This is a genomic window from Actinoplanes aureus (assembly GCF_015704865.1).
GTDB lineage: Bacteria > Actinomycetota > Actinomycetes > Mycobacteriales > Micromonosporaceae > Actinoplanes > Actinoplanes aureus.
This window is the reverse complement of sequence record NZ_JADQTO010000035.1, coordinates 1-95,485: the sequence shown is the minus strand read 5'-3', so window position 1 is coordinate 95,485 and position 95,485 is coordinate 1. Positions and strand designations below refer to the sequence as shown.

Annotated in this window: 89 protein-coding genes, 1 tRNA gene and 2 rRNA genes; 34 read left to right on the top strand and 58 right to left on the bottom strand. The window is 68.4% G+C overall.

All coding sequences use genetic code 11. From position 1 onward, the window contains the following. Positions 1 to 403 precede the first annotated feature (403 nt). Positions 404 to 1,699, bottom strand: coding sequence for an IS110 family RNA-guided transposase (locus tag I4J89_RS43135; protein WP_230860580.1), 1,296 nt, complete (start codon positions 1,697 to 1,699; stop codon positions 404 to 406). 51 nt (positions 1,700 to 1,750) lie between these two features. Between I4J89_RS43135 and I4J89_RS43130 the strand changes: the two genes are divergently transcribed. Both I4J89_RS43130 and I4J89_RS43125 read left to right on the top strand, forming a co-directional pair. Then, positions 1,751 to 2,956: an IS256 family transposase gene (locus I4J89_RS43130; protein WP_230860587.1), complete on the top strand. Its 1,206-nt coding sequence runs from the start codon at positions 1,751 to 1,753 to the stop codon at positions 2,954 to 2,956. A 61-nt stretch (positions 2,957 to 3,017) separates the two neighbouring features. Continuing rightward, positions 3,018 to 3,380, top strand: coding sequence for a hypothetical protein (locus tag I4J89_RS43125; RefSeq protein WP_230860579.1), 363 nt, complete (start codon positions 3,018 to 3,020; stop codon positions 3,378 to 3,380). Positions 3,381 to 3,529: 149 nt separating this feature from the next. On the opposite strand, the gene I4J89_RS43120 is transcribed toward I4J89_RS43125, so the two are convergent. From I4J89_RS43120 to I4J89_RS43085, 9 genes are all read right to left on the bottom strand, one after another. After that, complete coding sequence (locus I4J89_RS43120; RefSeq protein WP_196420004.1) at positions 3,530 to 3,793, bottom strand: hypothetical protein; 264 nt, start codon at positions 3,791 to 3,793, stop codon at positions 3,530 to 3,532. Positions 3,794 to 5,509: 1,716 nt separating this feature from the next. Next, positions 5,510 to 6,673, bottom strand: coding sequence for an IS110 family RNA-guided transposase (locus I4J89_RS43115; RefSeq protein ID WP_196420003.1), 1,164 nt, complete (start codon positions 6,671 to 6,673; stop codon positions 5,510 to 5,512). A gap of 796 nt (positions 6,674 to 7,469) precedes the next feature. Next, a complete protein-coding gene (locus I4J89_RS43110; RefSeq protein WP_196420002.1) occupies positions 7,470 to 7,964 on the bottom strand; it encodes a DUF4262 domain-containing protein in 495 nt (164 codons plus the stop codon). 215 nt (positions 7,965 to 8,179) lie between these two features. Continuing rightward, positions 8,180 to 9,787 (bottom strand): VWA domain-containing protein, encoded by a 1,608-nt coding sequence (locus I4J89_RS43105; RefSeq protein WP_196420001.1) that lies wholly within the window; start codon positions 9,785 to 9,787, stop codon positions 8,180 to 8,182. 25 nt (positions 9,788 to 9,812) lie between these two features. Further along, complete coding sequence (locus tag I4J89_RS50470; protein WP_230860578.1) at positions 9,813 to 10,265, bottom strand: hypothetical protein; 453 nt, start codon at positions 10,263 to 10,265, stop codon at positions 9,813 to 9,815. Next, positions 10,250 to 10,924, bottom strand: a complete 675-nt coding sequence (locus I4J89_RS50465) for an AAA family ATPase (protein ID WP_230860577.1) — start codon at positions 10,922 to 10,924, stop codon at positions 10,250 to 10,252. The genes I4J89_RS50470 and I4J89_RS50465 overlap by 16 nt, the downstream gene beginning before the upstream one ends. Before the next feature lie 417 nt (positions 10,925 to 11,341). Further along, a complete protein-coding gene (locus tag I4J89_RS43095; protein WP_196420000.1) occupies positions 11,342 to 11,764 on the bottom strand; it encodes an NUDIX hydrolase in 423 nt (140 codons plus the stop codon). Between the two features lie 267 nt (positions 11,765 to 12,031). Beyond that, positions 12,032 to 13,093, bottom strand: a complete 1,062-nt coding sequence (locus I4J89_RS43090; protein ID WP_196419999.1) for an NlpC/P60 family protein — start codon at positions 13,091 to 13,093, stop codon at positions 12,032 to 12,034. A 121-nt stretch (positions 13,094 to 13,214) separates the two neighbouring features. Then, positions 13,215 to 13,865, bottom strand: coding sequence for a hypothetical protein (locus tag I4J89_RS43085; RefSeq protein WP_230860576.1), 651 nt, complete (start codon positions 13,863 to 13,865; stop codon positions 13,215 to 13,217). 104 nt (positions 13,866 to 13,969) lie between these two features. Here I4J89_RS43085 and I4J89_RS43080 point away from each other — a divergent pair, with 104 nt between their 5' ends. Next, positions 13,970 to 14,959: a phosphotransferase family protein gene (locus I4J89_RS43080; RefSeq protein ID WP_230860575.1), complete on the top strand. Its 990-nt coding sequence runs from the start codon at positions 13,970 to 13,972 to the stop codon at positions 14,957 to 14,959. A gap of 69 nt (positions 14,960 to 15,028) precedes the next feature. On the opposite strand, the gene I4J89_RS43075 is transcribed toward I4J89_RS43080, so the two are convergent. The 20 genes from I4J89_RS43075 to I4J89_RS42980 all read right to left on the bottom strand — a co-directional run bounded on the left by I4J89_RS43075 (position 15,029) and on the right by I4J89_RS42980 (position 36,083). After that, positions 15,029 to 15,199: a hypothetical protein gene (locus I4J89_RS43075; RefSeq protein WP_196419998.1), complete on the bottom strand. Its 171-nt coding sequence runs from the start codon at positions 15,197 to 15,199 to the stop codon at positions 15,029 to 15,031. Continuing rightward, a complete protein-coding gene (locus I4J89_RS43070) occupies positions 15,196 to 15,792 on the bottom strand; it encodes a hypothetical protein (RefSeq protein ID WP_196419997.1) in 597 nt (198 codons plus the stop codon). Before I4J89_RS43070 ends, I4J89_RS43075 begins: the two co-directional genes overlap by 4 nt. A gap of 139 nt (positions 15,793 to 15,931) precedes the next feature. After that, positions 15,932 to 16,621: a GGDEF domain-containing protein gene (locus tag I4J89_RS43065; RefSeq protein ID WP_230860574.1), complete on the bottom strand. Its 690-nt coding sequence runs from the start codon at positions 16,619 to 16,621 to the stop codon at positions 15,932 to 15,934. Between the two features lie 88 nt (positions 16,622 to 16,709). Continuing rightward, positions 16,710 to 17,591: a MarR family winged helix-turn-helix transcriptional regulator gene (locus tag I4J89_RS43060; RefSeq protein ID WP_196419996.1), complete on the bottom strand. Its 882-nt coding sequence runs from the start codon at positions 17,589 to 17,591 to the stop codon at positions 16,710 to 16,712. A gap of 106 nt (positions 17,592 to 17,697) precedes the next feature. Then, entirely contained in the window at positions 17,698 to 18,441 is a 744-nt protein-coding gene (locus I4J89_RS43055; protein ID WP_196419995.1) for a hypothetical protein, read from the bottom strand. Positions 18,442 to 18,748: 307 nt separating this feature from the next. Then, positions 18,749 to 19,096: a histone-like nucleoid-structuring protein Lsr2 gene (locus tag I4J89_RS43050; protein ID WP_196419994.1), complete on the bottom strand. Its 348-nt coding sequence runs from the start codon at positions 19,094 to 19,096 to the stop codon at positions 18,749 to 18,751. Positions 19,097 to 19,193: 97 nt separating this feature from the next. After that, the gene (locus I4J89_RS43045; RefSeq protein WP_196419993.1) at positions 19,194 to 19,766 is read right to left on the bottom strand and encodes an RNA polymerase sigma factor; all 573 of its coding nucleotides are present in this window, start codon (positions 19,764 to 19,766) and stop codon (positions 19,194 to 19,196) included. Between the two features lie 335 nt (positions 19,767 to 20,101). After that, on the bottom strand, positions 20,102 to 20,620 hold the full coding sequence (locus I4J89_RS43040; protein WP_196419992.1) for a hypothetical protein: 519 nt from the start codon (positions 20,618 to 20,620) through the stop codon (positions 20,102 to 20,104). 290 nt (positions 20,621 to 20,910) lie between these two features. After that, on the bottom strand, positions 20,911 to 21,444 hold the full coding sequence (locus I4J89_RS43035) for a hypothetical protein (protein WP_196419991.1): 534 nt from the start codon (positions 21,442 to 21,444) through the stop codon (positions 20,911 to 20,913). After that, the gene (locus I4J89_RS43030; RefSeq protein ID WP_196419990.1) at positions 21,425 to 22,279 is read right to left on the bottom strand and encodes a hypothetical protein; all 855 of its coding nucleotides are present in this window, start codon (positions 22,277 to 22,279) and stop codon (positions 21,425 to 21,427) included. The genes I4J89_RS43035 and I4J89_RS43030 overlap by 20 nt, the downstream gene beginning before the upstream one ends. 133 nt (positions 22,280 to 22,412) lie before the next feature. Then, a complete protein-coding gene (locus tag I4J89_RS43025) occupies positions 22,413 to 23,285 on the bottom strand; it encodes a hypothetical protein (RefSeq protein WP_196419989.1) in 873 nt (290 codons plus the stop codon). A 176-nt stretch (positions 23,286 to 23,461) separates the two neighbouring features. Beyond that, positions 23,462 to 24,784, bottom strand: a complete 1,323-nt coding sequence (locus I4J89_RS43020; RefSeq protein ID WP_196419988.1) for an FAD-dependent oxidoreductase — start codon at positions 24,782 to 24,784, stop codon at positions 23,462 to 23,464. Positions 24,785 to 25,447: 663 nt separating this feature from the next. After that, a complete protein-coding gene (locus tag I4J89_RS43015; RefSeq protein ID WP_230860573.1) occupies positions 25,448 to 26,095 on the bottom strand; it encodes a hypothetical protein in 648 nt (215 codons plus the stop codon). A gap of 534 nt (positions 26,096 to 26,629) precedes the next feature. Continuing rightward, complete coding sequence (locus I4J89_RS43010; RefSeq protein WP_196420018.1) at positions 26,630 to 27,454, bottom strand: replication-relaxation family protein; 825 nt, start codon at positions 27,452 to 27,454, stop codon at positions 26,630 to 26,632. Positions 27,455 to 27,740: 286 nt separating this feature from the next. After that, positions 27,741 to 30,305, bottom strand: coding sequence for a TraM recognition domain-containing protein (locus I4J89_RS43005; RefSeq protein ID WP_373688203.1), 2,565 nt, complete (start codon positions 30,303 to 30,305; stop codon positions 27,741 to 27,743). A 68-nt stretch (positions 30,306 to 30,373) separates the two neighbouring features. Next, the gene (locus I4J89_RS43000) at positions 30,374 to 32,170 is read right to left on the bottom strand and encodes a VirB4 family type IV secretion system protein (RefSeq protein ID WP_196420010.1); all 1,797 of its coding nucleotides are present in this window, start codon (positions 32,168 to 32,170) and stop codon (positions 30,374 to 30,376) included. A gap of 5 nt (positions 32,171 to 32,175) precedes the next feature. Further along, the gene (locus I4J89_RS42995) at positions 32,176 to 33,090 is read right to left on the bottom strand and encodes a PrgI family protein (RefSeq protein ID WP_373688204.1); all 915 of its coding nucleotides are present in this window, start codon (positions 33,088 to 33,090) and stop codon (positions 32,176 to 32,178) included. A 32-nt stretch (positions 33,091 to 33,122) separates the two neighbouring features. Further along, complete coding sequence (locus I4J89_RS42990) at positions 33,123 to 34,043, bottom strand: TrbL/VirB6 family protein (RefSeq protein ID WP_196419986.1); 921 nt, start codon at positions 34,041 to 34,043, stop codon at positions 33,123 to 33,125. A gap of 7 nt (positions 34,044 to 34,050) precedes the next feature. Further along, positions 34,051 to 34,443, bottom strand: a complete 393-nt coding sequence (locus tag I4J89_RS42985; protein ID WP_196419985.1) for a pilin — start codon at positions 34,441 to 34,443, stop codon at positions 34,051 to 34,053. A 776-nt stretch (positions 34,444 to 35,219) separates the two neighbouring features. Continuing rightward, positions 35,220 to 36,083 carry a hypothetical protein gene (locus I4J89_RS42980; protein ID WP_196419984.1) on the bottom strand — a complete coding sequence of 288 codons (864 nt, stop codon included), beginning with the start codon at positions 36,081 to 36,083 and terminating at the stop codon, positions 35,220 to 35,222. A gap of 560 nt (positions 36,084 to 36,643) precedes the next feature. On the opposite strand from I4J89_RS42980, the gene I4J89_RS42975 reads away from it, so the two are divergent. From I4J89_RS42975 to I4J89_RS42955, 5 genes are all read left to right on the top strand, one after another. Further along, positions 36,644 to 37,585 carry a hypothetical protein gene (locus tag I4J89_RS42975; RefSeq protein WP_196419983.1) on the top strand — a complete coding sequence of 314 codons (942 nt, stop codon included), beginning with the start codon at positions 36,644 to 36,646 and terminating at the stop codon, positions 37,583 to 37,585. Continuing rightward, a complete protein-coding gene (locus I4J89_RS42970) occupies positions 37,569 to 38,549 on the top strand; it encodes a TRM11 family SAM-dependent methyltransferase (RefSeq protein ID WP_373688202.1) in 981 nt (326 codons plus the stop codon). Before I4J89_RS42975 ends, I4J89_RS42970 begins: the two co-directional genes overlap by 17 nt. Next, positions 38,546 to 38,863 (top strand): hypothetical protein, encoded by a 318-nt coding sequence (locus I4J89_RS42965; protein ID WP_230860572.1) that lies wholly within the window; start codon positions 38,546 to 38,548, stop codon positions 38,861 to 38,863. Before I4J89_RS42970 ends, I4J89_RS42965 begins: the two co-directional genes overlap by 4 nt. Before the next feature lie 261 nt (positions 38,864 to 39,124). Next, entirely contained in the window at positions 39,125 to 40,123 is a 999-nt protein-coding gene (locus tag I4J89_RS42960) for a tyrosine-type recombinase/integrase (protein WP_230860571.1), read from the top strand. Beyond that, on the top strand, positions 40,116 to 42,563 hold the full coding sequence (locus I4J89_RS42955; RefSeq protein ID WP_309238729.1) for a tyrosine-type recombinase/integrase: 2,448 nt from the start codon (positions 40,116 to 40,118) through the stop codon (positions 42,561 to 42,563). The genes I4J89_RS42960 and I4J89_RS42955 overlap by 8 nt, the downstream gene beginning before the upstream one ends. Before the next feature lie 30 nt (positions 42,564 to 42,593). Here the strand turns inward: I4J89_RS42955 and I4J89_RS42950 are convergent, their stop codons facing one another. After that, positions 42,594 to 43,241, bottom strand: a complete 648-nt coding sequence (locus tag I4J89_RS42950) for an STAS domain-containing protein (protein WP_196419980.1) — start codon at positions 43,239 to 43,241, stop codon at positions 42,594 to 42,596. Continuing rightward, positions 43,238 to 44,032: an ATP-binding protein gene (locus tag I4J89_RS42945; RefSeq protein WP_196419979.1), complete on the bottom strand. Its 795-nt coding sequence runs from the start codon at positions 44,030 to 44,032 to the stop codon at positions 43,238 to 43,240. The genes I4J89_RS42950 and I4J89_RS42945 overlap by 4 nt, the downstream gene beginning before the upstream one ends. 556 nt (positions 44,033 to 44,588) lie before the next feature. Here I4J89_RS42945 and I4J89_RS42940 point away from each other — a divergent pair. Beyond that, complete coding sequence (locus tag I4J89_RS42940) at positions 44,589 to 45,110, top strand: hypothetical protein (RefSeq protein WP_230860570.1); 522 nt, start codon at positions 44,589 to 44,591, stop codon at positions 45,108 to 45,110. 183 nt (positions 45,111 to 45,293) lie between these two features. Continuing rightward, entirely contained in the window at positions 45,294 to 45,506 is a 213-nt protein-coding gene (locus I4J89_RS51810) for a DNA cytosine methyltransferase (RefSeq protein WP_309238730.1), read from the top strand. Positions 45,507 to 45,632: 126 nt separating this feature from the next. On the opposite strand, the gene I4J89_RS42930 is transcribed toward I4J89_RS51810, so the two are convergent. From I4J89_RS42930 to I4J89_RS42920, 3 genes are all read right to left on the bottom strand, one after another. Next, on the bottom strand, positions 45,633 to 46,067 hold the full coding sequence (locus I4J89_RS42930; protein ID WP_196419978.1) for a hypothetical protein: 435 nt from the start codon (positions 46,065 to 46,067) through the stop codon (positions 45,633 to 45,635). Between the two features lie 204 nt (positions 46,068 to 46,271). Then, positions 46,272 to 46,439 (bottom strand): hypothetical protein, encoded by a 168-nt coding sequence (locus I4J89_RS42925; RefSeq protein ID WP_196419977.1) that lies wholly within the window; start codon positions 46,437 to 46,439, stop codon positions 46,272 to 46,274. Between the two features lie 343 nt (positions 46,440 to 46,782). Then, complete coding sequence (locus tag I4J89_RS42920) at positions 46,783 to 47,202, bottom strand: hypothetical protein (RefSeq protein ID WP_196419976.1); 420 nt, start codon at positions 47,200 to 47,202, stop codon at positions 46,783 to 46,785. A 302-nt stretch (positions 47,203 to 47,504) separates the two neighbouring features. Here I4J89_RS42920 and I4J89_RS42915 point away from each other — a divergent pair, with 302 nt between their 5' ends. The 3 genes from I4J89_RS42915 (at position 47,505) to I4J89_RS42905 (ending at position 49,763) form a co-directional block, all read left to right on the top strand. Continuing rightward, positions 47,505 to 47,918, top strand: coding sequence for a hypothetical protein (locus I4J89_RS42915; protein ID WP_196419975.1), 414 nt, complete (start codon positions 47,505 to 47,507; stop codon positions 47,916 to 47,918). Next, complete coding sequence (locus tag I4J89_RS42910; protein WP_196419974.1) at positions 47,915 to 48,199, top strand: helix-turn-helix transcriptional regulator; 285 nt, start codon at positions 47,915 to 47,917, stop codon at positions 48,197 to 48,199. The genes I4J89_RS42915 and I4J89_RS42910 overlap by 4 nt, the downstream gene beginning before the upstream one ends. Before the next feature lie 100 nt (positions 48,200 to 48,299). Next, entirely contained in the window at positions 48,300 to 49,763 is a 1,464-nt protein-coding gene (locus I4J89_RS42905) for a site-specific integrase (RefSeq protein WP_196419973.1), read from the top strand. Between the two features lie 93 nt (positions 49,764 to 49,856). Here the strand turns inward: I4J89_RS42905 and I4J89_RS42900 are convergent. Beyond that, positions 49,857 to 49,928, bottom strand: a tRNA-Lys gene (locus I4J89_RS42900). Between the two features lie 385 nt (positions 49,929 to 50,313). Here I4J89_RS42900 and I4J89_RS42895 point away from each other — a divergent pair. Continuing rightward, positions 50,314 to 51,285: a hypothetical protein gene (locus I4J89_RS42895; protein ID WP_196419972.1), complete on the top strand. Its 972-nt coding sequence runs from the start codon at positions 50,314 to 50,316 to the stop codon at positions 51,283 to 51,285. 613 nt (positions 51,286 to 51,898) lie between these two features. Continuing rightward, a complete protein-coding gene (locus tag I4J89_RS42890; protein ID WP_196419971.1) occupies positions 51,899 to 53,971 on the top strand; it encodes a YncE family protein in 2,073 nt (690 codons plus the stop codon). A gap of 329 nt (positions 53,972 to 54,300) precedes the next feature. On the opposite strand, the gene I4J89_RS42885 is transcribed toward I4J89_RS42890, so the two are convergent. Beyond that, complete coding sequence (locus tag I4J89_RS42885; RefSeq protein ID WP_196419970.1) at positions 54,301 to 55,500, bottom strand: MFS transporter; 1,200 nt, start codon at positions 55,498 to 55,500, stop codon at positions 54,301 to 54,303. 55 nt (positions 55,501 to 55,555) lie between these two features. Between I4J89_RS42885 and I4J89_RS42880 the strand changes: the two genes are divergently transcribed. Then, entirely contained in the window at positions 55,556 to 56,512 is a 957-nt protein-coding gene (locus tag I4J89_RS42880) for an ArsR/SmtB family transcription factor (RefSeq protein WP_196419969.1), read from the top strand. A 1,287-nt stretch (positions 56,513 to 57,799) separates the two neighbouring features. On the opposite strand, the gene I4J89_RS42875 is transcribed toward I4J89_RS42880, so the two are convergent. The 3 genes from I4J89_RS42875 to I4J89_RS42865 form a co-directional block, all read right to left on the bottom strand. Further along, on the bottom strand, positions 57,800 to 57,991 hold the full coding sequence (locus I4J89_RS42875; protein ID WP_196419968.1) for a hypothetical protein: 192 nt from the start codon (positions 57,989 to 57,991) through the stop codon (positions 57,800 to 57,802). A 295-nt stretch (positions 57,992 to 58,286) separates the two neighbouring features. Further along, the gene (locus I4J89_RS50460) at positions 58,287 to 58,898 is read right to left on the bottom strand and encodes an excalibur calcium-binding domain-containing protein (protein WP_309238728.1); all 612 of its coding nucleotides are present in this window, start codon (positions 58,896 to 58,898) and stop codon (positions 58,287 to 58,289) included. A 715-nt stretch (positions 58,899 to 59,613) separates the two neighbouring features. Further along, positions 59,614 to 60,006: a hypothetical protein gene (locus I4J89_RS42865; protein ID WP_196419967.1), complete on the bottom strand. Its 393-nt coding sequence runs from the start codon at positions 60,004 to 60,006 to the stop codon at positions 59,614 to 59,616. Positions 60,007 to 60,415: 409 nt separating this feature from the next. Between I4J89_RS42865 and I4J89_RS42860 the strand changes: the two genes are divergently transcribed. Together I4J89_RS42860 and I4J89_RS42855 are read left to right on the top strand one after the other, a co-directional pair. Beyond that, entirely contained in the window at positions 60,416 to 60,748 is a 333-nt protein-coding gene (locus I4J89_RS42860) for a hypothetical protein (protein ID WP_196419966.1), read from the top strand. A gap of 753 nt (positions 60,749 to 61,501) precedes the next feature. Beyond that, positions 61,502 to 62,137 (top strand): HNH endonuclease family protein, encoded by a 636-nt coding sequence (locus tag I4J89_RS42855; protein WP_196419965.1) that lies wholly within the window; start codon positions 61,502 to 61,504, stop codon positions 62,135 to 62,137. A 281-nt stretch (positions 62,138 to 62,418) separates the two neighbouring features. On the opposite strand, the gene ligD is transcribed toward I4J89_RS42855, so the two are convergent. From ligD to I4J89_RS42830, 5 genes are all read right to left on the bottom strand, one after another. After that, positions 62,419 to 63,654, bottom strand: a complete 1,236-nt coding sequence (ligD, locus tag I4J89_RS42850) for a non-homologous end-joining DNA ligase (protein WP_230860567.1) — start codon at positions 63,652 to 63,654, stop codon at positions 62,419 to 62,421. Positions 63,655 to 63,703: 49 nt separating this feature from the next. Next, positions 63,704 to 64,312, bottom strand: coding sequence for a DnaE2-dependent mutagenesis accessory factor ImuA' (gene imuA', locus I4J89_RS42845; protein WP_196419964.1), 609 nt, complete (start codon positions 64,310 to 64,312; stop codon positions 63,704 to 63,706). A gap of 296 nt (positions 64,313 to 64,608) precedes the next feature. Next, complete coding sequence (locus I4J89_RS42840; RefSeq protein ID WP_196420006.1) at positions 64,609 to 65,658, bottom strand: ISL3 family transposase; 1,050 nt, start codon at positions 65,656 to 65,658, stop codon at positions 64,609 to 64,611. Between the two features lie 290 nt (positions 65,659 to 65,948). Next, positions 65,949 to 66,275, bottom strand: a complete 327-nt coding sequence (locus tag I4J89_RS42835; protein WP_196419963.1) for a hypothetical protein — start codon at positions 66,273 to 66,275, stop codon at positions 65,949 to 65,951. A gap of 777 nt (positions 66,276 to 67,052) precedes the next feature. After that, the gene (locus tag I4J89_RS42830; protein ID WP_196419962.1) at positions 67,053 to 67,811 is read right to left on the bottom strand and encodes a dienelactone hydrolase family protein; all 759 of its coding nucleotides are present in this window, start codon (positions 67,809 to 67,811) and stop codon (positions 67,053 to 67,055) included. A gap of 725 nt (positions 67,812 to 68,536) precedes the next feature. On the opposite strand from I4J89_RS42830, the gene I4J89_RS42825 reads away from it, so the two are divergent. Then, entirely contained in the window at positions 68,537 to 68,752 is a 216-nt protein-coding gene (locus tag I4J89_RS42825; protein WP_196419961.1) for a hypothetical protein, read from the top strand. Positions 68,753 to 68,788: 36 nt separating this feature from the next. On the opposite strand, the gene I4J89_RS42820 is transcribed toward I4J89_RS42825, so the two are convergent. From I4J89_RS42820 to I4J89_RS42810, 3 genes are read right to left on the bottom strand one after another with little or no spacing between them, the layout of a single operon-like run. Further along, a complete protein-coding gene (locus tag I4J89_RS42820) occupies positions 68,789 to 69,073 on the bottom strand; it encodes a hypothetical protein (protein WP_196419960.1) in 285 nt (94 codons plus the stop codon). Next, positions 69,070 to 69,366, bottom strand: coding sequence for a hypothetical protein (locus I4J89_RS42815; RefSeq protein WP_196419959.1), 297 nt, complete (start codon positions 69,364 to 69,366; stop codon positions 69,070 to 69,072). The genes I4J89_RS42820 and I4J89_RS42815 overlap by 4 nt, the downstream gene beginning before the upstream one ends. 20 nt (positions 69,367 to 69,386) lie before the next feature. Continuing rightward, positions 69,387 to 70,484 carry a hypothetical protein gene (locus I4J89_RS42810; protein ID WP_196419958.1) on the bottom strand — a complete coding sequence of 366 codons (1,098 nt, stop codon included), beginning with the start codon at positions 70,482 to 70,484 and terminating at the stop codon, positions 69,387 to 69,389. Between the two features lie 1,011 nt (positions 70,485 to 71,495). Between I4J89_RS42810 and I4J89_RS42805 the strand changes: the two genes are divergently transcribed. The 3 genes from I4J89_RS42805 to I4J89_RS42795 all read left to right on the top strand — a co-directional run bounded on the left by I4J89_RS42805 (position 71,496) and on the right by I4J89_RS42795 (position 73,063). After that, positions 71,496 to 71,702, top strand: a complete 207-nt coding sequence (locus I4J89_RS42805) for a helix-turn-helix transcriptional regulator (protein ID WP_196419957.1) — start codon at positions 71,496 to 71,498, stop codon at positions 71,700 to 71,702. A gap of 286 nt (positions 71,703 to 71,988) precedes the next feature. Continuing rightward, on the top strand, positions 71,989 to 72,435 hold the full coding sequence (locus tag I4J89_RS42800; RefSeq protein ID WP_230860566.1) for an IS110 family transposase: 447 nt from the start codon (positions 71,989 to 71,991) through the stop codon (positions 72,433 to 72,435). A gap of 52 nt (positions 72,436 to 72,487) precedes the next feature. Next, positions 72,488 to 73,063, top strand: a complete 576-nt coding sequence (locus tag I4J89_RS42795) for an SMI1/KNR4 family protein (protein ID WP_196419956.1) — start codon at positions 72,488 to 72,490, stop codon at positions 73,061 to 73,063. A gap of 313 nt (positions 73,064 to 73,376) precedes the next feature. Here the strand turns inward: I4J89_RS42795 and I4J89_RS42790 are convergent, their stop codons facing one another. Next, positions 73,377 to 73,538 carry a hypothetical protein gene (locus I4J89_RS42790; RefSeq protein ID WP_196419955.1) on the bottom strand — a complete coding sequence of 54 codons (162 nt, stop codon included), beginning with the start codon at positions 73,536 to 73,538 and terminating at the stop codon, positions 73,377 to 73,379. Between the two features lie 69 nt (positions 73,539 to 73,607). Next, the gene (locus I4J89_RS42785; RefSeq protein ID WP_196419954.1) at positions 73,608 to 73,913 is read right to left on the bottom strand and encodes a hypothetical protein; all 306 of its coding nucleotides are present in this window, start codon (positions 73,911 to 73,913) and stop codon (positions 73,608 to 73,610) included. Positions 73,914 to 74,082: 169 nt separating this feature from the next. Between I4J89_RS42785 and I4J89_RS42780 the strand changes: the two genes are divergently transcribed. After that, positions 74,083 to 75,081, top strand: coding sequence for a hypothetical protein (locus I4J89_RS42780; protein ID WP_196419953.1), 999 nt, complete (start codon positions 74,083 to 74,085; stop codon positions 75,079 to 75,081). Between the two features lie 94 nt (positions 75,082 to 75,175). On the opposite strand, the gene I4J89_RS42775 is transcribed toward I4J89_RS42780, so the two are convergent. After that, positions 75,176 to 76,375 (bottom strand): restriction endonuclease, encoded by a 1,200-nt coding sequence (locus tag I4J89_RS42775; protein ID WP_196419952.1) that lies wholly within the window; start codon positions 76,373 to 76,375, stop codon positions 75,176 to 75,178. Between the two features lie 119 nt (positions 76,376 to 76,494). Between I4J89_RS42775 and I4J89_RS42770 the strand changes: the two genes are divergently transcribed. The 3 genes from I4J89_RS42770 (at position 76,495) to I4J89_RS42760 (ending at position 81,112) form a co-directional block, all read left to right on the top strand. Further along, the gene (locus I4J89_RS42770) at positions 76,495 to 79,167 is read left to right on the top strand and encodes a hypothetical protein (RefSeq protein WP_196419951.1); all 2,673 of its coding nucleotides are present in this window, start codon (positions 76,495 to 76,497) and stop codon (positions 79,165 to 79,167) included. 6 nt (positions 79,168 to 79,173) lie between these two features. Then, complete coding sequence (locus I4J89_RS42765) at positions 79,174 to 80,673, top strand: hypothetical protein (protein WP_196419950.1); 1,500 nt, start codon at positions 79,174 to 79,176, stop codon at positions 80,671 to 80,673. A gap of 73 nt (positions 80,674 to 80,746) precedes the next feature. After that, entirely contained in the window at positions 80,747 to 81,112 is a 366-nt protein-coding gene (locus I4J89_RS42760) for a hypothetical protein (RefSeq protein WP_230860565.1), read from the top strand. Positions 81,113 to 81,496: 384 nt separating this feature from the next. Here the strand turns inward: I4J89_RS42760 and I4J89_RS42755 are convergent, their stop codons facing one another. Further along, positions 81,497 to 82,393 (bottom strand): S1 family peptidase, encoded by an 897-nt coding sequence (locus I4J89_RS42755; RefSeq protein WP_196419949.1) that lies wholly within the window; start codon positions 82,391 to 82,393, stop codon positions 81,497 to 81,499. A gap of 349 nt (positions 82,394 to 82,742) precedes the next feature. On the opposite strand from I4J89_RS42755, the gene I4J89_RS42750 reads away from it, so the two are divergent. Further along, positions 82,743 to 83,831, top strand: coding sequence for a calcium-binding protein (locus I4J89_RS42750; RefSeq protein WP_196419948.1), 1,089 nt, complete (start codon positions 82,743 to 82,745; stop codon positions 83,829 to 83,831). A 379-nt stretch (positions 83,832 to 84,210) separates the two neighbouring features. On the opposite strand, the gene I4J89_RS42745 is transcribed toward I4J89_RS42750, so the two are convergent. Next, positions 84,211 to 84,801 carry a DinB family protein gene (locus tag I4J89_RS42745; RefSeq protein WP_196419947.1) on the bottom strand — a complete coding sequence of 197 codons (591 nt, stop codon included), beginning with the start codon at positions 84,799 to 84,801 and terminating at the stop codon, positions 84,211 to 84,213. Between the two features lie 284 nt (positions 84,802 to 85,085). Here I4J89_RS42745 and I4J89_RS42740 point away from each other — a divergent pair, with 284 nt between their 5' ends. The 4 genes from I4J89_RS42740 (at position 85,086) to I4J89_RS42725 (ending at position 88,145) form a co-directional block, all read left to right on the top strand. After that, positions 85,086 to 85,562, top strand: coding sequence for a hypothetical protein (locus I4J89_RS42740; protein ID WP_196419946.1), 477 nt, complete (start codon positions 85,086 to 85,088; stop codon positions 85,560 to 85,562). Positions 85,563 to 86,392: 830 nt separating this feature from the next. Next, positions 86,393 to 86,761, top strand: a complete 369-nt coding sequence (locus I4J89_RS42735) for a hypothetical protein (RefSeq protein WP_196419945.1) — start codon at positions 86,393 to 86,395, stop codon at positions 86,759 to 86,761. A 57-nt stretch (positions 86,762 to 86,818) separates the two neighbouring features. Continuing rightward, positions 86,819 to 87,868, top strand: a complete 1,050-nt coding sequence (locus I4J89_RS42730; protein ID WP_196419944.1) for a WXG100 family type VII secretion target — start codon at positions 86,819 to 86,821, stop codon at positions 87,866 to 87,868. Then, positions 87,861 to 88,145, top strand: coding sequence for a hypothetical protein (locus I4J89_RS42725; RefSeq protein WP_196419943.1), 285 nt, complete (start codon positions 87,861 to 87,863; stop codon positions 88,143 to 88,145). The genes I4J89_RS42730 and I4J89_RS42725 overlap by 8 nt, the downstream gene beginning before the upstream one ends. Before the next feature lie 290 nt (positions 88,146 to 88,435). Here I4J89_RS42725 and I4J89_RS42720 read toward each other — a convergent pair whose 3' ends face one another. Further along, positions 88,436 to 89,215: an SAM-dependent methyltransferase gene (locus tag I4J89_RS42720; protein ID WP_196419942.1), complete on the bottom strand. Its 780-nt coding sequence runs from the start codon at positions 89,213 to 89,215 to the stop codon at positions 88,436 to 88,438. A gap of 331 nt (positions 89,216 to 89,546) precedes the next feature. Continuing rightward, entirely contained in the window at positions 89,547 to 89,741 is a 195-nt protein-coding gene (locus I4J89_RS42715; protein ID WP_196419941.1) for a hypothetical protein, read from the bottom strand. A gap of 486 nt (positions 89,742 to 90,227) precedes the next feature. Between I4J89_RS42715 and I4J89_RS42710 the strand changes: the two genes are divergently transcribed. The 3 genes from I4J89_RS42710 to I4J89_RS42700 all read left to right on the top strand — a co-directional run bounded on the left by I4J89_RS42710 (position 90,228) and on the right by I4J89_RS42700 (position 94,104). Next, positions 90,228 to 91,511: a hypothetical protein gene (locus I4J89_RS42710; protein WP_230860564.1), complete on the top strand. Its 1,284-nt coding sequence runs from the start codon at positions 90,228 to 90,230 to the stop codon at positions 91,509 to 91,511. 39 nt (positions 91,512 to 91,550) lie between these two features. Beyond that, positions 91,551 to 92,426, top strand: coding sequence for a phosphotransferase enzyme family protein (locus I4J89_RS42705; protein WP_196419939.1), 876 nt, complete (start codon positions 91,551 to 91,553; stop codon positions 92,424 to 92,426). Positions 92,427 to 92,886: 460 nt separating this feature from the next. Continuing rightward, positions 92,887 to 94,104 (top strand): phytase, encoded by a 1,218-nt coding sequence (locus tag I4J89_RS42700; RefSeq protein ID WP_196419938.1) that lies wholly within the window; start codon positions 92,887 to 92,889, stop codon positions 94,102 to 94,104. Between the two features lie 168 nt (positions 94,105 to 94,272). On the opposite strand, the gene I4J89_RS42695 is transcribed toward I4J89_RS42700, so the two are convergent. The 3 genes from I4J89_RS42695 to I4J89_RS42685 all read right to left on the bottom strand — a co-directional run. After that, positions 94,273 to 94,746, bottom strand: coding sequence for a hypothetical protein (locus I4J89_RS42695; protein ID WP_196419937.1), 474 nt, complete (start codon positions 94,744 to 94,746; stop codon positions 94,273 to 94,275). A gap of 382 nt (positions 94,747 to 95,128) precedes the next feature. Further along, positions 95,129 to 95,245: ribosomal RNA gene (rrf, locus tag I4J89_RS42690) — 5S ribosomal RNA — on the bottom strand. A gap of 112 nt (positions 95,246 to 95,357) precedes the next feature. Next, positions 95,358 to 95,485 (bottom strand): 23S ribosomal RNA (locus I4J89_RS42685); the annotation flags it as partial.

Below are 95,485 nucleotides of genomic sequence, written 5' to 3'. Positions count from 1 at the left end.
GATCCGGCGGGTCCGGGCCGCGCTCCTGGAGATCCTGGACTGCGCCTGCTTTGTGGTCGATACCGCCGAGGGCCGTATAACGAGCTGAAGCGCAGCACTCAGTTGCTCGATCGAACGGTAGTTCGCTCTCTGTATCCGACGATGCATGATCAATTCGCTGGCCGGCCTCGAGACGCCCTGTCAGCGAAGAAACCTGGTCTTGCTGGAGCTGGCCGGCCTTGGCGCGAGACGCAGGCCAGACTCGGACAGTGAAACGATGAAGGCGTACGTTCGAAGGTCGGCAGAATGTAAATCTGAGCGTCCTCGATCCGCGCCTAGGAATACTCGGAGGCAACTGACGATGAGAAGGTCGATCCACCGCGGGTCAACGGACAGCCGCGCACTGATCTGGCACCCCTCTCTGTCAAGTGCTGATCATGTGGGGTGTTTTAGGCTGTGGTTCGGCGGGTCCGGGAAGTGACTTGTCCGAAGTGCCGATCATGGGGATTGGGTCGGCCGCGCTGGATGTCAGAGTCGCTCCCGTGTGTCCTCCCGGGCCCGTTTCTAGCTGTTTGGCGTCGGCGAGCATCTGCCGGTAGACGACGTCGGACAGCCGGCGTTTCAGAGCGCGCAGCGCTTCCATCGGTGGTTTGCCTTCGGCAAGCCGGCGCCGGTAGTAGCGGCGGCCTTCAGTGTCGTGGCGCAGTTGGACGATGGCCATGATGTGCAGGGCACGGTTGATGCGTCGGTTGCCGGCGCGCGAGAGGCGGTGGCGGTTGTTGTCGCCGGAGGACGCGTCGAGCGGGGCGGTGCCGTTCCAGGAGGCGAAGTGCGCGCGGCTGGCGAAGCGGCGGATGTCACCGGCGTCGCCGAGCAGCCGGGCGGCGCCGGACGGGCCGATGCCGGGCAGCTCCAGCAGCCGGCTGCCGGTGCTGGCGACCAGTTCGGTGAGTTCCTGTTTGGCGATCTTGATCTTCTTGTCGAGGACGGCGAGTTCGTGGATCAGCTCCGACGCTAGCCAGCGGCGGGTCTTGCCGACCACGTCACGTGGGCGCACGCTGGCCAGCAAGGCGCGGGCCTGCTGGGCGGACAAGGCCTTCTTCGCGCCACCGGGAATGAGCTCGAGCAGCAGCGTGTGCAGCCGGTTGACCACGTCGGTGCGGGCGCGGCCCAGCTGGTCACGGCGGTCGACCAGCAGCCGCAACGCGACGGTGGTGTCGTCGGTCTGCACCCGCCGTAGGTCCGGGGTGCGCAGGGCGACCACGGCGACGCTGCGGGCGTCGACTGGGTCGGTTTTGCGGCCTTGCCCGATGGCGAACACCCGGGCTCGTGCGGACAGCTTCGCGGGCACGTCCACGACGGTTTCGCCGTCGGCGACCAGGCGTTGCGCGACGTGCCGGCCGATGCCGTTGCAACCCTCGACCGCCCATTCGCGGTCTTTGTGCCGGCGGCCGGTGGCGAGCATCGCCTTGTAGCCGTCGGTGTCGGTGCCGAAGCGCCCCTGCCCGATCGTCTGCTCCCGCTCGTTGATGACCTCGATGGTCGCGGACCGCTTGTGCGGATCCACCCCGATGATGACCCGAGCCACCAGCAACTCCCTCCCTGGTCCCGACACGTGTGTCGGCGGGAGGGCAGCGCTACTTTGGGGACTGTACAAATACGGCGGATCTCGATCTTGAGGAGATGCGCCACGATGACGACCGAGCCGATCGTCGAGCAAGACCGTGCCGGTGAGTTGGCCAGCTCGGCCACCGACGAGCAGTTGATCGCGATGCTGGTCGACCGGGCCCGTAGTGACGGGCTGAAGCTGACCGGTGAGGGTGGGCTGCTGCAGAAGCTGACCAAACGGGTCCTCGAGTCTGCGCTCGAGGGTGAGATCACCGACCATGTCGGCTATGACAAGCACGATCCCGAGGGCCGCGGCAGCGGCAACTCCCGCAACGGACACCGCGCCAAGACGGTGCTGACCGATGTCGGCCCGGTCGAGGTGCGGGTGCCGCGCGATGTGGCCGGCACGTTCGAGCCGCAGATCGTGCGCAAGCGGCAACGCCGGCTGACCGGCGTGGACGAGCTGGTGCTGTCGCTGTCGGCCCGCGGTCTGACCCACGGCGAGATCGCTGCTCACTTGGCCGAGGTGTATGGCACCGAGGTGTCCAAGCAGACCATTTCCACGATCACCGACAAGGTGATCGAGGGCATGGCCGAGTGGCAGAACCGGCCCCTGGACCCGGTCTACCCGGTGGTGTTCATCGACGCCGTGAACGTGAAGATTCGGGACGGTCAGGTCGCGAACCGGCCGATCTACCTCGCCTTGGCGGTCACCGTCGACGGGCACCGCGACATCCTGGGCATGTGGGCCGGTGACGGCGGTGAGGGCGCCAAGCACTGGCTGCACGTGCTCACCGAGCTGAAGAACAGGGGCGTCGCCGACGTGCTGATGCTGGTCTGCGACGGGTTGAAGGGCCTGCCGCAGGCGGTGGAGGCGGTCTGGCCCCGCACGATCGTGCAAACGTGTGTGGTACATCTGCTGCGTAACTCGTTTCGCTACGCAGCGCGGCAGGACTGGGACAAGATTGCCCGAGCGCTCAAGCCGGTCTACACCGCGGCGACCGAGGACGCCGCGACCGAGCGGTTCATGGAGTTCGCCGAGGCCTGGGGCAGAAAGTATCCGGCGATCGTGAAGCTGTGGTCCGACGCCTGGGCCGAGTTCGTGCCGTTCCTCGCCTTCGACGTGGAAATCCGCAAGGTCATCTGCAGCACAAACGCGATCGAGAGCGTCAACGCCCGCATCCGCAAGGCCGTCCGGGCACGCGGTCACTTCCCGAACGAGCAGGCCGCACTCAAATGCGTCTACCTGGCGTTGATGAGTCTGGACCCCACCGGCGCCGGCCGCCGCCGGTGGACCATGCGCTGGAAAGCACCCCTGAACGCGTTCCAGATCGCCTTCGAAGGCCGGCTGACCCCGGCCGCCCACTGACCCCGTTCAACAACCAAGATCAGCCGTTAACTGGACAGACCCCGGCCACCGCAGCCTCGACATGACCCTGCGCTACGCCAAAATCGCCAACCGCACCGTCGCCGACGAATACTTCGCCGTCACCGAGAAAGTCGAATCCCTTTACCAGCAAGGAAAACCGCTACCCGCGGACATCATCGGCCCCCGCATGGCACGGCTACGCCGTGAGCACCACCGCCTGCTCGGCAACGGCTACTGCACCCGCCCACCCGAACTCGACTGCGCCTTCGAAGCCATCTGCGAAACCTGCACCTTCTTCCAGACCAGCATCGAGTTCCGGCCCACCCTGCAAGCCCAGCACGACCACGCCGCCGAACACGACCAGACCCACCGCGCCGACCTGTTCACCCGACTCCTGAACGGCCTGGACCAACAAGCATCATGATCAACTTGACAAGGATTACCTGCATAATGCCGATGTGAGGGCGTCGCAGGTTTGGTGCGGCGCCGCGAACCGTGTCCTACCCGAAGGGTGGCCGTTATCGATTTCTATCCAGCGCTCGGGGTGCCCGATCGGCGCGTGAGGTGCAGCGGCTACCGCCGAGAAGCCTCGCCCAGTACCTCCTGCGCCACCCGCACGATGTCCTCGTAGTTGGCAACTTTCGCCAACAGCGACTCGTGCACCTGCGGGTATGTCTGGACCAACCGCTCAAGCAACCGTGCATGCCCCAGCACATCGTTGTCGCCCATCACCGCACCGCCAATCGCCTGCGGATTCCTGTTGGCCAGACCAGCCGTCGCCGCCTGCATCCAAAGCAGCAAAGCGCTGTCGATCTCACGCCAGCGTTCGTCCATCATCGCGCCCGCACCTCGCCATGCTTCTCGCAGATGCCGACCGGGACCAGGTCATGCCTGGTTCCGCCCGACGAGAAGGCGCTTTGCGTGGGCTCACCCGGCACCATGCGCACGTCAGTTACCTTGCGCGAACATTCCCGGCAGATGTACTCGCGATCTTCGTTCCCCATGAGGCCAACAACGACGGTCACGTCTCCGGGTTACGGGCGCCGGCCCCCCAACGTCCGAAGCGGCCAGGACCCGCCAGAGAGCTCCGGCCTCAAGGCGGTGGGGCGCCGTTCGCACCAGGCCACCGACATCCCACACCAGCTGGATATACGCGCTCGTGCCGAGTTGAGTGCATCCGATCACGCCGAGACCGCCGTCGAGACACCGGTCATTTACAGACGGTGATCAAGCTGCGAGAGCGACGACAACCGCTAACGCGAATCCGGCCATTGCTCCCCACCCAAGAGCTGCGGCAAGCGCCCTCGCGCGGCTCCAGAGAGCCAGTAGCCCGCACCCGGCCAGCGACCAGAAGAGAAACACGGCGGCGGCAAAAAGCCCGAGTTGCGACTGCATCTTCGCGTCGCTGCCAGACAAGCCCTGGCTCTGTAGGAGTAGCAGCATCGCAAGGAGAACCTGAGGCAGCGATCCCAGAAAGCCGAACATCCAAGTCCGACGGGAACCCCCGGCCGATCGGCTGCTTGATCCTGAGTCCGCTTGCCTAAACATGCATCCCCTTCGCTCGCGGCGGCTGGTGGCAGGACTCCGCGTTCGTGGCGAAATCATCTCCTGTGGCAGAGAAGGAGGGGAGCGGTTCGCTCACAATCCGCGACGCCAACCGGCCAATGGCCTGATTTGCCGCTGTCACAGCGCGTCGGCTACTGTTCGCCGTCACGCTGCGTACACACGTGCCGGTCAGCCGAACTCGCGGATCTAGCCGAGAAGGGGCGCCTGATCGAGAGCTTAAATACTGCGGCGGCACCGAAGCGGGAGCGGGCAGGAGCTGCAACCGGTTGCCGTGTACCCCGGCCGGCGCCGCGATCAACGGTGCACCATGGCTCTATGGGTAGACGCGACAGCGACGACCACGACATCGCTTCCCGACCATCGTCATCCTTGAGGCGCGCGGTTGTTCGCAAAGGTGCTGGGATAGTGGCAATGGGATTAGTCGCGACTCTCCTCGGGTGCGAGGCCAGGTCTCGTATCACCTACGCCAATGGCTTAACCATGGTCGGGGATGCGGTCACTGCATTCGCCGGAAGCCTGGATCCCCGGCCTCCGTTGCCCAGCCCAAGCCACGGCCCCTACGTAGGGTCTTGCGATGGACTCGACGGAGACTCGGATGGGCAGACCAAGATTACGTTCTATTACTACCTTGGAGAAGTGCCCCTTGCGACTAGCGATGCGTGGTTCGATCAGGCACGTCGGTATCTAGAAACCCATGGCTTCGTCGATATCAGCTTCAATGGCACGGCTGGTAGGTACCAGGAAGCTCGTTCCATCGGCGGGATCTCAGAATTTTCAAGGGTAAACGTCGGCATGCGGCGAGAATCAAAACATGAACGGTTGCCCGATAGCGGTACGACGAAGATATTCGGTGGCTCCCCCTGCATTCTTGAACCGTCGAGCTGGCCAGATTAAGGTCTTGACGCGGTCTCGAGCGACGCTGGCTGAGGGACTCGCTCACCTGCGGCCCCGACAAGTTCAGGTGCGCGCTTCTGGCACCCCTCTCTGTCAATGGGTGGCGGAGATTGGTGCTCTAAGGTGGGATCCGGCGGGTCCGGGAAGTGACTTCTCCGAAGTGTCGATCCTGGGGTTTGGGTCGGCCGCGCTGGATTGCAGAGTCGCCCCCACGTGTCCTCCCGGGCCCGTCTGGAGCAGCTTGGCGTCGGCGACCATCCGCCGGTAGACGATGTCGGACAGACGCCGTTTCAATGCGCGTAGGGCCTCCATCGGGGTCTTGCCGGCCGCGAGCCGGCGCCGGTAGTAGCGGCGGCCTTCGGTGTCTCGGCGCAGTTGGACGATGGCCATGATGTGCAGCGCCCGGTTGATGCGCCGGTTCCCGGCGCGCGATAGGCGGTGCCGGGTCTGCTCGCCGGATGAGGCGTCGATCGGTGCGGTGCCGTTCCAGGAGGCGAAGTGGGCGCGGCTGGCGAAGCGGGCGATGTCGCCGATGTCGCCGAGCAGCCGGGCGGCGCCGGACGGTCCGATGCCGGTCAGCTCCATCAGCTTGCTGCCGGTGGTGTTGACCAGCTCGGTGAGTTCCTGTTTCGCGGTTTTGATCTTCTTGTCGATGACGACGAGTTCGTGGATCAGTTCCGAGGCGAGCCAGCGGCGGGTCTTGCCGGCCACGTCACGGGGACGCACGGTGTTGAGCAGAGCGCGGGCCTGCTGGGCGGACAGATCTTTCTTCGCGCCGCCAGCCACCAACTCGAGCAGCAGGTGATGTAAGCGGGAGACCACGTCGGTGCGGGCGCGGCCGAGCTGGTCACGGCGGTCGACCAGCAGCCGTAACGCGACCGTGGTGTCGTCGGTGACGACCTGGCGCAGGCCTTCGGTGCGCAGGGCGACTACGGCGACGCTGCGGGCATCGACGGGGTCGGTCTTGCGGCCCTGACCAGTGGCGAACACCCGCGCGCGGGCGGACAGCTTCGCGGGCACATCGACGACGGTCTCACCGTCGGCGACCAGGCGCTGGGCGACGTGGCGGCCGATGCCATTGCAGCCCTCGACCGCCCAGAGGCGGTCCTTGTGCTGGCGGCCGGCGGCGAGCATGGCCTGGTAGCCGTCACGGTCGGTGCCGAACCGGCCCTGCCCGACAGTCTTCTCCCGGGCGTTGATGATTTCGATGGTGGCGGAACGCTTGTGTGGGTCCACGCCGATGATGACCTCAGCCATCGTGCCCTCCCCAAATCCGACATCGGTTGTCGACGGGAGGGCAGCGCTACCTTGAGCTGGGCAGTCCCCTCTGGAGCCTCTCGCCGCCGCGGTGACCGGTGGGGCGCACGCCAGATGAGAGCCACACCAAACTGCGGTGGGCAGCCGCGATGAGAGCGACTCCACCGGTCACCTCGACCCAACCTGGCCGGGCTGCGGTCGTGCAATCACTCAATAGGTAAGCCGCGATCCGAGCGCCGGGCGACCATGCCATTAACTAAGCGTGAGATGCGGAAGAGATCGTCGGGTCGGCAGTCACCGCAGGATCGGAGCGCCAGGCGTTTCTACCTCTATGGGGCCTGGCGTACCTGGCTCTGCATGGGACCCGTACACCGACACCTACTCCCAACGAGTAAAAGCCCTCGGTTTCGTACTCGTGGTCCGGGCGTTGCGGCGCCCGGACCACGAGTACAGCGCAGCTGCTCGTCCTGCGTATGCGGGCGCAACCGTCCGGACCACCGGCGGTGGACCTGCCGTCTTGCCCCGTCAGCCGCGCTGCTGCTCGGCGAACCGGTCAGGGCCGACGGGCTCGTCGGCGACGAAGTGCCCTGCGGTGAGGGATCGGAGCTCTTCGTCGAACGGGACATCTCGAGGTGTTCCAGGATCCGCAGGCGACGCGCCGCACAGACCAGGGTCACCTTCTACCCCGCGACGGCCTTGAGCTGCGCACCGGCTATCGCGTACGCGCCCGGAGGCCTGCTCACCGGGAGCGGCTCGATCGTGACGATGCCGGTCGGCGCGCAGACGGGTTACGGCGTCATCGGTTCCTCTGCTCTTCGGGTGGCAAAGTTTGCGGGTGTGCGATCAGCGGCTGCGCGTGCGGCGGGTATCCGTAGCCCGTCTCCCAGGGGAATCGGCCCTGTTCGTCGGGCCAGACCAGTTGGTGCAGGCGCACCTTGTCGCGACCGTAAACGGCGAACGCCGCGCCGGGATGCAGGTCGTCGTTCGGCGGACCGTCGACGATGATCGCGTCGTAGCCGACGAGGACGTCGCCGATGAGCTCGCCGTGGGAGAACCGTGCGGCTTTGTCGTACACGCGGCGCGCGAGGTCGTTGAGCAGTCCGTGCGCGAGCTCGGCGGGCAGGCCGGCGACGAGCAGCTCCGGGTGATCGTGGGCGGTGAGTCCGACGGTGTAGGAGAACGAAACAGCGGTGGGCGGGTCGTCAGAGGTAGGGACGACGTGCACGACGGACCAGCCGACCCGGTCGATGATCTTGACCTGCTCCTGCAGGAATTCGTCGATGCTCGGCATGAGAGGCAATCTCCTTCGAGAGTTGTTCCGGCGTCGTGGCATTGCCATTGCGGTCGCGGCGCTGGAAGCGGCGCCGTGCCTCTGGCAGCGCTTCAGCGGGCTGGTATGGCGGCGACGCGGGTCTGCCTGCCAGGGGCGGCCCGTAGTTCAGGCCCAGGCGTGGAAGGTGACGGTTGTCGCCTGCTGTCGCTTTGTTCGGCCCCGGCGGCACGGGGTCAGGCGTTCTCGATGGCGGTGACGGCGGCGTCGGCGATGCGGACGACGGCGTCGACGGGGTCCGCGACGGTGATCGTGGTGGTGCTGGTGAAGGTATGGCTGTCCAGCTCGGCGGGGTGCAGCCACAGCACGGCGCAGCCGGCCCGGTGCAGGGTGGTGATCAGTTTCTGCGCGGCGGGTTTGTCGGCGAGATCGCCGTCGGACACGACGGCGAGCAGCCGCAGGGTGCGGCCGTGCCGCAGCTCGAGCATCTGGTCGGCGAGTTTCACGGCGTCGCAGAAGGTGTAGGTACCGCCTTCGGGTTGCATGTGCAGCACTTGGCTGGGGCGGCTGTTCGGTGGCACCAGCAGGGTGGTGCGCTCGCCGAAGCCGATGGTGGTGGTGACTGCCTGGCCGCGGTGAGCGGCGTGCGCGAAGATCCACGCCGCGGACGACAGTTCGGCCGCGTAGGTGCGCATGGAGCCGGACAGGTCGGCCAGGACCGCGAGGTGCAGGGTCGGTTTCGGCGGCGGCTGCTGGGTGCGGTGCTGCCATGGCTGCGCGGTCGGGGTCTGGCCGGCAGCTATTTGGGCGTCGGCGGCGATCGCGTGCCGGGTGCGCAGCCGGCCGGGCGGCAGCACGGCACCGCGTCGGACGGTTTCGGGGTTGCGGATGCGGGCTCGCCGGATGCGGTCGGCGAGCTGGCGGGCGGCGGCATGCTGCTCGGCGGTGGGCGGGGTGGATGGCCAGTCGCCGGGCGCCTGGTGGCGCCGGTTGAGGATCGTTGCCCGGTAGTCGGTGGGAGTGAGGCCGACGGCGGCGGCAAGGAAGTCTGCCAGGGCCTGCTCGAGGCGGCCCGGGAACTCGCCCGCGTCGGCGGTAGGGATCTTGCGGTGCCGGTTCGGGTCGATGCCGAGGATCTCGCACCACCGGCGCGCCAGTTCGATCATCGAGGAGGCGTCGGTGTCGTCGACCAGGTGCGCTTGCTTCCACACCTCGCGCAGCCGGCGTAGTCGCGGACGGCCGAGGACCGCGGTGACGGCGGCCCGGATGCCGCGGACGTCTTTGCTGGTGAGGATGCGGGCATCGACGCGTGCCAGCAGCAGCGCGGCGAGGACGCCGGCATGCCAGAGGTCGTCGACCGGGGCGGTCCTGGCGTCGATCAGGATGGTGTTGACGGTGTGACGCAGCCAGCGGCGGTCGGTGCGACGCCGGCCGCGTTGCCGGCCTTCGGCGCGGGACTCCTCCAGGAGATCGGCGACCTCGGCGAGGATCGGCCTCGTGCCGGGCGGTGTGGTCCACCGGCTATGGGCGGCGTGCGCGGCGCCGTGGACGAGCAGCCCGTAGCCGGTGGGCACGATCCTCTTGTGGCCGGCTTTGCGGGGGTCGGCGATCTGCGGTGTGTCGGCGATGTAGTCGGCGTCGACTTCGATGCGCCGCAGCGCGGGGTAGAAGCATTCCGGGGAGCCGCCGCCGGCGCCGGGGGCGACGAACACGTGCAGGTCGGTGCGGCCGGTCAGCGTGGGGACGTGTTTGGTCCAGGCGTCGGACCAGGGTTGCCAGTCGTCGTCGGGGGCGGCGGGGGTTTTCGGTTTGCCGGGGCGGCGGTGTTTGTTCGACTGCGACATCAGGTGCCTCCTTCACACGGGTGGGTCAGCGTTTGCCGAGGGTGAGGGGGGTGATCGGCTTGCCGGTGTGCCGCGACAACGCGGTCGTGACCTCGGTGCGGCAGTCGTCGGGGGCGATGCCGGCCAGGTTCGACAGGGCGGCGGCCATGCCGAGGGTGTCTTTGACCTTGACGAAGCCCAGCAGCTCGCGTAGTTGCGGCGCCCAGCCGATCCGGCCGGCGCTCAGTTCGGCGTTGAGGTCGATCGCCGCGTCGACGACGGCCTTGGGCACTTTGAGTTCGCGGGCCAGGTCCCAGTCGGTGGTGACTTCGATCTGCACCGTGAATCGGCTGCCGAGGGCTTCGGTGAGGACGGCTCCGTGCACGCCGGGGTTGTGGCCGCCGCACACGTAGAACCCGTCGACGGCTTCGACGATCTCGGTGCCATGCGGGGTGGTGACGGTGACCTTGCCGCGGCCGTCCATCACCGGGTACAGCACCGCCAGGACCCGGGTGGGATGAGGGTGGCGTCGTCGACCAGCAGCGCCCGGCCCTCGCGCATGGCCTGTACGAGCGGGCCGTAGACGAAGTCGTAGCCGCCGCCGGGCAGCGGCGCGTAGGAGCCGAGGAAGTCGTCGACGATCGTGTCGCCCGTGCCCGCAATGGTGAGCAGGTCGTCGAAGGCGGCTTCCAGCATCGCGGTCTTGCCGGTGCCCGGCGGCCCGTACAGCAGCACCGGGACCTGCTGTTTGCGCAGCTTGTGCAGGACCTCGATGTCCCAGTCGCCGCCGAGCCGGCGCGGGTAGTAGGTCTGGCCGCTGGGGCGGGTGACCGGTGTCGGCTTCCCGGCGCGGCGGCGCCCGGATCCGCTGCGCGGCCTGCCTGCGGCAGGCAGGAGGCTGCCGGCGGCGTCAATACCGGCCTGGGTGATCTGGAATCGGTGCGGGTTGGTGTGGTGGGTGGCGTGCCCGGCGGCCGCCATCTTCTTGCCGACTTCGAACACGGCGCCGGTCGAGGGCGCGTCGATGGCTTTGGTGATCTCGCCGACCTTGTGTGGACGGTCGGGATGATCACGTAGGTAAAGGGCGACCTTGCGGTACAGATAGCCGGATCTACCGGTGGCAGACGCAGGGTTGGACGAAGTGTTGGGTGTCGTCAAAGCTTCGGCCTTTCCGAGAAGGCGGACAGGCCTGTGCACCCGTCTCCGGGTGCGCAGGCCTGTAGCCGCACGGCGGAGACGGGTGGATCGCCCTGGACGCCTCGATCACGCAGATCGAGGACGTGGGGCGCTACACCCGGTCGATGGATCGATCGTGGTCACCGGTGCCCGCCGAGCGTTCGGCGAGGCCGGTGGGCCGGGAAGTGGTCGGTAGAGAGTCGGTCAGGAGGAGGGCTTGGACGGCGGCTCGACTTCGGTGAAGCCGAAGAGCCGCCACCGGCTCCCAGCCCGCGGAGGAGCTGCGCCGGTTTCAAACGTCTGTTGGTACTTCAAGATCAGCGGTAGGCGACGCCTCACCATCCGGCGTTCACGATCTGTCACCGGGCGAAGGGCGCCGCCGACACGGATCGCGGAAGATCAGTGCGCATCTTCAGTGCTGTCGAGATAGAGCGGCAGGACCGCAGCAGTCGTCACGGCCAGGTCCCGGTCAAGAACCTTTTCCTGTGGGACAAACACCATTGCGCGCCCTTCGCCGACTACCACGTCCTGCTGCGAAGCGTCGGTCGTGCCATGGAAAACGTGCACGGTCACCGTGTGCGGGAAGCCCGCCTCGTACGGACGAGGGCCACTCCATAGCGGATTCAGCTCCCCCGCCGCCAGGCCCGTCTCTTCGAGCAACTCTCGATGCGCTGCCTGTTCGGGCGTCTCACCTGGCTCGACATGGCCGCCGGGCAGGCTCCACTGGTTCGGAGAGGCCGAGGTTCGATCATCGCGATGCTGCATCAGTACCGCTCCCGAGGAGTCGACGAGAAGCACCAACGCAACTTCATAGGTGGCCATGGCGAGATCATTCCAGGATCGCGTCTGCGGGCCGGCTTACCGGTCCCGGCATGATCGAGTGCTCGGGTCTCGGCGGGAGAGTGGCGGAGGGTTTTTCGGAGTTGGCGAATAGCAGCGTGCCGGTGGATCAGCGTTGGGGTCCGCGGTGGAGTCTGTGGGTTGCGGCATATCGGGCCCAGTTGCTGCCCGCGATCGCTGCCCACTTGGCGGCGGTGGCATCGCGTCCCGTCGCCTTCTGCGCCCCGGGGGCTTCGCTGCCGGCGGTCATCATGCCGAACCGAATCGGTAAGGATTCATCGGGTAGTCACCGAAGTACGGATACGGAATAGCCCGATGCTGCGTATCCCCGCTCCCGGTCTGCTCGTAGCCGTAATAGCGCGTCATCGACGCATCCGCCCACCGCTCGAACAACACCACGTGCCCGCGCAGATTCGGCGCTGTATTGATCAACAGATCGCCCGGCCTCAACGCGGATTTCGAAATGATGGTGGAACGCGCCGCCAGCCCTGACGTGTTCAACCCCGGCCCCTCCAGTCCGAGGGCCATCGACACGTAACCGGAGCAGTCCCGCCGGTAGCCCTGAAACCAATCCGCAGGGTCACCGCTGGACAGGTACGGAACCGGGCCATCCGACCAGGCGGTCAACCACGATTGCGCCCGACCGAAAACCGTGGCAGCGTCAACACAGCTACCGGAATCCGCAGCCGTAATCACGACACAAGTGCTCAGACACTGCTCAAGATCGAACGGAATTGCTAATCCGAGCGCGGAACCTACAGCGCCGACCAGCTGGACGGCATCCGGCTCCCACTTCGCGTAGGCCTGCGGATAGGCGCTGATCTGCACCGCCTGCGCGGCCTGCGCCAGGGTCATCGTCTGCCAGCCGGGGACGGCTAGCAGCTTGGTGTAGAACTTCGTCGCCGCGTACTGCGGGTCCTGCAACTGCGCCGGCGTGCCCCAGCCCTGGCTCGGGCGCTGCTGGAACAGCCCGACCGAGTCGCGGTCCCCGCCAGCCAGGTTGACCAGCGAGGATTCCTGCATGGCGGTGGCCACCACGATCACCTGACCGCGGGCCGGGACCTGCAGGCGCTGGCCGACCGCAACGATGACCGCCGCGTTCGCGACTTGCTCGGCGTTCCACTCTCCGATCGGCCCGGGCGCGGCTCTCGCACCGCCGCTCACCGAAGCGCTGGAGCCGGTCAGCGACGCATCCGCGGCGGGCAGGCAGTTCGCCGACGCGCCGCCGCCGCCGCCGAGCAGCAGGCCGGAGCAGCCCAGCAGCACGGCGGCGACCGCGACCGCGATCCCGACGATGGCACGCGAGATCATCACCGGTCACCTCCAGTTTGGTGTGCCGGTGTCCGACCGGACCGGGGTGGCCGCTGGTCCACCGCTGCGGAGGCCCACCTCGTGGCCGATCCGGGTGCGGGGCCGGCCACGAGGTGGCGGCTCATGACGCGAGCGGCTCGGTGCCGACGGCGTCGCCGCCGCTGGTGTGCACCGTGAGCGTGTCGGTGCCGGGGTCGATCAGGTAGATCCAGTGGGCGTCCAGGTCGCCGGTGGCGGTCAGCGCGACGACGGTGACCGGTTCGGGCGGCAGGACCTGGCCGTCGCCGCCGGTGGCGGCCAGGGTCATGCCGACGCCGGGGATCAGCTGCTCACCGGCCAGCGGCGGCGTCGAGGTGCTGTCATCGGTGGTTTCCGGGTCGAGGTAGTCCCAGTCGTGGGCGAGCAGAAGGGTGGCCAGCCGGGGGGTGTCACCGGCGGCGGCCCCGGCCCAGATCTTGCGCAGGGTGGGGATCATGTAGTGGGGGTAGCCGTCGCTGTGGACGTAGCGCAGCCGGACCTGTCCGGGCTGGTCGGGGTCGTGGATGCCGACGTAGTTGTGGGTGCTCACGGTTGTTCTCTCCTCGATCGCGTCAGGTTTGCGGTTGGCCTGCTGGTCGGCGGGCATGGCTGCGGGCCACGCCGCCCCGGACGGGGTCGGCGTGGCCGCGACTTGGGTGTCGGGGGTGTCGGAAGGGCGGGTTCCGCGGGCGAGGACGGCGACCTTCTCGCCGTGCAGCAGGGGCGCGCCGTCGGGGCCTTTTCTCCGCATCATGAAGATCATCAATGCAGTACGGGTCTGCGGAGGCGCCCCGACCACGAATTGGTGCCGGAAAGCGTTGGTCTGATGGAGCTGGCGGGCGACAGGATGGTGCCGACATGATCGTTAGCGGTCCGCATAGATTGGCGAATCCGATGGCCGGAGGTGATGTGGTGCGCCCCCGACTGGCTGAGGCGCCGCGGCAGGTCCGTGCTGTCGTAGAGGAAGCGCTGGGCGAGTCGGTGCAGTTCGAACGGCCGGCCGCTGCGGGGTTCACTCCGTCGATCGCATCTGCCGTGACCGGTGGATCTGGCCGGTCAGTGTTCGTCAAGGCTGCGCCAACCGGCGGCGGTCTTGGTGAGGCCGTGCGCACCGGTGTGCAGTTGGCGCCGCTCATCGGGGACTTGTCGCCACGGTTGCTCACGGCGGAAGAACCCGAGGGCTGGGTCGTAGCCGTCTATGAGCACGTTCCGGGATCCACTGCCGCGCAGTGGGACGAGTCGGCGGTCGCCGCGATGCTGGACGTCCTGGCCGTAATCCAGAAACGGCTGGCAGGCCCGCCTCTGCCGGGGACGATCCGATATGCGGACGCGTTCGCTCCGATGCTGGGCGCCTGGCGGTCCCTGGCGCGCCGTCCGGGAGGTGACGCCTCCACGGTGGCGCATCTGCGCGACATCGAACTGCCGGTGCCGATCGCGGTGGATCTGCTGGCCGAACTCGAGGAACAGTGGTTTCCCGCGTTGGGTCCGGGTGATGCGATGCAGCACGGGGACCTCCGGCGGGACAACGTCATCAGGTATGCCGCTGACGACGGGCTGCGGCTGTGGGTGGTGGACTGGACACATGCGTGGACCGGGCCGGGGTGGATGGACCTGGTTCGCCTGGCTCCGGACATGGCCGTGAGCGGTCATGATCCCGAGGCCGTATTGCGCCGCTCTTGCTGGGCGGACGCCGACCCGCATGCGGTCAATGCGGCACTGGCAGGTCTGGCTGGACGCGCCTGGCGGGACGGCCACCTGCCCGGCCCTCCCGCCTTGCGGAGGATGCAGCTCCAGCAAGCGGTCCCTACCCTCGCCTGGCTGGGTCGGCGCCTGGGCATTCGCCTGTAGGCGACGGCCGCCCGGCACCGATTCCGACACGTCACCCGGCCAGAGCACCCCTCGACCGCGAGAAGACTGTCAGCCCAGGCCGGCGGGTCCGGATTCGGCTCGCCGGCGCAGCCGATCGGCTTGCCCCTTCTTTCCCTCGATGTGCCGCAGACTCTCCTCGAGCGCGGCGACTTCGCCGAGCCTTTGCATCCGATGCGCCTCGTCGAGTCGCTCCCGGGTGTTGGTGGCGATAGAGGTCAAGTCGGCGGGTGGTCGCACGCTGCGGCGAGCCGTGCGAGCCCCGGGTAGGCGGCGGGCAGGTCGACCGGGTTGGGTTGCTCGTCGACCAGCACCACCGGGTGGGCTTCGCGTGCGGTGTGGCTGAGCTGGTAGACGCGCCCGTCGACGTCGAGGGCCTCGACGCGGCGTACTCGGGTGAGGGTGTCGGTGTCGGTGTCGGTGTCGGTGTCGGTGAGCAGGTCGTCGTAGCAGACCGCCCAAGCCAACAGCCTCAGGCCTGGGTCCGATCGGTGCACCCGCTGCCGAAGGACGGCGAGATCGAACGGATCCAAAGCCAGCTCGGTCGGCGCCGGTGCAAGGTCCGGTGCCGCTATCGCAGGGGCCAGCGAGTCGGCGATCGCGTGCAGGGCGGCTGGCAGCGTCTGGTGGCGGCGGTGGTCGGTGAGTAGCGGCAGCTGCAACAGGCGCATGCCTCGCAGGTCGGGTGTGCCGTGCCGCAGTGGATAGTCGTGGACCACCGCGATCGTGCCCAGGCCACGCATGAGCGAGGACTGCGCGGTGTCGAGTTGCATCAGGTGGTCGACGAGGGCGTGAACCGTGTCGAGGGATAGCACGCGAAGGACTCCCAAAGTTCGGTGACGGGAAGGCGGGGACGCCGCCCTGATGAGCGGACCGACCGACAAGGCGGGGCTCGCGTCCCGTGTTGCTGGCGGACGCGAGCCCTGCGCGAGTTCGGGTGGAGTGCGCTGGCGGTCAGCGGCGGTGGGCGTCGCGGCAGCGGCCGTGTCCTGGCGGTTTCGGCCACGCATCGGTGGCTGCTGTCCGGTCGCACACTCCGCCGCCGGCTTGTTTGGCCTGGTACATCGCCGCGTCGGCGTGGCGCAGCAGGTCGCGGGGTGTGGCGCCGTCGGTGGTGTAGCCGACGCTTGCCTTGATGCGCCAGTCAGTGCGGTCACCGATCGGGATTGGTGTGCTGGTGATTGCCCGCCAGGCGGCGCGGGCGCAGGCGCGGGTCTGTTCGGCGTCGCCGGTGACGAGCAGCGCGAATTCGTCGCCGGAGAGGCGGGCGGCGAGCTGGACCGGTGTGCGCAGGTCGGCCAGGCGCATGCCGACGGCGGTGAGCAGGTCGTTGCCGGTCTCGTGGCTGAAGGTGTCGTTGACGGTCTTGAAGTCGTCTAGGTCGAGCATCACCACCCCGACGGGGGTGTCGGCGGCGAGTGCCTGCTCGAGGTGTTCGAGGAAGGCACGCCGGTTGGGCAGGCCGGTGGTGTCGTCGCGGCGGGCAAGCCGTTCGGCGTTGGCGGCGCGTCGCTGCTCCGTAGCGATCTGGCGGCGGGCGGCGTCGAGATGGCCGAGGTGCCGGTACAGCAGTGCCCCGGCGAGGGCGAAGCCGGCCAGGACACCACCGAGCGCGGTGAAGATCATTATCCAAACAGGGGACAATGGGTTGCTCCTTTGCAGCAAGGAGCACCTGGACGGGCGTGTCGGGCCACGACTGACGCCCGTCCCGGGCTGCCTGACAGGTCGGGTTTCAGTCAGTCGTGGGGGCGAGCGTGAAGGTCGCCGCCTTGCGGTCGTCGACTTTCGCGGCCTCGCCGTCTCGTTCGAGGGTGTCGAGGGCGTTGGAGACGGCGCCGTGGCTGGCCGCCGGGTAGCCGGTGCCCGCGTCGGCCTGGTCGATCAGCTTCTTCAGCTGGTCGATCGTGTACTCGCTGCCCGGGTTGGCCTGCAGAATGGCCAGCGCACTGGCCTTCAACGCTCCCTTGGGGCGTTTGCGCTTGGCCGGCGCAGCCCCCGTCGGCGTGCCGCTACCAGCGTGCTGGCCGCGCGGGGGTTCGGCCGTCTCATCGGGTGCGGGCGTCGCCGGGGCGGGCTCAGTGCCGGGATGGTTCGGCCGCTGCGCGGTGGCGCCGGCAGTGGTCGCGGCGGCGTTGTCGCTGCCGCGCTCCTCGCCGCCGCCGACGGCGGCTTCGGCGTCGCCGCCGACAGCGTCGGCCGTGACCGGCTCAGGGGTGGCCGTGTCGCTGTCTGCGGGAGCGGGCGCAGCGACGGGAGTCGTCTCGTCGGCGTCGCCGCCGTCGGTGATCTCGCGGGAGTCCGCCGGGGCCGGTTGAGGGGGCGTTGCGGCGTCGGCGAATTGGGGCGGGGTGGCGGTGCTGGCCCGGCCCGCGTCGGTCAGCCGCCACAGCGTCTGGCCGGTGTCGTGCCGGAACCGTTCGGCCAGCCCGGCGGTTTCCCAGGCGCGCAGCTTCGGGTTCACCGTGGAGTAGGCGATCCCGACCTTCTTGGCGATGGCGGCGGGGGTGGCGCCCAAGCCGAGTTCCGCGATCGCGGCCAGGACGGCGAAGTTGCTGTTCGCCGGCTCGGCCTGGTCGGACTCACCGGTGGTCAGGTCGCGGGATTCGTCGGTCATCACTATTCCCTTCTGGTCGGTTGGCTGGTGAGGGGTGCACTGATCCACCCTTCGAAGAAGGGATTGATCAAGTCGGATGCGTGTCCGGTGTCCGGTGCGGGAGGCTTCACAGGTTGTCCATGCACAACCAGGGCCACAGGTACGCGCCGATGGGATACCGGCCGTCGGGGTCCGGGCCGACCACGTCGTAGCGGCGCAGACCGGTGAGGCCGTCGGGGTTCTCGGTGTAGACCTCGATGCGGTCGCCCGCCCAGCGCAGTACGGCGTGGAAGCCGGGCTGGTGGCCTCGCGCGCGGTGCAGGTCGTCCACCATCCGGGCGGCGGTGTCCCGGTCGAAACGGGCGAGAACACCGCCGTGGTTGCTGGCGTAGCCGGCTGCGACCAACGCCGGATAGCGGCCGCTGCCGGTCGCCGGTATGCACGCCACGCTCGCCTCGGCCCAGGTCGCGTCCGGCGGGTAGAGGTCGCCGCGCTGGTCGCTGACGGCGAGTTGGCTCGGACGGATTACCTGGCGTCGGTGGGTGAAGTCGATGCTGAGCCAGTGCGCCCCGCTCACGGCCGCCTGTTGCAGCCAGTCGACGAGGTGGAAGGTGCTGCCGGGCAGACCGCGCACCGGCAGATAGCCGACCTTGTCGAACGCGGTGGCGACGGTTCCGTACTGCCGGTCGACCCAGGTACGTCCGCGCGCCGCATGCGCGTTGCCGTCGGCGTCGAACCAGCCGGGCTGCCCGTTGGAGGTCAGGCGGTCCCCGTCGAGGGTCGCTTCCCCGATCAGGGCGGGCAGCAGCGGGGCCCGGGCCAGCAGTTGGGCGCTGGTGAACCCGTGGCTCGGGGTGCTGGCGGCGTGCACCGCGAGCGGGATGACGTCGTCGAGGTGGAACCAGATGCGGCTGGCCCCACTAGCGGCGGCGATGTGCCTGTCTGCCGGCTGGTCGGCGGGTGGGGTTCGCAGGTGCCATGGTCGGTCTCCTTCACCAAGGCGGGTGTGAGGGAGTTCCGGGCACGGCCGTCTGGCCGCGCCCGGAACAAGGGGAGGTGGCGTGCGGCGGGCGCGCCGGGGCCGGGCATCGGCCGTAGGGAGGGGGATAGGCAGTCGGGGATTGCTGCGGCGGCAGTCCGCGAAGGCTTGCCGACGCCTGGCCGGCAGCGTCTGCCGGTTAGGGCTGGGTGGTGTGGTCGCGGAAGGCGGCTTTCACCTGGTTCGGGATGGCGCCGCGTGCGTTGTACTCCGGCAGGCCAAGGTCGACCTGGTGGTCACGCCACCACTGCCGGATGCCAGGGTCGGTCTTCGCTCCCGGTGCACGGCCGGTTCTGCCGGTTGAGCTTTTCGGTAGCCTCCGGCCGGCGGCGATGAACGGGCGCATCGCGGCGCGCAGCCGCTCGAGGTTGTGCCCGGCGAGGTCGATCTCGTACTCGAGGCCTTCGAGGGCGAACCGGTAGGTGCCGACCTGCTCGGTACTGTGGTCGAAATCGTCCTCGACGATGCGTTGGATACGGGTTACCACGGGTTTCTTCTCCTTACGGGTTGTTGTCGCAGGCCGCCGGCTACACGCGGCCCGCACGGGCGCTCGGTGTGACGGTGTCCTGTCCAGCCGGCTGGCGTCAGCGGGCAGCGGGGGACGTGTGTGACGTGTATGCGGCGTGCAGCTTGCGCAGCCCTTCGCGTTCGAGCCAGGTCACGGCGGCGACGCTGCGGTGCATCAGCCGCGCGGCGTGGTCGCGGGGGTAGCCGTCGAGGTAGAGCAGCTGCACCGCCTTGCGCTGGGCTGGGGTGAGCCGGGCGAGCGCGTGGCGAAACCCGGGCCCGTGCAGCAAGGCGGCGGTCACCGCCGGTTGCGGTGCTGCGGTGCGGTCCTCGTAGACGGTGTAGGCGGCACGCAGGTATCGCCGCTGCGACCAGGACTGCGCGGTCACCGCGCGGGCGGCCAGCCGCAGCATGGAGCCGATCAGGTTGGCGCTGATCCGGTGCGGCTCGGCCAAGGCGGTGCAGAACGCTTCCTGGACCACGTCGTCGACCAGGCCGCGGTCGCGTAGCCGGGCGGCGACGAAGCGGGTCAGCCGGTCCGCGGTGTGCTGGTACAGCTCGGCGAACGCGGCGCTGTCGCCCTGGTGCAGGCGGGCCAGCAGGGCGGGGTCCGCCTCGACCGGCGGGCGGTGCGAGATGGTGGATGTCATCGGGTTCCTTCCGTGGTGACGGAGAAACCCGGGCACGGCCGTACGGCCGTGCCCGGGGTGCGCGGGTCGCGCGGGGTGGCCGGGCAATGGCCAGGTCGTGCGGGTCAGACGGTGGTGCGGGTCAGACGAGGATTCGGGCCTACGTCATTCGCCTCGCGGCAGGCGGGCTGCCGTCAGCGGGAACACGCGGCCCGCGGCGGGACGACGCCGTCACCACGTGCGGACCCACCGGCCCACGACCCGTTCGCCTGCTCTCAGTGGCGATCGCTGGGCAGGTGAGCGGGGCGGTCGGTCACGTCGATCCAGCGACTCGCGTCGGCGTCCCAGATCTGCCACTACGCGAGGGCGTGCGGGGCGAGCTCCGGGTCGCCGAGCAGGTGGGCGCGCAGCCGCTCGCGGTCGGCGGCCCATGCCGGCGAGGTCTCGGTGGTGGCAGCTTCGGAGGCCCAGCCCATCGGGCCGTCGCCGGATTCGTGGTCCTGCAGTAGGCGCAGCAGGGTGTTGCCGCGTTTGGCGGCGCGGGCGATCGCGCGGCTGGTCTGGTACTCGGTGACCAAGTCACCGAGCAGCAGCTCCACGTCGGGGGTGACGCCACGCGCGTCGGTACAGCGGGCGGCGAACGCTTCCAGGGCGTCGCGCTGCTCGCGCATGCCGCCGGCGGTGTTCGGGGAGAAGATGTCGGGACCGCCTCGGCCGTCGTTCTCGATGCGGCCGATGATCTTTCCGTTGTGCCGCAGGGTGGCGGTGAAGGTGACACCGTCGTAGGTCTGGTGCTCCTTATAGGAGGTCACCGTGTATCTGGTGTCGGGGGCGGTGAGGCCGCTGTGCGGCAGATGAATCGTTGGGGGTTTCACGGACTGTGCTCTCCTTTTCGTGGTGGTTGCGGCTGACTGCCGGGCTGTGACTGCGAGTAGGGCTGCGCCGGAACGGGGCAGGGAGCCGCTTCGCCGTAACGTGTTGTCGCCGGAGGCGCAAGAGGGGATCCGGGCACAGCGATGCCGCTGCACCAAGGGGTTTGCGCGAGGCTCGCGCGCGGCCGTCGGGTAGCGGCCAGGTGGCTGCTCGGTCAGCGGTGAAAGGGCAGCAGGCTCCAGCGGCTTGACGCTCCGGTGCCGCCCGCTGTTGCTTCAGCCTGTGGAGCCGGTCAGCTACTGGCCCAGCCGAAGAACAGCCAGCCGTCGGGCTGGGTTTGCACGGCGAGCGCCGCCGGGCTGCGCTGCACGGTCAGCCGGGCGGAGCCCGTCGGCGGTGTTCCGCGCCCGACCGAGGAGGTCCACCAGGCGGTGGCGACGGTTTCGTCGGCGGTGAGCAGGTGCCGGTGGCGGCAGATCTGGACGACCGTGTCGAGGTCAGCGCCCTGCAGGCTGACGCCGCGTCCTGGTTGTGGCAGATCCGGCACCTCGACGGTGCGGGTCTCGGCTTTGACGGGGATGGCTCCGGCCGGTCCCCATTTGTCGATGATGCGCGGATCATCGCGATCCATCAGGTCACCGGCCAGGACCGTCGCTTCGGTCTCGGTCATCGGCTGCTGGGTGACGATGACGTAGTCGTCCTTCTCCGCGAGGCTGCCGGTGTAGCCGCCGTGGCCGTGCTCGTGCAGAGCCTGCCCTCGCGCGGACTCGAAGGCCGCTGCCGGGTCGGCGCCCTCGGCGTACTGGTCAAATGCCATGGCGCCCATGCCCGGCACCTCCCGTCGTCGGCTCGGTGGCGTACCGCCACGGCCACACGTAGGCGCCGAGCGGGTAGCGGTTGTCGCTGTCGGGGGTGAGGTGGTCGGTGGTGCGGTGCGGCTGCACGTGGCCGGGATCGAGCCGGTACACGGCCAAGACGTCACCGTCAAAGCCAAGTCCCGGGTGGGCCGGGCCGGGCGGGGCCGCGCCGGCCGGTTTCGCAGCAGCGTGCCGGGCTTGCAGGTCGTCGGCGATCTGTTCGACGATGCCGCGGGTAAAGCGGACTATCAGGTCACCGCCGTTGGTGGTGTGGTCGGCGACCAGGCCCCAGTAGGTGCGGTCGGCGACCTGCGGGCAGGTCACCAGGCCGGGGCGCCAGACGGCGCCGTCCAGGACGAGGTCGTCGCGGTCGGACACCACGTGCACCCGGTAGGCGTCCATCAGGTGCGGGTCGGCGGGGTCGATGTCCAGGGTGAGCCAGCCCTTCCCACGGCTCACCCTGGAACGCAGCAGGTGGATGACCGGGCCGGGTATTCCGGAGTCGCTGGTCAGCGGCAAGCAGGCGGTGGTGTAGCCGTCGCGGCCGGCGGTCTGGTAACGGCCGTGCGGGTCGCGCCACGCCTGCGCCTCGGCGGCGTGCGGGGTGCCGTTGCGGCCGTACCAGGTCGGCAGGCCGGTGGACGTGAGCAGGTCGAGCGAGGCGGTGCTCGTCCAGATCAGCGCCGGTCCGGCCGGGCCCAAGTCGTCCGGGGCGCCGGCGGCCGGTTCGTGGCCGAGGCAGTGCATGGCGTGCTCGGCCAGCGGCACGACTTCATCGAGCCGAAACCACAATCGATGCGACATGGGATCAAACCTCCAAGTGTCGTTGCGGATGAAGCGGAAGATGCGGGCTCGTGAGCAGCCGCCGCTGGGCGAGGGCTGCGGTAGACGGGGCTTGAGTCGGACGCTGCGGGGTACGCCGCGGCGCGAGCGGCGGTCACGGCTGCCCGGATCGGCTTGCGGCGTGGTGAGGCAGCCGTCGGCGCGCCGCAGTCAGCGCCCGGCGCACCACCGCGAGCAGGGATGCCGGCTGAGCGACGGTCTCCCACGCCCACTGGTAGGCACCCAGGGGGAAGCCGTTGTGGTCGACGCGCAGCCGGTCGACCTGTCGCCAGGTCCAGTTGCCGTCGTAGGTCTGCTCTTGCAGGACGGTGAGGTCGTCGCCGCGCAGCCGCAGGATGGGATACGCGCCGGGCATCGCGTCGATGGCGCGCAGGCGGTCGAGGTCGGCGGCGATGCGGGCGATAGTGGCCCGGTCGAAGCGAGGCAGGCTGTGCCCGGCATCGGTGGTGTAGCCGTCAGGGATCTGTGCGGGGTAGTCGACGTTGCCGATTTCCGGGCAGGTGACCACGGCGGGCCGCCACTGGCAGGTCTCCGGGACGATGCTGTCGCGCTGGGTAGCGGTGCGGATCGCGTAGGGACTGATCAGGTGCTGGTCGCGGGCATCGATGTGGATGCTGATCCAGCTGTCGCCGGCGCGGCGGGCGGTTCTGATCAGGTGCATGACCTGGCCGGTCAGCGGCAGGAAGGCGTGCACGTAGTCGCTGAGGTGCACGTGGCTGGTGCGCCCGGTCAGGGCGTGCCGCCAAGCGGTGGCGTAGGCGACGTGCTGGCGGCCGGCGTTGCCGTACCAGGCCGGATTGCCGTTGGAGCGCAGCGTGGCGCCCTCGCAGATGCTGGAGAAGATCAGCGCCGGCCCGTTGTTGGCGCCGGCGAGGGCCTCGGCGCGGGTGGTGGTGTGCTGTTCGCAGCCGATCGCGTGCGCGGTCAGCGGCGCGACGTCGTCGAGTCGAAACCAGTAGCGGGGCATGGTGCCTCCCTTGTGCAGCGATGCCGAGAAGAGGGGCTGAGCGGACTGGTCGATGCGGGGTCGGTTGCTCGCCCCCGGGAACAGGCGCCGGCCGGGCCAAGGCACCCCACGCTGGCGGTGTCTTGGCCCGGCTGCCGGGCGCCGCTCCGAGGGCTCGGTTGGGTTGGGGGTCGGCGCTAGTTGCGGCTGGCCGACGGCAGCGTGGCCGCGAGGGCTGCGGTTTTGCTGCCGAGCCGGAACATCGCGACGGCGTTGCCGGGCAGCTCGGCGATGCCCTCGTCGTATTCCTGCGGGCTGAACGGCAGCTGCGCGTGCGGGCCGACCCGGAAAACGGGACGGTCGTAGTACTCCCGAGCGACAATGCCGGCCCCGGAGACGATTTTCAGCATGCAGCCACTGATGTCGCCCAGACCCTGGATAAACGGCTCCTTGGCGCCGGTGCAGAGCACGACGAGGTCGTAGCCGCGGCCATCGATGAGGGCCATGCCGGGCAGGTCTACGACCTGTGCCCGGCGCGGTAGCACGGTGAGCCGCTGGACGCCGGAACGGTCCGCGCGCAGGTGGCGGCCGATCGCCTGGTACCGGCCGCGGATGTCGCGCTGCCAGTCCCCGCAGCTGGTCGGCAACTGTTCGGCGTACCAGTCGATGCGGTCCACGCGGTCGAGCGCGGCAGCGGCCATGAACGGCTGCGGGGCGATACCCAGCAGCGATTCGACCGCGCACTTGCCGGAATCCCCGCCACCGAGGACGGCGACCCGGCGCAGATCACGCAGCGGCCAGATCCCCGCCATACGCTGCATGAACTGACCGAACGTGACGATGGTGGTGCCGTTGGCGACGTTCTCCCCGTCGGGGTCGCCCAGCCCCCGGGCGTCGATGACGCGCCGAGGCGACAACGTGCGGTGCCCGTCGATGTCCAGGTCCATGCGCTCGCCGTCGTACTCGCCGACCGCGGTGACCTTGGCGTTGGGCACCACGTCGGCGTACTGCGCCAGGGCCAGCCTGATCACGAACGCCATGTCGGTGTTCGTCGGGTACTCGGCGGTAGACACGTTCGCCGCCTGGATCGGCGCGCCCGGCAGGAAGTTGAGGTTCGCTCCCAGATCGCCGGCCAGGCCGGGGCCGCCCGGGCGGTTGCGGGAGTTGAGGTAGAACACCGGCCGGGTGGTCATCGCGAACGTGCCACCGACGCGCCGGTCGCGTTCGAGCACCAGCGGCCGCCGGTGGCCCGCGCGTACGCGAGTCGCCGCGTAGACAGCGGCGTGGTAGCCGCTGCCGATGATCACTTCTCGGTCGTCGTCGGCGGCGGCGAGGATATCCCGCTGCCGTTGGTCGTCCGACCAGTAGGTGTCGAGGAACCGGTCGGCGAGCTCGCGGCCGGCCGGATCGAGCGCGATCCCGGTCAACTGCGCGGCCAGCGGGTGCTCGAAGTCGGCGGCCCGCTCCGTCATCACCCGCATGCCCTCGGCGGCGGCCGGCGTCGAAGCCACGGTGGTCAACAGGTTTGCGATAGTGGTGGAGGGCTCGAACATGGGCTTGAATTCCCTTCTCGATGGCCCCTGGTAGCTCTGGCAATCCGCCCCTGTCCCGGGAAGACCCGGGATCAAGGCAGGTGGCCAGGCATGGTCCCAGGAGGGTTGGTGAACAGGTGGGTTTGTGCAGGGGTCGGCAGAGCGCCGGGACCCCCGGCGGTGGTGCAGCCGCCGGCAGGTACTCCCGCGTCGAGCGGGAAGGGCGGTTACCGCCGACGCTGGGCTGATTGCTGATGGAAGAGGGAGAGAGCGGCCGTGTCGCCGGCCGAGGCTTCACCAGCGCCCCCGCCCGGGGCGCGGGCTTGAAGGTGGGCCGCAGCTCGGTACTGCGCGACGGGCATGGCGGGACGTCCCCGGCTCCACCGGCGCGACGCGGTGCGACGCGGCGCGCGAGATTCTTCGGCGGCCGGATCCCGCCGGTTGCGAGCCGGGTGTGTCAGCGGTGCGTGCGGGCGGATAACGCCGCGCGGCGGTACTGCCCTGACTGGGGCAGGCCGGTGCCGCGTCTACCAGGTGCGACACCGCTGAGGCGATGGCCCGTCGGGTGGTGGAGCCGATCCGGGCCGTCGCACGTTTCCCTTGGGTTCAGGGTGTGGCGACAGCTACCGGATCGGATCCGTATAGGTGGGGTCAGAGAGCGACCGCCACCAGCCGCTGACCGTCCTCGATGTTTTCGAGGTAGCGGTTGGCGTGGCCGAGGAACGTCACGCGGTCATCGAAGCTGTCGGTGGCCGGCGTGATCTGGTGTCCCTCGGCGGTGAGCAGCGCGTCGCCGCAGATCGCGGTCAGGGCGCTGTAGTGCTGGTAGGCGGCAGGTCCGGCCTGCATCATCTCCAGCTCGTCGACCGCGAGCGGTGCGACGCTGACGGCCGCGTTGTGCATCCGCATCGCGGTGACCCGCGGCTGGCGCCAGAAGTCGGCGGCGGCCTGGTCGTAGCTGTACTTCTTCGCTTCGTTGAGGTGCCGGCTGTGGAAGGTCACCCACGGCTGGGCCGGTTTGGTGCCCTGCACGGCCTGCTGCCACTGCTGGTGGCGGATACCCGCGCCGACACCGGCGGCGTATCGCATTCCGGCGAGGTTCAGCAGACTGTTCGGGCCGCCCGCACAGTAGGCGGGAGTGCCCTTGCGCAGCTCGAACATCTGCCGGCGCTGCCACAGGCGCAGGTTCTCGATCGTCCAGAACCGGGCCTGCAGAGTGCCGTCGACACCGAAGTGCCGGTGCAGCTGGTGCGCGGCGAGCGCATCGTTGCCCAGTCCGTCGGGCAGGCACACGATCATCGTGGTGATGGTCGGGGCCGGCTTGACGACAGGCGGTGCAGCGTTGTTCGGCTGAGCGACCGGCTGCTGAGCCGGAGGGTGAGGGACACGCTGTCCGTTGCGGGGCGCAGTAGTGGCCATAGGACGATCTCCTTCGATGCGGGCGTGCCGAAGGCACGCAGGAGTGACCGGCCCACGGGGTGCATGGGTCGGGTCACAGATGGGGGTGGAGGGGTCCAGCGCGAGGCTGGTGGTTCGGTGCGACCTTCGGGGTCGCCGCGCGGCGCGGGCGCCGACCGGCCTCCGGTGAGGGCGGTGGGTGCGGGCACCGGTGTGGTGCGGCGGTGATTCCCGAAGGCGGGACCGGACCGGGGTGGAGCGATATATGAGGAGAGGTGTTGCCGGAAACGGTAGCGGCCGGGTCTGTCAGACCCGACCGTCTTCATGATCGTCAGAAAGTGCCGCGGCCTGCACTGTCAGACTTTCGTCAGATGCCTGCAAGATTGATGTGCGCCTCTGTCAGGCGTCGCCGCTCTGACAGAGGCGGTCCCAGGGTCACTGCTCGCCCGCGTCGTCGGGGAAGCGGTGCGGGTTGGTGACCGGGTTGTCCGGGCCGTGATCGCTGGGTAGCTCGTGCAGCCAGCGGCGCAGGCCGGGGTCGTGGGTCAGCGTCCAGGCCGGTCCGGCGGCGTGCTCGGTGTGGATGCCGGTGGCGACCGGTATCGCCAACCTGGCGCCGTCGAGGACGTCGAGCAGGTGCTGTTCGCGGCGGCGGCCGGGTACGCGCAGCAGGACCGGGTAGCGAGGGCCGCCGGCGATGGCCAGGCTGTTGTACTCGCGCAGCTTGCGCAGCACCGTGCCGATCGTCTCGGTCCCGTTGTCGTGCTCGAGGAAGAAGCCGACCTGGCGGCCGCCGGCCTCCCAGACGCCGTGCCCGTCGGGGCGGATGCCGGGGCCGTCGGTGGCCGCGGCGACGGCGGCGTAGACGGCCGTGGCGTGCTGTTCGGACCACCAGCGGGCCAGCCGGGCATTCGGGTTGGTGCGGGTGTAGGCGTGCAGGTCGACGAACAGCTGGTTGGTGCCGAGCAGGTGCGGCAGCCGGCGGCTGCCGATGATGCGTTCGGTGCGTTCCACACTGGAGCGTCGATCGCGGCCGTCGGTGCGCAGCGGGTCGTTGTATTGCGTCGGGTACGGCACGGCGCCGAGCGGGCCGAGGGTGTAGAGGTACTGGCGGTCGCCGGTGGTGACGTCGACGAAGCGGGTCACGGCCTGCAGCGAGTGCAGCACGGCCAGACGCAGTCGCGCCGCGCGCAGCGACGGGAACAGCGCGGTCGCGATCTGCCCGGTGGTCAGCACGTAGTGCTCGGCGAGCCAGGACAACAGCAGGTGGTCACGGGCGGTCAGACGACGCAGCCGGTCGAGGCGGCCTAGGCGAGACGACGTAGACCGCCGTGACGACCGGCGAGAGGACGACGAGCGGGAGGACAGGGATCGGCAGTCAACAAAGGACGGGGAGGGAGTGGACGGGTGGGACTCGCAGCCGGGGAAATTCGAGCTGGACACGGGTGATGCTCCTTCAGGCGAAGAGGTTGTCCCTCCGTTGGAGGGGTGTCGGGGTGCGCGCAGCGGCGGCTGAGCGTCACTCAGCCGGGTTGTGCTGCGGGAACTAGGCGCATCCGCCGGTTCTGTCAGGCCGACGGGATGCGCGGTGGTGAAGGGCTGGTGAAGCCCAAACGGAAGGTGGGATCGCAGTGGGATCGCAGGCTGCTGAGCTGCGCTGACAGACTTTCTGATCTGCTCGCATCGGCCTTTCGTTCTTGCCGCGCTGCTGCCGGCCGTCATCGGGTGTGGCCGAGTACTTCTCGACGAGTTCGTCGATGGCGCTGGTGTCCTGCGCCGGCACCCGGGCCGCGGCGGCCTGCCTGATGGCAGTCGCCTCGCCGACGATCGGCTTGGGTGGCCGGGTCTTGAAGGTGAACGCCGGGGTTTGCCGGCCGTTGACGACGAGCCGTGCCACGGCGGTGTACGCGTCCAGATGGGCCAGGTCGTGCTCGTCGAGTTCCGGCGTCGTGTGCCGGGCCAGCACGCGGGCGTCCTCGGGCGCCACCGAGAAGTAGATCTTGTTTCGGGCGTTCGCTGACGCCGCCGCGAGCAGGTCCTTCGGGAACTGCGCGAGGTCCTGGTGCGCCAGGACCATGGACAGCCGGTACTTGCGAGCCTCGGCGAGCATCGTGTCCAGCGACGAGGCCAGAGTCAGGAAATTCTGGGCCTCGTCGATGATCAACGTGGCGTCGCGGCGCCGTTCCGGCTCGACGTTGGCGCGGGCGGTGGCGGCCTGCCACACCTGCGCCAGGATCAGCGAGCCGAGCAGTTTGCTGGTGTCCTCCCCCAGTTGGCCTTTCGGGATCCGGACGAGCAGGGCGCCGCCGTCGAGGATCTTCCCGAGGTCGAAGCTCGACTTCGGGAACTTCATCGTGCGTTTGACGAAGTCCCGCAGCAGGAAGGCCCGTAGTCGGGCCAGCACGGGGCCGATGACCTGCGACCGTAAGGCCGGGTTCAGCGTGTCGTACCACTGCCAGAACCCGGACAGGCCGGCCGGGTCCTCCAGGCCGACGGTCATCGCCGACCGGAACTGGGCGCTGTTGAGCAGTGGTGGGATGTGCTGCAGGGTGACGTTGGCGTGCTTGAGCAGGGTGAGGCAGGCGACGCGCATGACGTCGTCCATCCGCGGCCCCCACGCTTTCGCGAAGATGCTGCCGAAGATCGACACGATGTTGTCGACCACCAGGTCCGGGTCGTCACCCGCGAGGGGGTTGATGGTGGGCGGGTTGGGCTGGTCGGGGTCGAACAGCACCACCCGATCCGCCACCGAGGCTGGCAGTCGGTCGAGGATGTCGAGGACGAGGTCGCCGTGCGGGTCGATCACCACGGTGCCGCGGCCGGCTTTGATGTCGTCGACGGCCAGGTTCACCAACAGGGTTGTCTTGCCGGAGCCGGTGGAGCCGACCACGTGCATCTGGTAGCGGGCGTCCGGGACGGCGAGGGCGACCGGGTGGGCCCCGATTTCGGCGTCGCCGAGCACTTTCACTGCGCGCCCTCCGGCGGGGACCGCTACCGGCGCGGGCATCGACTTGGCGCGTGCCCGGTCCAGGCCGGGGACGGCCAGGTCCCGTGGCAGGGCGGCCAGGACGGCGAGTTCGGGGGTGGAGGCGAGGAAGCCGGCGCCGAGGCGGCGGGCCGCGGCGACGGCGACCGGCTGGCCCATCCGGGTGCGGTGGGCCAGCCGGTTACGGCCGGCGTAGACGGCGTACGCGGAGCCGATCGTGTCGGCGATACCCCGCAACCGATCCCGGGCGTGGGTACCGCCGCGCTCGTTGTCCTTGGCCACGACGTAGCGGACGCCGACTGTCCACAGACTGTGGACAGTCTTGTCCAGGATCGCCCGCACGTCGCGTTCGACGCCCGGATCCCGCCGGGCAGCCGGGATACTGCTCCTGGCTGCCGTGGTGTGGCCAGGCAGGAAAATCTCCAGCAGCCACAGCAGCGGCGCCGCCGGATTGACCGTTGGTATCGCGGTCTTGCCGTCGCGTAGCCGTCCGGCGGCCCGCCGCGCCCGGGCCACCCGCCGGGGCGGGGCGGGACGGGCGAGGATCTGCACGCAGGCGTATTCGTCGTTCTTGAGCTGCGAGCCGGCCGACATCAGAGCGCGTAGCGGGTCGTTGTCGTACTCGGTGTTGAACGGCAGCCATTCCGCGGCCTGCGGCAGCAGGTGCCCGCCGGTGGCCTGCGGAACGCCCCGGGGAATCGGCGGCCCGGCCTGGCCGGTGGTGCAGGCCGCGCCCGGCCAGGCGGCGCGGATCGCGGCTTCGACCGCGCCGTGCGGGACGGTGCCGGGCACCCACACGCTGATGAGCAGTTGCCGGCCGGTCCAGCCGTATTGCCAGACCACGTGCGGGCTGCCGTACAGCAGCCGCCGTTTCGTGGAAGGGGTGAGGGTGCCGTGCAGGTTCGCCCACAGCGCTGCTGCCGACGCCGTGTCGACCTCCGGCGGCGGCGCGACCGTGACCAGGCGGGCGCCTTCGGCGTGGCGCCGGTGCCGCCACCCAGCCAGCACGTTCTGCCCGGCGATGTAGGCGACGAGCAGCCCGGCGGCGACACCGAGCAGCCACGGCCGCTGGATCGCCCAGGCGCCGGCGTCGAGGATCCATTGGGCGGGCGCGCTCGGCGGCACAATGACATCGGCGCCCGGTCCAGAAGGACCAGGCGCCGGGGTGGAAGGCGACAGCAAAGGTGGTGGGCTCACAGGTCGGCCTCCTCGTCCCCGAGATCGGCGAGGTCGGACGGCTTCGTTGTGGCCTGAAGATGCTCGGCCCGCGACGAGATCGCCTCGAACGCGGTCCGATTGCTCCCGGAGATCAACAGGCCGTGGCCGACGCGAGCGGACAGCAGCATGCGCCGCTCCCCGCCGGTGAGCCCGAACGCGTCGGCGACCTTGTCGATCGCTTGCGGCGCCTGTTTGAGCAGCACCTGTGTGGCGGCGTTGCTCACGACGGCCTGGCCGAGGTCGGTGCCCAGCACGTCGGCGACGTCCTGGGTGACCACGGACAGTCCGGCGTTGCGTTTGCGGCCCGCCTTCGACATTTTGAACAGGAACTTGGCGCCCTCGCCGTCGCGCATGAGCAGCCACGCCTCGTCCACGACTACCAGGCGGCGCACCCCGAGCCCGGTTCGGCCGGGGGCGTCCACGCTGCGCCAGATCGCGTCCAGGGCGAGCAGCGTGCCCACGGTGCGCAGCTCGTCGGGCAGCTGCCGCAACGACCAGACCACCAGGTGCCCGTCCGGGCGGGTGGTGGTCGGCCCGTCGAACAACCCGGCGAACGAGCCCGCCACCCACGGCGCGAGCCGGGCCGCCAGCTGCGCGGCGGCCGGATCGCCGTCGCCGCGCAGGACCTCGGCGAGATCAGCGAGCAGCGGCGCCGGCCGGTGGTGGGTGGCCGGGTCGGCGGTGATCCCGGCCTGCCGATAGACGGCGAGGATGGCCCGGTCCAGGGCGGCGCGTTCGGCCGGCGGCGGCACCTCGGCCAGCAGCACCGCGATCAGGGTGTGCAGGAACAAGCCGCACCGGGTGAGCACGTCCGGGCGGCTGTCACCGACCGGCAGGTCGAGGGGGTTGATCTTCACCCCGGGGGCGCCGAGCCGCACGATGGTGCCGCCGACCGCGTCGGCCAGCCGCAGGTACTCGTCCTCCGGGTCGACAACCGCGACCCGCACCTGCTGGTAGAGCTGGCGCAGCACGTCCAGCTTCACGAAGTACGACTTCCCGGCGCCGGAACGGGCCAGCACGATCGAGTTGTAGTTCTCCTGCGCCCACCGGTCCCACCAGACGATGCCCTCGGAGTCCGGGTTGATGCCGTAGAGCACCCCGCCGTTGGTCGCGGGATCACCGGGCAGCGGCGCCGGCAAATCCGCCGACGCGAGTGGAAACGCCGCAGCGAGGGCCTGGGTGTCCATGGTCCGGCGCATCTGCAGCGAATCCGTAGCCAGTGGAAGGGTGGTGGTCCAGCCGGGCAGGTGCCGCCACGTGGCCGGCTGAACCTCGATCAGCGTCGACGCGGCGGCGGCCTTGACCTGACTGCACGCCTCCAGGAGTTCGGCTTCGGTGCGGGCGTGCACCGTCAGGTACAACCCGACACGAAACAGCTTCGACACCCCGCGCGCGAGGCGTTCGGCCAGGTCGGCAGCGTCGTCAGCGGCAGCCTCGACGTACGGGTCGGCCAGCTTGCCTTTCGCCGCGTCCGTCCGGCGCGACGACTCGAACCGGGCCCGCTGGGTACGCAGCCGGGCCGCCGCGGTCGGCGCCGGGATCGGGTCGATGTGCAGCGCCAGGTCCAGCCGGCCAGGCCAACTGAGCAGGGGTTCGAGCCAGGCCGGGCCGACCTCGGCCGGGTAGCCGGTCACCACTAGGGTGGCGGCGTACCCGTCCCCGACCCGCAGGTAGCGGGGGGTGACCTCGACGGAGGCGGGCGCGGCGGCGGCTGCCAGCGACGAGGTCGGGCCGTCGGGCTCGGGTGGGGTTCTACCGCGTTTGCGGGTCAGTGTCTTCACGATCTTCTCCGGGGTGTGGCCGGCTCGGGACCGGTGATGACGGTGTCGGGGGCGGCCAGCCCGCCGGGGCGCGGCGGCCGGTAGGGGTCCGCCGCCGCAGCGAGGGCGGCGGTGGCAGCGTGCCCGTCCAGCGCGCGGGTGGTGACCCCGAGCCCGGACAACGCGCGCACGGTGCCGTCCGCACGGCGGCGGGCGGCGTGTTCGCCGCGCTCCCCCGCGCTGGTGCGGGTGACGATCAGGACCTGCCGGCGCAGCGGGTCACGGCGTGCGGCGAGGTCGTCGAGGAACTTCGCGTGGTCGGCGGCCGCGTCCGTGAGTGCCGGGTGCGGCATGCTGTCCGCTGCCGCCGCCAGGGTGCGGGCGTGCGAGTGCAGGTCGACGGGCTGCGCCGACACGACGATCTGTGTCGCCGTGGACAGGCTGTTGAGCCACCGGCCGAACGTGTCGACCAGCGAAGCCTGCTCGTCGGCGGTGCGCAGCGCGAGGTTGACACTGGTCGCGGCGACCATCGCCGCCCGGGTGCCGCCCAGGGTGATCTCGCCGTCGTCGCTGATCGCGTCGGCGGGCAGTTTCAGCGGCGCCGGCAGCACGACCTTCGACGCGGGTGGCTGAACCCAGTCGGGGACCTTGGCGGTGGTGTCGGTGGTCGACAGCGCTCGCGGGGTGCGGGAGTGCCGGAACGCCGCGAGCAGCCACACGTCCAGCGGCAGCCCGTCGCGGCAGCCGACCACGAGCCCGAACACCAGGCCGCCGAGGACGACGGCGGCACCGACCAGCACGGGTATCGCAACGTGTTCGTGCAGGGCGTTCCAGGCGCCGTAACCGCACACCGCGGCGACGGCGAGGATCGCCAACTGACGAAAGGTCAGGCCATAAGCGACTTTGTCGGGGGCGTCGACGTCGGCGGGCATCCGAGCCCGCACGAGCTCGGTGTCGCGCTCGCTCATCGCAGCACCGCCCGGCCGATACCCGGCACGGCCCGGCTCACCTGCTGCACGACCGCGACCCGCACCACGGCGCCGAGGACATTGCCGCCTCGGCTCCCGTCGCTCGCGTAGCGGCGCACCAGGCTGGGCACCTTCACGCAGGTCCAGAGCAGCACCATGACGATGAACAGGTTCAGCACGCCGCCGGGCTCGACTGGCATTCCCAACAGGGGCAGGACATGGGCGGGATCCAACAGCATCCACTGCGCGGCGAACAGGACGAAGCCCTGCAGCACCGGAACGGCGAGGACAGCAAGGAAGGAGCGCCACCACAGCCGGGCGACCGCCTCGGTCTGCGGTAGCGCGTGACACGCCAACGCCAGCGGTGCGAAGGCGGTCAGCACCAGAGCAACCGCGAACCTGACGATCGCGGAGCAGGCGGTGGCTGCCAGCAAGCACAGAATCGTGACCATGCACACCACGAAGAGCAGCGCGCCAACGCCAGTCCGCGCCGAGATGATGTTGTTGCGCATCGCCCGCAACGTGCTGCCATGATCGAGATCCTGGACGGTCAGCGCCCTGGTGAGTCCGTTGGCCAGGTCGATCATCCGGCCCGAGATCAGTTGGGAGAAGTGGGCAGCCACGAACCCGACCACGCACCGCGGCAGCAGATCCTTGACCGTGTATCGACTGCGTTCGTCACCCCCGGCGATCATGGTCAGCACCCCGACGGCGAGGAAGAACAGGACGAACACAATGTCGACCACCCAGACCGCTCGCCCCGTCAACGCCCGCACCTGCGGCAACGCAGTCACATCGGGCGTGATCAGAAGAGTGTGAGTGATCGCGCCTATCAGCACGTCCAGGCAGTCCACCAGCAGGCTCGCGAACTCGTCTAAGAGACGCTCCAGTACTGCGGTCGGCAGCAGCCAGTCCATCGCTGGATCAGCCCCCCACGATGCCGCGCACGACCTGCAGCAGGACCGGGGCCAGCACCGCCAGGCCGTAGCCGATCAGGGCGTTCTTCAACGCGCTCTTGGCCTTGTCGACCTGGGCCGGGTCGCCGCCGGCGGTGGTCCAGTACACCGCGGCCAGAACCCCGTAGAGCGTGGCGACGGCGGCGAGGATGCCCATGATCCAGACTTGCATGTTCGCCACGACCTGCGGCAGCGTTGCGGCCGTCAGGGTCACGGTGCCGGGATCGGCTTGCGCGGCGGCCGGGGTGAGCAGGATCAGTGCGGCCATGCCCAGTGACGCGGCGTTGCGTATGGCCCGGCGGGCCATGGCGAGAGGATGGGTGTTCGGGGCACGCAGACGTGCCCGCGGCGTGCGGGACATGAGTGGTCACCTCCCGCCGCGCACCCACGAGAGGTGGGTGCGCGGCGTTGCTCGAAACGGCGGAAAAGGGACCGCCGCCGGGCTTCCGAGGCGAAGGACGGTGGCGAGGTGAGCCGGGGTGTCTCGGGAGGAGCTCGTCCTCCCTGTTCGGGTTCGCGATAATGAGGTGTCAGCGCATCAGGGGCGCGGCACCCGAGAACGTCCCCGGGCTCACGTCGCCCGGCCCTCGAAGGCTCGGGGCTCGGCGGCGGGCGGAGACCGCGACGGGGCACCGGTGTTTTCGGTGCCGTGGCGGTTCCGCACCCTCAAACCGGCGTTTGTGCGCTGTGGCGAACACTCGGCTGTCTGACAGGATTCTGTCGGGTCTGACAGTGCAGGTCAGAGTCGCTTTCACCCCGGCGGCGCGGCCGGGCGCGGCAGCCGGATCTCCTTTGACAGCGGCGCGCCGGCGGCGGGGAACAGGCCGCTGTCCGACTCGTGTCGGACTGCTGCGAGCCTGCGACTGTTGACATCGGGCCGCACGCCTGAGCGTTGTTCGCGGTACTGCCGCCGGAAGGGTGGCGTACGCGCCCGACAGACGGCGTGGTCGCCAATTCGGCAACCCCAAGCTCTGGGCCAGCTGGGCTGTGGCGAGGGGCACGGGTGCCGTGCCCTCACGTTCTTGTGGCCGATCGGGCACGAGGGCCGCCGTACACGGCCGTAGCCGGCGCGCGGCTCACGCCACAGCGAGCGGGCCCGACGAAGACGTCGGGCCCGCTCGCTGTGGCGCAGGTGGTTCAGGCGGCTAGCAACTCCGGCTGCACCGCGGTGGCGCGGCCACGGCCGGCGCGGATCCGGCTGCGCTGCTCGGCTTGAAGTACCCAGTGCTCACGGGCCTGCGGGGAAATGACGTCGGAAAGCATGCCGTCGCTAACAGCCTCGGCGATGCGGACATCAATACGTTGGATACGGCGGCGCAGGGTGACAACCTCGATGCCGAGGCGGGCGGCGATCGGTTCGATGGCGCGGTGCCCGAGCCGCAGGTCGATGTAGGGCTGCTCGTCGCAGGCGTCGACGATGCCCAGCTCGACGGCGCGGCGCACCAGCAGGTCGGGGTGCCCCCACGGGCGCTTCGGTGTCCGCGGGCCGGTGACGTGATCGAGGACCTCCGCCGGTAGCGGAATCGCTTCCGCTCCGTCGCGCTGGTGCAGCTCGTAGCCGGCGCGCCAGGCGGCCCGGCACAGCGACGCGTACGGCGCCGGCCTGCACAGGTCGACCCGGTCACGAAGGGCGGTCAGAAAACCGGTGAGGATCTCCGCGTCCAGGTCGTGGGCGTCGCCGCCCCAGCCGCGGCGCAGCTGCCCGGCGTAGCGGCGCAGCGCGGGCAGGGCCATAGCGGTCGCGGCGATCACCCACGCCGGGCCCTCCAGGCGGGCCCGGCGGATCAGCTCGCGCCACACAGCGTCGCGGGCCTCGTAGGAGTGCGGGTGCGAGAGCAGCCAGCGCCGCAGCGCGGGCAAGCTGAGGCCGCTCTCGGGCAGGTCGGTGCCCTCGCGCAACGGCTCCAGGTCGAGCAGCAGCGGCTTGTCTCCGGTAGTCAAAGCGACGAAGGTGGCGTCGACGGCGTCCAGCGGCGAGTCGGGCCAGTCGGTGGCAGTCATGCGGGCAAACTCCTGGGAATCGAGACGGCGGGCTTACCTTGGCGGGATTCTTGGTCTATGGAGGGGTGGGCTTCGCCGCGCGGCCGTGGCCCTCAGCGATCGGGCCGGCCGCGTACGGCATGCCGCTGATTGGGCCACGAGCGGCTGACACCGTTCTGACGGTGCAGGCCAGCGCGGATCAGCGCGGTGGCCACCCGGCAATCCGGTGCCTGCGACAGGCGCGTATCCACCTGACGGCCATCTGACACGTTTCTGACAAACCGGCCTTGACCTGCGCTTTTTGTCTGGCGGTGTCGTGCCAGTCGTTGCGGCACCAACGGCTAACAGAAACTGACAGCGGACGCCAGGCCTGGCAGCGGGCCCGCTGGCGATCTCACCCGCGTCTGACGGACGGCTGACAATGTCCGCCGGCTTGCCTGCCGGCCTCCGGGCGGTTCCGCAGCGGGGCCGGTGTCAGAAAGTGTCAGACCGCCGTCAGCTCGGTGAGTGTTCGCCACAGCGCACAGAACCCGGTTTGAAGGTGTCAGCGCATCACGGCGCGGCGCGGAGCCCACCACTTCATGCCCGAGCACACGCCGCAGCACCACATCAGCCCGTCCGCATCCACCGACCCGGCCGCGATCGACGCGGCCCCGACCGACCTGATCGCCGGCGACCCGCCTGTGCCGATCACCGTCTGGCGCACCGCCCGCACCGAAGCCGACGCCGGACGCAGCATCGGCGCCCGTCTCGCGGCCCGGCTGATCGCCGCCTACTCGCGCCCCGGCGAGGTCGTCGTCGACCTCACCGACGGCCACGCCCTCACCCAGGCCTGCACGGCTGGTGGCCGCCTGCACCACCCGGCCTGGTTCACCGACGCCGCCAGCCTGATCATCGGCCCGGCCAGCCCGGCCAGTTCGACCCTCTCAGCCGACACCACAGCTGACCTCACCGACGACCGCGACGGCGGCGGCGAGGATCAGGAGGAGCTGCCGGAGCTGAGCGCCTGGTTCGGTGACGACCTCACCGACCCCGCCCTGCACCCGGCTGGTGGTCCGGGAGCCGATCTTCCAGCCGACGGTTCCCTGCACGGGGTGACCGGTCTGGTGGTCGCCCGCTGGCCCCTGGATAACACTGGCGACGCCGCCAACCGGGTCCGTCTGGCGTGGCTGCTGACCGCCTGCGCGCAGCTGCTGCGCCCCGGCGGCTGCCTCATCCTCGTCGTCGCCGTCCCGCCCGGCACCTCGCCCGCTCCGGAGGACTTCACGCCTGTGGTGCACGCCGCCGCCGGCGTGCGGCTCGGCTACCTGCAGCACATCGTCGCGGTCGCCGCCGACACCGACGGCGACGCATTCATCTACCACGTCACCGACGAGGAACTGCTCGCCCTAGCGGATGCCACCGGGCAGTGGCAGGCCGCGCACCTGCGCGTGCACGCCGACCTGCTCGTGTTCAGCCAGACCGACCGAACTGCGCCGCGGCCCGGCAAGAACGGCCGGCAGGGCGGTGGCCGCCGTGGCTAAGCATCGCTTTTCGCAGGAGTCAGGCACCCAACCCGTCGTTTCCGGTGCCCGGCCGGGCTCCGGCGGGCGACACCGCGCCTACGACGCCCGGCACCGCAGCGCCGGTCCGGACGGGCTGAGCGTGTGGGTGACCGCGCAGTCGACCGGGCCGGTGCAGCGCAAGGGCCGCTACGTGGCCGAGTCGGTCAAGCACCCTGCCCGGATGCTGCCGGCGATCGCCGCGCACGCCATCGAGCACTACACGGAGCCCGGGGACCTCGTCCTGGACCCGATGTGCGGGATCGGCACCACCCTGGTCGAGGCGGTGCACGCCGGCCGCGACGCGTTCGGCATCGAGTACGAGTCCCGCTGGTCGGACGTCGCCGACGCCAACATCAAACACGCTCACACCCAGGGCGCGACTGGGCGGGCGGCGGTGATCCGCGGCGATTCCACCGGCATCCTGTCGCTGGTCCCGGCCGCACTGACCGGGCAGGTGGCGCTGGTGGTCACCAGCCCGCCGTACGGGCCGACAGTGCACGGTCTGGTCGAGCCCGGCGAAGGCGGCGTCCAGAAGTCCGACAACACCTACAACGACGGCACCGACCGCGGGAACCTCGCCTACCGCGACCTGACCGGCCTGGCCGACGGGTTCGCGCAGATCCTCACCGGCTGCGCGACACTACTACGCCCCGGCGGCGTCGTGGTCGTGACCGCCCGACCGTGGCGCAAACACGGCCAGCTCGTCGACCTGCCGTCCGCTGTCATCGGCGCCGGCGTCCGGGCCGGGCTCATCCCAGTGGACCGGTGCGTGGCCCTACTGGCGGCGGTCCGCGACGGCGGACTGGTCGCCCGGCCCAGCTTCTTCCAGCTGCAGGCGGTCCGGAAGGCACGCCGGGCCGGCACGCCGATGCACCTGATCGCGCACGAGGACGTCCTGGTGTTCCAGCGCGCCGAGGTGACCGAGGGCGGGGTGGTTGCGTGACCGGACCCATCGCCGCTTACCTCTCTCTGGGTGCCGGCATCCAGAGTTCGGCTCTGTTGCTGCTCGCGATTCAGAGGCGGATCCCGGCGTTCGACGCCGCGGTCTTCTCCGACACGGGCTGGGAGCCGGCCGCGGTCTACTCGCATCTGCGGCGTCTGGAGGAGATCGCCGCGTCGGCGGGGATCCCGATCGTGCGGGTGTCGGCCGGCAACATCCGCGACGACGCCCTCGACCCCGCCCACCGATTCGCGTCCATGCCGCTGTTCACCCTCGGCCCCAACGGCGAGAAAGGCATGGCTCGCCGTCAATGCTGAGTTATCTGCACCGGGCCGTCTCGTTGGCCTTGGTGCCAGCGATGATGACTCGGAGGGCGCTGCGTGGATTTGCGTGTCTTGTTGGTGGAAGGGCGCGGCACAGTCCCGCCCGTTGGTTCGGTTATCGACACCTCCTTACTGCATCCGCCGTTCGTCGTACGTGACACGCAGGGAGCCGAGGTCGAGCCGGCGACCGGCTACCTTCGTGAACTCGCGCTGAGCGATTGCAGCCCGTTGACCTGCCGCAGCTACGCCTTCGGCTTGCTGCGATGGTTCCGGCTGTTGTGGGCTCTGCAGATGGGCTGGCAACAGGCGACCGAGGCCGAGGTCGCGGTGCTGGTGGGCTGGCTTCGCTCTGCCAAGAATCCGCAGCGGCAGCGGTCGGATCCGGAGGCGCCGCCCGCCGGATCCGTGAATCCGAAGACAGGCAAGTCGGCTTTGCAGGCAGGCTACGCGCCGTCGACGATCAACCACGCGCTGTCGGTGGTCAGCGGGTTCTACCAGTTCCACGCTTGTCACGGTCGTGGTCCGGTGCGCAATCCAGTCCCGGTGTCAGCGGAACGGCGACGAGCGATGGCACACCGCAGCCCGTTGGAGGCACCGGCGAAGTTCGGGCGGGCGCGGCTGCGGCAGCGGGTTCCCGCCCCGCTTCCCCGCTCGATCCCGGACCGGTTGTGGGACGAGCTGTTCGCGGCGCTGGGCTGCGACCGTGATCGGGCGCTGCTCGAGTTCTTCGTCTCCAGCGGAGCGCGAGCCGCTGAGCTTCTGGGACTGGTGCTGGAAGACCTTGACTGGGCCGACCAACGGATCTGGGTGATCTCGAAAGGCACCCGAGCGCGGCAGCTGGTGCCGGCTTCACCACAGGCGTTCCTCTACCTGGCGCGATACTTCGATGAGGCGGGTACGCCGGCGGCCGGTGGCCGGATCTGGCGTACCCGCCGAGGCGGGGATCGGCCGCTGGCCTATTGGGCGCTGCGGCGGATCTTGCAGCGGGTCAACGCCCAGTTGGGCACCAACTGGACGTTGCACGATCTGCGGCACACCGCGGCGACCCGGATGGTCAACGGCGGCCGACTGACGCTGCCGGAGGTGCAGGTGATCCTGCGGCACGCCGACATCCGGGTGACCGGCCGCTACCTGACCGCGCGGGTGGAGGATCTCGTCGACAAACTCGCCGAGCATTACAACCGGCCGCGGCCGGTAATGACGTACGCGCCGGGCTACGACCCGGCCGACATCGCGGCGGTGTTCGGTGGCTAAGTCGGCGACCACGACTACGGGTCTGACCCGCCGGCATCACCGGCACGGTCCGGTGCTGGAGGAGCTCGGTTTCGCGAGCCGGTTCGTGCAGGGGCGTATCCCAGCGCAGCCGGCAACGGCAGCGACGGCACCGCGTCCCTTCGGCGATCTGGCCACGGCGTCGGTCGACCGGCTCAGGGAGGTCACCGCAGCGGCATGGGACGGGCCGGCGAGCGACTGCGCGCATCGCCGGACTCAGGTGACGGCGGCGCTGCAATACCTGCAGACGTTCCCCGGCATCACGTGGCAACAGCGGTGGGACGCGAGCCCGCTAGCCGCCGGCACAGTCGCGGCGAGCAGTGTGATCTCTAGCATCGAGCCGAGCCAGACGATCAGTCCCGGAATCAAGATGCTCTTCTGCCTACGGGTCATCCAGCCGTCGCTGATGGCGTTTCGGCGCAACAAGTTCCGCGACTATCCGGGCCAGTTCATCACCGCGCAGAAGGACGCTCTGCTGGAGAAGTACGCCGGACAGGTCGACGAGCACGATGCCCGGTGGGTCCATCGACGCAAAGCCTTGTTCGACGTGTGCTGCCTGCTCACCGTGCAAGGCGTCGCGCTCGCCGACGTCACCCCAGGTGCGCTGCTGCACTACACGCACCAGACCCGGCAGGTCCGCACGGTGCTGCGCGACGGCAAGAAGGACGCGAACCAGTTCGCGGGTATCGGCGTGTGGAACGTGCTGCACCGGATGGGGCACTTCGCGGCCAGCACACCTGCCACGATGCGGGCCGCGATGCTGCGCGGTCAGCTCAGCACCGCCGAACTCGTCGACCGATACCCGATCGTCCATCAGGGCGTGCGGCAGCTGCTGATCGACTACATCACCCGCCGCCGCGCCGAGACCGACTACGCCACGATCAACAACCTGGCCCGGTCGCTGACGCACCACTTCTGGGAGAAGATCGAACACCTCAGCCCCCGTCAGGCCGACCTGCGCATCGATCCGCAGACCTACGAGGTGTGGCGTGAGCAGCTACGCACCCGCGACGACGGGCAGCCGCGGGGCAATGTCGACGAGATCCTCATCGCGGTCCGCAGCTTCTACCTCGACCTGCACACCTGGGCCGCCGAAGAGCCGGAACGGTGGGCGCTGTGGGTCGCCCCGTGTCCGGTCGCGCAGACCGAGTTTCGTGGCGGCGGCCAGCGCCGCCGCCGTATCGAGGAGCGCTCCGCCGACCGCACTCGCGTGCGGCAGCCGCTGCTACCGGTGCTCGTGGCCCACATCGAGCAGCGGCACCAGCACGCCAAAGCCCTGCTGGAACAGGCGACAGCGACGCCTGAAGACGGTGTCTTCACCGTGGCCGGCCAGACCTACCGGCGCTACCTGTCGTCCGCCGACCGCAAACGCGCCCGGCACGAGCAACGGCCGGTGCGGGTAGTCGATGAGGCCACCGGCAAGGTCATCCACGTCAGTGCGCTGGAAGAAGCCACTTTCTGGGAGTGGGCGATCGTCGAGACGCTGCGGCACTCCGGCGTGCGAATCGAAGAGCTCACCGAGCTGTCGCACCTGAGTATCCGCCAGTACCAGCGGGCCAACGGCGAGGTCATCGCGCTGCTGGTGATCGCGCCGTCGAAGATGGACCGCGAACGTGTCATCCCGATGTCGGCCGAGCTGTTCCACGTGATCGCTCAGGTGGTGCGGCGGCTCACCCGCGACGGCCAGCCGATCGCCCGGCTGAGCCGGTTCGACGCCCACGACAAGCTGTGGAGCACTCCGTTGCCGTACTTGTTTCAGCGGCGGCGCGGCACGAGCATCCACGTCACCACCCCGGCCACGGTCGGTCTGATGCTGCGCCGGCTGTGTGAGGCCATCGCCGAGTACCATCCGGCGTTTCGCGGGCTGCACATCACCCCGCACGACTTCCGCCGGATCTTCGCCACCGAACTGGTCAACAGCGGGCTACCGATCCACATCGGCGCCGCTTTACTGGGTCACCTGAACATCCAGACCACCCGTGGCTACGTCGCCGTGTTCGACGACGACGTGGTGCGTCACTACCAGCAGTATCTGCAGCAGCGGCGCACCTTCCGGCCCAGCGAGGAGTACCGGGACGCCACCGCGACGGAGTGGGACGAGTTTCAGGAGCACTTCGACAAACGTCGCGTCGAGCTGGGTTCCTGCGCCCGCCCGTATGGCACCCCGTGCCAGCACGAACATGCCTGCATCCGCTGCCCGATGCTCAACGTCAATCCGAAGATGCTGGGCCGGCTCGCCGAGCTGGAGGAAGACCTGATCGCCCGGCGCGCACGAGCAGAGGCCGAAGGCTGGCTCGGCGAGATCGAGGGCATCGACCTCACCCTTCGGTTCCTCGCCGACAAACAGCAGCAAGCCACACGCCTGCAAGGGCTTGCCAGCGCCGTAGGCCTCGGTATGCCAGGCTCCCGACCGCCCGCCTGAAGCAGGACATCACGACAGCCGCCGAGGGGGTCATAAATCCTTTTCGCGGCGTTCGAGGGCACGTTCACGGACGTCAGCCAACTCCTCACGGATGTCCTCCCACCGCTGGTGTTCACTGGCGCGGTGCTGCCGCTCGTCGACAAGCCGGTCACGCTCCTGCGCGAGCCGGTCCCGGTCGTCAGCTTGCTCCTCACGTTCATCGGCGCGCCGATCACGTTCATCGGCGCGCCGATCACGCTCCTCACGAGCGTCGGCCATCGGGACAGGTGAGTCTTCGTCCACCGGCTCATCGACTCTGGGCGCCGGTGGCGGACCGTCAGGGTAGGGCGTCATGTCGCCGGGCGCGTTGACACCGAGCAGCACGGCTGCGTCGTCGATGATGTGTAGCAGCCAGACGATATGCGGCAGCGGGTCGCACGCTTTCACCTCGACACCGCGGTCCGCGCCCAGCTGATGGGCACGTAGTAGCAGCCGTACCCCAGCGACGTCGACGAACCAGAGTTCGGCCATCTGCACGTCTAGGTGTTTGGTGTCGCCGCCCATCGCGGTGTCCAACAGCTGCGCCAAGGGCGCCTCATTGCTCATGTCCAGTTCACCGGTCAGAATGACCGTGGTTCGGTTCCCCTCGCCGTGCACCGTCACATAGAGACGGCTTCCGTTATCGGAGAACAACGTCATGTCGGCGCCCCCGCCCGGATGGCGAGGGCGGCCCACACGACCTTGCCGCGCCGGCATGGTAAGGCACCCCACGCAGTAGCTGCAGCAGTCACTGCCCTCAACCCCCATCCTTGCTGCAGCTCGGAAGGACGCCAACGGCCCGGGCTGAGGTCGAGCAGCCGTGGAAGCTCCCGGCTGCCGTCCTGCACGGCGAGATGCAACATATCGCCGCGCACCGAAACCCACATCTCCGGATCGGTGCCGGTGTGCGAGACCGCGTTGGCCACCAGCTCCGACACGATCAGCCGAGCCGGATACGTCAGGTGCGCCGCGCCCAGAGCCAGACAGGCGTCACCAACCATGGTGCGGGCCAGCGCGCTCGCAGCCGGCTGCGCCAGCAGAGCCATGTGCCGCCGCCGGAACGTACCGTCCGGGCCCCGCACCGCTGCCCGTGCCGTCTCGACACTGTCGGCTAGTCCGATCGCTTGATCACCGCCCCTACTCGACAAACGTTGCCGCACCGCCGTCGGTACCGCGCACAGGACCACCGACACCGGCGGATCAGCCTCCGCGGCATATCGGGCCGCGGTGCGCCATGTCGACCCCGACTCACCGGCCGGGTCCTGCAACTGCGTCAGGTCGACCAACACCAAGAAAGGAGCCTCGGCCACGCAGGCCCGCAACACCCACGACGCCTCCTCACGAAGGAGGCCATCCCAACGGCCCTGCACCACGACCTGCGTCACCGCCCCGCCAGGGTCATTGACGCAGTCCACCTGCGGACTACCGGCCACGATAAACGGACTATTCATGGAAAACCAGATCTTCCGTGTACGACAGAGAAGGCGGTCGCTTCATCGCCGAGTCTTCTCTCCTCGACACCGTGACGCCAGAGCGTCACCGTCTGTCGCACACCCGGTCCGGCAAATGCCAGGCGCAGGCGCAAGCCAAGTCTCGCTTCCGCGCCCGACAGCCCGAACCGATCTTGAACTCGGCGAGCTTACCCATGGGCGCTTCAACCAGGTACTGAGACGCAACCGTCCAACCACCGCGCACGCAGAAACCAAGGACCTGGATGAGCCGCGACTAAACCCTGACCGGTAACTACACAAAGACGGCACCCAGACCGAACCGCAATATCCCCACCAACCCAAGCGCCGCGCACCCAGAGGGTGCGCGGCGCTTGCACGTTCACAGGAAGGCTCGTCCTTGACAGCAAGTCAGACGACACATCTACCAAAGCCAAACGACACGCTCTGTGTCATCACTTCCCTCTCAACCCAAGTGCAGATAAGCACCAGCGAGTACAAAATTCGTCCCATTAAGACTGAGGTGCGGCGGCGGCTCGGCTATCCGCACCCCGGGCGGGTGCCAGCCGGCGTGTACGCGCAGATGGCGATCGGCATCTCGGTCGATGAAGTTCATCGGGCCCGCGACGCCGACGTCGGCTACATGCGCAACGTCTTCCCGCTGCTCGATCTCGGATGGCGGCGCGGCGACTGCTCAAGATTCTTGGCCGAGCACGGGCTGGCCGACACGCCGAGATCGGCGTGCCTCGGTTGCCCGTTCCACACCGATCTTGAGTGGGTTCGGTTGCGGGACGAGGACCCGGCGGGATGGGCGGACGCGGTCGCGTTCGACGCCGCGATCCGGCACGGGTCGGCGCGGGCGAACGCCGACGGGCATCCGCTGCGCGGGCAGTTCTTCCTGCACCGGCAGCGGGTGCCGCTCGACGAGGTGGTGCTACGCCCTCGTGCCGGCGACCAGCAGGAGACGCCGGGGTGCGGACCGTGGAGCTGCCCGCACCCGGCCGAGCCGGTGGCGAAGGACACCTCGGATTTCGCGGTCGCGCGGTGCGGGGACGTGGTCGGGTTGCGGGAGGTGGCGTGATTGAGCCGTCCGCAGCCCGACCCGCCCAGCTCCGGATCGGGTCACTTTGTACCGGGTTCGGCGGCCTCGACCTCGCCGTCGAAGCGGTCCTCGGCGGCCGCCTCTGCTGGTACGCGGAAACCGACTCGCACGCGAGCAAAAGTCCTCGCCGAGCGGTGGCCGGGCGTCGTCAACCTCGGCGACATCCGCGCCGTCGACTGGACCAAGGTCGAGCCGGTCGACATCGTCACCGCCGGGTTCCCCTGCCAGGACATCAGCAACGCGGGTAAACGCGCCGGCATCACCGGCCGTAACTCCAGCGTCTGGACAGCGGTCGCCGACGCCGTTCGCGTCGCCGCACGCCCCTGTTGGCGCTGCGCGAGGGGCGATCGGCGCACACGTTGCCCGAGCGTGTAGCCCCTTTGCCGCTATGAGGCAGGCAGCGCACACAAAGCGGGTTTGTGTGCGCTGGCCACCCCCTTCGGGCATCACCGGCGCCAGCGATATGGATTATTTGCCCGGATCGCTGTCAACTCAGAGCCGTTACCGAATCTGGATCGGCGTCGGGGGCACGAAGCCGTTCTGCACGCCACCGTCACCCTCGACATATCCGGATGCGCTCCATTTCGCCGGTCCGCGCCGGAAGCCGGGCTCGCTGACGGCGGTGACCTCGACGGTGTACCGGTGGGCGGCGCCGTCGCAGGCGGCCGGCTCTAGGTAGCCGTACCCGTTGACCGTGACGCCGCCACGGGTCTGGCTGACGGTGAAGTCAATGACGCCGCGATCCGGCACGCCGCCGCTGAACGGGCCGCATCGGTAGGTGCCGGTCAGGGTCACGCCCGCGCCACCCGCCTGGCGTGCCGCCGAACGGGCGGTGACCGTCAGGCCCGCAACCGCGGTCGCGGCGCTCGCCGGGGCAAGCAGCACAGTGGACGAAGTCAGGACAGAGACGGCGAGAACGGTCAGGGTCCTACGCATGGCTACCTCCAGCCACGGGCGCAACGCCGTGCGCCACGACAGGCGGAGCCTATGCGGCAACCACCGCCCCGTCTGTCAGTCAGCCGACCCGCCGGGTGAAGCCCGGGGCGACATCAGCGGCGTCAAACTCGGCCCGTCCCAGCGGGCCTGAGGTTGACAGGCCGGGTCGGGTCACCGTTTCCGAGATGCGGCGACCCGACCCGATCAGTCCCGACGGATCACAGCGCAGGCGGCGCCGGGGCGGTCGAAGCGCCAGACGTGGGTCCGGTCGAAGGAGTTGATCGGAGCGGAGTAGACCCGATATCCGCCGCCCGAGTACTGGTTCTTGTCGGAAGCGCTCAGATCCTGGCTGTTGAAGAGGTTACGGAACACGAAGGTATTGCCGCCAGGACGAGTCCGGGGCCAGCCTCCGCGCGGCCGGGTGGCGGATCGTCGCCTCCCGACCACCGCGGCCCGGCTGGTCCCGGCCCAGCCGGCTCCGCCACGACCACGGCACTAGAACACACGGCCCGCCATCGCTGGCAGGCACCACCGTGATCAGCAGGCCCACCGAAAGCCCGAAGGAAGGGAGGAAGGTGTCCTGATCTACGTGGCCACGGCCGAGGAGGGTCCGTGTCCATAGATGCTGTTACGCGTCCCGGCCAGTGACGCGAACGCCGAAGGGCCGCCCGGCACACTGGTGCGGGCGAGCCCTTCCTCGCTACTACTGGGCCGTTTACACCCCGATCGGCTCCGCTTCGATCACCTGGATCACCGGCGATGACTCGCTGTCGATCGTGAGGTGGTTGCGGGCGTCGCTCAGCTCCGACCGGACCTGTCGCAGCAGATCGCGGGCCCGGCGCATCGCCGTCCCACCCGCTGCGGAGAAGTCCCCCACGTACAGATCGAAGTGGCCGCCGAGGCGGTGCAGCACCTCCGTGGTCTGCTCCATCGCGGCCACAGCGTCCAACGCCGGATAGCTCGCGTTGATCTCCACCGCCCGTAGCGTGAACCGGGCCGTGGCGACGAGCCGGGTCAACGCCTCGGGCACCACGCGCTCATCCTCCGGATCGATCGTGACCACGTCCGTCGGTGCTGCCACGTCCACCGGCTCGGCGGCGACCGCGCTTGGCGGATCGGCGCTCACAGCATCCATGTTCTACCCCTAACAAGTGGTGCGGCGGCGTGCGCGATACGCGCGCCGGCACCGGGTCCGAACCGGTGCCACACCATGAACCGCGACACCGCGACACAGATCAAGTGCACCGCCGCCGCACCCTGATCAGGCAATTTCCCCGGCACACACACCGGCTCACCGGACGCACCGATCAGGGGGATCGCGGTGAACGGGTGCCGCGGCAATCGCCGACCGTCGGTTTCGTTTCCTTCCGTCCGCCGGGCGGGTGCCCCTTCGCACGGGGTGCCCGCCCGGCTCTCTCGTTCTCCGAAAGGCATGCCATGACCGGGACCCCCGCGTCCTCCCTGCACCACCGTCGCTTCGCGACCCTTATACGCCCCAGCGCCGACCACGCCTCGATCGCTGCCGGCACGGTCCGGGCGGAGATCCGCGCTCTCGTCCGCCGTGGTGCCCTCAACCGCCGCGACGGCGCCGGCCTACCAGCCCGGCTCGGCCTGCAGGTCCTGCCGTACCGGTGGGCCGTCGCCGTCAGCGTGCCGGTCACCGCCCTCAACGACCGGTACGCCGTCCACGCCGGCATCGGGCAGCTCATCGCCGCGCTCGGCCGCCTCCGAACCGGCTGCCTCACCTTTCCCACCGCGATCACGGCACCCGCCGACGACCCCGCCCAGCGCTCGCTGCAGTCGGTGACCTCCCGACGTGTCGAAGCATGCCGGGGAAACCGAGCAGCATGAACTCGGTCCCCACCACCGACGACGCTCCCGGTGCCGCGCTGACGGCCGCCGGCTGGACACCGGCACGAATCCGCGCGCTCGGCCCGGTCACCGACGTGCCCACCGCCGCGGCGATCTTCGGCATCGGCCGGTCCGCGGCCTACGAACTCGTCCAACGCGGCGCCTTCCCGGTCCCCGTACTCCGTATCGGAGCCCGCTACCGGGTGCCCGTCGCGGCGATTCTCACCGCCTTGCACCTGCCCGTCGAAACCGTCGACGAGCAACGTCGCCCGACGACTTGATCAACAACGGCAATCGAGCGTGGATCAACCCATGTAATCCGCAGCCTCGGATCGGTCGAGGCCGCTCCCCCACCTGCCTGCACACTGGAGGAACCACACCATGGCGGAAGGCTCCGTCTTCAAGACCTGCGGCTGCAAGGACGAGACCGGCAAACGACTCAGCAGCCGATGCCCGAAGCTGCGCCGCACCAGCGGTGCCTGGCACCCTAGCCACGGCCGCTGGGCCTACCAGATCGAACTGCCCAAGACCGCCGACGGCAAGCGGCGCCCGATGCGCCGCTACCGATTCGAAAGCCGCGACGCCGCCGCGACCGAACGCGACAACGTGCTCGGCCTACTCGCTCTCGCCGGCGACAACGCCGATCTCGCGACCGAGATCGGCGACCTGCTTCACGCCCTCAAACCCGCCCACCCGCTGCCCGACCGCAACATGATCGCCCGGCGGGTCAAAGCCGGCATCCCCGCGACCACCGCGGTCCTGCTCGGCGACTACCTCTGCGAATGGCTCACCGGCCGACGCGTCGCGTCGAGCACATACCTGTCCTACGGCAGCCATATCCGCAACCATCTCGAGCCCCACCTCGGCCATATCCCGGTCGAGAAACTGCGGGTCGGGCACGTCAGCGCCATGTTCGCCGCGATCACCGACCGCAACATCGCGATCGAGACCGCCCGTGACAGCGATAACCCAGCCGTCCGCGCCAGCGTCAAGGGGCAGCGCACCACCGGTCCCGCCAGCATGCAGCGGATCCGCGCCACTCTGCGCAAAGCGCTCAACGACGCGATCCGCGTGCACCGGCTCATCGAGTTCAACCCTGCCGCCCACGTCGAACTGGCCTCGGGCAAACGCCCTAAGGCCCGGGTGTGGACGGCGGCGGCCGTCAAGCATTGGAAGGCCACCGGACTGCGGCCGAGCCCGGTGATGGTGTGGACTCCGGAGCAGGCCGGACGGTTCCTCGACTACGCCGAAGACCACGACCTCGTGCTTTATCCGATGTACGCACTCATGCTCTACCGAGGGCTACGCCGCGGTGAAGCCATCGGCATCCGCGACCTCGACCTCGACCTCGAGACCGGCACCGCTGTCATCAGCCAGCAAATCACCACCGTCGGCTACCAGCCGGTCACCAAAAAGGTTAAGTCCGAAGCCGGCGACCGCACGATCACCCTCGACCAGACCACCACCGCGATCACTCGCAGCCACCTCGCCCGGCGCGCACGCTGGCAACTGGTCAGCGGGCCCGCGTGGCCCCGCACCGGCCTGGTCTACGTCCAGCCCAACGGAAGGCCCTGGCACCCCGACACCGTCACCAAACGCTTCGACGACCTCATCGAGAAATCCGGCCTCCCACCGATCCGGCTACACGACCTGCGACACTGCGCCGCGACCTTCCTCAAGGCCTCCGGCTCCGACCTGCAAGACATCAAAGAGATGCTCGGCCACTCCACCATCACCATCACCTCGGACACCTACACCTCGGTGATTCAAGAACTGGAAACCGAACGCTCAAAGGCCGAGGCCGCGGCCGCACTGATACCCCGAATGAACCGCGAAGCGGGCTGAACCGACGTCCGGTCGCTCCACAAAGCGCCCAACCGGCGCGCAAAAAACGGCGGAAGTTAACCCAGATTCTAATGTTTTCCCAGTTCACAGCGGTGGGCCGCCCGGGATTCGAACCCGGAACCTAAGGATTAAAAGTCCTCAGCTCTGCCATTGAGCTAGCGGCCCGCAGCAGACAGCGTACCGGTGGACGATGGAGGAACCCATCGGTATACCCATGCCGGCGCGTTGTTGCAGGTCAAGGGCCTGTAGCGTGGCGATTCGCGTGCTTTCCCTGGGGGCCTTGGCGCCCAATTCGCCTGCACGGAGAGGCGCGGAATCGTCAGGTTCAGCGGCCTGTGGAGCGACTGTGGAGCGACCCAGGGGGACCACGTGTGATTTTCTGGCAGCGAGGGTTCGGCTGTGCTGACCTGGGCGATGGTCCTGCCGCGCAGGCAGTCCGTCGATCGAGGTGGCATGGGGGTCAACCGCGACGGATGTCGCTCGGGGGAGAACCTCACGGCTTGGACCGGCTGCTTGTCGAACCGGCCTGACCAGGATCTAAGCTGCGCCGATGATCAACAAATCGGCGCGGCGGGCGGCCGGGGTCGCCGTGGTGCTGGCAGCCACCGCCGCAGTGCTGCCGGTCCGGGGGTACGAACCCGCGGACCGGGACGCCGATCTGTTCGCCCAGTGCCTGACCGATCCGGCGGTATTCTGCTCGGTCTCCTACGGCACGGGCGAGGCAGTGCCCGCCCCGATAGGGGTGGCACATCCTCCCACCCTGCTGGCCACCAACGGCGTGCCGGGCTGCGCGAGCGGCCCGGCCCGCCCGGTCGTCGACACCACCGGCCCAGCTTTGTCGATCATTTTCCCCGCGGACCGGCCGGCGCCGCCCGAGGTCACCTTCGAGTGGCAGCACCTGGACGGGTCAGAGGATCCGATCATGGGCTCCCGGGAGGCGAGCGCCGACCGGACCTTCGCCCTGGAGGCGCAGGAGATCGGCCTGGGCGCCGGACTCGGCCCGGGCGAGTCCTACCGCTGGCGGGTGCACACCACGCCGTGGGATGCGGACGTGACCGAGTGGACGCAGTGGTGCGAGTTCACCGTCGCCGCCGGGCTGGTGGACCTGCGCGAGGCGACCGATCTGGCCGCGGTCCAGGAGTTGGGCGTCGTTCCCGCTCGCCGATATCCGGTCAGGCTGTCGGTCCGGCAGTGGCGGCTGGTGACCGAGGTGCTCGACGGCGGGGACGACGGCGCCGACCACGACTTCGACGGCTCCCAGCAGGAGATCCGCGACCGTCTGCGCCGGATCAGTGCCAGCCTGCGGCAGCAGACCAGCGGAGGCCGAACGACTGTCACGCTGACCGGCGACGAATGGGCGTCGACCGCTGAGGCGGTCGCCGGCATGGCCGTCTCCTGGGACATGATGTACGAGGAGGAGCCGGAGGTCGGCTCGGACGGCACCGCCTACTGGACGGTGGTCGACCGGATCTCCGCCGACCTCGGCGGCCCGGCCCATCCAGGCTTAGGCGCGGAACGCTGAGTGGCGTCTGCATGATCACCTTGCGTCCCTCCCGACGGGTCGGCGGCTGCCGGAAAACCTGGTAGCTGCGCCCCCCTCACCGAGTTGGCCGGTTGGTGGACTGCGATCGACCGAGGCGTTCCTGCAGGTACGTGCCGACCTGGCACTGGGTGCGATCGGGGTCAAAGTGCAGCTTGGGAGTGTGCCGCACTCGGCTCTCGCTCCGCTGACGACTCTGTGGCCTGGTTCGCGTCACCGCTTGCCACGGCGAGCGGCCGGACGCATTCCGTTGTCGACCCATGCTGAGGCGCCTCCGGCGACGCTCCAGCGGCATGCCAACAACGGCAAGCCGACCTTGTCGAGCTTCGCCAGGAACGCCAGCCTCTGCCAGTGTCGTCAACGGAACGGGCCGGTGGCCTTACACCGACGACGAGGACGGATGCATCCGTTGCGCGAGATGGCATCCGGGACTGTGCTTTCAGGAACTTTCTACGATCCGGGAGTCTCTCCACCGATCCCTGGCCGTTCACGTCGCGTCGCTACGGTCCCGTACTTTCGGTTGATGCCGATGTATTGATCTTGTCCGTACGATCCTCACGCGGAGTGCCCCCGCCCTGATCAGTACGGAGATGGCATGCGTGTGTCCCGGGCCGCGATGGCGGCCACTGTCCTGGCCGCTGCCACGGCCGTGGGCTTCGGTCTGACCGTCGGCACCGCCTCCGCCGACTCTGACGAGGCGCTGCCTCTCAAGTCGTTCGGTGAGATCACCATCGACGCGGTGCACAAGCGGGTCTTCATCAGCGATCCGCTGGCCGGCAAGGTCCTGGTGAGGACCTACCAGGGGCATCCGGTCGCCGAGTTGAGCGGTCTTGCCGGGGTGTGGGGTCTCGCGATTTCGCCGGACTCCACTGACCTCTACGCGGCCGTGCCCGGGGCGCGCGCGATCGTGGAGTTCTCGACCGACACGCTCAAAGAATCGAAGCGGTACCCGGTCGGTGACGCTGTGGAGCTGCGGGATGTCGTACCACCCGTCAACGGCAAGCTGTGGTTCTCCGCGGAGGTCGACGGGGTCCTTAATGGCGGAGGGCTGGGCTCGGTAGATCTGGCTACGTCCGAGGTCCGGCTCCACGACAGCTCTGTCGATGGAGCCGGTTTCTACAGCGCACCGTTGCTTTCCGTGGCGCCGGGTCAGCCCGGCCTGGTGCTCGCCACGGACGACGAAACCAGCGGCAGTGACAGCAGCGTGTTCGACGTCTCGTCCGGCACCGAGCAGCTGAAGCTGGACACAGACGTGTTCAGTAAGTTCACCAACGACTCGGCGCTGTCCGTCGACGGCAGTCACGTTCTTCAGCAGACCAGCGAGACCCTCCGCATCCGGGTCGCCGACGGGGCCAAGGAGAAGGTCTATCCAGGGTTGCGCGCCAGGGCTGTCGAGGTCGCGCAGGACGGCCGGATCGCGATCGATCACGACTGGCCTGGGATGAAGAACGTCCATGTGTTCCGGGAGGGTGCGGACGAGCCTGAAGCGATCTACGCCCTGCCGGACGTGAGCGGTCAGTTCAACACGCCCAGTGTGACCGACCGTGGTCTGGCGTGGGAACCCGGCGGCCCGCGCCTGTTCGCTGTCACCAACGCCCCCGGTCCCGCGTACTGGCTGATCACCCTCAACGACCCGGACCCGGAACTGCCGGACCCCACACCGTCGACAAGCGCGCCCAGCACCACGCCGGCTTCCCACGACCCGTCCGTGCCGGACCCGACCGTCTACATGAACTGGGGCCCTTCCTCCACCCCGGCCCGGGGCAAGCCCCTCACCATGACCGGCGTGATCGGGGCAGCCGGGAATGTGTTTCCACCGGCGGGGTCCGTACTGACCACGCGGCGGTTCGACCTCGAGTCCCCCTCGGGCACACCGTTGGGCGCCGTGACGACCGACGCCGGCGGCCGCTTCACCCTGACCGATACCCCGCCGAACGGCGGACTTGTCCGCTACTCCTTCTCCTTCGCCGGCACCCCCGGATTCTCGGCCGTCTCCGGTGAATTGCGGATCGCCATCCCGCGGGCACGAGCGCAGCTCAGCCTGGCGCGGAGCCCGAAGACGGGAGTGCTCTCCTACGGCGCCACGGTGAACCTCACCGCCAGGCTCGGCGCCCCCTACCGGAACCGGGTCGTGGAGATCTGGGCCGACCCGCATGGCGCCGACCAGCCTGACCGTCTGATCAAGCGGGCCACCGTGAACAGCGCCGGCAACGTCGTCGCCGCCCTCAAAGTCACCAGGAACACCCTGGTCACTACCCGGTTCACCGGTGACGGCGCCTACGAACCCGGCTCCGCCCGGCTCGACCTGTGGACCGAGGTCGGCGTGAGCACGACGCTGGCCCGCCACTACAAGACCAAAAAGATCGGCTCAACGACATACCGGTACTTCCGGCAGTCCAAGGACCCACTGATCACACACACCATGACGCCCCACCCGGGGCGCAAGGCACGCACCACCATCGAGGTCTGGTCCGGCGGCAAGTGGACACTCTGGTCGTTCCGCAACACCAAGCTCAGCTCGACCGGCAAGGCGTCCTTCACGTTCGTCACCGGCGCCAGGGTCGGCAAACGATTCCGGGTACGAGCCGAATACCTCCGCGGGAAGTCCGGGGACACCGTCAACTACACCTCCGCCGGCGCCTGGAAGTACTTCACCTACACCAAATGAACCCACCGGCCGGCCCCTTACCGGCCGAACCCGTCGGAGATCCCTGGCGCCCGGCCGTAGCCCATTTCGGGTCGGCCCGGCCCGGCCGCGTACCCAAGAGCCGCGTCGGCTCGGATGGCATCGGCCCGAGCCGCGTCATACGTGCGGCACGAGCGCGTACCAAGCCGGCGCGGATCGTACGGTGCGTGACGGCGCGCCGGCTGCCGCGCACGACCGGCGGCAGATCCGGATGCTTGACCGTCGAGTCGGTAGGTCATCGGTTGTCGGGAAACGGCACCGACCAACAGTGGTCCCGTACCGCTTCCTGGTCTTGGTTGCCTGGTGTCGTCTCAGCGGTGCTGGGACGACACCGGCGACCGGCTGGCGACCGCGTAGGTGCCGGTGCCGGCGCTCAGGAAGACCACGCCGAGCAGCAGCCAGCCGGACGTGCCGTGGCTGATCACGGTCGAGGTCACCACGGCTGGCGCCAGTGCGGTTCCGATCGCGAAGCCGGTCTGGCTCACTCCCTGATAGGCGCCGACGTTGCGCGGATCCGCCAGTTCGAACGCCAGCTCCCAACCGCCCGCCTCGGACAGGACCTCGCCGGCCGTGTGCGCGAGCACCGCGAGCACCAGCACGCCGACCGCGATCGCGGCGCCGCCCTGTGCGGCGGCCGCATACAGCAGGCAGGCCAGCACCAGCAGGAGGGCCGCTCGGAAGACCACCCGGCCGGCGGTGGGCACGTCCCGGACCAGCCGGGCCGCGCGGACCTGGAAGAGCGTCACCAGGATCGTGTTCAGCACCAGCAGCAGGGCAACGGTGGGGGCGGGCGCGTTCGTGTGCGCGGTGACCCACAGCGGCATGCCGACCGTGAGCAACCCGAACTGCATGGTGATCACCGCGTTCAGCCCGGCCACGGCCACGTACCGCCGATCACGCAGCGGCGGACGGCCGGCGGCCTGCGCGGCCACGGGCTCGTCGTCGTGCCGCAAACCGCGCAGGGCGCGCAGCGGCACCGTGGAGGAGAGCACCAGCACGGCCGCCACCAGCATCGCTGTGGTGTAGGCGGTGGCGGTCCCGACCGCGAGCGCGCCGGCGGCGAGTGCCGAGCCGGCGCCCACGAAGACGTTGGTGGCGACCCGCAGACGGGCCCGGGTCTCGAGCCGGCCCGGTCCGGTGAAGTGCCGGGCGAGCAGGGTGGCCTGGGCGGTGCGCTGCGCGGCCTGGGTGCCGGCCGCCAGGCATGCCACGATCAGGAACGCGATGAGCGTACGGGCGAAGCAGTAGACCGCGAGTGCCGCGCCGTGGCCGGCTATCGCCATGATCAGTACGCGGTGCGCGCCGAAGCGGTCACAGAGGTGCCCGGCGCCGAAGGCGGCGGCGATGCCGGTGACGCCGGCGAGCGTCAAACCCGCGCCGACGGTGCCGGGGCTCAACCCGACGACGGTGGTGAAGTAGAGAGCGCTGACCCCGAACAGGACGCCCTTGGCGGTGGATCCGGTCACGGTCGACCAGGTGAGGGCCCGCTCGATCGGACTGGTGATGGTCACCCACCAGTTCTCGCAACACGGGCGGGACGTCGCGATGGATGTAGCGTATTGCTTCATGGTGGTCAGGTACGAGCTGGTCGGCGTGGACCTCGCCGGCGTCCGGTTCGCGATCTCCCCGCTTAACGAGCTGGTCCTCTCGTTGCGCGCCTGGCGTGATCCGGGCCGGTACCCGGTGCACCTGCCGTGGATCCGCGAGCTGCACAGCGTCCGCGACCGGCTCGACGGCACGACGCTGAACGCCCTGGTCAACAACGATCTGTGGGTTCCGGACTTCCTGACTCCCCGGCCCCGCTCGCCACTGACCCGCCTCGACGACGAGTTGGCGGTGGTGGCTGTCACCCCGGCCGCCGTCGTGGACCGCGACCTGCGCCTGGTGCACCCCGAACTGCCGCCGGCACTGCGCGGGAAACGCCTGCTCGCCCGCATTCTGGACGCGCTGACTGAATATTGGGAGCTCTGCCTCGCGCCGCACTGGCCACGGATGCGGGCATTGCTGGAGGCGGACGTGACTTACCGGGGCCGGCAGTCCGCGCAGCACGGGTTGGCCGCGATGTTCGCCGGCCTCTCCGAGCGGGTCAGCATGACCGGCGGGGTCGTGGAGGTCCGGGTGCGCACCGACGTGCACTACACCCGTTCGGCCACCGGCGGCGTCACCCTTGTCCCGAGCATGTGGACCCAGGGGGCCTCCACGCCGATTAGCCCGGAGGAACCGCCGATGATCATGTATCGGGCGCGGGGCAGTGGAACGCTGTGGGAGACCGAGCCGCTGCCCGCGCCGGGCGCCCTCGCCGGGCTGCTCGGCGCCCAGCGGGCCGGCCTGCTCACCCGCCTCGGCGCGCCGGCCTCGTCGACCGAACTCGCCGTCCGGCTCGGCGTCACCACGACCGCGGTCAACCAGCACCTCCGTGCCCTGCGGGCGGCGGGCCTGCTGGTCAGCGCCCGGCACGGACGCTCGGTTCTCTACCGGCGTACCGAGCTGGCCGACCGGCTGCTGGACGTCAGCGGCAGATGAGCGACCGGGCCGGCCGGGTGGCGCCAATGCCACCACACACAGCACGACCAGGCTGCGGAAACCGATCCGGAACGAACCGGTGGCGTCCTTGACCGCGCCGAGCGCGTACACGAAGGGAAGCTGCCAAGGTTGGCGCAGAAATTGCCGAAACCGCTGACCAGCCCGGCACGGAGCCACCAGGAGGATCTCTGCCCGCGGCGGCGCGCCGCTATCGTCGCCTACCCATCAGGTCCTTGGCGAGCGGCTGCCCGTAGCAGACCGCGAGGAAATATGGGGCTCAGAGCGGGTGAGCAGAGCTGGCCCAGACTCCTGAGACGCACTCGTGCGGCCACGGGCAGATAGTTTCGCGGCAGATCCACGCGACGCAGGCCTTAGCGCTACCCGATCATGAGGCGCCTACCCTGGAGCAGTGCCGGGTGACGGTCTCATGTCGTGAGGTTCTCCCCGAGCGATGGCCGCCGCCCGGCACCCCCGGACGCTTTCGGATGGCGAGCACTCAGCGCCTTATCGGCGGCAGATGTGCTCACGTGAGCATGACAAGCGCGTAAGAGGCTGTCGCGCGCCGTTGCGGTTCTTCCTACAGCGAATCGAGTCCCCCGATCATCTCGTCATCGCCCAGTTTTGCGCGGTCACGTTCATCGAGGATCCAAGCGCTATCTGGTGGCGACCCCACGTTCCGGAATCCGCAGACGATCCGGGTTGTCGCCATGACTAGCGCGTCCATCCTGGCCTGCGGACTCATCTTCGAGACGAGCTGAACCGCTGCCGCTGCACCCGCACGCCGAAACTCAAGCAGAATCCGGCCGCCGGCCGAGTTGAACAAGCCAACGATTTGTCTAGCCGTGAGGCGGATTCCGGCCGGCCACCGGCACTCGAACTGTCGTACGCGTAGAACAGCAGCAGAAACAGCTCAGCGTCGGAGCTGCTGATGAGGCGACCGCGTGTCTGAGCGCAGGGGCAACCGTCATAGAGGGCTCCGAGCAAATCACAGATTGCGCCGAGATTCAGCTCTGGCGCGTTCTCCGCACTGCGTGGCTCAGGCCAGGCCACGCCGAGTTGGTGAGCCCACCGGCCATGGTAGGAGTACTGGAGCACATCCGCAGGCCAGGGATGTGCGGCAGCAACAGCGGCTTCCGGGTTCGCGCACTGCCGCGTGAGCGGCTCGCTGAGAGTCATGACGACCAGCAAAGCTGGCGGATAGACGGTTCGTCGAACGGTACACCCGTTCGGGCGCGCTCTGCGGCGGATCCGGATGCGAAGGCCGGGCTGCCCGCTCACGCAGTTGCGTCAGCGGAGTGTGCGGTAGGCGACCAGGAGCGCGATCACCCCGGCGAGTACCACCCAGGTTGTCCAGGTGGCTGCGGTGCCGACCACGCCCGTCGGCCACCGCAGCCGGTGGACGGTGGCCACGACGACTGCGACAACGGCGGCGCTGAGTACGGCGCCCGCCAGCGCCAGCGGGGCGCCGTACAGAATCATTCCGGCCAACGCCCAGTCGCGCGAGCTGAAGCATTCCGAGCCATCGCAAGGGGACACCGGTTCCGCCGTGGACGCGACGTAGACGTAGCACCCCGCCCAGGCGGCAAACCACCACAGGGCAGCAATGCCCGATTCCGGGAAGAATCGCACAACGTTCGGGCGAGGCGGGACAGCAGGCTCCACGAGCACCCCATCGGCGGCAACGGCCTCGACCTGAGGACGAATAACGCCAGGAAGACTGAAGCCCCAGGCTATTCCTGGGGCTTCGTTGCTTCCACCAGCAAGGGGGCTCCGGTCAGTCGCCGGCGCAGCCGACCCCGTCGCCGTCCCGGTCAAGGTGCGGGGCGTACCCGGGATCACCTTCGCGGATCGGCGCCGCACCGGCCTCACGAACCTCGGTGCAGTTCTTGTAGTAGACGTCTGCCGGTTCCTTAGTGGTCGGTTTCGGTGAAGGCCTCTTCGACTTCTTCCTCGTCGGCGACGGTGACGGCTTGACCGTTTTCGGTTTGCTGCTGGCCTTCGCCGACTTCGACGGGCTCGGCTCAGCGGCGGCCGGAGAACTCGCCGGCGCCGGGGTGGCCGGCGCGGTTGTGGCGTTGAGGGCGTTCGCCGCAGCAGGCGCAGTGGTGGCGGTGGCGGTGGCTGCCGCGTTCTTCTTGGCAGCGTCCGGGTCGTCGGCGAACGCGCCGATCACGGTGATGCCGCCGCAGCACAGCACGAGGACACCAGCGGTGATCCCGCCGATCAGCTTCCACGAGGCCCGTTTCTTCGGTGGCGGCTGGATGAGGGTGGGCTGCTGCCAGCCGGGCGGCGGCTGGCCCGACGGCGGGTACGGCGCATGGTTCGGCGGCGGCTCGTAGGTCACCCGGATCACCTTGGCCTTGCCGGTGATCGCCGTCGATTCCACGTTCGGGTGCTGCACGGCTGCGGTCAGGTGGCCGGGGTCGCCTGTTCGACCCGGCAGGCGTGGACGATCGGACGGGCCGGCCGGATGTTGTTGCGCGATTTACGCACAACGACACGAACGGAGCGGGAAAGCACGTACGGTGGCCCGCATGGCTTACCGGATTGATCCAACGACTGGCCTTTTCGAAGGGGTCGACCCTGACGGCAAGTACACGTGGGCTGAGATTGACCGTATGGTCGCCGACTGCCCGGCGTGCGGCGGTCGAGTTTCGGCGCCGGGATTTCCGGCGGACAGATCGTTGGCTGGCGACGAGCCGGAGCAGCGGTTCTATCCGGGCCGGCATTCGTGCGTGAACGGCTGCAACTTGATCACGGAACCGGCCGAGTAAGTACACGGCTGTAGTCATCACCACGCTGGTGACCTTGCCCGCTGGCTGCGGTAGGCAGGATGGGTGACCGCCGAACCGAGACCGCCGTACCGGCCGCAGGAGACCGTCAAGGGCGCCTTGCAGACGCCGGACGGCCAGTGGCGGGTCGAGGTGTCCGTCGCGGGCGCAGCGACTTCTATCGGCTGGTCAACGGCGACAACACGGTCGACGGGCTGTCCATCACGACCCTGCAACGCCTCCTCGCCGAAGGCTAGCGTCGACATGGCCGACCTGGTCCCCGCCGACGACAGCGGTTCGGGGTTCGGCGGCCGGCGCTGCCCTGAGCGGTCAGCAGCGGTTCGCCGGATACCAGTCCGAGGCGTACCCGTTCCACACAGCCCGGAACTTACGGACAGGGTAGTAGATGTGGTATGGGTCCGGCTCCACAAGAATGTCCCAATCGTATTGGATCACCCCGGCGTCGACGGCGTCGACACGAGCACTGACATCCGCACCGTCATAGATGTTGAAGTCGAGGATGTACAGGTAGTGGGGTGCCGGCCAACTCCACTGCACCTCACCGAGACGGTCGCCGTTGTCGGCGACGTAGGTGATGGTCCGGGAGTAGGGGCCGCACGTGACCCTCCGCGTGAAGGCGAGTGCCGCCTCACCGGACACGACAAGCCCAGTCGTGACCACAACGATCATGGTGATGGCCTGGGCCAGGAACCTGCGGACCATAGACGTGCCCCTTCCCGGAAGGTCTGTCCAGATAGGATGCCACGGCGGTGGGCGCCGTCGGGCGCCCGCCCTCGGCGCCTAAGCCTTCGGCCCGGCGCTGACGGTTCCAGCCCGGCGGCGGGCGCGGAAAACGTAGCGAGGCCCCCGGGCTGCTGAAGGTGCAGACCGAGGCCGGGTGCCCTATCAAGAAGATTCCTCCTTGCCCGCCTGCTCCAGTGACCGACTGTCGGTGTACCGATAGCACCGTGACACGATCCCGGCGCACAATTGATGGTGCCGTTTGTCCGCCAGCACAGGTAAGGTTATCGATGTCCGGCCAGCAGAGCGTCACCTTCGTCGTCAAGGCCCCCTACCCACTGCCGCACATGACCCTAGAAAATCGCGAACAAATGCAAAATACCGGCTTCTCATGGAACTCGAAGCGGCCGGACTGGTAGGACCCCGGCCGGTCGGCGGAGTATCCCAGATGCCGGGCCCGAATGAGCTCTATGCGGCCCTGGCCTCATCGGCAGTTTTGGTATCCGTCGTCCAAGCGGTTCAAGCGTACATTACTCGGAACAGAGGAACGAAAGGAGCGATCTCAATAAACGGTGACTCCATAGAGGTGGACGATGCGTCTTCTGTCGAGCGTCAACGCCTGATTGATGCATGGGTGGCACGCCACTCCCCTCAATCACAAAAAACGCAGCTCAATCAGCCCGGCAACAACGGCGACGCACGCAACGGCTCCTCTACCGAGTGAGCGCGATTGGGTTCATTAGGCATTGACCATCCACCCTATCGCCAAAGGCAGACGGAGGGTACCGCGAGGTATTAGCAGGCGTTGTGAAGCGCTGTGCAAAGCTGATCATCGACCACCGAGGACGTTGCCGGCGCCGAAGTGGATCTGGACTGGCGCTTCCGCCAAGCTGGGAACAATGGGCCGGAGTGGCGGGGTGCCGTCACGGCGATCATCGGCGCAATCAAGTAGTCGCCGACGGCGGTACAGCAACCCACCGAGGCGCGAGTCACCCCGCAAGATCCAGAACTGCTCCTGAACAGCGCATACGAATGCGTCCAACCATGCCGCAGGTAATCCCTCGGTCTGGAGCCTTCGCAGGAATATGGGCGCTTCGGTGCGACCATAGCGCGACAAGGTTGGTGCAATCTTCAACGTCCCGCAGGTCACCGGCCCGCCGCGGCCGGTCTTGAAAGCCGGTACGAATGGCGTCGTACTCCGAAGGTCATCGCGGAAAATGATCGGATGTCCGCACTTCGGCAGATCCGGCCGTCGTGACACGGTGACGACGTGTGACGACGATGCCGCGTGGCGTGCTCCAAGCGCCACGACGGCTGCAGAGGCGAATAGCCGTCTCGGTGCCCGTAGCCAAACTGTTTCCATCCCGGTCGCCGTACGACGTGTTCGGGATGGCCAGCGTCAACCATCACGGCTTCACACTGACTGTCATCTATGCGGTGTCACCTTCGGGTCACCGGCCACTGATGGGAGTCGACCATGCGCCGTACCCACTACCTGCTCGCCGCGGTCCTCACCGCCACCGTCGCCGTGGGCCTGCCGGCCAGTCCGGCCGTCGCCACCCCGCCCGGCATACCCAGCAAAGCCACAGCGCAGAGTCAGCTCAACGGGCTGACCGTCGCCGCCGAGGCCAATGCCGGTAGCTACGACCGAGACCTGTTCCCCCACTGGGTCACCATCAGCGGCACCTGCAACACCCGCGAGGCCGTGCTCAAGCGCGACGGGTCGAACGTGGTGACCAGCTCGGCCTGCGCGGCCACGTCCGGCTCCTGGTACTCGCCGTACGACGGGGCGACCTGGACGTCCGCGTCCGACGTCGACATCGATCACGTGGTGCCGCTGGCCGAGGCGTGGCGCTCCGGTGCCAGCGCCTGGACCACCAGCAAGCGGCAGAGCTTCGCCAACGACCTGTCCCGTCCGCAGTTGATCGCCGTGACCGACAACGTCAACCAGGCCAAGGGTGACCAGGACCCCTCGACCTGGCAGCCGTCGCGCACCGCCTACCGGTGCACCTACGCGAAGATGTGGATCGCGACGAAGTCGTACTGGGCGCTGAAGCTGCAGGCGTCGGAGAAGACCGCCCTGCAAACCATGATCAACACCTGCTCGGCCTAAGCGACCGACGTCGTCGCGGCGCAGCCCGCTGCCTCACCGCGATGACTACGGCGGGGCCCGGTGAGCGATCCCGGCATGAAAGGGACCAGCCACCTTCCTCGCGGCGGATGCGCGCGTCATTCGTGACGTGGCCCCGATCGTCAGCGGGACTTGCTGGTCATCCGGTGGTGAGGACCGCGACGAGGTTGGCTGAGGGCGGAGTCGCGGCCCACAGTGCGGGCGACGGCCTTTCGGCCGGCACGGCTGCGACCGTACCGACCGTACGGGTCGGGGCGCGATGTTCAGGCGGCCCCTGCCGCTCGGGCGGTGCCTGTGTCGCCGGCGGTCAGATCGGCCATGTCGACGCCGGCCTCGGCGAGGAGCCGCTGCAAAGTGGTGATCGCCAGGCCGTCCACGGTGTTGTCGGTGGCCACGTTGATGAGCCGGTAGAACTGGTCGCGGCCACGGCGTACGACCTCGACGCGCCATCGCCGGTCCGGGGTTTCCAGCGCTCCCTCGATGGTTTCCCGGGGCCATGCCATCGGTTGCGGGGGCTGTGGGGGTGCGGCGGGTGCGTCGTGGCGGCGGACCGATCGCGGGCTGCGGTCGGTGCGCAGCCCACGCCAGGATGGATGCCGGAGCCGGTGGTCGGGTGTCCAGTTGCGGAATTGCACTTCGCCGACGAGCACGGGTTCCACCCACTGGGCGTGGCGGGCGTGTTCGCGTGGCACCTCCGGTACCGGTGGGGTGGCCCGGTGCAGCGCTGTGAGTTGGTCGCCGAGTTGGCGCAGCATGACGTCGGTGAAGCCGGTGCCGACGTGGCCGGCGAACACCAGCTGGTCGGTGTCGTTGTAGACGCCGAGCAGCAGCGACCCGATCGACCCGGCGCGGCGCCCTTGGCCGGCCTTCCAGCCGATGACCAGGCATTCCTGGGTGCGGATCAGCGGCACCTTGGTCCAGTCGCTGGAGCGTTTGCCGGGCCGGTACGGCGAGCCGAGCCGTTTCGCGACCACCCCTTCGAGGCCGGCAAGTTCGGCAGCGTGCAAGACCGCGGCGCCGTCGGTGTCGGCGAAGGCGGGTGGGGTGCGCACCGCCCTCTGGTTGAGGTCCAGCGCCCGGAGTCGTTCACGACGTCGCTCGTACGGTTCGTCGAGCAGCGAGACGCCGTCAAGGTGCAGCAGGTCGAACACGTAGTAGACGACCGGCACCGTCTGCAGCAGCGTGGCCGACGGGCGGGCGACGTGGATGCGCGCGGCCAGGCGGGCGAACGACGGCCGATCGCCGGCCTCGAGGGCGACGAGTTCGCCGTCGAGGACGGCCTTCCTGCCGGGCAGCAGGTCGGCGACGGCGACGAGTTCGGGGTAGTGGCTGGTGATGTCGTTGCCGTTGCGCGACAAGGCCCGCACCTGGCCGTCGTGCAGGTACGTGAGGGCCCGGACGCCGTCGTACTTGAACTCGTAGCTCCACCCACCGCCGTGGGGCAGCGCGCCGGGCGCGGCCAGCATCGGCGCGATCAGCTCGGGTGGGACGTCGATCATCTGTCCTGCCTACCCCAGCAATCAGTCAAGGTCACCAGTCGGTCGTGAACTACAAGGATGTTCTTCGATCAAGGATCGGTGGCGGCGTCACCGTGCGCGGCGGCGCCGGCGCGATAGCCGCCCGTTGGGTGCCGGCTGCGGGTGGCAGCGTGAGTGTGGTGGTGCGCGGCCGGACGGCTTTGCCGTGGCCGGTGGACCGGACTTGCAGGTCGCAGTATTTAAGCCGGCCCCTGCCGTGGCCGAGGCCGTGCCAGCGGCGGCGGGTGGCTTCGAGGCTGAGTTCGGCTCCCGGCCACGCGGTGGCAGGGATCAGGACGGAGCCGTTCTGCCGGGCCCGGGACGACAGCGACCGGGCCAGGCCCTCGCCGACGTCGGCGGGTGGCCGGACGACGATCAGGTCGACGCCGTCGAGCAGGGTGCCGACGACCTGCGGCCAGTCCGGGCCAGGGTCGGGCACCAGCGCGAGCCGGTCGAGGGGCACCCGGTAGTCCTGGCCGGCGGCGAGCAGCCCGAACGCCGGCATCCCGACGACGCGGGCCCAGCTGCCGGTGTTACGCATGGCGCCGGCCAGCAGCATGAGCAGGCTGGTGGCACCCACGGCGGTGACGGTGGCGCCGCGTCGCAGGCCGCCGGGCCAGGGAAGGAGCGGCTGCAGCATGGGGTCGGCGGGCAGGATCCGGGTCCGGCCCGGCCTGTGCCTGGTCGCCTGTCGTGACGGCATGGACGAGCAAGGCGGTGTTGCCGCGCTGCTGAGCGGCCTGGTTGACCGGGTGCAGGGCGGCGAGAGTGTCGGCGACGCCGTTGATGCGTCCGTCGCCGGTCCAGGACTGCCGGTCACCCACGCGTTGCTCCCCCGGGTCGGTGCTGTGCCATGGTCGCGGGGACGACGCGGCCCATCCGCGCGTACACGTACGCGACCCGTTCGCGGCAGGCGTCGAACATCAGTGCGACTACTCAGATTTCCGTGGGTAGGTTGAGGGTGACTCCGCCGAGGCAGAGGTAGATGGCTGCGGTGAGGGCGTCGAGGTTGCGGTAGCCGTAGCCGCGGCGCTGAACCAGCCGGATCTTGGCGTTGATGCCTTCGAGGCGGGAGTTGGACAGGCCCAGTTCGACGGCGGCGACGATGGCGTCGGCGTGTTTCTCGATCCGGCGTACCAGGTTGCGGAAGGCGGGGATCCGGCTGCGTTTCGCGGCGGTGCACCAGCGTTTGAGGTAGGCGCGGGCGTCGACGGGATCGGTCGTTCTGTAGAGATCGCGTAGCTGTTCTTTGAGTTCCCAGGTGCGCCAGAGCCGGTAGCGGTGACGCCGGAGCAGGCTCAGGATCTGGCGATGTTGGTCGTCGAGGTTCTCTCGGCCGGCGCGTACGGCGAAGCGGGCGCGGCGCCAGTCGCGGCGCTCGGGCATGCCGGGGCCAGACGGCATGGTGGGTGCTTCGGCTCGGTAGACCGATTCGACGACTTCGTTGGTCCACTTGATCACGTGGAACGGGTCGAGGCAGATCCGGGCTTGTGGGATCTGTTCGCGGGTGACCGGCAGGTAGACGCTGCTGCCGCCGAGGCTGATCGCTTCGACCGCGGCGGCCCTATGGGGGCCGAGGGCGGTGAAGAACTCTTCGAAGGCGGCCTTGGAGCGTTCCTTGCCGACCCAGACGACGTTTCCCGTGTCGTGGTCGGCGACGATGGTCAGGAACTTACGGCCCCGCTTGTACGAGATCTCGTCCACGCCGATGCGGTAGAGCCGGTCGAGTCGGGCGTCGTCGATGTGGTCGGCCACGACCCGGGTGACGATCGCGTCGACCGCTTCCCAGGAGCAGCGCAGCAGCCGGGCGATGCTCGCTTTGTCCATGCGCTGCGCCAGCCACGCGGCGACGTTCTCGAAGTCGGCGGTGTGCCGGGCGTTCGGCCTCGCCCACGGCACCTGCTCCGTGCGGACCCGCAAGCAAGAACGGCAGTCGATGCGGTGGATGTCGGCCTCCAGCCAGACCTGGCAGGCAGCGAAGTCCAGGTGTGATTACGTTCGCGAGAACCGGAGCCAGATGTTCGCCACTTTCGGCGCCACCTCGCTGGTCGGTTCCGCGCGAATGTTCGTGAGAACGAGCGCCACTTGTTGACCATGGCTGAAGCAGCGATCGGTCGGCGTCTGGTCAGTCAGTCACTCTCTGCCGATGTCCGACGAGATCGCTGATGGCGAGTGGATGCGCGCTCACGCCGAGAACAGTGCGCGTTGGAGCACCGTCGGCCACCACACACGTGCGAGTGGCTCAGCTTGCTGTCATCTTGTACCTCTGCGGGCGCCTATTTTCCAGCCGGCAATGATGACGTCGGCGCGATGATGGCGTAGGCCGAGAGAATGTCGGACTGGTCCCCTTGCAGGTAGACGACGATCTGCTCGGCGGGCAGCGTGCCCAAGTCGTTCACCGTCACCGTTCCGTCGCAGGGGATCTCAGCGGTGGCAACCCGTTCAGCAGAAGCGCCGGGCCTGCCGCTGCGTACCTCGACTGACAGCGTCTTACCCGAGGTCGCCGATGTGCAGGCGGCCTGCACCCCGTACTGCTGTCCGGCACGTGCACTGCGGCGCAGGGTGGTCTCGCCGGCGGGGTGACCATCCGTCTGGGTGAGCACTCTTCGAGACAGCTCACCGACGACGACGGGAGGCGGGTCCAAGCGCACCAACGGTGTGGTGCTGGTAGCTGCCGACGGCATCTGGGACGGTCGGTCCTCATTGTCGGGCGACGCGGACGGTTTTGATCCCGGGGCCGGGCCGTTCGTGCATCCCGCGATGGTGGCAGCTGCTGTTACAGCGGTAAGCAGGGCTTTCGTCCGCGATCTTGGCATGCGCTCATCATTCCAAGCTGACAGCGAACTGGTGACGAGCATACTGATTTGCCGCAGGTAACGCGCCCATCTCCGGCGGCCGTCACGATGCGTAATCGGAGCGCTTATCGACGGCAGGCTTAGCTAGCCCGGCCAGGGTGGTGCCCATACTCGCGAACATCGAGAACGGTGAGATCCCGCTGGCGCCGAAACTCGGCGACATCTGGTGCCGGAACTCGCGAACAAACCACGGGTGCCGCCACCGGCGCCGCGACGTGTCGTAGCGGGCCGTCGTCGATGCCCCGCACGGGCACACCAGACGTCGCCTGCGCCGACGCAGCGCAATCACGAGTCCCTGGTCGGTGAACGCCGCCGACTGCACTGTCGCTCCGGTAAGGCGAAGGATCCGGTTGAATGCTGTGGTAAGCCGCACGAGTTGATCAACGAGTGGGCGCCAACCTGGCTCACTTCGTGGGCAGCGTCTCGCCCCAACCGCTGCGCCGTAGGTATGACCGGGCTAGCGGCGGGCGTGGGCAGGGGCATTACGTAGCGGCTGACCGCGCGGCGGCGCGGGCTCCTGCGGTGTCAGAAACTGCTCGGTACGCCAGCGCTGCCCAGGTGCCTGGCGAAGAATCGGATCGAGCTGTCGATTTCGAAAGGCGGGATCCGGAAGTGGCCGCCGGGGTTGGCGTGCAAGGTCTTCTCGGCGGAGCCGAGTGCGTCGAACAGCTTCATGACTGAGTCCCGCGGATTGCCTTCATCGTCCCACTGCAGCAGGTACTCGACGGGGATCGTGATCCGCGCTGCGGTGTCCAGGAGCCAGTCGCATGCCATGAGGCCGAGGACCGCAGCAGTGATCCGGGGTTCGGCCGCGACAAGGCGGATGCCCGACTCCCCGGCAGCGGACAGGCCGTAGTACCCGACGGGCTGGCTGTCGCCGACGGAGTCCAGTTTCTGCAACGCGTCCAGGGTGGTCTGCCAGTTGGGGATGAGTTCTGCCGCCACGGTTTCGTAGAGGGCGGGCAGCGCGGGTCCGAAGGGCTCGCCCGCAGCCTTTCGTTCGTCGAGCAGCGCAACGAGTCGCCGGATCTCCGGATGCTCCGGCCTGTCACCAGTACCTGGCGCGTCGATCGCGGCGACCGCATAACCGCAGGAGGTGACGTACGGGAAGGCTCGGGAGACGACCTCCCATCCCTTCTTGTGCTGGCCGCCGCCGTGCCCAATCAAGACCAGTGGACGGGGACCGGAGCCTTCGGCGGGCGTCCAGAGCACTCCAGGGATGTCGCCGACAGTGAAGAGCTGTTCACGGATGCCGTCGGCGACGGTTCCTGCGGTGATACGCATGGAGGAATTACATCGACAATCCCGCTGACGCGGCGAGTCAATTTTCAGTCGGGCCGGCGACGATGGTGGCCCCCGCCCGTTCATCTCCCCGCCGCGGTTCCAACTACCCAGACCACGTTTCAACTACCGCGGCTCGGCTTAACCGATGACGCTGCTATCGAGATAGACATCGCCACCTAACGGGGCTCAGCTTCGCCAACGGAGATCCACAGTCACAGCTCTCTGTGAGTTGCTCAACGCCCACAAACCCGAGTAGTCGCACATCAGTTCTAACTCGCAGCGTAGCGGCCTTGAGGAAGGCGCGCGACTTGACATACCGAATGGCCCGGGCGCCGTTCTGCCCGCCTGGCAGATCGGCATGACTGACCTACCTGCGCGAGCAGTTCGGGCTCGCGGAAGTCGTCCAGCCATGTGAGTGCGGCGCGCTCCTGTCGATGGTCGTCCCGCGGTGGCGGCCCGAGGGCGCGGTGAGCTGCCCGTCCTGCCATCGGCCGTTCTCGTTCACCACGGACAACCTCATCGTGATCCAGGAGCCGGACACCTGACCGCCGGGGGCGTAGCGGCCCTCGGCAGGTCCAGCACGCTGAGCCTGTTGCCAAACGGGTCGGCCAGCACCGCCACCCGCCGACCGGGATGTCCAGCGGCCCGGCCTCCACCGTCGCACCCGCGGCAGCTCGGCCACTGCGTCCGGGACCGACCCGACGAGGAAGTCCACCTCCAGGGCGTTGTGGGTCACCGACAACACGATCTCGGCCTCCGAGCCGGATAGCCGCAGCCCGGCGAGCGCGACCTCCGGTTTCGTGATCGCGGCATGTGCGGACGTGGGCGTCCTTGGTAGCACGCCATTTTCGGCGATCGCGTTCGGCGGCGAGCGCTCAGCCGAGCGGCAGAAGGGGTACGGACGGCCGATGGACGAACCTTCGGCGAGGGGCATCAACTGAGCGTGGAGGGCCCGGCGAACGACCCGGGCGTCGGGGTTACACCATCTCGCGGACCCAGCCGACGCCGCAGGCCAGCACGATGAACAGACCGATCGTGCCTATCCGCAGCCATGGGACGCCTTCGAGCCGCTTGTCGGCGGCGATCGAGATGCTCACGCCTACGCAAATGGTGAACATGACGGCCAGGAAGATGGTCATGGCCTGCCTCGCGCCGGACCAGTTGTCCCAGAACGCGACGGCGCCGAGGATGACGGCCGCAAGCGGCAGCACGGAGAAGAATCCCAGGATGATGGCGAGGCGCAATCGCCGCCCGAGGGTCACGACAACTTCCCCGGGTCGGCGGGGTTCGCGTGACGATCGCGCAGACGCTGAGCGCCGCTCTCGATCGCTTCGCGTTCTTCGCTGGGTAAAGATTCCTGGACTTTCAGCCCTTCGCTGGCCGCTTCGGCGAGGCCGGCACCATGCCAGGGGTCGCGGACGGCCTGGACGAGTGTGGCTTCGCCGTTCACCACGGTCCGGGCGAGCGACCCGAGCGGATCGTGCTTGCCGCGTGTGGCGGCCAGGTGGCGCAGCAGCGACTGTGCCAGGGGCTCGTCGGCGATTCCACCGTTCATCGGCTTCCTATCGTCCGGCATCAGTATCGCGCGGGGTGATGGTACGGCTGCACGTCGGGGATGGCCTTCATGGACAGGGTGGCGTCGAGCGCGCCGATCGAGCCGCCGATCAGCTTGAGGGTGTCTTCGGCGGCACCGTAGAACCGAGAGATCTGCTTGTAGAGGTCGTAGGCCTGCCAGGCGTAGTAGGCGGCGATCGAGAACCCGGCGATCGGGCCGAAGATGGTGGCAATGCTGGCGGCACCGGCCGCCAGCGCGCCGCTGATGATGATGAGCATGTCGATCAGGTCGGTGATCAGGCCGGCTACCACGTCGTACAGCTTCTTGATCGCTTCGGCGGCCTGCAGGTACAGGTCGTAGTAGTCGCTGCAGACCTGTGCGATACCGGCGGTCGCCACCGCGAGGCCGAGCAGCCATTCGCGGGCACCGTCTGCGGCGTTACCCCGCCAGGCTTGAGGGATGTCGCTGGCGGCGGCGGCGATGTTCTCACTGATCAGCCGGCAGGCCGCTCCTGCGCGGCCCATGGCGTTGCCGCAGTGCACGTACGCCTTCCAGTCGCCCGAGAACTGTGACGCCCAGCCCTCCAGCGGATCGTGGCCGAAGACCCAGATGGTCGTCTGCCGCAGCCACGCCGCCGGGCTGACCAGGTCGGCGAGCGGGTTGATGTCCCACATCTCGATACCGACGGCGTATTGGGGGTTCTGCAGGGCTCGGGTCGCCTCGGCGACGTCGGTGAACGCCGCCCTGTCGTCCGGCATCAGGTCCGGTCGGTGTGACGTGAACGCGCTCGCGGCAGCGGCAGGATCCTTCGCGCCCGGGTAGGCGGCGTCCAGTTGTTTCGCGGACTGGTGATCGGTTCTGCTGTATTCGACCTGCGCCCGGTTGATCTGCGTACCGGCGCCCTGCGTCAGCGTCTGTAGCCTTTCCAGCGCTGTGGTGAGGCTTCGGTAGGCCTCGCCGTGGGGACCGATCATCAGCATGATGAAGCCCTGGTCGAGAATCCGCAGATCGCAGTGCTTGTGCACGTAGTCGAGTGCGTCGGTTGCATCTCCGCTCGCGCGCACCAGCTGGTTGTACAGCCGGGTGAGGCCCGGCACGTCGACGTACAACTCGGCCATGATCCCTCGATGGGTTGGTGTCTGCGGGCGGCGACGGTAGCTGGCTGCCTTTTGCAGTCGCTGCAGAGCCGCTTACACCTATCAACGCCGGCCATTGTCGTGGGGTTCACTCGACGCCCGGTTTGGCACTTGTCGCCGCGGGCGAGGCTGGGCTCGGTCGCGGGTTCCCCGGTGCTACCTGCTGCCGCTTTGTGCTGGTCGGTGGTGCTGCTGTCCTGTGGTTCACGGCTGAGCGGGGGGAACGGCGTGCGGTAGGCGGCGTGGTTGGGCCCGGCCGCCGCCGCTGGCCAGGTTCGCTGCCGCCTCGGTGGCTCTGATTTCGCCGGTACGGGCTCACCGGGACGCACGATCCGGCACTTCGTCCTCGATCAGGAGTGAGCACGGCACACCATCGGCGACCGGATCGATCACTGCGTCAGACGATCAACAGCGTCGCCCGACCGCGGCATGGGAGATCGCCCAATCGCGGCCACAGCGCCCCCAGTGCCCACATGCCACGGGCTCGAGGTGCGGGCGCCACCGCGAGCCGACGACAAGGCCCGGATCGATCCGACTCGTAGGTGGAGGTCTACTTGGGCGTCATTGTGCTGGGCCGGGACCGGGCTACAGCCAGAGCGTCATGAACGACGCAGGCTTCGAGTTGGCCAGCGCGATAGGCAGGAGGTCGGCATTACTCGCTAGGCGGCAGAACGTGGCGAGCTCCATCCCGTGGGCGACATCCTCGCCGAGCGGCCGGTGACCGAGTGCGAGGGTGAACCAAACGGGCAGCAGGCGCCTTCGGTGACCGCGGGTCTTCAAGGGCACGACCACCAGCAGACGCGTGCCGCCGCACGGCGAGGCCGGCCGCCGAACTCGACGAACCGCCGACCTGCCGATTGGCGCAAGCAACCTCATAGCCGGGGCACCCCGCGGTTGCGATACCGCACCGGAGGTGTGAAGTGGAACCGCGCGACGACGACATCGCGGACCGCCCTTCAACGCGTCACCTTGACGCACGCCTATACTAGTCACATGACGACCGAGTCGCTTTACCTGATGGGCGCCCACGAGATCCGCGTCCGGCTCGGCGGGATCTCGCGTCAGCGCGTCTACCAGATCACCCGGCACAAGGACTTTCCCACCCCAGTCGCCCGACTCGCGGCCGGCGACGTGTGGCTTGCTGACGACGTCGAAGCGTGGATTAAACAGAAACGCCCGCACGAGTACGACGTCGAATAGGTCGCGCCCGCACCATCAGCCCGGGCCCACCCGACGACGTCGCTGGCGCGCCACCCCCAACCAGCGGTGTCGCCCGCAGCCGGGGCCACACATCGCCCCTACACCGTCACTGAAAGAAGATCCCGGCACCCGAATCGCGGCTTCGTCGGTTTCGGGGAGGACATGATGGCCCAGGTCATCATCGAGGTGGACCCCCACAAGCGTTCCGCCACCATCGAAATCATCAACGTCGGGAGAAGATCGTCGGGCAGGGCCGGTTCGGCACCGTCGCGGCGGCTACCAGGCCATGCTGACCGCCGGCCGCGAGCACAAGGACCGAATCTGGGCTGTCGAGGGCTGCAACGGCATCGGCCGACACGTCGCTCAACGGCTGGTCGCTGACGGAGAGGCTATTGTGGACGTGCCGGCGAAGCTGTCCGCTCGGGCACGCGTGTTCACCACCGGTCAAGGCCGCAAGACCGACCCCGTCGTTGCCCGCAGCGTCGCCGTGGTCGCGCTGCGCACCCAAGGCCTGCGGCAGGTCGTCATCGACGACACCACGGTCGCGTTACGCCTGCTCGTCGACCGTCGTGACCAGCTCGGCCGCGCCCGCACCGAAGTGGCCTCCCGCTTACATCACCTGCTGCTCGAGCTGGTGCCCGGCGGCGCGAAGAAGGACGTGTCCGCCCAGCGAGCCGTGCTCTGCTCAACACCGGGCGTCCCGGTAGCGGCCACCGGGTGGCGCTCGAACTGAGCGATGATTCCCTGGTCAGGATCAGGATGGGATGCGAAGGATACCGAGGCTCATGGTCATCCCTCTGTATGACGAGATCTATGATCGCCGCGTGTCATGGCGGAAAGCGCTCGCGCGGCTCGGTTCACTGGTCCCACCTCCAGCCCACGAACCCGTCCGTCCCGACTGGGCTGGTATCGAGACACGACTCGGGCTGCAACTCCCACGCGACTACCGGGCGTTGGTGGAGACATACGGTGCCGGAAAGTTCGACGACTACCTGGTCGTCTACACCCCCGGCGGCCCGCGCGACACCATCGATCTTGAACGTCAACTGGTCAGCGGCGCAGAGCGCCTGGCCTACCATCAAGATCACGACGAGCAACTGCCCCACCGGCCCGAAAATCTGCTGGAGATCGCCGGGACTGACAACGGCGAGTCCATCTACTGGGCTCGCACGCCACGTTCTGGACCAGACGACTGGACCATCGTCGTCAACGCGGCACGGGACTGGGAGGACTGGCCGGCCTTCAACGGCAGCTTGGTCGAGTTCCTCGTAGCGGTGTTCGCATTGGAGTACCAGTGCAGTGCCTTCCCCGAGGACTTCCCCAGTACGTCGTTGCCGCTGTCATTCGTCTCGTACGCCTAGAAGTCGTACCCCGCCTGCGGTGGTGGGACGCCGCCTACAGGACAGCCCCAGGACCGTTGGGCCGCTCGTTAGGTGGCGCTAGAAACTCACCGACACGAACTCGGTGCCAACCTGCTGGCGCTGAGACTGGCTAACACGCGGCGCTCGAACTCGAACTCGCCTACAAACCACGGGTGACCTCTTCTGGGCGACGCGAGCGGTCAAGGCCGTGTTCGAGGCGGTCGTGACAGTGGTTGCGTAGACAGGGCAGAGACCCTCGGTCCGTCCCGAACCGCCTCCGCACCGCAAGGCTTGGAGGCGGCTGCCGGACTCGCTACGCCGATGGCCCGTCACCCGGCTCGGTGGTCCGGGTAGCCGTCGCCTCGACTCCGTCGCGGATGTACTTGAAGGCCAGCGCCCAAGGCTTGAGCATCTGCGCGTCCGCCTGCGCGGTTAGGGTGCGGTGGACGGCTGGGTCGATCGGGATCGCCTCCATGCGGGCGCCGCCGTGCTGGGCGTCTCCGATCGCCTTCTGGCGAGCCTGCTCGTTGATCGCCCGGGAGACTCATTCCGCGACGCTGAGCCCGTCCGCGCCGGCCGCGTTCTTGGCCTTGTCGTACTCCTGTTTCGGCAGGATCGTCTTCCGCCGGCGCAGCTTCTCCAACGCCTGCTCGATCCGGTCCAGTCGCTGGTCGACCGTCGCAGGTTGCGCCGCGTCGGTTGCCTGATCAGCGCCGGTCAGGGCGGCCGCGAGGGACTCGAGCGCTCGGAGGCGGCAGTTGGTCCGGAAGGCATGTGCCTCCAGGTTCGTCAGCCGTACCTCATGGTTCTGGTCGTCGATGTTGTCCTCCTCATGACGTGCGCCGCGCAAGCGGCGGCGCGGTGGATGTTCGGGCGGCGATCTACGAACGTCGCAGGCAGTGCCGGACCGTACGAGCGGGGTCTGACAAGACCTCGCCGCGAATCCGGACGGCCGGCGATGAACACCGTGTATGCCGCGCGTTATTCATCCCTTCGTCCGGTGCCCCTCGACTGTTCGGATGGATTCGAGCGGGCGTGACCGTCCCGGTGAGGTCGCGGTCTTTGTCTGCGGACCGGGTGTGGATCACTGCTATCGTTCCGGTCTCGATCCGGGGCGGGCGGGGGAAGGGCGGTCGATCGTGGCGGAGAAGACCATCGAGTCAGTGCGGGTGGAAGTCGACGAGGCGGCGTTGGCGCCACTCGGTTGGACAGCTCAGGACGTCCGGGCACGGCTGGTGACCGAGACCCGGTCCGGCGGCATGGTGGTGCAGCAGGTCGCTGTCGCTGGCACCGTACGTTTTCGGACCGAAGACTGGGCGGACCGCTTCAGCGAGACCAGGTTCGCTCCGCACGTCCTGGTGGCGCTAAACCGGCGCGGCGCCACCAGCCTGCCCAGCTTCGGGAAGGTCGTCGCGGAACGTGCCGAGGTCGCAGCCAAGCGGCCGATCCGGTTCACCGAGACCAGCCACTCGTGGATCGGGCCCGCCCGAGTGACGCCCGAGCAGCTGGAAGTTCGGCTTACCGGGTACGACCTCGATAGCATCCAACACTCCCTGAGCCTGCCGGCTGACCAGGCCACCGCCCTGCCGGTCACCGTGCTCGACGAAAGCACCTGGCCGTCGCTGCAGGTGAAAGCCCAGGCCACGGCTGAGATCACCCGCCCCGACGACCGTGAACTGGTGCAGGTACGGGTAGAAGGCATCGTCGAGCCCGGGCCCGTCGAACAACTCCTGGCCGATCGAGAGACACACCCGGTACCGCTACTCGATCGTCTCCTTGACGTGCCGCAGGTCGCGGTACCTGGCTTTGTCGTCGAGGTCGCCGATGACAGTGACTTCCTTCTCGCCAAGCAAACCATCAAGATCGGCGGCGCTATCACCGTGGACGAAGCGACCGGCGGACCTCGGCGGGGACCCCGCTTCGTTGCGGACTTCCGGACAAACAGTGCGTCCTACGCGGGCACACCGGCCCAGGTCACTCTAAGGATTCTGGACGCCGCGGAAGTCCGCTCCATCTGACCTCTCCGGGACGCGCTCCTGCATCTGCCGGTCGACAGGGGGCAAAGATCTTGAGGACCCGGCTGTACGCGCTTGAGACCAGCAGCTTTGTGTCCTATCGAGCGTTCGGAGGGAACGCGGAATTTAGCCAGGCAGCTACGGCGGCAGGTGTGGTGTACCCCTTCTGCTGGAGCACGTCGACGATGTCGCGGCCGCAGATAATGACGATGGGGTGTTGATCCTCGCGAACTTCGCTGTATGCCTGGTCGTGGACGTATGAGGTGGTGACGAGCACGCCGAACATGCGGTGCCGGATCCTGGAAATGAGCCGTGAGGTCTCTTTGACTCCGACGGAATTGTCGGGCCCGTAGCACTTCGCTTCGAGTACGAAGTCGAGCGTGATCCGGTCGGCTGCCGGTCCGAGCTGGTAGATGCCGATCGCGTCTCGTCCAAAGTCGCGGCTGGCCCGGGTGACGGCCGTGACGCCGGTGTTCGGTGCCATCATGCGCCAGAGTTCTACGGCGCAGGCCTCGAAGTCGCTCCAACGGTCGGCGAAGTGCTGGTGGATCGTGCTCAAGATCTGCTGGCCTACAGCGTCGGTCGGCAGCTGCTCCGCTCGGCTCCGGACGACCTTGGTTGCTGGCGCGGCCAGAGTTCGGTAGGCGCGACCGCGGACCCACTCTGCCCATGCTGGCGGGCAAGCATCACCGAGCGGTTGTCCGGCGAGGATTTGACCGATCCAAGCGCGGCTGACGACCGGCGTGTCGAGCACGGTGAAGGCAGCTCGGTAGTTCTGGAAACGCTGCCCACGCGTGCTGCGCCAGATGGCCTGCAAGTCGTCATCGGCTGCCAGGGTGTCGGCGCCTGGGGCAATTAGCCCACGGAACACGACGTTACGGCCGCTGGCATTGGCCTTCGCGAAGAGAAGGAAGGGCGGTACCTGCTGGCGTGCTATCTCATCGGCGTGTGCTGCGGCGAAGGCGTCCCGGAGGATAACGTTGCCCGAGCGCGGCGTTTCGTGCAGGAGACGACCAGGGGAGCGGTTGTCGCCGTAGTAGGTGAAGAGCCCGGTCTTCTCGTCGAGGGCATCGGGCCAGTCTGGGTTTTCACCGGATGTATACAGGACGACGAGCTTGACGCCCTCGCGGGTCGGCGAGCCTTTGTAGCGGAAGCCGCCCTGGTTGCCGACCGGCAGAAGCCGGTTGAGTGGATCGTCGCCGGTGTTGCCTGCAGTGCCGCCTTCATACTCGGCATCCAATACGAGATCGGCGCTGCGGAGCTGATCAAAGCGCCAGAGCGGGCGTGCGGATGTCACTGGCTCACTGTAGTGCGCTCATCGGCTGCTTGGCCCACGACGACACCGAACCGCTCACATGGCGGCCTTGCCGTCCGATCGATCGGCGGACAGACCTAGGCGGCGAGGAAGAGGATTGCATGGGCGGACTGCAGACCGGCGGTGGCACCAGCGCCGTGGCGGCCTCGGCGCACGCCGGGTGTGAGCGTTTCCGGTTGACTGATTCTTTCGTCACCGGGGAGAGCCGCCGAAGCCTGGCAGCCCGGCTGGGTGAACCCGACAACAGCGCCGGTATACCCCAGGCCCGCTGGATTCGGGCGATGACTTTCGAGAAACTCGTGGGCGACGACCGCTTCGTCGCTGAGCTGCTCACCACCACGATGGGACAGCTCGGGATGCCCCGCCCGGCCGCCGTGCGCCGCCGCGAGTGCCGCGTCAATGTCGGCATCACGGCCACCGAGCTAACTCACGCCCACCGGCAGGCAATGCTCGCAGGGGAAGCAACCATGCTGGTCGGGCTCGCCGTTCCCTATCTCGAACTCGAGCACGTTCCCGAGGCCAGCAGCATCCTGCCGGACTTTGTAATCGTCTGCCCCCGTCCCGCCGACGGCGACGCGGCGGCGGGGTCGTGGCTGATCATGGGCGACGCGAAGGACTACGAACGGGTACGGTCCCGGATCGATGACGGCCGGATGCTCAAGGGCTTCCTGCAGGTCGCACTTGGTGCCGAGTCCGCGGCGGCGTGGACCAGACTGCCCGACGGCATGACCGTCCACAGCCACGGCACGCTCGCCGTTCCCCGCAACGCGTTCCTGCGCCCGCAGGCAGTCGTCGAACGACTGGACGACCACCGGGCGGAGGTCCGCGCCCGGGCACACGAGCGGCTCGCGGCCCAATCCACGTTCGGCGGGGGTGCGCCGACCCAGGATCAGCTCACGGCCTACGTCGCCCACCTCGAAGCGACCTTCGACCCCGGCAGCTGTACGACCTGCAACCTGTTCTCCTACTGCCGCACCGAACTGCGCTCGTCCGAGGACCCGAAGGCCTTGCTCATCGAGATCGGCGTCGCTCCCCGGCAGCGCAGCGCGATGCTGCCCCTGGTCACCGGCTCGGGCGAATCCGGCCGCGCGCCGCACACCACAGTCGCTCAGATCACCGCCACTGTCACCGGCATGCCGCAGTGGAACCGGCGCCCACGCATCGACCAGTCCGGCCGGCCCGGCACCATCAACCTGGTGCTGGTCAAGTCTGACGGCTCGGCGCTGGGCGTGCACGGCGTCGCGGTACAGCCGGTCGGCGCGGACGGGCCCGGCGTGTGGATCCGGCGCACCTTCGCCGACCCGCAGGCCGCCGACAGCCGCCGGGCAGTGATGGGCCTGCTCGGCCACGCCATCCGGAAACACCATGAGGCCGGCTTGGAACCGGTGCATCTGATCGTCCCGGACCAGCCGACGGCCGACCTGCTGGCGAGCGCCGCGGACTCCCTGGCCGGCGTCGAGCTGAGTCGGCTGCGCTGGCAGCGCGACAAGGACTGCGACCGGCCCCTGCGCACCTTCGACGGCGAGGAGGCGGACCTTCCCGAGCCGCTGACCGCGGACGAGAGGCTGGCGGTCAGCTTCCTGCTGGAAGAGGACCGGGCTCGGACCATGCTCCTGCGTACGCCGATCATCGACCTGCACGGCGTGCTGCTCGTACACGTCGTGGCTGGCGGCCCGGCGGTGGACTCCGGGCGCCTGGACTACCTGGTCACCTGGGCCGGGGCCATCACGCCGCTGGACCACCGCAAGGTGTCGGACACGGTCGCGGAACAGAGCGAGACGCCGGGCGCCCGGCTGTCCAACTGGGCCTCCGACGCCGTCCATCATGCGCTGCGCAAAAGAGATCAGATTGTGTACGACCGTCTGGTGACCGCTGCGCTGGACTACCGGGTCAGCGTCCTGGAGCGGGCCTTCGCGATCCTCGACGGCCTGCCCGTATCCAGGCTGCGTGACGTCTACCAGGCGCTGGAGGGTGACGCGCAGCAGATTTGGCGTCGCCGGCAGCGGCTGCAGGCCTCCGATCTGGTCCGCTTCTCCCGCATGTACCCGCATTGGCGCAACACCCAGGTGGAGGTTCTCGACGCCGACCGGTCCTGCGGTGACCAGCTCGCCTGCCTGGCCGACCGGTCGCTCGCCCGGGACCGGGCCGCCGATGCGGGCGTCCGGCAACTGGCCCTGGCGACGGTGATCGGCGTGAACCCGATCCGCCTCGACGTGCGGTCACGGCGCCTGGGCGACGGCGTGCAGGTCGTGGCGCTGCACGTCAACGACCGCAGCCTGGTCGAGCAGGACACCACTACGGTGGCGATCCAGAAGGGTTCCTTCAAACTGGGCCGCCTGCCGGCCGGGCCGCTGTCCGCGGTTGAGGACATCGAGGGGCTCGTCTGGCAGCCGGTGGTCGAACCGGCCCTCGCCGTCGGCGATGAGCTGGTGTTGGCGGATATCGCCTGGTTCGGCAAGGCGTTCAAGTCCGGCCACGAGATCGCGGTCGGCCGGCCGTCGCTGGACAACCAGTCGGCACCGAAGCTCGACTGCACCACCACCAGCTATGCGGAGGATCCGGACGGGCATCGCTGGTGCTGCAAGCCGCACGCCGCGGCCGAGGCCGAATGGTCCGACGAGCTCGCCCAGCGTCGCGAGCGCGGCGAGCTGAACCCGCAGGTGTGGCCGCCGCTGATCGACACCGAACACTTCGACGTCACTCCCGGCATCGACGTGCCCGACCCCGGAGAAGCGCCGGCCCCGGACTCCCTGACCCTCGACGACCTGGACTGAGCTGCGATGACCGTCACCTTCACCACTGCTGCCATCGATGCGCACGAGGCGCTTCACCACGGCGAGGCGGCCCGCGGCAACACGGTGGCCGCAGCCGAGGCCGGCCAGGCGCTGACCGCGGCGCTGAGCGGGGTCGCCGAGTACGACAAGATTTTAGTGCGTGCCGCGGCGGGCGCCGGGAAGACGTACGCGCTGCGGCATATGGTCCGGCAGGCGCTGGCCCATCCCCGCTGTTCCCGGGTCGGGGTGACCGCCTTCGCGAACAAGCAGATCTTCCCGCTGGCCGGCGCTCTCGGCCGGGAGCTGGGCGCGGAGCGGGTCTGCCTGTTCGTCGCCCGTGACCGGGCGTTGGAAGTTCCTGCGGACGTACGCGACAGCGTGTCGATCGCGACGACCACCGGCGACATCCCGAACACCTGCGACGTCGTCGTCGGGACCTCCCACAAGCTGGGCGCCCTCGGCGAGCTGAAACGGCTGATCGAGAACGTCGGCCCGGCCGGCAACGGCGACCTGCCCTTCGACGTACTGTTCGTCGACGAGGCGTGGCAGTTGCCGGGACACCGCTACGCCACAGTGCAAGGGCTGGCGCCGATCTCCGTAGGAGTCGGCGACGTCGGGCAACTCCCGCCGCTGGAGCCCGGGCAGCAAAACCCGTGGCGCGGCGATGCGGGCTACAACCCGTACCGGGCCTGGCCCACGTCCTACCCGGCCAGCGCGACGACCCGCGTCGTCGATCTCCCGGCCGTTTGGCGGCCCACGGCCGCGCAGCTGCCGCTGTGGCGCGCCTTCTACACCGACTGGGACCAGCTGCACTGCGTGGCCGGGCCGGGCGACCGGGCGCTGGATCTCCCGCCGCTGACCGGCGTGGCCGGCTCGGTCTGGGCCGCGGTCGCAGGCGGCGCCCCTACCCTGCTCGAAGTCGGCGGGCTGCCCGACCCGGAGGCGCCGGACATCGACCTTCCGCTGCTCGGCGTCCTCGAAGAGCTGCTGGACCCGTTGCTGAAGAACGGCTTCCGGACCTACGCGCGCAGCTACGACGGTCAGGGCCGCCCGGAGGGCGAGGTCGTCGTCGACTCGGCGAACCCGCAGGGCGACCCCCTGATCGTCATCCTCGCCACCCGTAACCAGGCCGTGGACGACGCCAACGACCTGGTCGAACGGCTGACCGAACGCTACGACCTGCCCGACGGGGTCCTGATCGCCTCGACCGTCGACTCCTGGCAGGGCCAGACCAACGCGATCACGGTAGCCATCCACCCGTTGTCCGGGGCCGAGGAGCTGGACGAGTTCAACTCCGCGTTCGGCCGGCTCGCGGTCACCTGCACGCGTGCCACCCACGGCCTGCTGATGATCGCCCGGCACGGGCTGGACGAGCTGCTCGACACAACCCCGGCGCGCCCCGGCACGCCGCTCGGCGAGCCCGGCCCGCGGTCCCTGCCCCGGCAGACCCACCAGCGCATTCTGGCCGCGTTCACCCGCGGAGCCCTAACCGTCGCCGCGGTCTAATTAGTTGTGCTGGTCGGCGCTGGATGCGGCGGGTGGCAGGACCCCGGCCCTGCGGTTCGGCGATCCCCGGGTCATGGCCCTGACCGGCGCCCTCTGCCACACCCTGCTCGCCGCGACCGGCTTCACCAACAAGCACCTGCGCGTCTTGATCGCCGGGCTGCTCGGCAGCGACTACCGCCCCAACCAGATGACCTACGACCTGCGCCGGCTACGCCTCAACGGCCTGATCCGCCGACTCCCCGGCCACAACCGCTACACCCTCACGCCCGACGGCATCCGCATCGCGATCTTCTACACCAAGGTCTACCACCGGCTGCTCGTCCCGCTCACCAGCGCCGATCAGCCGCAAGCCCCACCCGAACTCCGCGCCGCCCTCACCACCATCACCCAGCACGTCGACCATTACGCCACCCGCGCCCGGCTGCCCCGCGCCGCCTAAAACTTGCCTCAATCATGAAGATTCTGGAGACCAAAGATCGCTAGGTCCGGCAACGACGCCAGCAGGTCATGATGCTCTGGAAGAGTGGCCTGCCAGGTGGATCTTTTCCACCTCATGGCTTGCTGCCCTGGACGCCCACCGTCCTCCCAGCGAGACTGTGCATACCGCAGCCGATGGGGGATCTCCGGTATCGCATCGCTCGACATGGAGCTACGCTGCCATCGCGCCACCACCCGTGATGCCCTGACTCGGACCTTGCCGCCGGTAACTCTATGTGCCCAATTTCCCGGAATCCGTCATTTCGCGGCTCCGGATCGGCCTCGACGGGCGTTATCAGCGGCATTAGATCCGGATGTCAGCGCCAGCCGACGCGGTCCTTCCTGTTCAGGGCCGGGCGACCGCCATGACTCCGACGTTGCGGGCTACGAAGTCGAAGGCGCGGCTGTGGGTGTCGACTCGGTTGGAGAATCCGTAGTGCTTGCCGTCTGCGCTCGCCGAGCCTTGGGTGACGCCGGCGATGGCGTAGCCACCCCCGGCGACGGTAACTAGGGCGGGACCGCCGCTGTCGCCCTTGGCCGAGTGTCCTTCGCCGATGTCGACGGTCAGCAGGGTGTTGCCGTCGATCCAACATCCACGGGTGTCCTCCTGCGGGCACGCCGGAACGATCGTCGCGGCCTGCTCCCAGGGGAGCACGCTCTCCGTCGACCTGCGTACGTCGTAGACGTCGCTGGGTCCCTGGCCGTGATTCACCCACTGATTGCGCCAGCTCGGCTCCTTGGACAGGCCGAAGCCGAATCGGTCTATCGACGTCACCGACGCGAAGGCGTTCCCGTCGAGCACCGGGATGGGCGCGATGTCGCTGACGGGCGGGTCCAGACGAAGTAGCGCGATGTCGTCGCCGCCAGGTTCCTGCAGGTAGTTGGGCATCCTGATGATCTCGACAGGGGTTCGTTCATAGGCGGCATTGCCGGCCCCGCGCCGGAAGGCGACCGTCATCTCGTCGGACTGCCACGGGTCGCCTTGCACGTCCGCCTTGTTGGTGCAGTGCTGTGCGGTCAGCACCCACGTGGGTGAGATCAGGGTGCCGCTGCAGACGTCGGTCTGATCGAGAAAGCCGCGGTCGCCGCCGAACAACTTCACGACCGCAGGTTGCGGCGTTATGCCGTCCGTGACAACCGAGTCGCCGCCGACGATGGCGTTGGCGGACGGCGTGACGGTGATAACCGTTGCCGCCACGGCGATACCACCGGTGACGGCCAGCGTTGCCTTGAGCCTTTTCAACCCATCCCCCCAGGTGTGATGTCCTGATGTCGGCTACGCAGGGCCCCCCTCGACAAGTTCACGCCGCACGCTTGATCGTTGCGATTGGCACACCACTGCCGGGCAGAGCTTCAACGTTTCGACACCTGGCTTCTCACCGGAGGATGGCCACTCGACGGCCGGCGCCGGCCGGCGCCTGCAACCTCCACCAGGACAAGCATTGCCACCGGGCTCGTCGCGCACCGCTTCACGACACCCTGTGATGGTCGCGCCCTTCAGACGACGCCGCTGCGGTCCATTGATGGGTCTTGGCATCGTTACGTCGACACGGTACCGTTCCGCCAGCATTCATGATCTTGGAAGGATCGCCATGCTCGGGTTCGGTCGGCCGGCGGCCGGCGGTATCGCTGTGCTCACGCTTGCCGCTGTCGCCGCGGTCACCTCTCCGGCGCAGGCGGCCGGCACCGGCGTCGCATCGGTGACCGCTGCCACGAAGGTGCAGTACAAGGCGGCCAGCGGCAAGCAGAACAAGGTGGTGATCACGCGCTCCGGCAACACGATCACGATCGACGACAAGGTCGCCGTCACGGCCGGCAAGGGCTGCAAGAAGGTCAATGGCGATAAAACTAAAGTCAGATGTGCCACGGCGACGGTGCCCAGCCGGGTCACGATCTACACCGAGGATCGCAACGACGTCATCGTCAACGACTCCGACATACGGATGAGCGCGTTCAGCGGAAGCGGCAACGACACCATTACCGGCGGCTTGCTCGGCGACAAGATCCAGGCCGGGAGTGGGAACGACAAGGCCGACGGCCGCAGTGGCAAGGACACCTTGTGGGGCATGACCGGCCACGACACCCTGCGCGGCGGCATCGGTGACGACCAGCTATTCGGCTTCGAGGGCAACGACAAGCTCTACGGCGACGCCGGTGCCGACATCCTCGAGGGTGGGCTGGGCCGCGACCACCTTGACGGCGGGGCGGATCACGACCTGCTTCGCGGCGACGAACCGCGCAGGGCGCTCGCGGCGGACGTCCTGCTCGGTGGACCCGGCACCGACATCGTCAGCTACGCCGGCTACACCAAGCGGGTCGTCGTCGACACCGACGGTGTCAAGGGCGACGACGGGCAGGCCGGTGAGCACGACACCGTGGGCACCGACGTCGAGTCCATCTTCGGCGGTTCAGGCAACGACCGGATCGTCGGGAACGCCGGGAACGGCTCGTTCTCCGGCGGCGAGGGCAACGACGTGATCTACGGCGGCGCCGGCGTCGACTCGATCAACGGCGGTGACGGCAAGGACAAGATCTACGGCGGTGCCGACGACGACTACCTGGACGGTGGAGACTACGAGACGCAGGTCGCCGACCTGCTCGACGGTGGCAGCAACACCAGCTACGGCGGCGACCACTGCCAGAAGGCGAAGAAGGACACCCTGATCGGCTGCGAGAAGTGACAACAATCCGAATCCCCGGCCATCGGCACCGATGAGCTCCGACGCCTGACCATCGCCGGCGAATACACGGCTGCAAGCCGGTGCCGTCACCCGGACGCCCGCTTCGAGCCGGTGTATCGACGTCGAGAGTCGATACCTTAATAGGCGATCAAGCAGTGCCGGAAAGCGTTCAAGCGCGGTCGCACCTGGCGTCGCTGTCGGCGTACGGACTCTTGAGGTGCAGAGCCGCGAACGCCACGAAGTACACAGCAACCACCGACGTCGGTCCGTCTGCAGGACGTCCATGCCGAGCGCTATCGACTACGCTAAGTCACCGCGTACGGGAACGGCGGTGTCCGGATTTGCCGATGACCGGATGCCGACCTCGGTGGCTGGCTGGCTATTCGAACCGGTCGGCGAGCTTCGTCAACTTGGTGACGTAGCCTGGCCAGTCGTAGTCGTCGGGAACGTTGGTGTTCTCCCGACGCTCGCCGATCGCCCTGTCGTGCTGCTCGCGCATGATGTCGGCGTGACCGGCGTGCCGGGCGAGGTCGCAGGTCACGTGGATGATGATCCGTTGCAGTGTCACGACATCTCTGCCGGGTTGCCACCAAGGCACTCGCCCCGGCGCGTCGAGCGGTAGCTGTTCGATCGTCTGGTCTGCGAATACCCCGACGCAGCGATACAGGTCGACCAGCCCGTCCTTGCTCTCGTCTGCCCGCGCGTACCAGTCTGCCTGCGGGTCCTCGTCGTATGCCGACATGGGGACCAACTCCTGGTGACCCGTGAACTCGCGGCCGAAGGTCGGTCCGAAGTAGCCAGCTTCGATATTGAGGCAGTGCTTGAGGACTCCCAAAAGATTGTTGCCGGTCGCGGTGCGGGGCACCCTGGCCTCACGTTCGCTTAGCCCCTCGAGCTTCCAGATCAGGTCATCGCGAGTGGCCTGCAGGTAGTGGTGCAGCGCAGCCTTCGGGTCGCCCAAATCAGCCATGCCCGCCAGTCTTCCTCAACCCGCCAGCCATCGCGCGAGCTGTCGCTGGCAAGGTCGGTGCCCGGCTGGACTGGACCAGTATCCGAATCTGCCGCGACGCGCGCGCCAGCGTCCCGGCGTGACGTCACGCTCGGTACAATGCGTTCCGTTGCTGGATGCGCGACTGCCGATGACGGTGCACGATCATGGGCTCGTCTTGCTGGGATTCGGCCAGGTCGTTCAAAGGGGCGGTCAGCGGAGGGCGGTGGACGGGTTCGGGCATTGGCTCGCCTATCCTTCGCCGCGTGAGCGACTACTACGACCTCTTCCTGTCGGTCGAGCTCCAGCCCGGATTGCCAGACGAGGTGATGTATGAGATCAGGTGGCATCTGGGCCTCGTCGACGCGCCACCCATGCGGTTTCAAGCGCTGCCCGACGCCGATTGGTTCATCGGAGAGCCGGTGCCGCTGTTCTCTGGGCTGTCGCAGAGCCACTCGTTCGATGGCGTTGACGTGGCGGTCATGCTGCCGGCGACGAATCGGATCTACCCGGACGGTCAACAACGGTGGCTACTCACTGTGCGGCAGTGCGTCCACGACGATGAACTCGGTTGGGTGCTGGACCTGACCGAGTGGATCGCATCGCAGTCGACGACGGCAGGCTGGATCGGCTTCCTTCGCCATGACCAGGAACCAGCGCCTGACCTCATGCATTACGCCAACGGGCGCCTTGAGTTCGGTCAGCCGGGCATGACCCGGCCGTTCGGAGCGAAACGAAACTGATCACCCCGGCGGGCCAGGCGTTCGCCCGAGAGCTCACGTCCGGACGCAGCCGTTCACAGCTCGTTGGTCGCCATTCCCTCCTGTCTGACGCTCGGCGCGGCCGTGAGGCAGCCTGAATACGGGCCATGGCATTGCCGGCGTCCCGACACCGAAGCCATGCGCTGATCTGTAGCCGCGATCCGAGCGGGAAGCCACGTCCACCGATTACTCACCGTGAGCGGTCGGCGTACACCGCCAGAGCGGCCGGCGTCACAGCGTCCCCAGCGCTACACGCCCGGACCTCTGCGCCTTTGGCGTACCTGGGCTCCGCGCCGGAAACCCGTACGCCGACAAGCCCGTTCCCAACGCACCACGGCCGGCACCCACGCCGGTCACGTCGCTGACTCTGCGACGGCTGGCGAATCTGCCGCCAGACACCCGCCGGCTCCCGTCGGTCGCCGCCTACGACCAGCTACTACGCCATCGCCCCGCCGCACCACCAGCTCAGTGAGGAGATCGCCATGACCCGTGCGTCAACGCGGCCTGACCGAGCAGGCCGCCACCGCCGCCGTCGCCACTGCCTGCCGCCTGCTCACCATCCGTGACCAGTCCAGCCATCGCCGACGCTGCCGAGCGGCGCCGGATAGGTCACGCCGGCACGATCAGCCTGGCTTTCGAAGATGGAGAGAGGTCTTCGACGAGTTGCGTCGGTTGGTGGGCGTCGTCAACTGATGACGGCGTAACGCCTCGTCGGATCGGCTGGTTCATCGATGGCAGCGAGTTCGCAGACTCCTGCGAAGCATGGGATGGAGGGCAGTCGAGGGGTGATTTCGCTTGGTACGGTCGCTGCCGTGGCCAGGAAACCGGACCGCAGAAAGAGCAACCAGCAGCGCGGCACCGCCCGGGACCGGGCGGCGGCTGCGGCTCAGCACGAGAACCCGTTCAAGAGTGTCCAGCGGACGGGTCTCTGGAACTTGCAGGTCCTCGCCGCCGCCCTGAGCATCGCCCTCGGCGTCTTCTCTGTTCTCACCCTCTCGCAGGGTGGGGTTACTGGTGTTCGTCTGGTCTCGCACTTGATTTGCGCCGTCGGTGGAGTATGCGGGGCCGGGTTCTTCGCGAGTAAGCCTTATCCGATGCTGATGCGGTCTCTTCAAATTTTCGCGGCGGCACTGACCGTTCTGGGGGTTGCAGGCTTGGCGATAGCGGCGGGAGCCAACTGATGCCCGTCCTGAAGGCGGAACCGTCAGCTCTGATGTCGTACGCAGATCAACTGGATCGTGCCCGATCGGACGCCCAGACAGTCAGCCCCCTACGTTGCTAAGTGGGCTACCGACGGCACGGGCGGTGAGCTATGGGCTCTGGCCGAAGAGAAGAACGCAGACGCCATCGTCACCATCCAGAGCACCTTCCACCGCCTGACGTGCGTCCTTGAATTCTCGGCACCGGAGTTACGCTCGACAGCAGGCTATTACCGGGAGACGGATCTTGCGGCGGCGGCGAACCTGGATCGCGCGCTTCCGGCAGCCATCCGGATGTGCCCTCCTGCGCTTGAGTACGAGAATGCCGGCATCGTCTGCAAGCCGGCGCTGTTCGGTGATCCGAAGAACCCGGAATCGAACCTCATCCCACCGCCTGAAGAGCCGGACAGCCCGGTTAACCGGCTGGGATTCATGGACTACATCAGCCCTACCGCCTGGATCATGAAGGGCCTTGACACGGTCCTCGGCTTTGATCCGATCCAGGAGGTGCAGAACAAGATTGTCGGCGACTGGGAGACGTTCGCCCGGATGCCGTCCGTCCTGGCCGGCGCGTCGGCGGCGCTGCACGACATCGCCCTGAACATCCAGTCCGGGGCGTCGTCGCTGCAGCAGTTCTGGCAAGGCAACGCCGGGGAGGCCGCTTACCGGTACTTCACCGATCTTGCCACTGCCATCGACAGCCTCCGTGCCCCGCTCGTGAAGATCGGCGACGAGTACAAGGTTATGGCGGACGCGGTGTGGTCAGCCGGAGACGCTATCGGCGGCCTGCTCAAGGGCATGTGCGACACCGCGATCATCACCGGGATCGCCGCGGTCGGCGGGACCGTCACAGCGGCGACTGGCGTCGGCGCGGTGGTCGGCTACGGCGTTGCAGCCGTCAGCGCGGCCAGAATCCTCGAACAGTGGGCGCAGATCACCAAGTACCTCGCTGTGGCCAACACGGCGATCATGACGTTCCGGTCCGGGCTCAACCTCAATCTCAATGACCTCGACTCGGTCAATCTCCCCGTCATCGGCGCAGGGGCCGGCTACGACCACCCGTTGACTGGAGCAGGTGCCCATGTCTGACGAGATCCTCGACATCGCCCACGGTGACGCTCGCCTTGCTCAGGCGCTGCGTCAGACCCTCGCATCGATCGCCGAACAGGGCAGCGACCAGATGCGCGAGATGGCCCGCGACGTGCTCGACGGCGCATCTCTGCGCCAGGTCGCTACAAGCAGCGCGTACGGCGACGAGGTCGGTGAAGCGATCGGCGAGTTCTGGACGAAGTACCAGGAGATGACCCCTGGCGAGCGTGCCGAGTTGGAAGGCGTGGGACGGACGCACTTCACTGCGCCTGAGTAGAGGGACGTGCCGAGCGAGGCGAGCGATTCTCTACCTGCCCAGCGGCGACCGTGCCTGGTGAGGCGGCTGTCCGGTAGGCAGGGCGAAGTAATCGCCGGGACGGCGATCGTCGGCGAGTACTCTGCGCCTCAGACCGCTCGGACGTACACCGGTCGACAAACCCGTCCGCTCAGCCCACCTACGGCGCTGGATCTGCCCGGCCGTTGCTCATCAAGACCGCCACTGGTCGCGCAGGGCTAGGGGCCACGCCTTTCGATTCCCTGGGGCACAGGAGCGAAGGCCGGTAGGGTTCAAGGCCGTCTCCCGACGGCGGCGTATGAGATCGCATGGCCCGGACCACAGTGTCCACACGGCGACGGCTGCAGTTTCGGACGCCAGCGCGAAGGGATGACGAGGCCTGGATCGACTACTTCGAGGCCGTCCAGCAAGCGTGTCAACTCGTCACGGCTACGGGCTTGGAACGGCCCCCATCCGTACCCGGCGGCAAGTCCGGCCAGCAGGTACCGGTCAGTCAGGTCAGCGGTCGGGTGCGACAAGACGACGTGACTACCGGATGGCAGCGCCGCTATCAGCTGCCGGACGATGCGGTGGGGATCCTGCTCGTCTGGAATCTCGTGCAGTACGGCGGTGAGCAGCAACCCGACCGGTTCGGTCAGATCCAGGACGCTCTGGCGCAACGCTGCCAGAAGCGCATCTACATCCCGCAGATCCGCGTCGAGGTAGTCGCCAGTCAGCTGGGATTGAGCGTGCACGCCGACGATCGCGTCGTGATCGACGTGCACCACCCGGGCGCTCCGGTCTATGCCCCGAGCCACTTCATGTACGGCGGGGGAAGACGGCAAGCCAGTGCCGATGTCGAGGAACTGCCGAATGCCCGCCTCGGCGGCGAGATACCCCACGGCCCGCAACAGAAAAGCGTAATCCTCGCGGCTTGCGTGCCAGAGGACGGGAAATGTGTTGAGTAGGTTCTCAGCAGCATGCCGGTCGACGGCGAAGTTGTCCTTACCGCCAAGAAGGTAATTCCAGATCCGCGCCGTGGCGGGCTGGTTGGGGTTGAATGCCGTACTCATGCGGCCACGCAAGGGTCGTCGGGGACGTCACTCGAAGGCAGTCTTCTCATTGCCGCACCGTCGTTGAAGGCGGTGCCGCCCGCGCGCGGCGCAGTGTCGGCAACGGGTGCCCCGCCAAACAGCCGCAGAGGACGGGTTGCCAGGACGCTGAACACGCACGACTCCCCCGCCGACGGCCGGTAGTAACTCGATGGTCGGTAGTGATAGGTGACCTGTTCGCTGATGACGCGACGATATGAGGCGGATAGAGCGATCGGCTCCGCTTGGCGGACCGATTTGTTCGCCAGCAGCTTTCCGGCTGGATGTGCGTTCTCGCCGCCACCGCCACGATCTAGGCCGACCGCGGCTCCGGCTCCCCGACCTCCGATGCGTTCGTCGGAATCCCGGCCGTCAACAGGAATGCTTCCAGGGTGGCTGCGAGCGCGTCGATCTTGTCCTCCTCGACGAAGGCGTAGCCCCGCTCCGATAGGCAGTCTGCGACCAGATCCGCGATCGCGCGAATGGAAACCTCGCTTCCGTCTATCAACGCGCTCTCCCTCGTAAAGCTTTCTAAGCAGTCGGTGCTGTGTACCCCGATGCCACAGGCATCCATTCAGCCAACTGCGAGTTGGTCTACCTGCATGCCCACCGACGATGGCATTGCACCACTCGGCTGCGTTTCGGGCCGCGCTGGGTGCGCACCGTCGACAAGCACTAACGCCTCGCTGGCGACGGCGTTAACGGCGGCATGCATCGACGATCCCGTGTCGACAGCAAGGATGGAAGGATCACGCTGGGGGTGCACCGGGAACCTCACCACGTCCCTACTGGCGATCTGCGGGCGATCTGCGGGCGATCGTCACGCCTACCGGTTCCCCTTTCATCCATTGGGGTGGCCCACGGTGAGGACCCACGATGGGTCAACGCCGCCGCCACCATTGAGCTCACTGTTTTTCGATGCCACGCTGGGTCGATGCGACATCCGCGATCGGGGTGTATGCGGCACGCGTAGTACCGCTGTCGACGGGAGGAAATGCCGGTGCGCGTCGAAGTCGACCCGAGCTGGTGGGTTGCGGGTACCTGGGAAGGCCGCCCGATCCGCGAGTTCCTGGAGCGACGCGACGTCACGGCCATCTTCCGGTTCCTGCACGCCCGAGGCGTCTCGTACGGCGCCATCGGCGGGCTTGTCGGCCTTTCCCCGAATCGGGCTGCCGAGATCGCCAAGAACGTCCGGCAGGTCACCGCCTACGAGGTCCTGGAACGCGTCGCGGTCGGTTTGCGCATCCCACGCGCCGTCATGGGCCTGGGCTGCGAGACAGGTCCGGCGACGCAAACCGCAACCGTTGAGCGTTCGGAAGGGCTGGCGGCACTGCGCATGCAATTGGAGGAAGCGTTAGCGGCATCGACAGTCACTACGCGCCAGCTGGAGATGATCGAGGAGGCGACGCACGGGCACATCTGCGATTACCAGTCCACCGCGCCGCTGGACGTATTACAGAATATTGCGGCCGAATGCAGTGATGTCGTCGCTCTATCGCGGCGACGGCAGCCGGCCGCGGTTCAAGCTCGGCTCTCCGCCGCAGCGGCGTTGCTTGCCACTCTGTCTGCGGACGCTCTGATGCGCCTCGGCGATGCCACCCAGGCCCGGCTGTGGTACCGCACAGCAGCCATTGCCTCCGACGACAGCGGGCACTCCCGGCTGCGTGTACTGGTCCGAGCCCATGCCACGATGCTCCCCTACTACTTCGGGGATCCCCAGCAGACGATCATGCTGGCTGAACATGCGCTGGAGCTTTCGACCACGCCCTGTCCGGTGACCGCTCTGGCCGCTGCCGCCCGTGCCCGGGCGCTGGCCCGCATTGGAGACATCGGGCAAGCACGCAGCGCGATGCGCCAGGCACGCCACCTGTTCGACCTAGCCGGCGACAGTGACAGCAACGCCGCGTTCGAGTTCCCGGCACGACGTCTCTTGTTCTACCTGTCCGGAACCGCCGCCTGGGCGGGCGACGTGACCACCGCCTACCAGCTGCAGGATGAGGCACTCTCGCTCTACCAAGCCAGCCCTTCGCCGTCGATCGACCCTGCACTCATCCTGATAGATAGGTCCATGTGCCTGGCGCGAGAACACCGCACCGGCGAAGCCGCCACCGTAGCCCGCGAGGCCCTCGCCTGCCTCTCCGAACCTCAACGCACTGAGATCGTCCTGTCGCGCGCACGCGACATCGTCGCCACGATCCCGGCCGGTCAGCGGGACGGCACCGTCACCGAACTTGACGACTACCTACGCGAGTGCACCCGCCGGAAACCCGTACCCTGATTCGGGTATGGACCCCGCACTCGACCCTCAGGAGCGTCCATGTTCGTCGAGCAGCGGACCCGACCAGTACTCGACGAGGTCTGCCGAATCATCGGCTACTCCCCAGATGAAGCCGTACTGCTGCGCCACCACACCAACGCTGTCTATGCCGTGCGCGACCTCGTGGTCAAGATTTCCCCGCCGGCGGTCCCGCTCGACCGCATACGCCGCGTGGTGCACCTCGTCACGTGGCTGCAGAACCAGAGCTTTCCAACTGTTCTCCTCCACCCAGGCGTGGTCCAGCCTCTCCAGATCAACGACCACGCGATCACGGTTTGGCAGCGACTCAACGGCTCCACCACCCAGCCAGTAACCACGGGCGAACTCGGGTCTCTGCTACGTCGCCTGCACGCCCTGCCTCTTCCGCCTTCAGGCGTGCCCACCACACTCGACCCGATAACCGGGATCCGCCGCTCGATCGACTCCTCGGCGATCCTGACCTCCGATGACCGCAAGCTACTCACCCGTCGTCTCGAAGAACTCGCGCCGATCTGGGGCACCGCCATGCCATGGGGCAGCGGTCTCATCCAGTCCGATCCTCAGATCCGCAACGCTCTGCGCCGCGACGACGGCACACCCGTACTTGCTGACTGGGACAGCGCTTCCACCGGACCGCGCGTATGGGACGTCGCCACCGTCGCGGTGCACTGCCGCCGCTTCGGCAGCGATAACTTCCCGGACTTCGTCACCACCTACGGGCGCGACCCACGCGGCTGGGAGCGCTTCGCGCACCTGTGCGCGCTCCGCGAACTGCAGATGATCGCTACCAACGCCCGAAAATCGGCACCCAACAGCCCTGCCGCAGCCGAGGTCCACCGCCGCATCGCCAGCCTTCGACAAGACCCGCAGAACTCGACTCTATGGAACATCTTGTAGCCCAGCGATCGTCGGCGAGACCTCGTTTCGGTGCCCCGGTCGCAGCGACCCATGACGCAGGGTCGACGTCAACCATCGTCCTGACGCTGAGCCGCCAGAGCAGAGCCGCAATTTCCAGCACGACAAGTCGGGGAATAGTGTCGTTGACATCCGGCCGACACACGATCCGCCTAGGAGCAGCCGGGTTCCACATTCGACAGTAACCAACTGCATTTTCGCAGGTCGAGGCCGCTGCGGCGAAGGCTGCTCCGGGTGTTTCTGTGGGTTAAAAGTCCACAGCTCTGCCATTGAGCTAGCGGCCCGCGCAAGTCAGGGTACCGACCCCGCCTCGCGTCGCAATCATCGCACCCGCCGTGCCGCGAGCGCCTCCCAGTTACCCCCAAACCGTCCGTGTGGATCACCCCTAGCGGTCAACAACCAGCCATCAATTTGTCAGCCGCATCTGGAATCATCGACGTTCATGCAACGGACTTCCGGCATCGCCGCTCTCGTCGCTCTGACTACCCTCGCCGCCGGCGCTCCGGCGTACGCGACCGAGCGGCCACCTCGCGAGATCACCGCCAATGTCGAGACGCCCGCGCTCTTCGACGACGAGGCCGGCGGCGACGCGGACGCGGACGACCCCGCGATCTGGATCAACTCGGCTGACCGGGCCCGCAGCCTGGTCATCGGCACCGCCAAGAACGGCGGCCTGCGGGTCTACGACCTGAAGGGCCGTGAGATCCAGTCGATCGCCACGCCCGAGGGCGGCCGGTTCAACAACGTCGACATCATGACCGGCTTCAAGCTGGGCAAGCGCAAGGTCGACGTCGCCGTCGTCACCGACCGCGGTCTGGACAAGCTGCGCATCTACCAGATCGAGGCGGCCGGCCTCACCGACATCACCTCGGCCGATGTCCCGCTGCTCTTCTCCAAGGACGAGGCCGAGGTCGAGGAGCAGGCGACCGGCTACGGCGTGGCCGTCTACGACCGTTACGCCGTGGTGAGCCGGCGGCACACCACCCGCCTCGGCATCTTCCGCCTCGAGGAGAAGAACGGGAAGGTCACCTACCGCACCTCCGACCTTCTCGACCTGCCCCGCGAGTTCCGCCTCCCGGACGGCACCAGCTGGTCGCCGTGCGCCGAACCAGGTGAGGATCCGCAGGTCGAGGGCATGGTCGTCGACGCCGCAGCCGGTGTCCTCTACGCCGCTCAGGAGGACGTCGCCCTCTGGCGCATCAACCTGAAGGGCGGCACGTTCAGCAGCCTCCCGCGCATCGTCGAGCGGGTCGCGGAGTACGGCATCCCCGCCGCCTACGACCCCGAGTCCGAGGAGTGCGTGGTCGACTACCCGAACGACCCGGGCTTCGGCGGCCGCATCCGCGCCGACGTCGAGGGCGCCACGATCTACCCGACCGGCAAGCGTGACGGCTACCTGATCATCTCCAGCCAGGGTGACAGCCGCTTCTTCGTCTACGACCGCCGCACGAACAAGCCGATCAAGATCTTCACCGTCACCGACGGCCCCAGCACGGACGGCGTTCAGCACTCCGACGGCGCCGCGGTCACCGCGGTCGCCCTCCCCGGCTACCCGAAGGGCCTGCTGGTCCTGCACGACGGCGAGAACGTCCCGAACGACGACCGCACCAGCACCAACTTCAAGTACGTCGACTGGCGCAAGCTCGGCCTCCCGTCCTGACAACCCCGCACGTCCCGGCCCGGCAGAATCCCTTCTGCCGGGCCAACCTTTTTCCGGTACGCCCCACACCCACCGCGCGGCGCTACCCAGTCCCCGGCTACGCCGCTACCGCAAAACCCACGACCGCCCCCATGCCACCCGACGCCCCAATCCCGGCCGTCGAACGGGTCACTCGTAGCAGTTCTGAGTCCTCAGCTGCAGGTTCATGTGTTCAACCCGTCCATCCTCGACGGTGACGTTGAAGACGGCCGCGCTGTTCCCAGGCACCTTCGCCCAGCCACGCCCTTCCGCTCCCGGCCCGGTCACGACCTCCCAATCCGGGTAAGCCTTCTTCAACGCCGCAACCGTGCTACCCAGCTCGATCCCCTCCGGGGTAGCCGCTCCCGGGTACGCGGTGATCGACACCAATCCAAGGTCCGAGAAGAACACAGGCGCGTCTGCCGTGCCGGCCGCCTTCGGCTTGTAGTCGGTGTTGCAGCCGGGCCCGGCACCCACCTCACCCTCCCCGGTGAGCAGTCCCGTCTTCAAGGCCTTCTCATGGGTCATCCCCAGCTCCAGCCCACCCAGTCCATCCGGACCAAGCACCAGCTCCCCGGCCGGCCCATTCGCCTGGCCCGATCCGGATCCCTCCGCAGCCTCCATGCCAGATCCCGATCCCACCGCGGATGAGTTCGACGCCGGCGCACCGCCCGAGACCGAACCCGGCGCACCGCCCGAGACCGAGGCCGCCGGCGAAGTCCCACCGCCCGGCTCCACAGCGCCGGATCCCTGCCCCGGCGAACTGCCGCACCCGGTGATCAGCGCCAGGCCGACAACTCCCACCAGAACCGCTGCCTTACGTCGCATCGCTTTGCCTCGTCCCCGCTTGCTCTCTCTGCGCCGCTTGCTCTCTCTGCGCCCCTGTCACTAGTGCGATGCGCGCTCTAGAACGTTTGGTTGCCGAACCGAGGTCACGGATAGATAACGACGTCAAGACAAAAAGAAAGGCCCACCCGTTTCCGGGTGGGCCTTTCTGTCACGTTGAGTCCGGCGGCGTCCTACTCTCCCACACCCTCCCGAGTGCAGTACCATCGGCGCTGGCGGGCTTAGCTACCGGGTTCGGAATGTTACCGGGCGTTTCCCCACCGCTATGACCACCGAAACAACTGTCAGCACCACAAACAGACCAGCAACCCTTTTCCTGGTTTCCCAGGATCGGGGGTGGTTGTTCGTTTGCTGTGAATCACACAGTGGACGCAAGCATAAAGTTTAAGGTGGTTAAGCCCTCGGCCTATTAGTACCGGTCAACTCAACACGTTACCGTGCTTACATTTCCGGCCTATCAACCCAGTCGTCTAGCTGGGGGCCTTACCCACTCAAGGTGGTGGGATACCTCATCTCG

Bases quoted from the DNA above. Each gene is read 5' to 3' on its own strand.
- I4J89_RS43130 (WP_230860587.1), top strand. From the start codon at position 1,751: ATGCTGGTCGACCGGGCCCGTAGTGACGGGCTGAAGCTGACCGGTGAG.
- I4J89_RS43125 (WP_230860579.1), top strand. From the start codon at position 3,018: ATGACCCTGCGCTACGCCAAAATCGCCAACCGCACCGTCGCCGACGAA.
- I4J89_RS43120 (WP_196420004.1), bottom strand. From the start codon at position 3,793: ATGATGGACGAACGCTGGCGTGAGATCGACAGCGCTTTGCTGCTTTGG.
- I4J89_RS43115 (WP_196420003.1), bottom strand. From the start codon at position 6,673: ATGGCTGAGGTCATCATCGGCGTGGACCCACACAAGCGTTCCGCCACC.
- I4J89_RS43110 (WP_196420002.1), bottom strand. From the start codon at position 7,964: ATGCCGAGCATCGACGAATTCCTGCAGGAGCAGGTCAAGATCATCGAC.
- I4J89_RS43105 (WP_196420001.1), bottom strand. From the start codon at position 9,787: ATGTCGCAGTCGAACAAACACCGCCGCCCCGGCAAACCGAAAACCCCC.
- I4J89_RS43095 (WP_196420000.1), bottom strand. From the start codon at position 11,764: ATGGCCACCTATGAAGTTGCGTTGGTGCTTCTCGTCGACTCCTCGGGA.
- I4J89_RS43090 (WP_196419999.1), bottom strand. From the start codon at position 13,093: ATGATCTCGCGTGCCATCGTCGGGATCGCGGTCGCGGTCGCCGCCGTG.
- I4J89_RS43085 (WP_230860576.1), bottom strand. From the start codon at position 13,865: ATGATGCGGAGAAAAGGCCCCGACGGCGCGCCCCTGCTGCACGGCGAG.
- I4J89_RS43080 (WP_230860575.1), top strand. From the start codon at position 13,970: ATGATCGTTAGCGGTCCGCATAGATTGGCGAATCCGATGGCCGGAGGT.
- I4J89_RS43060 (WP_196419996.1), bottom strand. From the start codon at position 17,591: ATGACCGACGAATCCCGCGACCTGACCACCGGTGAGTCCGACCAGGCC.
- I4J89_RS43045 (WP_196419993.1), bottom strand. From the start codon at position 19,766: ATGACATCCACCATCTCGCACCGCCCGCCGGTCGAGGCGGACCCCGCC.
- I4J89_RS43035 (WP_196419991.1), bottom strand. From the start codon at position 21,444: ATGGGCGCCATGGCATTTGACCAGTACGCCGAGGGCGCCGACCCGGCA.
- I4J89_RS43030 (WP_196419990.1), bottom strand. From the start codon at position 22,279: ATGTCGCATCGATTGTGGTTTCGGCTCGATGAAGTCGTGCCGCTGGCC.
- I4J89_RS43025 (WP_196419989.1), bottom strand. From the start codon at position 23,285: ATGCCCCGCTACTGGTTTCGACTCGACGACGTCGCGCCGCTGACCGCG.
- I4J89_RS43015 (WP_230860573.1), bottom strand. From the start codon at position 26,095: ATGATCGTGTGCCTGCCCGACGGACTGGGCAACGATGCGCTCGCCGCG.
- I4J89_RS42995 (WP_373688204.1), bottom strand. From the start codon at position 33,090: ATGCCCGCCGACGTCGACGCCCCCGACAAAGTCGCTTATGGCCTGACC.
- I4J89_RS42990 (WP_196419986.1), bottom strand. From the start codon at position 34,043: ATGGACTGGCTGCTGCCGACCGCAGTACTGGAGCGTCTCTTAGACGAG.
- I4J89_RS42985 (WP_196419985.1), bottom strand. From the start codon at position 34,443: ATGTCCCGCACGCCGCGGGCACGTCTGCGTGCCCCGAACACCCATCCT.
- I4J89_RS42980 (WP_196419984.1), bottom strand. From the start codon at position 36,083: ATGACTGCCACCGACTGGCCCGACTCGCCGCTGGACGCCGTCGACGCC.
- I4J89_RS42975 (WP_196419983.1), top strand. From the start codon at position 36,644: ATGCCCGAGCACACGCCGCAGCACCACATCAGCCCGTCCGCATCCACC.
- I4J89_RS42950 (WP_196419980.1), bottom strand. From the start codon at position 43,241: ATGACGTTGTTCTCCGATAACGGAAGCCGTCTCTATGTGACGGTGCAC.
- I4J89_RS42945 (WP_196419979.1), bottom strand. From the start codon at position 44,032: ATGAATAGTCCGTTTATCGTGGCCGGTAGTCCGCAGGTGGACTGCGTC.
- I4J89_RS42930 (WP_196419978.1), bottom strand. From the start codon at position 46,067: ATGCGTAGGACCCTGACCGTTCTCGCCGTCTCTGTCCTGACTTCGTCC.
- I4J89_RS42920 (WP_196419976.1), bottom strand. From the start codon at position 47,202: ATGGATGCTGTGAGCGCCGATCCGCCAAGCGCGGTCGCCGCCGAGCCG.
- I4J89_RS42915 (WP_196419975.1), top strand. From the start codon at position 47,505: ATGACCGGGACCCCCGCGTCCTCCCTGCACCACCGTCGCTTCGCGACC.
- I4J89_RS42910 (WP_196419974.1), top strand. From the start codon at position 47,915: ATGAACTCGGTCCCCACCACCGACGACGCTCCCGGTGCCGCGCTGACG.
- I4J89_RS42905 (WP_196419973.1), top strand. From the start codon at position 48,300: ATGGCGGAAGGCTCCGTCTTCAAGACCTGCGGCTGCAAGGACGAGACC.
- I4J89_RS42895 (WP_196419972.1), top strand. From the start codon at position 50,314: ATGATCAACAAATCGGCGCGGCGGGCGGCCGGGGTCGCCGTGGTGCTG.
- I4J89_RS42890 (WP_196419971.1), top strand. From the start codon at position 51,899: ATGCGTGTGTCCCGGGCCGCGATGGCGGCCACTGTCCTGGCCGCTGCC.
- I4J89_RS42880 (WP_196419969.1), top strand. From the start codon at position 55,556: ATGGTGGTCAGGTACGAGCTGGTCGGCGTGGACCTCGCCGGCGTCCGG.
- I4J89_RS42875 (WP_196419968.1), bottom strand. From the start codon at position 57,991: ATGATTCTGTACGGCGCCCCGCTGGCGCTGGCGGGCGCCGTACTCAGC.
- I4J89_RS42865 (WP_196419967.1), bottom strand. From the start codon at position 60,006: ATGGTCCGCAGGTTCCTGGCCCAGGCCATCACCATGATCGTTGTGGTC.
- I4J89_RS42860 (WP_196419966.1), top strand. From the start codon at position 60,416: ATGGAACTCGAAGCGGCCGGACTGGTAGGACCCCGGCCGGTCGGCGGA.
- I4J89_RS42855 (WP_196419965.1), top strand. From the start codon at position 61,502: ATGCGCCGTACCCACTACCTGCTCGCCGCGGTCCTCACCGCCACCGTC.
- ligD (WP_230860567.1), bottom strand. From the start codon at position 63,654: ATGATCGACGTCCCACCCGAGCTGATCGCGCCGATGCTGGCCGCGCCC.
- imuA' (WP_196419964.1), bottom strand. From the start codon at position 64,312: ATGCTGCAGCCGCTCCTTCCCTGGCCCGGCGGCCTGCGACGCGGCGCC.
- I4J89_RS42830 (WP_196419962.1), bottom strand. From the start codon at position 67,811: ATGCGTATCACCGCAGGAACCGTCGCCGACGGCATCCGTGAACAGCTC.
- I4J89_RS42815 (WP_196419959.1), bottom strand. From the start codon at position 69,366: ATGAACGGTGGAATCGCCGACGAGCCCCTGGCACAGTCGCTGCTGCGC.
- I4J89_RS42810 (WP_196419958.1), bottom strand. From the start codon at position 70,484: ATGGCCGAGTTGTACGTCGACGTGCCGGGCCTCACCCGGCTGTACAAC.
- I4J89_RS42805 (WP_196419957.1), top strand. From the start codon at position 71,496: ATGACGACCGAGTCGCTTTACCTGATGGGCGCCCACGAGATCCGCGTC.
- I4J89_RS42800 (WP_230860566.1), top strand. From the start codon at position 71,989: ATGCTGACCGCCGGCCGCGAGCACAAGGACCGAATCTGGGCTGTCGAG.
- I4J89_RS42795 (WP_196419956.1), top strand. From the start codon at position 72,488: ATGGTCATCCCTCTGTATGACGAGATCTATGATCGCCGCGTGTCATGG.
- I4J89_RS42790 (WP_196419955.1), bottom strand. From the start codon at position 73,538: ATGGAGGCGATCCCGATCGACCCAGCCGTCCACCGCACCCTAACCGCG.
- I4J89_RS42780 (WP_196419953.1), top strand. From the start codon at position 74,083: ATGGATTCGAGCGGGCGTGACCGTCCCGGTGAGGTCGCGGTCTTTGTC.
- I4J89_RS42770 (WP_196419951.1), top strand. From the start codon at position 76,495: ATGGGCGGACTGCAGACCGGCGGTGGCACCAGCGCCGTGGCGGCCTCG.
- I4J89_RS42765 (WP_196419950.1), top strand. From the start codon at position 79,174: ATGACCGTCACCTTCACCACTGCTGCCATCGATGCGCACGAGGCGCTT.
- I4J89_RS42760 (WP_230860565.1), top strand. From the start codon at position 80,747: ATGGCCCTGACCGGCGCCCTCTGCCACACCCTGCTCGCCGCGACCGGC.
- I4J89_RS42750 (WP_196419948.1), top strand. From the start codon at position 82,743: ATGCTCGGGTTCGGTCGGCCGGCGGCCGGCGGTATCGCTGTGCTCACG.
- I4J89_RS42745 (WP_196419947.1), bottom strand. From the start codon at position 84,801: ATGGCTGATTTGGGCGACCCGAAGGCTGCGCTGCACCACTACCTGCAG.
- I4J89_RS42725 (WP_196419943.1), top strand. From the start codon at position 87,861: ATGTCTGACGAGATCCTCGACATCGCCCACGGTGACGCTCGCCTTGCT.
- I4J89_RS42720 (WP_196419942.1), bottom strand. From the start codon at position 89,215: ATGAGTACGGCATTCAACCCCAACCAGCCCGCCACGGCGCGGATCTGG.
- I4J89_RS42710 (WP_230860564.1), top strand. From the start codon at position 90,228: ATGCCGGTGCGCGTCGAAGTCGACCCGAGCTGGTGGGTTGCGGGTACC.
- I4J89_RS42705 (WP_196419939.1), top strand. From the start codon at position 91,551: ATGTTCGTCGAGCAGCGGACCCGACCAGTACTCGACGAGGTCTGCCGA.
- I4J89_RS42700 (WP_196419938.1), top strand. From the start codon at position 92,887: ATGCAACGGACTTCCGGCATCGCCGCTCTCGTCGCTCTGACTACCCTC.
- I4J89_RS42695 (WP_196419937.1), bottom strand. From the start codon at position 94,746: ATGGAGGCTGCGGAGGGATCCGGATCGGGCCAGGCGAATGGGCCGGCC.